Source organism: Escherichia sp. MOD1-EC5950 (assembly GCF_002965345.1).
GTDB lineage: Bacteria > Pseudomonadota > Gammaproteobacteria > Enterobacterales > Enterobacteriaceae > Escherichia > Escherichia marmotae.
The window spans coordinates 1-93468 of the sequence record NZ_PTSR01000019.1 but is presented as its reverse complement, the minus strand read 5'-3'; the positions used below and the strand labels follow the sequence as shown (position 1 = coordinate 93468).

At 48.2% G+C, this 93468-nt stretch carries 82 protein-coding genes, 1 tRNA gene and 10 pseudogenes; 61 read left to right on the top strand and 32 right to left on the bottom strand.

Annotated elements, in window-relative coordinates:
• Window positions 1-679: 679 nt before the first annotated feature.
• From BEA93_RS17410 to BEA93_RS17305, 24 genes and pseudogenes are all read left to right on the top strand, one after another.
• The gene (locus tag BEA93_RS17410; protein ID WP_100616749.1) at window positions 680-2548 is read left to right on the top strand and encodes a ricin-type beta-trefoil lectin domain protein; all 1869 of its coding nucleotides are present in this window, start codon (window positions 680-682) and stop codon (window positions 2546-2548) included.
• 85 nt (window positions 2549-2633) lie between these two features.
• Complete coding sequence (locus BEA93_RS17405) at window positions 2634-3416, top strand: prepilin peptidase (protein WP_236942082.1); 783 nt, start codon at window positions 2634-2636, stop codon at window positions 3414-3416.
• 40 nt (window positions 3417-3456) lie between these two features.
• Window positions 3457-3867 (top strand): type II secretion system pilot lipoprotein GspS-beta, encoded by a 411-nt coding sequence (gene gspS2, locus BEA93_RS17400; protein WP_089674829.1) that lies wholly within the window; start codon window positions 3457-3459, stop codon window positions 3865-3867.
• Between the two features lie 99 nt (window positions 3868-3966).
• Window positions 3967-4830: a type II secretion system protein GspC gene (gene gspC / locus BEA93_RS17395; RefSeq protein WP_089674820.1), complete on the top strand. Its 864-nt coding sequence runs from the start codon at window positions 3967-3969 to the stop codon at window positions 4828-4830.
• A gap of 59 nt (window positions 4831-4889) precedes the next feature.
• Window positions 4890-6947, top strand: a complete 2058-nt coding sequence (gspD, locus tag BEA93_RS17390) for a type II secretion system secretin GspD (RefSeq protein ID WP_089674837.1) — start codon at window positions 4890-4892, stop codon at window positions 6945-6947.
• Entirely contained in the window at window positions 6947-8440 is a 1494-nt protein-coding gene (gspE, locus tag BEA93_RS17385; protein ID WP_100616751.1) for a type II secretion system ATPase GspE, read from the top strand. Before gspD ends, gspE begins: the two co-directional genes overlap by 1 nt.
• Window positions 8440-9375: a type II secretion system F family protein gene (locus tag BEA93_RS17380; RefSeq protein WP_105225140.1), complete on the top strand. Its 936-nt coding sequence runs from the start codon at window positions 8440-8442 to the stop codon at window positions 9373-9375. Before gspE ends, BEA93_RS17380 begins: the two co-directional genes overlap by 1 nt.
• A 16-nt stretch (window positions 9376-9391) precedes the next feature.
• The gene (gspG, locus tag BEA93_RS17375; protein WP_123057430.1) at window positions 9392-9847 is read left to right on the top strand and encodes a type II secretion system major pseudopilin GspG; all 456 of its coding nucleotides are present in this window, start codon (window positions 9392-9394) and stop codon (window positions 9845-9847) included.
• 3 nt (window positions 9848-9850) lie between these two features.
• Window positions 9851-10414, top strand: coding sequence for a type II secretion system minor pseudopilin GspH (gene gspH / locus BEA93_RS17370; protein ID WP_100616706.1), 564 nt, complete (start codon window positions 9851-9853; stop codon window positions 10412-10414).
• On the top strand, window positions 10411-10782 hold the full coding sequence (gene gspI / locus BEA93_RS17365) for a type II secretion system minor pseudopilin GspI (protein ID WP_100616707.1): 372 nt from the start codon (window positions 10411-10413) through the stop codon (window positions 10780-10782). The genes gspH and gspI overlap by 4 nt, the downstream gene beginning before the upstream one ends.
• Window positions 10779-11384, top strand: a complete 606-nt coding sequence (gene gspJ / locus BEA93_RS17360) for a type II secretion system minor pseudopilin GspJ (protein WP_100616708.1) — start codon at window positions 10779-10781, stop codon at window positions 11382-11384. Before gspI ends, gspJ begins: the two co-directional genes overlap by 4 nt.
• The gene (gspK, locus tag BEA93_RS17355) at window positions 11381-12346 is read left to right on the top strand and encodes a type II secretion system minor pseudopilin GspK (protein ID WP_100616709.1); all 966 of its coding nucleotides are present in this window, start codon (window positions 11381-11383) and stop codon (window positions 12344-12346) included. Before gspJ ends, gspK begins: the two co-directional genes overlap by 4 nt.
• Window positions 12343-13521 (top strand): type II secretion system protein GspL, encoded by a 1179-nt coding sequence (gene gspL, locus BEA93_RS17350; RefSeq protein ID WP_100616710.1) that lies wholly within the window; start codon window positions 12343-12345, stop codon window positions 13519-13521. Before gspK ends, gspL begins: the two co-directional genes overlap by 4 nt.
• A gap of 1 nt (window position 13522) precedes the next feature.
• Entirely contained in the window at window positions 13523-14059 is a 537-nt protein-coding gene (gene gspM / locus BEA93_RS17345) for a type II secretion system protein GspM (protein ID WP_100616711.1), read from the top strand.
• Between the two features lie 341 nt (window positions 14060-14400).
• Window positions 14401-14649: pseudogene (locus BEA93_RS17340) on the top strand (ATP-binding domain-containing protein); the annotation flags it as partial.
• 64 nt (window positions 14650-14713) lie between these two features.
• Window positions 14714-15019 (top strand): annotated as a pseudogene (locus BEA93_RS25760) (hypothetical protein).
• Between the two features lie 54 nt (window positions 15020-15073).
• Window positions 15074-15340, top strand: a pseudogene (locus BEA93_RS25755) (type VI secretion system ImpA family N-terminal domain-containing protein); the annotation flags it as partial.
• 390 nt (window positions 15341-15730) lie between these two features.
• Window positions 15731-15862, top strand: a pseudogene (locus BEA93_RS25750) (POTRA domain-containing protein); the annotation flags it as partial.
• 51 nt (window positions 15863-15913) lie between these two features.
• Window positions 15914-16426, top strand: a pseudogene (locus tag BEA93_RS25745) (VasL domain-containing protein).
• A gap of 506 nt (window positions 16427-16932) precedes the next feature.
• Window positions 16933-17187 (top strand): annotated as a pseudogene (locus tag BEA93_RS25340) (PerC family transcriptional regulator); the annotation flags it as partial.
• Between the two features lie 33 nt (window positions 17188-17220).
• Window positions 17221-17402 (top strand): annotated as a pseudogene (locus tag BEA93_RS25335) (integrase); the annotation flags it as partial.
• 183 nt (window positions 17403-17585) lie between these two features.
• Window positions 17586-18290, top strand: a complete 705-nt coding sequence (locus BEA93_RS17315) for a hypothetical protein (RefSeq protein ID WP_236942064.1) — start codon at window positions 17586-17588, stop codon at window positions 18288-18290.
• Window positions 18291-18833 (top strand): ImmA/IrrE family metallo-endopeptidase, encoded by a 543-nt coding sequence (locus BEA93_RS17310; RefSeq protein WP_089674978.1) that lies wholly within the window; start codon window positions 18291-18293, stop codon window positions 18831-18833.
• A gap of 3 nt (window positions 18834-18836) precedes the next feature.
• Entirely contained in the window at window positions 18837-19865 is a 1029-nt protein-coding gene (locus tag BEA93_RS17305) for a beta family protein (protein WP_100616712.1), read from the top strand.
• Here the strand turns inward: BEA93_RS17305 and BEA93_RS17300 are convergent.
• Window positions 19851-20474, bottom strand: a complete 624-nt coding sequence (locus tag BEA93_RS17300) for a sce7726 family protein (protein WP_042342648.1) — start codon at window positions 20472-20474, stop codon at window positions 19851-19853. The genes BEA93_RS17305 and BEA93_RS17300 overlap by 15 nt on opposite strands.
• Before the next feature lie 784 nt (window positions 20475-21258).
• Here BEA93_RS17300 and tnpB point away from each other — a divergent pair.
• Window positions 21259-21435, top strand: a pseudogene (gene tnpB / locus BEA93_RS17295) (IS66 family insertion sequence element accessory protein TnpB); the annotation flags it as partial.
• A 29-nt stretch (window positions 21436-21464) separates the two neighbouring features.
• Window positions 21465-21581, top strand: a pseudogene (locus tag BEA93_RS25740) (hypothetical protein); the annotation flags it as partial.
• Here BEA93_RS25740 and BEA93_RS17290 read toward each other — a convergent pair.
• Window positions 21579-21755: pseudogene (locus BEA93_RS17290) on the bottom strand (IS66 family transposase); the annotation flags it as partial. The pseudogenes BEA93_RS25740 and BEA93_RS17290 overlap by 3 nt on opposite strands.
• 280 nt (window positions 21756-22035) lie before the next feature.
• A complete protein-coding gene (locus BEA93_RS17280) occupies window positions 22036-22497 on the bottom strand; it encodes an H-NS histone family protein (protein ID WP_100616713.1) in 462 nt (153 codons plus the stop codon).
• A gap of 318 nt (window positions 22498-22815) precedes the next feature.
• On the opposite strand from BEA93_RS17280, the gene BEA93_RS17275 reads away from it, so the two are divergent.
• The 6 genes from BEA93_RS17275 (at window position 22816) to BEA93_RS17240 (ending at window position 29958) form a co-directional block, all read left to right on the top strand.
• Window positions 22816-23553 carry an outer membrane protein gene (locus BEA93_RS17275; RefSeq protein ID WP_100616720.1) on the top strand — a complete coding sequence of 246 codons (738 nt, stop codon included), beginning with the start codon at window positions 22816-22818 and terminating at the stop codon, window positions 23551-23553.
• A gap of 423 nt (window positions 23554-23976) precedes the next feature.
• The gene (locus BEA93_RS17270) at window positions 23977-24873 is read left to right on the top strand and encodes a helix-turn-helix transcriptional regulator (protein ID WP_105224872.1); all 897 of its coding nucleotides are present in this window, start codon (window positions 23977-23979) and stop codon (window positions 24871-24873) included.
• Between the two features lie 48 nt (window positions 24874-24921).
• Window positions 24922-26001 (top strand): chemotaxis protein, encoded by a 1080-nt coding sequence (locus BEA93_RS17265; RefSeq protein ID WP_072652535.1) that lies wholly within the window; start codon window positions 24922-24924, stop codon window positions 25999-26001.
• A gap of 46 nt (window positions 26002-26047) precedes the next feature.
• A complete protein-coding gene (locus tag BEA93_RS17260; RefSeq protein ID WP_100616716.1) occupies window positions 26048-27619 on the top strand; it encodes a cobalamin adenosyltransferase in 1572 nt (523 codons plus the stop codon).
• Window positions 27620-28021: 402 nt separating this feature from the next.
• Window positions 28022-28219 carry a hypothetical protein gene (locus BEA93_RS17250; protein ID WP_001543225.1) on the top strand — a complete coding sequence of 66 codons (198 nt, stop codon included), beginning with the start codon at window positions 28022-28024 and terminating at the stop codon, window positions 28217-28219.
• Between the two features lie 65 nt (window positions 28220-28284).
• On the top strand, window positions 28285-29958 hold the full coding sequence (locus BEA93_RS17240) for a phosphoethanolamine transferase (protein WP_105224871.1): 1674 nt from the start codon (window positions 28285-28287) through the stop codon (window positions 29956-29958).
• Between the two features lie 143 nt (window positions 29959-30101).
• Here BEA93_RS17240 and BEA93_RS17235 read toward each other — a convergent pair whose 3' ends face one another.
• From BEA93_RS17235 to BEA93_RS17225, 3 genes are all read right to left on the bottom strand, one after another.
• Complete coding sequence (locus BEA93_RS17235) at window positions 30102-31145, bottom strand: tetratricopeptide repeat protein (protein ID WP_105224870.1); 1044 nt, start codon at window positions 31143-31145, stop codon at window positions 30102-30104.
• A 436-nt stretch (window positions 31146-31581) separates the two neighbouring features.
• On the bottom strand, window positions 31582-32772 hold the full coding sequence (locus tag BEA93_RS17230) for a tyrosine-type recombinase/integrase (protein WP_001543219.1): 1191 nt from the start codon (window positions 32770-32772) through the stop codon (window positions 31582-31584).
• 298 nt (window positions 32773-33070) lie between these two features.
• Window positions 33071-33165 (bottom strand) — tRNA-Sec (locus BEA93_RS17225).
• A 292-nt stretch (window positions 33166-33457) separates the two neighbouring features.
• Here BEA93_RS17225 and BEA93_RS17220 point away from each other — a divergent pair.
• Both BEA93_RS17220 and yicI read left to right on the top strand, forming a co-directional pair.
• Window positions 33458-34840 (top strand): glycoside-pentoside-hexuronide family transporter, encoded by a 1383-nt coding sequence (locus tag BEA93_RS17220; RefSeq protein WP_000834449.1) that lies wholly within the window; start codon window positions 33458-33460, stop codon window positions 34838-34840.
• A 9-nt stretch (window positions 34841-34849) separates the two neighbouring features.
• Window positions 34850-37168, top strand: a complete 2319-nt coding sequence (gene yicI, locus BEA93_RS17215) for an alpha-xylosidase (RefSeq protein WP_105224869.1) — start codon at window positions 34850-34852, stop codon at window positions 37166-37168.
• A 51-nt stretch (window positions 37169-37219) separates the two neighbouring features.
• Here yicI and BEA93_RS17210 read toward each other — a convergent pair whose 3' ends face one another.
• A complete protein-coding gene (locus BEA93_RS17210; RefSeq protein ID WP_105224868.1) occupies window positions 37220-38929 on the bottom strand; it encodes an AsmA family protein in 1710 nt (569 codons plus the stop codon).
• A 120-nt stretch (window positions 38930-39049) separates the two neighbouring features.
• Window positions 39050-40441, bottom strand: coding sequence for a xanthine/proton symporter XanP (gene xanP, locus BEA93_RS17205; RefSeq protein WP_001517446.1), 1392 nt, complete (start codon window positions 40439-40441; stop codon window positions 39050-39052).
• A gap of 278 nt (window positions 40442-40719) precedes the next feature.
• On the opposite strand from xanP, the gene gltS reads away from it, so the two are divergent.
• Complete coding sequence (gene gltS / locus BEA93_RS17200) at window positions 40720-41925, top strand: sodium/glutamate symporter (RefSeq protein WP_096938486.1); 1206 nt, start codon at window positions 40720-40722, stop codon at window positions 41923-41925.
• A gap of 2 nt (window positions 41926-41927) precedes the next feature.
• On the top strand, window positions 41928-42794 hold the full coding sequence (locus BEA93_RS17195) for a hypothetical protein (RefSeq protein ID WP_105224867.1): 867 nt from the start codon (window positions 41928-41930) through the stop codon (window positions 42792-42794).
• Here BEA93_RS17195 and recG read toward each other — a convergent pair.
• Genes recG through gmk form a run of 5 tightly spaced genes read right to left on the bottom strand, consistent with a single transcriptional unit; the run spans window position 42779 to window position 48642 of the window.
• Window positions 42779-44860, bottom strand: a complete 2082-nt coding sequence (gene recG, locus BEA93_RS17190) for an ATP-dependent DNA helicase RecG (RefSeq protein WP_105224866.1) — start codon at window positions 44858-44860, stop codon at window positions 42779-42781. The two genes, BEA93_RS17195 and recG, sit on opposite strands and share 16 nt — an antisense overlap.
• A gap of 5 nt (window positions 44861-44865) precedes the next feature.
• The gene (gene trmH, locus BEA93_RS17185; protein WP_001070171.1) at window positions 44866-45555 is read right to left on the bottom strand and encodes a tRNA (guanosine(18)-2'-O)-methyltransferase TrmH; all 690 of its coding nucleotides are present in this window, start codon (window positions 45553-45555) and stop codon (window positions 44866-44868) included.
• Window positions 45556-45561: 6 nt separating this feature from the next.
• Window positions 45562-47670, bottom strand: coding sequence for a bifunctional GTP diphosphokinase/guanosine-3',5'-bis pyrophosphate 3'-pyrophosphohydrolase (gene spoT, locus BEA93_RS17180; RefSeq protein WP_000280466.1), 2109 nt, complete (start codon window positions 47668-47670; stop codon window positions 45562-45564).
• A gap of 18 nt (window positions 47671-47688) precedes the next feature.
• Window positions 47689-47964 (bottom strand): DNA-directed RNA polymerase subunit omega, encoded by a 276-nt coding sequence (gene rpoZ / locus BEA93_RS17175; RefSeq protein WP_000135058.1) that lies wholly within the window; start codon window positions 47962-47964, stop codon window positions 47689-47691.
• 54 nt (window positions 47965-48018) lie between these two features.
• Complete coding sequence (gene gmk / locus BEA93_RS17170) at window positions 48019-48642, bottom strand: guanylate kinase (RefSeq protein WP_001517448.1); 624 nt, start codon at window positions 48640-48642, stop codon at window positions 48019-48021.
• Window positions 48643-48899: 257 nt separating this feature from the next.
• On the opposite strand from gmk, the gene ligB reads away from it, so the two are divergent.
• Window positions 48900-50585: an NAD-dependent DNA ligase LigB gene (gene ligB / locus BEA93_RS17160; RefSeq protein ID WP_038355031.1), complete on the top strand. Its 1686-nt coding sequence runs from the start codon at window positions 48900-48902 to the stop codon at window positions 50583-50585.
• Here the strand turns inward: ligB and BEA93_RS17155 are convergent.
• Window positions 50582-51199, bottom strand: coding sequence for a trimeric intracellular cation channel family protein (locus BEA93_RS17155; RefSeq protein ID WP_001517449.1), 618 nt, complete (start codon window positions 51197-51199; stop codon window positions 50582-50584). The two genes, ligB and BEA93_RS17155, sit on opposite strands and share 4 nt — an antisense overlap.
• 253 nt (window positions 51200-51452) lie before the next feature.
• Window positions 51453-52316, bottom strand: coding sequence for a YicC/YloC family endoribonuclease (locus BEA93_RS17150; protein ID WP_000621334.1), 864 nt, complete (start codon window positions 52314-52316; stop codon window positions 51453-51455).
• A gap of 126 nt (window positions 52317-52442) precedes the next feature.
• Here BEA93_RS17150 and rph point away from each other — a divergent pair, with 126 nt between their 5' ends.
• Window positions 52443-53159: a ribonuclease PH gene (gene rph, locus BEA93_RS17145; protein WP_001247086.1), complete on the top strand. Its 717-nt coding sequence runs from the start codon at window positions 52443-52445 to the stop codon at window positions 53157-53159.
• Window positions 53160-53224: 65 nt separating this feature from the next.
• Window positions 53225-53866 (top strand): orotate phosphoribosyltransferase, encoded by a 642-nt coding sequence (gene pyrE / locus BEA93_RS17140; protein WP_105224865.1) that lies wholly within the window; start codon window positions 53225-53227, stop codon window positions 53864-53866.
• Window positions 53867-53902: 36 nt separating this feature from the next.
• Here the strand turns inward: pyrE and slmA are convergent, their stop codons facing one another.
• The 3 genes from slmA to coaBC form a co-directional block, all read right to left on the bottom strand.
• On the bottom strand, window positions 53903-54499 hold the full coding sequence (gene slmA, locus BEA93_RS17135) for a nucleoid occlusion factor SlmA (RefSeq protein WP_000818603.1): 597 nt from the start codon (window positions 54497-54499) through the stop codon (window positions 53903-53905).
• Between the two features lie 106 nt (window positions 54500-54605).
• A complete protein-coding gene (dut, locus tag BEA93_RS17130) occupies window positions 54606-55064 on the bottom strand; it encodes a dUTP diphosphatase (protein WP_000976070.1) in 459 nt (152 codons plus the stop codon).
• Window positions 55042-56262 carry a bifunctional phosphopantothenoylcysteine decarboxylase/phosphopantothenate--cysteine ligase CoaBC gene (gene coaBC / locus BEA93_RS17125; RefSeq protein ID WP_000050132.1) on the bottom strand — a complete coding sequence of 407 codons (1221 nt, stop codon included), beginning with the start codon at window positions 56260-56262 and terminating at the stop codon, window positions 55042-55044. Before coaBC ends, dut begins: the two co-directional genes overlap by 23 nt.
• Before the next feature lie 171 nt (window positions 56263-56433).
• Here coaBC and radC point away from each other — a divergent pair, with 171 nt between their 5' ends.
• The 4 genes from radC (at window position 56434) to mutM (ending at window position 58649) form a co-directional block, all read left to right on the top strand.
• Entirely contained in the window at window positions 56434-57102 is a 669-nt protein-coding gene (radC, locus tag BEA93_RS17120; protein WP_001517452.1) for a RadC family protein, read from the top strand.
• A 216-nt stretch (window positions 57103-57318) separates the two neighbouring features.
• Window positions 57319-57555: a 50S ribosomal protein L28 gene (gene rpmB / locus BEA93_RS17115; protein ID WP_000091955.1), complete on the top strand. Its 237-nt coding sequence runs from the start codon at window positions 57319-57321 to the stop codon at window positions 57553-57555.
• A gap of 20 nt (window positions 57556-57575) precedes the next feature.
• Window positions 57576-57743, top strand: coding sequence for a 50S ribosomal protein L33 (gene rpmG, locus BEA93_RS17110; protein WP_001051798.1), 168 nt, complete (start codon window positions 57576-57578; stop codon window positions 57741-57743).
• Window positions 57744-57839: 96 nt separating this feature from the next.
• Window positions 57840-58649, top strand: coding sequence for a bifunctional DNA-formamidopyrimidine glycosylase/DNA-(apurinic or apyrimidinic site) lyase (gene mutM, locus BEA93_RS17105; RefSeq protein WP_001114550.1), 810 nt, complete (start codon window positions 57840-57842; stop codon window positions 58647-58649).
• Window positions 58650-58687: 38 nt separating this feature from the next.
• Here mutM and coaD read toward each other — a convergent pair whose 3' ends face one another.
• Both coaD and waaA read right to left on the bottom strand, forming a co-directional pair.
• The gene (gene coaD, locus BEA93_RS17100; RefSeq protein ID WP_001171877.1) at window positions 58688-59167 is read right to left on the bottom strand and encodes a pantetheine-phosphate adenylyltransferase; all 480 of its coding nucleotides are present in this window, start codon (window positions 59165-59167) and stop codon (window positions 58688-58690) included.
• 7 nt (window positions 59168-59174) lie between these two features.
• On the bottom strand, window positions 59175-60452 hold the full coding sequence (gene waaA, locus BEA93_RS17095) for a lipid IV(A) 3-deoxy-D-manno-octulosonic acid transferase (protein ID WP_000891578.1): 1278 nt from the start codon (window positions 60450-60452) through the stop codon (window positions 59175-59177).
• A 405-nt stretch (window positions 60453-60857) separates the two neighbouring features.
• Here waaA and rfaQ point away from each other — a divergent pair, with 405 nt between their 5' ends.
• The 10 genes from rfaQ to BEA93_RS17045 all read left to right on the top strand — a co-directional run bounded on the left by rfaQ (window position 60858) and on the right by BEA93_RS17045 (window position 70816).
• Window positions 60858-61928 (top strand): lipopolysaccharide core heptosyltransferase RfaQ, encoded by a 1071-nt coding sequence (rfaQ, locus tag BEA93_RS17090; protein WP_105224864.1) that lies wholly within the window; start codon window positions 60858-60860, stop codon window positions 61926-61928.
• Window positions 61925-63049 carry a lipopolysaccharide glucosyltransferase I gene (gene rfaG / locus BEA93_RS17085; RefSeq protein ID WP_038355028.1) on the top strand — a complete coding sequence of 375 codons (1125 nt, stop codon included), beginning with the start codon at window positions 61925-61927 and terminating at the stop codon, window positions 63047-63049. The genes rfaQ and rfaG overlap by 4 nt, the downstream gene beginning before the upstream one ends.
• The gene (rfaP, locus tag BEA93_RS17080) at window positions 63042-63839 is read left to right on the top strand and encodes a lipopolysaccharide core heptose(I) kinase RfaP (protein WP_016249414.1); all 798 of its coding nucleotides are present in this window, start codon (window positions 63042-63044) and stop codon (window positions 63837-63839) included. The genes rfaG and rfaP overlap by 8 nt, the downstream gene beginning before the upstream one ends.
• Window positions 63840-63870: 31 nt before the next feature.
• Complete coding sequence (locus tag BEA93_RS17075; RefSeq protein WP_024214641.1) at window positions 63871-64851, top strand: glycosyltransferase family 8 protein; 981 nt, start codon at window positions 63871-63873, stop codon at window positions 64849-64851.
• Between the two features lie 19 nt (window positions 64852-64870).
• Window positions 64871-65950 carry a lipopolysaccharide 1,6-galactosyltransferase gene (gene waaB / locus BEA93_RS17070; RefSeq protein WP_105224863.1) on the top strand — a complete coding sequence of 360 codons (1080 nt, stop codon included), beginning with the start codon at window positions 64871-64873 and terminating at the stop codon, window positions 65948-65950.
• On the top strand, window positions 65950-66969 hold the full coding sequence (gene waaO, locus BEA93_RS17065) for a lipopolysaccharide 3-alpha-galactosyltransferase (protein WP_105224862.1): 1020 nt from the start codon (window positions 65950-65952) through the stop codon (window positions 66967-66969). The genes waaB and waaO overlap by 1 nt, the downstream gene beginning before the upstream one ends.
• Before the next feature lie 39 nt (window positions 66970-67008).
• Complete coding sequence (gene rfaJ, locus BEA93_RS17060) at window positions 67009-68025, top strand: lipopolysaccharide 1,2-glucosyltransferase RfaJ (RefSeq protein ID WP_016249410.1); 1017 nt, start codon at window positions 67009-67011, stop codon at window positions 68023-68025.
• A gap of 17 nt (window positions 68026-68042) precedes the next feature.
• The gene (gene rfaY, locus BEA93_RS17055) at window positions 68043-68741 is read left to right on the top strand and encodes a lipopolysaccharide core heptose(II) kinase RfaY (protein WP_000615163.1); all 699 of its coding nucleotides are present in this window, start codon (window positions 68043-68045) and stop codon (window positions 68739-68741) included.
• Window positions 68742-68814: 73 nt separating this feature from the next.
• Window positions 68815-69618 (top strand): 3-deoxy-D-manno-oct-2-ulosonate III transferase WaaZ, encoded by an 804-nt coding sequence (gene waaZ, locus BEA93_RS17050; RefSeq protein ID WP_016249409.1) that lies wholly within the window; start codon window positions 68815-68817, stop codon window positions 69616-69618.
• 55 nt (window positions 69619-69673) lie between these two features.
• Window positions 69674-70816 carry a lipopolysaccharide N-acetylglucosaminyltransferase gene (locus tag BEA93_RS17045; RefSeq protein WP_105224861.1) on the top strand — a complete coding sequence of 381 codons (1143 nt, stop codon included), beginning with the start codon at window positions 69674-69676 and terminating at the stop codon, window positions 70814-70816.
• Between the two features lie 53 nt (window positions 70817-70869).
• Here the strand turns inward: BEA93_RS17045 and rfaL are convergent, their stop codons facing one another.
• From rfaL to rfaD, 4 genes are read right to left on the bottom strand one after another with little or no spacing between them, the layout of a single operon-like run.
• Window positions 70870-72087 (bottom strand): O-antigen ligase RfaL, encoded by a 1218-nt coding sequence (gene rfaL, locus BEA93_RS17040; RefSeq protein ID WP_016249407.1) that lies wholly within the window; start codon window positions 72085-72087, stop codon window positions 70870-70872.
• A gap of 38 nt (window positions 72088-72125) precedes the next feature.
• Window positions 72126-73082 (bottom strand): lipopolysaccharide heptosyltransferase RfaC, encoded by a 957-nt coding sequence (rfaC, locus tag BEA93_RS17035; protein WP_016249406.1) that lies wholly within the window; start codon window positions 73080-73082, stop codon window positions 72126-72128.
• A gap of 3 nt (window positions 73083-73085) precedes the next feature.
• Window positions 73086-74132, bottom strand: a complete 1047-nt coding sequence (gene rfaF, locus BEA93_RS17030; protein WP_000699256.1) for an ADP-heptose--LPS heptosyltransferase RfaF — start codon at window positions 74130-74132, stop codon at window positions 73086-73088.
• Between the two features lie 9 nt (window positions 74133-74141).
• Window positions 74142-75074, bottom strand: coding sequence for an ADP-glyceromanno-heptose 6-epimerase (rfaD, locus tag BEA93_RS17025; protein WP_000587764.1), 933 nt, complete (start codon window positions 75072-75074; stop codon window positions 74142-74144).
• Window positions 75075-75287: 213 nt separating this feature from the next.
• Here rfaD and kbl point away from each other — a divergent pair, with 213 nt between their 5' ends.
• The 3 genes from kbl (at window position 75288) to waaH (ending at window position 78792) form a co-directional block, all read left to right on the top strand.
• Window positions 75288-76484: a glycine C-acetyltransferase gene (kbl, locus tag BEA93_RS17020; protein WP_001213851.1), complete on the top strand. Its 1197-nt coding sequence runs from the start codon at window positions 75288-75290 to the stop codon at window positions 76482-76484.
• Between the two features lie 9 nt (window positions 76485-76493).
• On the top strand, window positions 76494-77519 hold the full coding sequence (gene tdh, locus BEA93_RS17015; protein WP_000645981.1) for an L-threonine 3-dehydrogenase: 1026 nt from the start codon (window positions 76494-76496) through the stop codon (window positions 77517-77519).
• 238 nt (window positions 77520-77757) lie between these two features.
• Window positions 77758-78792, top strand: a complete 1035-nt coding sequence (gene waaH / locus BEA93_RS17010) for a UDP-glucuronate:LPS(HepIII) glycosyltransferase (protein ID WP_000982071.1) — start codon at window positions 77758-77760, stop codon at window positions 78790-78792.
• On the opposite strand, the gene BEA93_RS17005 is transcribed toward waaH, so the two are convergent.
• The 3 genes from BEA93_RS17005 to gpmM are packed head-to-tail and all read right to left on the bottom strand — an operon-like array spanning window position 78779 to window position 82579.
• Window positions 78779-79738, bottom strand: coding sequence for a divergent polysaccharide deacetylase family protein (locus BEA93_RS17005; RefSeq protein WP_000483843.1), 960 nt, complete (start codon window positions 79736-79738; stop codon window positions 78779-78781). The genes waaH and BEA93_RS17005 overlap by 14 nt on opposite strands.
• A 3-nt stretch (window positions 79739-79741) precedes the next feature.
• The gene (envC, locus tag BEA93_RS17000) at window positions 79742-81001 is read right to left on the bottom strand and encodes a murein hydrolase activator EnvC (protein ID WP_001517464.1); all 1260 of its coding nucleotides are present in this window, start codon (window positions 80999-81001) and stop codon (window positions 79742-79744) included.
• 33 nt (window positions 81002-81034) lie between these two features.
• Window positions 81035-82579: a 2,3-bisphosphoglycerate-independent phosphoglycerate mutase gene (gene gpmM, locus BEA93_RS16995; RefSeq protein ID WP_001517465.1), complete on the bottom strand. Its 1545-nt coding sequence runs from the start codon at window positions 82577-82579 to the stop codon at window positions 81035-81037.
• A gap of 244 nt (window positions 82580-82823) precedes the next feature.
• On the opposite strand from gpmM, the gene BEA93_RS16985 reads away from it, so the two are divergent.
• The 5 genes from BEA93_RS16985 (at window position 82824) to cysE (ending at window position 86096) form a co-directional block, all read left to right on the top strand.
• Entirely contained in the window at window positions 82824-83255 is a 432-nt protein-coding gene (locus BEA93_RS16985) for a rhodanese-like domain-containing protein (RefSeq protein ID WP_001517466.1), read from the top strand.
• A gap of 139 nt (window positions 83256-83394) precedes the next feature.
• Complete coding sequence (gene grxC, locus BEA93_RS16980) at window positions 83395-83646, top strand: glutaredoxin 3 (RefSeq protein ID WP_000024387.1); 252 nt, start codon at window positions 83395-83397, stop codon at window positions 83644-83646.
• 62 nt (window positions 83647-83708) lie between these two features.
• Window positions 83709-84176, top strand: coding sequence for a protein-export chaperone SecB (secB, locus tag BEA93_RS16975; protein WP_000003377.1), 468 nt, complete (start codon window positions 83709-83711; stop codon window positions 84174-84176).
• On the top strand, window positions 84176-85195 hold the full coding sequence (gene gpsA, locus BEA93_RS16970) for an NAD(P)H-dependent glycerol-3-phosphate dehydrogenase (protein WP_001517467.1): 1020 nt from the start codon (window positions 84176-84178) through the stop codon (window positions 85193-85195). The genes secB and gpsA overlap by 1 nt, the downstream gene beginning before the upstream one ends.
• Before the next feature lie 79 nt (window positions 85196-85274).
• The gene (gene cysE, locus BEA93_RS16965) at window positions 85275-86096 is read left to right on the top strand and encodes a serine O-acetyltransferase (protein WP_105224860.1); all 822 of its coding nucleotides are present in this window, start codon (window positions 85275-85277) and stop codon (window positions 86094-86096) included.
• A gap of 55 nt (window positions 86097-86151) precedes the next feature.
• Here cysE and trmL read toward each other — a convergent pair whose 3' ends face one another.
• The 5 genes from trmL to BEA93_RS16940 form a co-directional block, all read right to left on the bottom strand.
• The gene (gene trmL, locus BEA93_RS16960; RefSeq protein ID WP_000932355.1) at window positions 86152-86625 is read right to left on the bottom strand and encodes a tRNA (uridine(34)/cytosine(34)/5-carboxymethylaminomethyluridine(34)-2'-O)-methyltransferase TrmL; all 474 of its coding nucleotides are present in this window, start codon (window positions 86623-86625) and stop codon (window positions 86152-86154) included.
• A gap of 47 nt (window positions 86626-86672) precedes the next feature.
• Window positions 86673-87863: a quinone-dependent L-lactate dehydrogenase gene (gene lldD, locus BEA93_RS16955; protein WP_105224859.1), complete on the bottom strand. Its 1191-nt coding sequence runs from the start codon at window positions 87861-87863 to the stop codon at window positions 86673-86675.
• On the bottom strand, window positions 87860-88636 hold the full coding sequence (gene lldR, locus BEA93_RS16950; RefSeq protein ID WP_001517469.1) for a transcriptional regulator LldR: 777 nt from the start codon (window positions 88634-88636) through the stop codon (window positions 87860-87862). The genes lldD and lldR overlap by 4 nt, the downstream gene beginning before the upstream one ends.
• A complete protein-coding gene (gene lldP / locus BEA93_RS16945) occupies window positions 88636-90291 on the bottom strand; it encodes an L-lactate permease (RefSeq protein WP_001055313.1) in 1656 nt (551 codons plus the stop codon). The genes lldR and lldP overlap by 1 nt, the downstream gene beginning before the upstream one ends.
• Before the next feature lie 408 nt (window positions 90292-90699).
• The coding region (locus BEA93_RS16940) for a YadA family autotransporter adhesin (RefSeq protein WP_172955105.1) at window positions 90700-93468 on the bottom strand (2769 nt) is incomplete at its 5' end.

Sequence of the window (93468 nt, the reverse complement as noted above, 5' to 3'; positions counted from 1 at the left end):
ATTTTACTTATTATTGTCTTTTCTCTTTCTTTATTAATTTGCGGAAAAGTTTCTGCTGATACCGGATGGCAGTCCGGTGGGGGCTTTCAGGGAGCCGTGGAGTTTGGAAGCACTATCACGCTTTATGATGACAGACTTTCCACGACAGTGGGAATACCAGGGTGGTTATTATAACCGTTATCACTGGTATTTTTGCTGAGAGAGTCAGGAAGCTGTCTCCTTCTGCGGTTTCTTATGACCTGCTTTGATTGCAGGCTGTGGGCGGAATTTCCGGATGTATAGTCAATGAAGCACCATAATACATGATGCCGGTGGCATGCCATCAGAATAATGAAATCGCTGCTTTCTTTATTATTTCGCTATGGCCGTACGCTGATCACGGTATGGGCGGTAGCGTATTTTTAGTACTGAAAACAGGAAGTCATCAGATAAAATAATTGCGGATTTTGTCTACATAATTCAGACAGCAGTTTCCCGTATCTACTGCTCTTTGTATTTCACTGTTCTGCTGTTGCTTATCCATTATTGTAGATATATTGAACTCACATCTGGTGAATCTTTTTGATATTGGTTTTTATAGCTATGCTGAGCATTTTTGTTTTAAATGAGGAGGTGTGTAAAATTTATTTTTTGAAGGTTTATTTATATTCGGTTTATACATTTGCTCTATGGGGTTTTTATGAAAAGACGCTATCTTTTAAGCTTTTTTTTTGTTCCTGGCATATTGATGGCCCATCCCTTTAAGCAAGGGGGTATGGTAATGGATGTCAGGAAAAGCGATGTATCTGAAGGTACTGATATTATCATGTACTCACCACATGGTGGAGATAATCAGAATTTCATTTATGAAAATGGAAATATTAAGCTGGCATCAAATCAGAACTATTGTGTGGATGTAAGCAGAAACCCGAATTATAAGGAGAACAGCATAATCCTGTGGACCTGTAATGGCGGAGACAACCAGAAATTTACCATTACAGATGGAACAATAAGGCCAAGGGACAGAGCGAATGAGTGTATTACCGTAAAATCAGAAGGATTTTTGAAATCTGAACAATGCGTATCTTCTCCGCAGCAAAGATTCGATATTCCGAAAGTGTGTACATATAAAGATGCTTATTACAGGAATATGACGGAGTGTGCTGACAGTGATATTCCTATGGTAAAGGATAATGATACGTTATCTTCTTTAAGCGTTGTTAATTCTTCTGGCTCGATGTTTGAACATCGTGATTTTAAAGGGGGTAAAGTAAGATTTGATAAAAATATTCCTTTTATCGATGATGTGAAAAAAGGGTTTAATGATAAAGTATCAAGTCTTAAAATTTCATCTGAAAAAACATTTTTAATTACTTCCGATCCGCAGTTGGTTTGTGAGAAAAACTGTAATAATATTTCTGCCGACACATCAAAAAGAAACATCAGAGTACAGTATGAGATGTTTAATGAACAATACCCTGATGCTGATGCCGTTATCATTAATGGTGATTTGACGGAATTTGGTCATGCCGATCAGTGGCGGGATTTTGAGTCAATTGTCAGCAGACTAAAAATTCCTTATTATTACGGTCTGGGCAATCATGATATATACAATAATTATAATGATTGTTGGGAGAATAATTGTGTAATTCGGAGTGTTACTAAGCTGTTTCATCATGTAAACAGCAAAGACAATATCTCTGATTTTGATGTGAATTATACGCACGGGTATGTCTTCCCGGAAGTTAAAGAAACAATAAAAGGATCTTTGTCATATTCTGTCGATTTCGGAAATGTATTACTCATTCAGCTCAATGATTATGATAAAGGGAAAAATCCATTAAAAATAAATCAATATACTTCTGGTGCCTGGGGCGGGGGAGCCATGCGACACGAAATAGACAGGTATCAGGATGCAGAATATTCATGGCTTGAACGACAGCTCTACTCCGCATATAAGAATAATCAGGTGGTCATCGTTAACCAGCATCGCTTTGATGCAGATGCCGGAAATCTGAAGAAATTACTTGATAAATATAATGTGCAGTTGCGTTTTGCCGGGCATCATCATAACTGGATTGGGGAAAAAAAAGGCGACTTTCGACTTTCTGGTTCGAGTGCTTTAGGTACCTACCTTAAAGTGGATGTTGATACCAGTAAAAAGACCGCAAAAGTTTATAAGGGTGTGAATAATACAGCCACACCTGAACTGATTGAAACCATTTCTCTGGAGCCACCGAAAGGGAACATCACACCTCCGCCTCCGGGGCCGGTTTATCTTCGCGTCAAGACGTCCGGCGGTTATGAGGCTTTTGTTTCTCTGGTATACAGAACCAAAGACGGGCAACAGAAAAAAATTAATTCCGGTAAATTACTTGCCGGTAACTCCTGGGAATACAATGTTCCTGGCGGTTCGACGATTGAATATCTGGAAGCAAGAAATAATACCGGGCTGGTCTGGGAACCCCAGAGAAGAATATTCAGAGCCAATAATATCAGGAATGATGCCTGTTTTTCCACCTGGGGAACCACGCTGAACTCTGCCTGGAAACAGGTTAGTTGTCGCTGATAAGGAACTATCTTTATTTATATTTACAGGTTCCTGCCGGTGCAGGGACCTGTAATAAATATTATTTTTTATGAGATATTGAACATTGTTTCCTTATATTTGTGTTGTGATAGGTCTTATTGCCGGCAGTTTTCTGAATGTTGTGATCCGACGCTATCCTGTTATGCTCCGGCAACAGATAGCTGAATTTCAGGGCGAAACGCAGAATGTGCAACCCGGAATAAACCTGATACGCCCACGTTCGCACTGCCCACATTGCCGGAAGAGTATCCGCATTCGTGACAACATACCGCTGGTTTCCTGGCTGATACTTAAAGGGCGATGCCGAGACTGCCATGGAAAAATCAGTCTGCGTTACCCGCTGGTTGAATTATTGACGGCACTATTATTTTTACTGGCAGGCATTGTCTGGCCGGACAGCGGGTGGGGTGTGGCTGTCATGATATTATCTGCCTGGCTGATTGCTGCAAGCTTTATTGATCTTGAGCATCAGTGGTTACCTGATATTTTCACTCAGGGCGTGTTGTGGACCGGGCTTATTGTGGCATGGGGGGGACTGAGTCCTTTGTCCCTGCATGATGCTGTTAGCGGGGGGCTGGCGGGGTTTGTGTCTTTTTATACTCTCCGGTGGCTGGCCGGTGTTGTCCTGCGCAGGGAAGCGCTGGGTATGGGCGACGTTTTGTTGTTTGCCGGCCTGGGGAGCTGGACCGGTCCTTTGTTACTGCCGGATGTGGCGCTCGTGGCGTCATTCTGTGCTCTGATATATGCCATCACGACAGGGAAATATGCAAGTACAGTGCCTTTCGGCCCCTTTCTGAGTCTGGGAGGAATGGTGATGTTATATACAGGCATTGATGTAATGCTTTAAGCGTTATTTTATTTACTGAGCATGTGGAGGGGAGCTCGTTATGTCAGAAAAACAGATACCGGGGAAAAGCGTTATTCCGGTACTGCTGAGTATTGTTGCATCCTTAAGTGGATGTGCGGGATACCAGAGTGAAGCGGACATGCTGGCAAAAGAACAGGCACGCAATATCAGCAGGAATCTGCCAGTTAAATCGGCGAATTATACACTGATATCAGCGCAGAACAGTGGAGCGCTGATAAAAATGGTTGTTATCAGCGAAGGCACCGGGCAACTCACTCTGAATCCGGATGTTTTCTTAACGCAGTTTCAGTACCAGATATGCACGGATCCGGCAATGAAGGCGATGATGAATAAAGGCGTTTTTTATATAATAAAAATTAATGAAATGCGTACAGGTAATCAGTATCAACGAAAACTTGACCGTGCCGCCTGTGGAATAAAGAAATTATAATATCAGATATGCAATAATAAGACATATTATTGATAATGCAGGTATTCATGTTATTAAGTTGCAGGACAGAGTTGTGGATTTCCGGGTGTTGTTGCTTATATGCTTAAGAAGTGGCTGTTAAAATTCATACATTATATTTTCTGTATAATACTGTTTTTTATTTTTATAAAAATCATCATTTCAGCCTGGCATTATGCCACTTTTTCAGTTGTGCAGGTGAAACATTCCCCGGTACAGCATAAAGAAAGACAACAGAACGCCGGAATGACGGGGAGTGAGTGCTGCCAGTTAATCAGCCAGCAAAACTGGTTTGGTGAGTATCACCCCGTTACTGTGCCGGAGCACAGCCCGTTGACATTGATGGTGAAAGAAAAACTGCCCGATATTGTGCTCCGTGGGGTTGCGTCGGGAGCAAGGCCTGGTGTGGTGCTTGAGGAGAAAGGGAGGCAGCAGTTTTATTTGCAGGGAGAGAGACTCTCATCCGGTGATGCTGTGATTGAACGTATTTTTCCTGAGCAGGTGATGTTGCGTTACCAGGATAACGTTATTTACCTCACACTGACCGATGAAGAAGGTGCCCCTGAGCCAGAGAAAAAAGATGAGCAGCCAGAAATATCTTCTCCGCCGGAAACATCTGCTGTTGCTGATACTTTTTCCCGTTTGCCACCCGCAGTTCAGCAGGCACTGGCCATTGATCCTCAAAAATTTTTCGAATATATCCGCTTTACCCCCGTATATAAGGACGGTGTTGCCGGTTACGCTGTGATGCCCGGGGGGGATCGCTCCCTTTTTGATATCAGTGGTCTGAAAGCCGGTGATATTGCGGTTGCCCTGAACGGACAGGATTTTACGCAGCCGGGAGCAACAAGCATCTTTATGCAACAAATTTATTCAATGAGTATTGTCAGGCTGACCATTTTACGAAACGGGGAGCGCCACAACATATCTGTTGCATTGCGTTGATAATTCCCTGTCTGTTTTTAATTCAGGAGAACGGTTTAATTATGTTCCGGTGTGAAATTATGCTGCGTGCCCGGCGTGAAGATGACAGGCAAAAAAAAATAACCGGCATTAAAAAGAAAAAATATTTACTTTCTCTGATACTGATGGCTGCATTGTGTAGTCCGTCCTCCCGGGCTGAAGAAAATACCTTTACTGCCAGCTTTAAAGATACAGATTTGAAATCATTCATCGAAACCGTCGGTGCTAATCTTAATAAAACCATCGTGATGGGACCAGATGTTCAGGGAAAGGTGAGTATTCGAACGATAACACCACTCAATGAACGTCAGTATTATCAGTTGTTCCTTAATTTGCTGGAAGCCCAGGGGTATGCCGTCGTACCCGTGGAGAATAACGTACTTAAAGTTGTTAAATCCGGTGCGGCGAAAACAGAACCATTACCCCTGACCGGAGAAGGCCATGAAAATTATGTCGGTGATGAAATGGTTACCCGGATTGTGCCGGTACGTAATGTTTCCGTACGTGAGCTGGCTCCTGTGTTACAGCAAATGACTGACCTGGACGGATCCGGCAGTATTGTCAATTACGAGCCCTCCAATGTGATTATGCTGACCGGGCGAGCCTCGGTGGTGAAACGTCTGACTGAGGTAATACAACGAATTGATCGTGAAGGGAACCGTACCGAGGAGGTGATCCCGCTGGGTAATGCGTCGGCTTCAGAAATCGCCCGTGTGCTGGAAAGTCTGACCAGAAACAGCAGTGAAAATCAGCCTGCAACGCTGAAATCACAGATTGTCGCTGATGAGCGAACGAACAGTGTTATCGTCAGTGCAGATCCCGCCACACGGGACAAAATACGCCGTCTGATCCGTCGCCTGGACTCAGAAATGGAGCGCAGTGGCAACAGCCAGGTGTTCTATCTCAAATACAGCAAAGCCGAAGATCTGGTCGATGTGCTGAAACAGGTCAGCGGCACACTTACTTCCGCCAAAGAAGAAGCAGAAGGCACTACCGGTAGCAGGCGTGATGTTGTTTCCATCGCTGCCAGCAAACACAGTAATGCCCTGATTGTCACCGCGCCACAGGACATCATGCAGTCTTTGCAAAGCGTGATTGAACAACTGGATATTCGTCGTGCTCAGGTGCATGTCGAGGCGTTAATCGCGGAAGTCGCTGAAGGCAGTAATATCAACTTCGGTGTGCAGTGGATGTCAAAAGATACCGGGTTTATGCAGTTTGCCAACGGTACACAGATCCCGATTGGTTCCCTGAGCATGGCGGTTTCTCAGGCAAAGCCGCAGAAAGGCTCCACGGTGATCAGCGAAAACGGTGCCACCACTATAAACCCTGATACGGAAGGTGATCTTTCCAGATTGTCTCAGTTACTTTCTGGTTTTAGTGGCACGGCAGTTGGGGTGGTGAAGGGCGACTGGGCCGCGCTGGTCCAGGCAGTTAAAAACGACTCCGGTACCAATGTGCTCTCCATGCCGAGTATCACCACGCTGGACAACCAGGAAGCCTTCTTCATGGTGGGGCAGGATGTTCCGGTATTAACCGGATCTGCGGTGGGTGAAAATAACAGTAATCCTTTCAACACGGTAGAGAGGAAAAAAGTCGGCATCATGCTGAAAGTCACGCCGCAGATTAACGAAGGTAACGCGGTACAGATGGTGATTGAGCAGGAAGTCTCGAAGGTGGAAGGGCAGACCAGCCTCGACGTCGTGTTTGGTGAGCGCAAACTGAAAACCACCGTGCTGGCTAACGATGGCGAGCTGATTGTACTTGGCGGTCTGATGGACGACCAGGCGGGAGAAAGCGTGGCGAAAGTGCCGTTGCTGGGCGATATCCCGTTGATTGGCAACCTGTTTAAGTCCACGGCAGATAAAAAAGAAAAACGTAATCTGATGGTGTTTATCCGCCCGACCATTCTGCGTGACGGTATGGCGGCAGACGGCGTGTCGCAGCGTAAATATAACTATATGCGTGCCGAGCAGATCTATCGCGATGAGCAAGGCTTAAGCCTGATGCCGCACACCGCGCAGCCGGTACTGCCAGCGCAAAACCAGGCCTTACCGCCGGAAGTACGCGCGTTCCTTAATGCCGGGAGAACGCGTTAATGGTGCCTGTAGCACAGGAAACCACCGCTAACACCGTGCGTCTGCCCTACAGTTTCAGCCGCCGGTTTAGCCTGGTGGCATGGTGCGAAGCGTCGCTGGAAATCCTCCATGTTCATCCGTTGTCGCTCTCTGTTTTGCAGGAGCTGCAGCGGGGGCTGGACGCGCCCTTTACGCTGCGGCAAATCGATGAGGCCGAGTTTGAACAGCGACTGAATACGGTCTGGCAGCGGGACTCTTCCGAAGCTCGCCAGTTGATGGAAGATCTCGGTTCCACCGAGGACTTCTTTACCCTCGCAGAAGATCTGCCGGAAACGGAAGATTTGCTGGAAAGTGACGACGATGCGCCGATCATCAAACTGATCAACGCCATGCTGGCAGAGGCGATTAAAGAAGGCGCTTCGGATATCCACATCGAGACGTTTGAAAAGAGTCTGGTGATCCGTTTTCGCGTTGACGGCACATTGCATGAAATGCTGCGACCGGGGCGCAAACTGGCCTCGCTGCTGGTATCGCGTATCAAGGTGATGGCGCGGCTGGATATTGCCGAAAAGCGCGTACCGCAGGATGGGCGTATTGCGCTGCTGCTGGGCGGCCGGGCGATTGACGTGCGCGTCTCCACCATGCCTTCTGCCTGGGGCGAGCGCGTGGTGCTGCGACTGCTGGACAAAAACCAGGCCCGCCTGACGCTGGAGCGTCTGGGTTTGAGTCATGAACTGACCGCGCAGTTGCGCCAGCTGTTACACAAACCGCACGGTATCTTTCTGGTGACGGGGCCGACAGGTTCCGGCAAAAGCACCACGCTGTATGCCGGATTGCAGGAGCTGAACAACCATTCGCGCAACATTCTCACGGTTGAAGACCCTATCGAATACATGATTGAAGGGATCGGTCAGACGCAGGTCAACACCCGCGTCGGGATGACCTTCGCCCGTGGCCTGCGCGCGATTTTGCGTCAGGACCCGGATGTGGTGATGGTCGGTGAAATCCGCGATACCGAAACCGCAGAAATCGCTGTCCAGGCTTCACTTACCGGGCACCTGGTTCTTTCCACGCTGCATACCAACACGGCGGTGGGGGCGATCACGCGTCTGCAGGATATGGGCGTGGAGCCTTTCCTGCTCTCTTCCAGTCTGACGGGCGTGATGGCGCAGCGACTGGTTCGCACGCTGTGCCCCGACTGCAGCCAGCCCGCGCCTGCCACTGACGAAGAAAAACGCCTGCTGGGGATTACCGATGCGCGTACCGTCACGCTGTACCATCCGCAGGGCTGTCCCGCCTGTAATCACAAAGGCTTTCGCGGACGTACTGCCATCCATGAGCTGCTCGTGGTGGACGCCACATTGCGTGATTTGATCCACCGTCAGGCCGGGGAACTGGAGCTGGAACGTTATGTCCGGCAACACTCTGCGGGTATCCGCAGCAACGGCATTGAGAAAGTGCTCGCCGGAGAAACCTCTCTCGATGAAGTTCTGCGGGTAACCCTGGAGGCGTAATGGCACTGTTTTACTATCAGGCGCTGGAGCGTAATGGTCGCAAAACCAAAGGCATGATTGAGGCGGATTCCGCGCGTCATGCCCGTCAATTGTTACGCGGTAAAGACCTCATTCCCGTGCACATTGAAGCCCGGATGAATGCATCGGCAGGGGGAATGTTGCAGCGTCGGCGGCACGCACATCGTCGCGTGGCGGCGGCAGATCTGGCGCTGTTCACTCGTCAACTGGCAACGCTGGTGCAGGCAGCAATGCCGCTGGAAACCTGCTTACAGGCGGTCAGTGAGCAAAGCGAAAAACTGCATGTAAAAAGCCTCGGAATGGCGCTGCGCAGCCGGATTCAGGAAGGTTATACCCTGTCGGACAGCCTGCGCGAACATCCCCGCGTCTTTGACTCCCTGTTTTGTTCGATGGTCGCTGCCGGAGAAAAATCCGGACATCTCGATGTGGTGCTCAATCGCCTGGCGGATTACACCGAACAGCGCCAGCGCCTGAAATCACGACTGCTGCAGGCCATGCTCTACCCGCTGGTGCTGTTGGTGGTGGCAACGGGCGTGGTCACTATTTTGCTGACGGCGGTGGTGCCGAAAATTATCGAACAGTTCGATCACCTCGGACATGCGCTGCCCGCCTCCACCCGCACCCTTATCGCCATGAGTGACCGCGAAGGGAGCTGTCTGCGCGCCGCGCTGGCGGAGTTGCGCCTGTTCCCGCCGATGATGTTGTACATGATCGCCTCTGGTGAACAGAGCGGTGAACTGGAAACCATGCTTGAACAGGCTGCAGTCAGCCAGGAACGGGAATTTGATACCCAGGTGGGGCTGGTTTTGGGGCTGTTTGAACCGGCGCTGGTGGTGATGATGGCAGGCGTGGTGCTGTTTATCGTCATCGCCATCCTCGAACCGATGCTGCAACTGAACAATATGGTTGGAATGTAATTTACGGAGCTATCACATGAATTCGTTATCCCGCACGCAAAAACCACGGGCAGGTTTTACCCTGCTGGAAGTGATGGTGGTGATTGTTATTCTTGGCGTCCTGGCAAGTCTGGTGGTGCCTAACCTGTTGGACAACAAAGAGAAAGCGGACAGGCAAAAAGCCATCAGCGATATCGTGGCGCTGGAAAACGCGCTGGACATGTACCGACTGGATAACGGGCGTTATCCAACCACCGAGCAGGGACTGGAGGCGCTGATCCAGCAACCGGCCAATATGGTGGACTCCCGCAACTACCGTACCGGTGGATACATCAAACGGCTACCAAAAGATCCGTGGGGCAATGATTATCAGTATCTCAGCCCGGGTGAAAAAGGGATGTTTGATGTTTACACCTTAGGGGCGGATGGTCAGGAAAACGGAGAAGGGGCTGCCGCAGATATCGGTAACTGGAATTTACAGGAGCTTCAGTAACAAGTGCCTGAACGCGGATTCACTCTTCTGGAAATCATACTGGTGATTTTCCTTATTGGTCTTGCCAGTGCGGGGGTAGTACAGACGCTGGCAACCTCTTCCGAACCGCCCGCGAAAAAAGTAGCGCAGGATTTTCTGATTCGGTTTGAACAACTGAAAGATAAAGCTGTGACTGAAGGGCTGGCTGTCGGTGTGTTAATCGAGCCCTCCAGCTACCAGTTTATGCAGCGTCGTCACGGGCAGTGGTTGCCCGTTTCCGCACCCCGGTTATCAGCACAGGTTACGGTGCCAGAACAGGTGCAGATGGTGTTGCAACCCGGAAGTGATATCTGGCAGAAGGAGTATGTGCTGGAGCTGCAACGTCACCGTCTGACGCTGCATGACATTGAACTGGAGCTGCAAAAAGAGACAAAAAAGAAGAGGCCGCAGATCCGTTTTTTTCCCTTTGAACCTGCCACGCCGTTTACGCTGCGCTTCTACTCGGCAGAGCAAAACGAATGCCAGGCGGTGAAACTGGCGCACGATGGCGCGTTATCCCTCAGTCAATGTGATGAGAGGATGCCATGAAGCGCGGATTTACGTTGCTGGAAGTGATGATTGCACTGGTGATTTTTTCGCTGGCTGTCATGGCGGTGTTACAGATCGCCAGCGGCACGCTGAGTAATCAGCAGGTTCTTGAGGAGAAAACGGTAGCAGGCTGGGTGGCAGAAAACCAGACCGCACTACTCTATCTGATGACCCACGAACAGCGGGCGATCAGGCATCAGGGCGAGAGTGATATGGCCGGAAGTCACTGGTACTGGAAAACCATACCGCTGAAAACAGACAACGCACTGTTACAGGCGGTAGATATTGAAGTCAGCCGCCACGAAGACTTTTCGCCGGTGATTCAGTCACGACGCGCCTGGTTCAGCGCCGTTGGAGGCCAGCAGTGAAAAGGATTCTCGCTGGTTTTACGTTACTGGAAATGCTGATTGCGATTGCCATTTTTGCCTCACTGGCATTGATGACACAGCAGGTGACAAACGGCGTCATACGTGCGAACAGCGTCGTCGCCGGACATGATAAAAAACTACACATCGTGCAACAGGCGATGAGTTTTCTGACCCACGATCTGACACAAATGATGCCGCGACCGATAAGAGGCGAGCAGGGGCAGCGGGAACCGGCGTTGCTGGCTGGCGCTGGCGTGCTGGCGTCTGAGAGTGAAGGAATGCGCTTTGTGCGCGGCGGCGTGATCAATCCGTTGATGCGTCTGCCGCGCAGTAATCTGCTTACCGTGGGTTACCGTATTCGCAATGGTTATCTTGAACGTCTTGTGTGGCCGCTGACGGACGCAGCGGATAGTGTGGAGCCGGCAATACAAAAACTTTTCCCGGTGGATTCGCTCCGTTTGCAGTTCCACGACGGCACGGGCTGGCTGGAGGACTGGTCGTCACAGCAGACGATCCCTGCAGCAGTACGTATGATCCTGCATTCACCACAATGGGGCGATATTGAACGAATCTGGTTGTTACATGGGGCTCTGTCATCATGAATGGCTTTCTTCCCAGGCGTGGTATGGCGTTGTTGATGGTGCTGCTGTTACTGGCAGTGATGGCATCAGTGTGTACCGGCCTCTCTCACCGCATATCGCGGCAGACAGACAGAATGCGTAGCCTGCAGGATTATCAACAGGCAACATGGTATGCCGTCAGCGCAGAAAGCCTGGCACTGAGCATATTAAATGAAAACTTGAAAAATGAAGAACATACTCCGGTATATTCGTGGAGTATCGGGTCACATTTATTTCCACTGTCACAGGGGAAAATTGCCGTCACGCTACGCGATGCACAGACCTGCTTTAACCTGAATGCCCTCGCTCAGCCGGCGAAGGTGTCAGGGGCGCCCGGAAGACAACAACTCATTACCCTGATTTCCCGCCTTGATGTGCCTGTCCAGCGGGCTGTGCAGATTACTGAAAGCCTTCAGGTCTTTACTGGCGGAGGTCGTGACGGGCAGGCGCAGCAGGAAAGTGAATATCTTACCCGACCAGTGCCTTTCTGGCCGGCAAAGCAGCCGCTGACGGATATCAGCGAAATACGTGTTGTACAGGGAATGGATGCCGCGCTCTATCAGAAAATTAAACCACTGGTCTGCGCGCTACCGATGAGCAGGCAGCGAATTAATATCAATTCGCTTGATGTATCACAAAGTGTGATTCTTGAGGCACTGTTCGGCCCGGGATTAAGCCCCGTTCAGGCCCGGGCATTACTGCAACAGCGTCCGGGAAAAGGATGGCGCAATGTCGGACAGTTTCTTGCCAGTCCATACCTTAAACGGGTTGATGAGAATGTCAGAAAGCAGGTCGGGGAGTTTCTGACTGTGAGCAGTCATTATTTCTGGTTGCGTTCAGATATCACCGTGAATGAGACTGAACTGACGATGAACTCGTTAATTGCCCGCACGGGGTCGCAACACTTTTCTGTTCTCTGGCATCAGACAGGAGAAAGTGAGTGAGCTCCATGCCTGAGATTTTTTTCCCGCTTTGCGCCTCCGATCCTGTCCGCTGGCAACGCCGTACTGCCGACGCGGAGCACGGCATCTGGCCTGACATTGCCGACGAACAGCTTCAGCAATGGCTGCAAACTGATGCGATTCGACTCTACATTCCCGGCGAATGGATCAGCGTCTGGCAGGCTGAACTGCCTGATGTCCCCCGCTGGCAGATACCGACTATTCTGCCCGTTTTACTGGAAGAAGAACTGAACCAGGATATCGACGAACTGCATTTTGCGCCGTTGAAAATCGACCAGCAACTGGCAACCGTAGCAGTGATTCACCAGCATCATATGCGCAACATTGCGCAGTGGTTGCAGGAGAACGGTATCACCAGCGCTACCGTCGCGCCGGACTGGATGTCTATTCCTGGTGGTTATATGGCTGGCGATGCGCAACGGGTTATCTGCCGAATCGATGAATGTCGGGGATGGAGCGCCGGGCTTGCGCTGGCTCCGGCCATGTTCCGTGCACAGCTCAATGAGCAGGATTTACCGCTTTCGCTAACCGTGGTCGGAATCGCGCCGGAAAAGCTATCTGCATGGGCTGATGCGGATGCCGAACGTCTGACGATCACGGCTCTGCCAGCCATTAACACATCCGGAGAACCAGAAGGTAACTTGCTGAGCGGCCAGTGGCAACCTCGCGTCAGCTACCGAAAACAGTGGGCGCGCTGGCGGGTGATGGTTCTGCCTGTATTGCTGATTCTGGTTGCGCTGGCAGTGGAACGGGGCGTGACGTTATGGAGCGTCAGCGAACAGGTGGCGCAAAGTCGTGCCCAGGCAGAGAAACTGTTCTTAACGTTGTTCCCGGAGCAGAAGCGGATTGTGAATTTGCGCTCTCAGGTGGCGACGGCGCTGAAAAAATATCGCCCACAAACTGATGATACCGATCTACTCGCTGAGTTGTCAGCGCTCGCCAGCACTCTGAAATCAGCGGCACTTTCAGACATAGAGATGCGTGGTTTCACCTTTGATCAAAACCGCCAGACCCTTCATCTCCAGTTGCGGGCCGCAAACTTTGCCAGTTTCGACAAACTGCGTAGCGCACTGGCGGCAGATTATGTTGTGCAGCAGGACGCGTTACAGAAAGAGGGTGATGCGGTTTCCGGCGGCGTAACGTTGCGGAGGAAATAACATGTTACGCGGTAAATTTGTTCATCGTTTTCAGCAATGGTGTGAGCGGCAGCTGAACAACGCTGAACAGTGGCTGGTACAACACCTGGAGGGGCGTTCGTCACGTGAAAAGGGCATGTTACTGGCAGCAGCGGTGTTTCTGTTTAGCGCCGGATATTACGTCCTCATCTGGCAGCCTTTGAGCGAACGGATTGAGCAACAGAAGACGATGCTGCAACAGCTGGTGGCGATGAACGCGCGACTGAAGAGCGCCGCGCCGGAGATTATTGCGGCGCGAAAATCCACCACAACAACGCCTGCACAGGTATCGCAGATCATCAGTGACAGTGCGTTATCTCGCGGGATTGCGATTACATGGATGGATGCACGAGGAGAGTATATTCAGGTCCGGACCGGAGCGGTAGTTTTTAACGATTTGCTGGAGTGGTTAAATGAGTTGAGAGATGAATATGCACTTGGTGTTGCACAACTTGATGTGAAACAGGCAGAATTATCAGGAATGGTTAATATACAGAGGTTAGAACTGACAAGGCGTTGATAACAGTAACATCACAAAGTACCGGAACACACCTAGCAGATGTCATATTTTCTTCTTGTCTGGCAGTAGTTCTGGAACAGTACACAGAACGGTATAATCATGTGATTTTGATATATTCACTCCATCGTCAAATGAAGGTTGAATTATGGACGATAAACAATAGCAGACTCATTAATGAACGGGGCAAGAATCAAGACGCCTAAAAATATCAGACGGCTTGAGCGCCAGTTCAGGAAAATCTGTGTTGAAATCGTTTTCATCATTGAAGTGGCTCCATCCGGAGTACTGAAAACAGGGGACACTATTAAACATATTCAGCCAATCCTTTTATGTCATCGGTTAACAGTGAAGGTAAGAAGACATACTCGCGACGTAAGGATGTGGTGCATTTACTGACGTACCAGAGCAGCAAGGGGCTGGAGTTCCCGTATGTGGCGGTTATCAATGCTTCTTTCGTTCACTCTGGTGCAGCGGATGAGTCTGAAGTGATTCCGGTGCTTTATGTAGCGTTCACCCGGGCAACCCGTGAATTACTGGTGACCTGTTACCGTGAAAACAGTATCAGTCGTCACCTTGAGGATTTTGCATAATACCGGACCATTTCTTTATTCTGGTTTTCCACTATATTTTATTATCAGGTGTATTTTATTTATGATGAATCCATTATTCAGTGACATTCAGATGCGTCTTTTTTATTTAAATCATAATCCATATTCCTGGCACTGGGATGTTAAATTCAAACCGTAGGAAGCTGTATACATCGGAAATAATGCATGTCATATCACCATTGCTCATAATCAGCCCGGGTATCATTTGACGATGGATGGAGAGAGAGTACGAACGGAATATCATATCGGAAATATTCACGGACTATTTTCGGTTCTACAACGACGATGGGATGTGACACCGGCAATTATCCGCGCGGTGGAATACCTTTCCCGGGTACCGGTACCACACTGATGTTCTTTCCGTAACGGTTAATCATGATTTAATACAGCAACACCGAATCTGCTGATGACTTCTGAAGTGAAACTGAAAACCGGTGGTGACCCCCGGTCATTACCGGATTATGCTGCCCTGCGTGATGAAATCAGCAAACTGATCCACCCGGCACGCCCGGATGTGGACTGGCGTTATGTGGAAACACTCTGCCTGCGTCTGTATGAACACAATGGCGTGGAATTACAGACGGCATCCTGGTACACCATCGCCCGGATGCATACAACAGGGTTAAGTGGTCTGAATGAAGGACTGGCTCTGATTGTGGCGCTGACCCGGCATCACTGGTCAGTGATGTGGCCGCTGAATACCCACGCCCGGCTGGAAATTATTACCGGTCTGTTCAACCGTCTGCAAAAAACGCTCCGGGCCATGCCACCGGACGACCGTGACAACCTGCCCCTGCTGTATCAGACCGAAACATTCCTGAAGGCACTGAGTGACACACTGGCCCGGCACGAACTTAAACAGAGCAGTAAAGTGGCTTTACCGGAAGCCATGGTGAAGGGATATATCACCCGCTTGGAAAATCAGCCTGTGCAGGGCGAAGCGTCGTCTCCGGTAACGCTTCCTGCTCAGGCACTCCGGTCTGATGCTCCGGATGTGCAGGAACATCAGCCCCTGCCGCACTCCCGTCTGGTGTATGTTGTTTCCGAAACAAAAGCAGAGCCCACACTCACCCTTCAAAAATCCCCGCCCACGTTTCTGAAACCGTTTGTAACTGGTGTCTGTGCGGCATTGATGGCTGTCAGCGTGGCCATTCCGGGATGGCAGTTTCTGACACAGCCATCACCGGCAGAGCAGCAACTCAGGGCGCTGCTGACACCACCACCGGATGTGCTTTCAGCAGACCAGATGACACAGCTCAGCAGAACACCCTCACTGTTAAATCATGCGTCAGAGTGGATAACCCTTTCCGGTCAACAGATAACGCGACTGACAGAATTACCCCTGGCATACAACCTGCAGCGCAGTGCGCAGCTACTGCAGCAACTGATGGTACTTTTCCCCGACAATCCCCGGGTACAGGAAATGGTGGATAACTGGCAGAAGAGCGTAAGGAGTCGTGCGCTCCCGGAAGAGACGATGGCGGGCTGGAACGAAGGCATGACCCGCTTACAGCAGCTGGCTGAGCGCCTGAACCGTCTGGATGAACAGCGGGGAAGATACATGACAGTCAGTGAACTTTAATCGCAAGTCTTTGGCATGCTGACAAGCTTCCGGCAGACTGTGCCGGTGGAAGAACAGATTCGGCAGCTGAAGCTGCTCCCTGAAGACTCTCCGCAACGTCAGCAGCAGATTCAGCAGGCTGAGCAGCACCTGCGGGCTCAAGTCTATATGCTGGCGCAGGAAAAACATCGTGAGTGATGTAAAAGGAACTGGCGAGGTGGGTAAAACACAGCGGCACCGTAATCACCGGACACAGTGGACAGCCACCGAAATTACGTTTGTGGAACAACACTATGGTCAGTTGTCTGCCCGTAAAATCGGAGTGCGGCTTGGCCGGTCTGCCCATGGGGTGGCCCGAATTGTTCAGCTTTTAGGTCTGTCCCAAGGCGTGGCACCGCCCTAGTCGGAAATGGAACTGGTGTTGATGCAGGTGCACTACAGTAAAGGGATTGATAAAATAAAAGCGTTGCTGCCGGATCGTACCTGGGAGGCCATTTTTGCCTAGGCCGGAAAAATGGAGCTGACTGAGGCCCGGTTCTGGCAGTCTGTTGAGGACCGGGTATTAAGGAATATATATCCTGAAGGCGGTGTTCCGGGTGTGCGGGAGAGGTTTCCCCACAGGACGATCCCTGCTATCAAACATCGGGTGAAGGCTTTGGGGCAGAGGTCCTTCAAAAGGAAAAAACGGATATCAAGTGTGAGAGATGATGGTGGAGGATGAGGTTGCACAAAAGCTGGAGGTTGCTGGTCTCTGGCGCAGGGCTGCCAGTCGCTGGCTTGATGTGATGCAGCACCATGGGCTGACGGCTCAGCAACGTGATCGAATACGTCAGCACAGAAAATATTGTCTTTCCTGCGTAAAGCCCATCAGCATCCTAGAGAAACTGGATGTGACGGAAATTGCTAGGGCTGCAAAGACCGTCCAGGAGCGGATGGGGCTGAGTCATCCGTATGGGGTAGCTTTCAGGTTGAAAGACGAAAAAATAACAGATTTTCGTCATACAATGAGCACTATACTGCACAAAGAGGGTTTTGACTCTGCGTGGATTGAAAACTCAACTTGCCCATGTGGACAAGAATGCGAGCCGTGAGGGCGCAGTATCTGGATAGAAGGAAAGAGATGATGCAGTGGTATGCTTCGTTTATATCAAACTTGAGTGTGACAAGTGTTTAAAACATAGCAACTTGAGGTATCGAATTGGCTTGAAAATATCTTTTACCAGATTGATTTTTAAGCCACAATGCAGCAAAGATCACATTTTCACAAGATCGAAGCGTAGAGGTGCAGTCACCAATAGCTGGTATCATAAACAAGAATAGAGAGGATATTGCATGGGCAGACCTAATGAGGTAGGGAATGTCGATAAAAGATAAGGCTCAACACGGAGGTTTAAACCCTAAGACAAAACTTTGCCATCATAGTAAATGGATTACTTTTCTATCCATTGTTTTTTGCACCTTAGTAACTGGTTTTTTTTGGCTCTTCATTTTCTATTTAATTCTACGCCCAAGTTTTTACTCTTATATTGGATTTGCTGATAATTTTGTGCTTAAAAAACCTGATGTGATTTCTGATCCCAAGACTTTACAGAATATTGGCAAAATGGTCACTGATGGAACCCTTTTAAGTCTTGACGATTTTTGGTCTTTCCAAAGTAATTTATATCAGACAATTATTACTGTGCTCATTGCGCTCAATGGGATAGTAGCTGCATTTTCATTTCTTATTATTAAAAACTCTTCTACAGCAAAAGCAAAAGAAGAAGCGAGAGATATTGCTGTTATCGAAGTAAATCAATATGTAGAAAGTTCAAAATTTGAAAAAGAAATAAAGGCGATTTTATACGAAAAGATCGAGCCTGTACAATTTGATTTACTAGCTCAAATAAGTTCAATTGACGATATTAAACTTAGTCAACAAGAACACAATCAGTCATTTGAAAAACTTGAGCAAGAACTGGATGGTTTAAAAAGGAATCTTAAATTAATTGCTGAAAGCATTTCTTTAAAAGATACCTCAGATGAAGATGGCGGCAACTTTATCTTAGGAAGGAGAACTTAAATGGCGTTTATGACTAAGAAATTAAAAAGCAGTGGTGTAATAAGCGGCCAAGACATTGATATGACAACGGCTTCAGAGCTTATTGTTTTTGCTAAGAAAAACAATATTGAAACAAGCCCTTTAGATGTTTCAAGGCTTACCAGTTTGTTAGGTATTACATTGCGGCTAGAACCGATGAAAGGAGAAGAATCGGGTTCTCTCAAACAAGGGAAAAGCGGCAATTGGATAATGACGGTAAACTCTTTACACCATCCTCATCGCCAACGCTTCACAATCGCCCATGAACTAGGCCATTTTATTCGCCATACACTCAATAGAAATAGTTTTACAGACACGGTTTTCTTCAGAAATGAAGAAACAAATAAAATGGAAGCTGAAGCAAATAGATTCGCAGCTGAATTATTAATGCCAGAGAATGAATTTAGTAAGTTTATAGAAGAAAAATCAAATCAAGTGGCTGATATAGCAGCACATTTCCAAGTGTCTTCAATGGCTGTGAGAATTCGTGCTCAACAATTAGGCTTCAGTGGACATAATTTATAAATCATGAAAAAATTCAATTACTTTCCAATTATGAAGACTCGGGACGCTGAGTTAAAAGCGATGTCAAAACTCTCTTCAGGGGTATTTGATCATATTCTACCTATTTATGAGCTAACAAAGTCAAGAAAAGCCAAAATTGCTCCAGATGGAGACATTCATCGTAGAATGCTGACTATCAAAGATATTCAGGGTGAAAGACCTTTTATTTTAGATTTAACATCAAATGAGAAATATATTAACGATCAAATCCGACAACTCGTTGATGAAAAGGATGGTTATTATGAATGGAGATACTTCATTAATCTTTATAACCATTTGAACATTATTCCAATGATACACATCTATGATGATGAAGATTTTTCTGAAGTGCGGAGTTTTGTTAGTGAAATAACAAAAACAAAAAAAATGCTGGCATTACGCCTTCCACACGATTTAGATGATTATTCTATTTTTGTTAAACCTATCGCCGATAGTTTACAAGATGATAGTAAATTTTATGTTATTTTAGATGCAGGCCAAGTTGAAGGAGCTACTGATAAAGAAGAAGAGTATTTCTTAAATGCTTGTAGTGATCTAGAAATGTTTAATGATAAAATTGAAGACATTATCATTGCTTGTACATCATTTCCCTCTAGTCCGATTAAGTATGGTCACGATGATCAAGGTGAAATACCTATTTTAGAAGAGAAAATATTCAAAAAAATTAGTGAAAACTATCAAGTGAAATATGGTGATTATGCTTCAATTAATATTGAGCAAATTGAAATGAAAGGAGGGACTTTTGTACCAAGAATAGATATTTCTTTGGAGGATAAATTTATCTATAAAAGGTATAGAAGAGATGCCGGAAGTTATCCGTTGTGTGCAGCAATGATGGTAAAAGATGTACGGTATACACCAATTGGGATATGGGCTGATCATGAAATTAGTCTTGCAGCCAAAAATACACCTTCGGGTATAAGTCCATCTTTTTGGATTGCGGTAAGAATGAATTATTTCATGTCAACTCGTGTATTATTAAGAAACCCTTAATATTCTACCAGGAGGCATTCTTGTTATTGTTAGAATGTCATCTGGTGATAAAATTTCACCAATTTCATCATGAAAAATATCAAAATTTTTCATGATGTTTTTCAATAAAAACTTTCTCGATAAGCTCTTTATTTCAGCGAGGGGTTTTTCATTGGCTAACGAAATACATAACTCGTATTTTGATAGTCCTTTTTTATTAATAACGATCTTTTTCAATTCATTCACTGGTATAGTGCTCGCTAAACATAATTTTTCTTGTCGGGCAATACGCTTTGCCTTTCTAATTCTCTTAACGTTAATATCATCCACGACAATAATACCCACATTGGTGCTAATTTTCTTTCTGACCGCATCTAAATTTTTATCCACACAGACTATATAACAGTAATCAAAATATTCTTTATAACTATCTATTTGATAAACAAGTCTTTCAACGGAATCTTTTTCACTTTTTATTTCATAAACAGTTGCAATATCCGATGAAACTGAAACGATATCAGCACGTCTTGATCCGAAACTAAATCTAACCTCAGCAGCTAGGTATGTATCAGCGGGTTCAGAGTTTAAAAGAAACTCTACAATTTTCAATTTGATGTCAATTTCTTTCATTTCTTCAATTCTAACTTTCACATATGATGTATTATCGCTCAATACTGTTCATATGTACAGTAAAAAGTGAGGGGTGTTCATTTGTAGTAGCCCCCATTAAAACCAGATACTTCACCAATAAGATATAGGCCTATGTTTAAGGTACGCTTAACCGAGGGCGTATTGACGCTGATATGACTTTCCGTGTCAACTGGAATTATTGGTTTTTTAGGTTTTTTGTTCAACGTCAATACCCTGAGGGCGGCGTAGCAGTAAATCCGGCGGTGAATCACGTTGATATTCGCGGGTTGGGTACTGCATTTAACCCGCGTTAAAGCTCCCACGTTGCTCAGCGCCTCTCTCCCGGAAAGTTATACTGTCTTATTGAGGCATGGCTATATAGGCAGGTAAATACGTCCCGACCCGATATAAAACAGGGGCTAAAAGTCCTGTTTTTGCCACTTAAGGGGGAGGATAAAGCTAGGTTAAGGCGGTAATTCATTGTTTATGGCGAGGATTACGGTGCATTAGAAAAAAGCTCAATCCCGGTATAGATAATATATCCCGCAACCCCTAGCAGGGGAGCCAACAAAAGAACCATGCAAAATTGAGCAACCGAATTTTTGCTGGTGCTGATGCTTTTGCACAGAAGACCGACCAACATAATTGCAGCAAAAGAACAATTCCGCCAATGATAATTATCATTCCCATAAAAATATCCTATTGGTGGGGAAAAGGTAAGCGTAAACTGACCGCCGTATGTAGCCATTAAGCTAGTATTGGTAACGTAGGTAAAATCCTCTGAGCTGATGCTGATGGCCTGTGCCTGTTCACCAAACGCCTGGAAGAAGGTCAGTTTATCTGGCCTGCGGTGCGTGGTGGTAAAGTATCCATTACCCGCTCGCAGCTGGCAATGCTCCTCGATAAGCTGGACTGGCGTCAGCCAAAAACATCCCGCCTTAACGCACTGACAATGTTGTAAAAATATCATGGCCGCATTATAAAACGGCCGTGAGTCAGAAATACCTTATTCGCATTGCAGAACTGGAAAGGTTGCTCTCTGAGCAGGCTGAAGCCTTCCGTCAGAAAGACCAGCAACTGAGTCTTGGTGAAGAGACGGAGGCCTTCCAGCTGTTCTGCGCTGACTTCACTCAGATAATCCCGCTCACCTCTACATTCCGGGTAAAAGCTTTCTGTCGGCTCCAGACGTTTTACTTCACGGGGAAGATGCGCCGGTAACGGACGACGATGATGTGACTGTCGCAACTGGCGGAGAACCAGTTTATCGTCTCTTCGCCCACTCTTTTTCATCATTGGTGAGTTGTTCTTTATGCAAATAATCACCAGGAACAGGGGGAGGGGTAACCAGTTTAGGATGCCCATTATCATCACGAACTGTCACCAGACCAACTATTTCACCATTTTATTTAAGTGCCCATGTAGCCAGTTGGTATAGTGTTGACTTTTCTGCCACACCAGAGACATTTTCGTGACGAAAATACCAATCTGACACAGGGATAATTTGTTTGTAGGATGTATTACTCATAGCCTTCTCCCTTAACAAAATGGTGCTTTTGCCATATTACTGTTCATCTGTTATGTCGTTCGAATTTTTATTGATACGAAAATCTTCCAGAGAACGCCCGGCTTTCATTGCTTCATCAATCGGTTTTGGCGCACGTCCACGCCCAGACCAGTATTTAGTTTCACCATTTTCTTCAAATTGATACTTGGGCGGTGCTTTTGGCAACGTCTTTTTACGTGATTTTGGCGTATCTTCAGGCCGATCAAGCAGTTCTTCCAGTGAAAAACCCTCTCCGGCGATTAACTGAAGCAGTTCCTGACGTCTCTGTTCACGCTCGGCTCGTTCAGCCGCTTCACGTTCAGCATCTTTACGGCGTTCTTCAATAACCGCGTTGAGCCTTTCCTGCATGTCGAGTAATTGCTCAAAATCAACTCCGCGTACATACATGCGTAGTGAACGAATATTTGTCATTGTCCGACTGATGATGCTGTATTCTTCTTCTCTAGTCAGTTTGCACATAATTCCCCTCTCTTTTGCAATAAACGTGTTTTCTCTGGTGGGTTGATTACCCAGTCTTTTTTACTGTGTCTGACATTTTGTACTGTAGTGCAGTTGTAATGCAAACCTCCCAGGCTTCTGGGACACAGCATTTCAGTCCGGGCTCCATCATTACCATTTTGTTGATTCGAAACGAAAACCCTCACCAATATCGATCGATTTTACCGATCGATATGATCGCATCGATCGGTTGTAACCATTTTACCCTGTCTTTTGCATGGTTTTAAAATAGGCAACCCTCTTTGTCGGGTAGGGTAAGAACCAACGGAGATGATTGAAATGAAAAAGGTTATTGCGGTTTCAGCGCTTACAATGGCAGGCATGTTTTCGGCCCAGACTCTGGCTGATGAGAGCAAAACAGGCTTTTATGTGACCGGTAAAGCCGGTGCTTCTGTTATGTCACTTTCAGACCAACGTTTCGTTGATGGTGAAGGGGCATGGGCAGATAAATATAAAGGCGGTGACAAAAGTGATACGGTTTTTGGCACAGGCCTTGCGGTGGGATACGATTTTTATCAGCACTACAATGTGCCGGTGCGTACTGAAGTGGAGTTTTATGGCCGCGGTAACGCTGAATCAAAATATCGTCTGAGTTATTGGGAAAGTGTCGGTGGCGCCGAGTTTGATGACGCACAGAACAAGCTCAGTGTAAACACGCTGATGCTGAATGCGTATTATGATTTCAGAAACAGCAGTGCATTCACGCCATGGATATCTGCTGGCCTGGGTTATGCACGGGTTCATCATAAAACTTCGTACATATATACCGATAACAGCCCGGCAGGCAGTGAAGTATATTCAACTTCAGCGTCAAAATATGAAAACAACCTGGCATGGAGCCTTGGTGTCGGTGTTAAATACGATGTGACGCAGGATTTCAGCCTTGACCTCAGCTACCGGTATCTGGATGCAGGGGATTCCACTCTGACTTATAAAGATGAGGATGGTGCTAAATATAAATCCTCTGTTGATGTCAGAAGTAACGAGTTTATGTTAGGCGCAACGTATAACTTCTGACAGCCATTTCTGCCTGTGCTTTGGGGCACAGTAAAGTGCAGGTATGACAAATTGTCAACAACAGATATCCCGATGATATTCTCCCTCTGGTAACTAATAATTTCAGATATATGAAATATAAACAGAGCAAAAATATTACCCGCGTTGATTTTTTACAGAGGTGCAGGTGATACGCAGTATGGTTGTCAGCCTGTTAAATGAAAAAAAGACTGTTGTTGGGATATGTTATTTTTTCTATATCAGCCCTTCCGGAAACAATAAACCTTATTACGAAAGAAACACCCGGACATCTGGTTTAAAGTTTGATTGTAATCAAATAAAAATCTGTTACCGGAGGGCGTAGTTTTGTGGAACTGACAAATGATGTCAGGGGTATTTATATAATTCACTTACACAAGAGTAATACTACAGGTGCAGTGATTTATGGCTGACTCAACGAGAAATCGCTCAGCGGAGCGTTTGATTGATATCCTTGTTGAATTACAGAATTATGGCGTGGTCAGTCGCCATAATTTGATGAAAAAATACAACATCACTGAGCGAACAGCATATCGTGATCTGAATATGCTTTCTCCCTTTATTGAAGCCTGTGGCGATGGAAAATACCGGCTTATTTCAGCAAGAGCAGGAAATCAGAGCAAAGAATCACTGCACAAATCTCTGGCCAGGTTACTGGATACTGATGCGATTTTTCCTGAACGGGATGAAGGTTTCTGGCAGAAATTAGAAAACAGGGCAACCGAAAAGCATATTCGTGTTCAGTTTCATAACCCTGAGCACACTATCAGGGATGATTTAAGAAAATATCTTGATGTTCTTGAAAAAGCGATCTGCAACAATAATGTTTGCCAGATTGCATATGCCGGTAAGACCAGAATCGTTCATCCCTATAAATTAACTAATCAGAGAAGTATATGGTATTTGCTGGCTACTGAAGAGAACAGGTTAAAGTCGTTTTCATTAGCTAAAATAAAATGGCTGGATATAAAAAAAGAAAAGTTTGCAAAGAGTGATGAAATACAGTCACTAGTAAGTGAGTCATGTGACCCGTGGGTGAGCGACAAAACATTTGATGTTGTGTTGTTCATTCACAGTAATATCGCCCATTATTTTTTGCGACGGGACTTACTTCCTTACCAGCAATTGCTACACAAACATGACAATGGCATTATGCTGTCATGCAAGGCTGCACATAAAAATCAAATTATCCTATTGATTTTATACTGGCTACCGAATGTTGAAATTATTGAACCAGTATGGCTGAAAGAAGCCGTGTTAACAATGTTAGGAAAATACCTCACCGCTGAGAATGTTTCCTGAAATATTTCAGTTGACTGATGATAAAGCAACCTGTACAGGAGGAAAAGAATGGCGTTACCTTTCATTATTTTGGGTGTGGCTGCCGGCGCTGCGGCATTCGGCGGAAAAAAAGCTTACGATGGATATCAAAAAAAGTCAGAAGCAGAGGATATCCTCGAAAAAGCAAAAGAGCGTTACGAGGAGCATAAAGAAAAATTTGAGCAGGCTGAAGCTCAGACATCATCAAAATTAACAACGCTCGGAAATAAAGAGCTTGAGATTGGTAAAGATTTCAGTGAGTTCGACAGGATTGCTGCTGAGCTCCTGGCGCGTCTGGAAAAAGAGGGCAATAAAGACCTGAAACTGAGTGTCCCGCAACATAACATCAATAAGATTCAGAACCTGGCCATTTCAGCGACAGAATATCTCAGTACGGTCGTCGCTGCCGGAGTTTCCGGGGCTGCTGCGGGTTTTGCTGTGTATAGCGGAGTGATGGCATTTGCTGCGGCTTCTACAGGTACACCCATTGCAGCGCTTTCTGGTGCCGCGGCTTATAACGCGACGATGGCGGCAATTGGTGGGGGCTCACTGGCTGCAGGGGGCATGGGAATGGCTGGTGGCGCAATGGTATTAGGCACTGCAGTGGCTGCACCGTTGATTGCCATTGCGGGCTGGGCTTACGACAGACATGCGACGAAAGCTCTTGAAAATGCCCATCAGTGTGCCTGCGATGTTGCACGGGCAGTTAAGAAAATGAATCTGGCCCGGGAGCATTTTGCAAAAGTTAATCAATACGTTGATGAAATTCTCGCTGCACTGAACAGAATGCATGCTGTATTTATTAAACACTATTTTGAGCCGCTTAAATCCATGCATTCTGTTATTACAGAACAACAGGATATCAGTGTATCAGATGAAGTCATTGTGCTTATTGACCATGGATATTCACTGGCCGCTATTATGACGGATATTATTACAACGCCACTGTTTAAACCGCGGAAACAGGAAAATGGTGAGGCAGTGATAAAAGATAACGTTATTGAAATGGAAACGGATGATAATGGAATGAACGTTATTAATAAGGATGAGCTGGATGATGTACTGGCCAGTTCGGTTGTGAAATTTGATGATTTTTCATCCCGGAGTTAATGATTTACCGGGCGTTAAAGCCCGGGTTTACAAGAAGTGAAATAACATGAATGTGGAAAAATTTGACTGGACAGAAGAGTTACATCAGACCATGGTGAAGAGCCTGGTTACATCATTCGGGCTGGATTTTCTGTTGCTAAATGATCGTAAGGGTGGTGATGTTGACACTATCCATAATGTGCGTAATGGCATTTATGCCACGGAGGCTGAGCGACAGCGGTATGAAGGTCGTGGCGAATATGATTCTCATCATTACCACAGCCATGAGAACTATATCGCGACGAACCGGGAAGGAAAGCGTGCGCATCAGGCAGGGACTCTTACTGATACATATACAGGCGAGGTGTTTGCTTCTGACGACAAAAAAAATCTGGATCATATTATTTCCGCTAAAGAAATTCATGATGATCCGGGGAGAATTCTTGCTGAACGGGATGGTGCAGAACTGGCAAATGACGCTTCAAATCTGGCATTCACTCATGAGTCGCTCAATAAATCAAAGAAAGCAGACTCAATGGATGCGTTTATTTGCACGCTGCAGAAAAACAGAGAAGATACGTTAAGGCAGATAGCAGAGCTTGAATCTCAGGCAACGCTGACAGAAAAGGAAAAGAAACGTCTGATAAATCTGAGAAAAAAAGCTGATGCAGATACTGAGCGTATGGAAAGGGCTGATAAATATGCCCGGGAAAAATATGAGGCCACGATTAATCAGAGCTATTACCTGAGTAGTAAGTTTGCTACTGCTGTCGCCAGTGCTTCACTTAATTCCGGTTTTCGTATGGGGACGCGACAGATGCTGGGGCTTATTCTTGCCGAGATCTGGTTCGAACTGAGGGAACGAATCCCGCATATTATCAGGCAGCAACGGAACTCATTCAGCGCCGGCAAATGCCTGTCCGAAATAACGTCAGCATTACGTGCCTGCCAGGAACGAGTACAGGAAAAATTCAGTTCTTTTTTAATTGCCTTTAAAGATGGTGTCATCGGAGGGATACTGTCAGGTATTACCACAACGCTGTTAAATATATTCCTGACGACGGAAAGAATGATTGTCCGGCTTATCAGGGAAATGTGGAACAATCTCGTTCAGGCCTTTAAAGTCCTGGTATTTAACCCGGAGGGATTATCGCCGGGGCAGTTAGCCAAAGCGGTCACTAAACTGATAGCAGCAGGTGTGGCTGTTGCCGGAGGGGTGATGATAAATGAGGCGATGGCGCAGATCCTTATTTTTCCATTTGGTTCAGAGCTTGCTGCCTTTTGTGGTGCGCTGACGACAGGTATTCTCGGGCTGGTGATGAATTATTATCTCGAATACAGCGAGGTTATGCAGCGGGTGTGGGCATTTCTGGACAAATTTAAGGATAAGTTCCGGCGGTCACTGGAATACTTTCAGGCAGTCAATGCTGAACTTGATCGCTATCTTGTAGAACTTACTGCGCTGGAATTTTCTGTTGATGCTGCCGCGTTAAATCACTTTTCGCTTCATCTGGATAGCGTAAACAGTGAGATAGAGCGCGGACTTCTGCTGAGAGAAGAAGTCAGCCGACGAGGGATTGAGTTGCCGTTTGAGTCAGGAAATGTGGCTTCTGTTCGTGACTGGTTAAATAAGCGATGAAATTACACCCTCCATTTCCCTGTAACCAGTGTGGGGCCTGTTGTCGTCATGTCAACAGGGCTGGTGAAACGCAATGTCTGGATCGTGGTGACGGTATTTGCCGTCACTATCAGACTGATTCTCATCTGTGTGCAATTTATGATAAACGCCCACAGATTTGCCGGGTTGAAGACCAGTATTTACTGAATTATCAGTCTCAGTACAGCTGGCAGGAGTTTATTGCATTAAACCAGGCCGCCTGCCTTATTCTGAATAAACTGTAATACCATTAATGGCGGCGTCAGTACAGAAACTGAGAGAACATAAAGCAGTAAAATGTCATACCGTTCAGCAGCCAGCGTTGCCTTCCCCGGCTGCTGTTATTGTAAGGCATTTTCGTTAAGAATGCAGAAGGAGAGGAGCGTGAGATTGCTGTTAAAAGGGCTCGTCGGAATGGCGCTGGCCTGGCTTGTTATTGGTTTCGGGATGGAGTTATTTTTTCTCGCCGATCGGGTTCATCCGGCATTAAGAGTAATTGTTGTCCTGGGGATGTTATTCCTGCTGATAATGATTGCGGGCGGTATGTGCCGTTCTCTTCTGTCACGAAAGAAAACATCATGACGATCCTGTTTACGCCGCTACATTTGTGGCGGCGGTTGATGCCCGTTTTATGATTATTCAGAAAAATGTATTCATCTGCCACGGTATGTTTCACGGTCAGCGCCGGGCAGAAATATCGTTTTTACTCAATTATTATGAAAATTAATCTTCCGTTCATACACTGGTCACGGATTAGCAATGATAAGCGCCTCGTGTTATCGGTGGTTGTCTTTACCCTTTCTAATATCCTTGTATCCTCAGGAGCGCATCTGATTTACCGGATATTATTCTTCACCCTGGCGCTTCTTATTATTAAGGCGATGAAATCGCTTACGCTGCGTTTTATTCTTGCCTTTTCGTTCACATTACTGACAGCGGCAGATATCAGTATCAGTTTGTATTCATGGTGTACATTCGGTACAACATTTAATGATGGTTTTGCAATCAGTATCCTTCAGACAGATCCTGATGAAGTAATAAGAATGTTCAGGATGTATGTTGTTTATGTTATCGCATTTATTATCCTCTTTTTATTGTTCTTCTGTTCAGCAATAAATAAAATGTCCTCATTGCCATCGGAAAAGGTCACGGTAATTACATTTTTATTGTTAATTACAGTAACGTTATATTCTTCCTTTCAGTTTGCGTTGAAGAAACAGTATCAAATAAATGAAGTTGATCCTTACATAGTCGCTTCCCGGTTTGCCACATATACCCCTTTCTTTAATCTGAACTATTTTGCACTGGCCGCAAAGGAGCATCAGAGATTAATGACGATTGCTGATACCATACCTCACTACGATCTGGTGATTACGGATAACAACACTGACGTATTTGTTCTGGTGATTGGTGAATCTGCAAGGACTGATAACATGTCCATTTACGGGTATTCGCGCCCAACCACTCCAGAGCTTCAGAAACAGAAATCACGACTGAAACTGTTCACTCAGGCAATCAGCGGGGCACCTTATACCGCCCTTGCGGTACCGCTGGCATTATCTGCTGATACCGTGCTGCATCATGATGTTCGCCATTACCCCGATAATATTATCAACATGGCGAATCAGGCGGGGTTCGATACCTGGTGGCTCAGTGCGCAGTCAGCTTTCCGACAGAACGGAACGGCTGTGGCCAGTATCGCCATGCGGGCCAGAAACAGAATTTATGTCAGAGGCTATGATGAGTTACTGCTCCCACACCTGGCTGAAGCACTGAACAGTAATCCGGGGAGCAGGAAACTGATTGTTCTGCATCTGACGGGCAGTCATGAGCCAGTCTGCAGTAACTGGCCCAGAGATAAAGCCGTGTTTAAACCGCTGGATACAGAAGAAGTCTGTTACGATAATTCCATTCATTATACCGACAGTTTGTTGGGACAGGTTTTCACCATGCTGGAAACGCGTCGGGCATCCGTCATGTATTTTTCAGATCATGGCCTGGAGTATGACCCGACAAAAGAGCATGCCTATTTTCATGGCGGAATAAAACCCAGCCAGCAGGCTTATCATGTTCCGATGTTTATCTGGTACAGCCCGGCACTGGGAGAGCATGTCGATCGCCAGACGGTGAACAGCGTTTTTTCCACTGCGTTTAATGATTATCTGATTAATGCATGGATGGGCGTAACCAAACCGGCTCAACCGAAAACACCGGAGGAGGTGATTACCCGCTGGCAGGGGAAATCCGTGGTTTTTGATGCCAGTCATAACGTGTTTGACTACAAAGTATTACGAAAGAACTTTAATGAACTCCTGGAATAATTCGTTAAAGTAATTTACGACTCTATTCTTTTTTAAAGGAAACTTTCAGAAAATGCCCCCAGGGCGATAACCTGGGGAAGGGGGGCTGTGTTATTACTGGTGGATAAATTATTACTTGTTTGAAAGATACACTAATGCAATATCTACTGATGCTGGATGCTTGAGTGTTTCATTCCTGCTGCTGAAAACGGCAATATCCAGGGCCAGACATATTCACCGTTAATATTTCTGCATTTCTGTACAATTTCCTCAGAAAGTGTCTCATCAATTCTTTCCCGCAACAGCTTCTGCTGTCTTAAAATGCTTTCGCATATTTCGAAATCATCTTCCTGCATCAGCATTTCGGCGCATTTAATGATTTCTGCTCGTTCATGCAGCACAGAGGAATGGTTATAGAGCCAGTTTACAAACAGCAATGCTTCTGGATATTGTCCCCATAATGGTGAGTATGTTGCATAGTAATCTTCTGCCGTATCCAGAGAGCCGGAGAAGTTATGCCGCACAGCAAGTGGAAATGGATGCAAATTTCCGCACAGCATTTCCGCGATGTAAGTGTTTGTAGCAAAGCCATGACGAAAAGCTGTGGCAGCCTTAACATGTTCCCCATTCAGAAAATGCAGAAGACCAAGTTCATACCAGTAAGGTGAAAATTCATCAGCATGCTCTTTCAGTACACTGAAGGCTTGCTTATGATCGCCTGTTCGTAACAGTTCTGAGCCCAACAACCAGCGGGCACCCTGATTATCTTCAGGATTGTATGCCAGTATTTTATCAGTAAGCATAACCGCATCCTGATGACGCTGTAAGTGCACATTTGCGAGAATTGCTGCATAAAGTGCGCGCAGATAAGGCCGGTTTTCGGGATGCATCCAGATGATTTCACCATTGAAACTTTCCGGGATGAGACGATTACCTGCTGCCAGTCCTTTAAGAGCGGCGTTCAGTGCCTTACGCGGGGCATTCTGCTCCAGAAATGCATATGCCAGATGAGCGTGTATATCAATAAAGTCAGGCTCCTGTTGAGCAAGGCGTCTGAGTTTGTTGATGTAACTTGTCTCGCTGATTTCATCAGTGTCGTATGCATCAAGCACTTCTTCAAACTCCCCCAGTAATGGGCCAAACCAGGTATCCGGAAATACGAAACGACCCTGGTTATTGTTCACTTCAAAGCGTAATCTGTCGTTCATTTTCTGAGCCTGTAAAACGGATGGGACACAATCTGAAAAGCATAAAAGTCATGATGTTGTGTATCAAGTCTTGTTTTTGTCCGGGATGAATGTTGTTTATAATATCATCGACAGTGTTTTTACATGAGAATGAAAATTTATCTTTATCTGCATTCCGATGTATTGTGAATTATCAGCTGAAACAGCATATTAATCGATTTTTTTTGGGGGGGAATGGTGCTGAAATAACGACATGATGATGATTGATATTACAGGTATCAAAATTGTTAGCGGTCCATAACGGTGTGATGTTTTGAGATCGTTTACAGATACAATATTAAATATTTTGTCAAAAAACAAAAAATATCTAAAAATAAAGCATAAAAACAAAATTCCTCCGGATCTGGAGGCCGGAGGAGAATTTGTGGATTGAGAGAAAATATCAGGACAAGTGCTCTTAACCCTGACTCTCTTGCTTAGAAAGCGAATCAATATAATCTGCGTACCACTGCATCATTTCACGGCGACCATCGAGATACTGGGCATGATTATAGGTACCCCTGATGGCGTTTTTATCCACATGAGCTAACTGCATTTCAATCCAGGCAGAATTAAAGCCCTGTTCGTGCAGAATGGTACTCATGGTGTGCCTAAAACCGTGCCCTGTGAGTCTTCCCTTATATCCCAGTAATTCAATGACTTGGTTAATGCTTTCCTTACTAATTGGCTTGCGAGGATCGTTCCTACCGATAAAGACCAGAGGATGATGTTTTGTGATGGGTTCAAGTTGCTTAAATAGGGCAATGACCTGCTCAGAGAGTGGCACAATATGAGGTCGCTTCATCTTCATTACTTCTGCCGGAATCTCCCATAATTTTGTCTCAAAATCGATATCCTCCCAGCGTGCGAAACGTAATTCTTGTGTTCGTACACCGGTTAACATAATGATCTGAGTAGCTGTCTTAGTGATGATACTTCCGGTATAACCCGCCAGATCGTTGAGGAAGTGGGGAAGTTCATTAGCAGTAAGAAAGGGAAAATGTACTTTTTTCGGTGTGGCTAAAGCACAGGCAAGATCGGGAGCAGGGTTGTAGTCTGCCCGACCAGTAACAATTGCATAGCGGAACACCTCACCACAGCGCTGGCGGACTTTGCGCATTTTCTCCAGAGCTCCACGTTTTTCCATTTTACGCAGTGCTTCCAGTAACTCCATTGGTTTGATTTCGGCGATAGGGCGTTTGCCAATGTAGGGAAAAATGTCTTTTTCAAAGGTATCAATGATTTCATCACGATAGCGTAATGACCATCGATCGGCTTTTGACTGATGCCATTCGCGAGCAATGGCCTCGAACGTATTTTTCAAACTCATTTGCTGCGCGATTTTTTCTTCTTTTTTTGCCACCCCTGGATCGCCTCCAGCAGCGAGGATTTTTCTGGCTTCGCTGCGTTTTTCACGAGCGTCGGCTAGCGTTACATCGGGGTATACGCCAATAGAAAGCATCTTTTCTTTACCAGCAAAGCGGTACTTCATACGCCAGTATTTAGAACCATTAGTGTTAATCAGTAGATACATACCACCGCCATCAGCAAGTTTATAGGGCTTTTCTTTTGGTTTTGCGGTTTTCACTTTAATATCGGTTAATGCCATGACATCCTCCGGCTTTTAATGAATTCATGTTCCTGAGGGGGATTTCTGCCAGTAATTAACCTGATACCCCCAATGCACCCCTTGTATAACAAAGATGTTGTTGAAAGCCGTTGTTATATATCATATTTTAACAATTATGGGGGTGCTGATATTTCAATAGGAAATAATACCCCCTAAAGTACCCCCAAAAGCAACTTGATACGGGGTGAAGTCGGTTGACTTCTGGATACAAAGGAATCCTGATATACAAGGGATTAGAAGGGGGGGTTGACATCGGGAGAGTTCAGAATATGTTAATTGGCGGAAGATCACAGGAGTCGAACCTGCCCGGGACCGCTGGCGGCCCCAACTGGATTTGAAGTCCAGCCGCCTCACCGGAGACGACGATCTTCCGCGCCTCGATTGCTACATGGAGGCGGGGCGCATTATAGCTACTTCCTTGAGTTTCTACATCCCCTGGTTCATTTTTTTCCGGGCAATATGCGCAAAGCTTTATCACTAACCCATTATAATTAACATAAATATCATATATTCCAATGATATATGGGTAGGTTTATCGCTACCACGATCACATAAAACAAGAATCATAAATTAATAACCAGATATCGGAATATTCACTCTGGCAGGGATGGTTTACAAAACTCTTTATCGGTCTCAGCACCCCCATAGCATCAAGGAAAAGCAGATGAAGAGTGAAGTGTTGTCCGTTAAAGAGAAAATTGGTTATGGCATGGGAGATGCCGCCAGCCACATTATCTTCGATAACGTAATGTTATATATGATGTTCTTTTACACCGATATTTTTGGTATTCCTGCCGGATTTGTCGGAACCATGTTTTTGGTCGCTCGTGCACTGGATGCGATTTCCGATCCTTGCATGGGGTTGCTGGCCGATCGAACGCGCTCTCGCTGGGGTAAATTTCGACCGTGGGTACTGTTTGGCGCACTGCCATTTGGTGTGGTCTGTGTACTGGCATATAGCACGCCAGATCTCAGTATGAACGGTAAAATGATCTATGCAGCAATTACTTATACCCTACTTACCTTACTTTATACCGTCGTCAATATCCCTTACTGCGCATTGGGTGGTGTAATTACCAATGACCCGACTCAGCGTATCTCGCTGCAATCCTGGCGTTTTGTGCTGGCGACCGCGGGAGGCATGCTCTCCACTGTGCTGATGATGCCGCTGGTTAATTTAATTGGTGGTGATAATAAACCACTCGGTTTCCAGGGCGGCATCGCGGTGCTTTCCGTGGTGGCATTTATGATGCTGGCTTTCTGTTTCTTCACCACTAAAGAACGCGTTGAAGCGCCACCTACGACGACGCCTATGCGGGAAGATTTACGTGATATCTGGCAAAACGACCAGTGGCGTATTGTCGGTATTCTCACCATTTTTAATATTCTGGCGGTGTGTGTACGTGGTGGGGCGATGATGTATTACGTCACGTGGATTCTGGGTACGCCGGAAGTGTTTGTCGCTTTTCTCACCACTTATTGCGTGGGTAACCTGATTGGCTCCGCACTGGCAAAACCACTGACCGACTGGAAATGTAAAGTCTCTGTCTTCTGGTGGACGAACGCCCTGCTGGCCGTGATTAGCCTCGCGATGTTCTTCGTTCCCATGCAGGCCAGCATCACCATGTTTGTCTTCATCTTCGTGATTGGTGTGTTGCATCAACTGGTGACACCTATCCAGTGGGTAATGATGTCCGATACCGTTGACTACGGCGAGTGGTGTAATGGTAAACGACTCACCGGGATCAGTTTTGCTGGCACGCTGTTTGTGCTCAAACTGGGGTTGGCCTTCGGAGGCGCACTTATCGGATGGATGCTGGCTTACGGTGGATATGATGCAGCAGAAAAAGCGCAGAACAGCGCCACAATTAGCATCATTATCGCGCTATTCACGATTGTTCCGGCGATCTGTTATTTGCTGAGCGCGATTGTCGCTAAACGCTACTACTCTCTCACAACGCACAATCTGAAAACCGTTATGGAACAGTTGGCTCAGGGCAAACGCCGTTGCCAGCAGCAATTCACCTCTCAAGAAGTGCAGAACTAAGGAACGGCAATGAAAATTAGCGACGGAAACTGGTTGATTCAACCTGGCCTCAATTTGATTCACCCGCTTCAGGTGTTCGAGGTTGAACAGCAGGGTAATGAAATGGTGATCTATGCTGCCCCCCGTGATGTGCGTGAACGTACCTGGCAGCTTGACACGCCTTTATTTACGCTGCGTTTTTTCTCCCCACAGGAAGGTATTGTCGGTGTACGGATTGAGCATTTTCAGGGGGCGCTGGATAACGGCCCTCATTATCCGCTCAATATTTTGCAGGACGCGAATGTCACAATCGAAAACACAGAAAGTTACGCTGAGTTTAAAAGTGGCAACTTAAGCGCGCGTGTCAGTAAAGGTGAGTTCTGGTCACTGGATTTTCTGCGTAATGGCGAACGTATTACCGGTAGCCAGGTGAAAAATAATGGCTATGTGCAGGACACTAATAATCAACGAAATTATATGTTTGAGCGGCTGGATCTTGGCGTCGGTGAAACGGTTTACGGGCTGGGAGAGCGTTTTACTGCCCTGGTGCGCAATGGTCAGACGGTAGAAACCTGGAACCGGGATGGCGGCACAAGTACTGAACAGGCGTATAAAAATATCCCGTTCTACATGACTAACCGTGGTTATGGTGTACTGGTCAATCATCCCCAATGCGTCTCTTTTGAAGTGGGATCGGAGAAAGTCTCCAAAGTGCAGTTCAGCGTGGAGAGTGAATACCTCGAATACTTTGTTATCGACGGCCCGACGCCGAAAGCGGTACTTGATCGTTATACCCGTTTTACCGGCCGTCCGGCGCTGCCGCCCGCGTGGTCCTTCGGTCTGTGGTTAACCACTTCATTTACCACTAACTACGACGAAGCGACGGTTAACTGTTTTATCGATGGTATGGCGGAACGCAATCTGCCGCTGCATGTTTTCCACTTTGACTGTTTCTGGATGAAAGCCTTCCAATGGTGCGATTTTGAGTGGGATCCGCTGACCTTTCCGGACCCGGAAGGCATGATCCGCCGCCTGAAAGCAAAAGGGCTGAAAATCTGCGTCTGGATTAACCCCTATATTGGGCAGAAATCTCCAGTCTTTAAGGAGTTACAAGAGAAAGGCTATTTACTCAAACGCCCGGACGGCTCGCTATGGCAATGGGATAAATGGCAGCCAGGGCTGGCGATTTATGACTTTACTAATCCGGATGCCTGCAAATGGTACGCCGATAAACTGAAAGGTCTGATCGCGATGGGTGTCGATTGTTTTAAGACCGACTTTGGCGAACGTATTCCAACAGACGTTCAGTGGTTTAACGGTTGTGATCCACAGAAAATGCATAACCATTATGCATACATCTACAACGAACTGGTGTGGAACGTGCTCAAGGAAACCGTCGGAGAGGAAGAAGCCGTCTTGTTTGCCCGCTCGGCCTCCGTCGGTGCGCAGAAATTCCCGGTACACTGGGGTGGCGACTGTTACGCTAACTACGAATCAATGGCGGAAAGCCTGCGCGGTGGTTTGTCTATTGGCCTTTCAGGTTTTGGCTTCTGGAGCCACGATATCGGCGGCTTTGAAAATACCGCTCCGGCGCACGTTTACAAACGCTGGTGCGCGTTTGGTTTGCTTTCCAGCCATAGCCGTTTACATGGCAGCAAATCTTATCGTGTGCCGTGGGCCTACGATGATGAGTCCTGTGATGTGGTGCGCTTCTTCACGCAACTGAAATGCCGCATGATGCCGTATCTTTATCGTGAAGCTGCTCGTGCGAACGCGCTGGGTACGCCGATGATGCGCGCAATGGTGATGGAGTTTCCGGACGATCCGGCCTGTGATTACCTTGATCGCCAATACATGTTGGGCGGCAGCGTGATGGTCGTGCCGGTGTTCACTGAAGCTGGCGATGTGCAATTCTACTTGCCTGAAGGTCGCTGGACGCACCTGTGGCATAACGATGAAATAGACGGCAGCCGCTGGCATAAACAACAACACGGCTTTCAGAGTCTGCCGGTATATGTGCGTGATAACACCCTACTGGGGCTGGGCAACAATGAACAACGCCCCGATTATGCGTGGCACGAAGGCACGGCTTTCCAGCTCTTTAATCTGCAAGACGGGCGTGAAGCCGTCTGCGAAGTCCCAGCCGCTGATGGTTCGGTGATCTTCACCCTGAAAGCGGCACGTACTGGCAACATCATTACTGTGACTGGTACGGGAGAAGCGAAGAACTGGACGCTGTGCTTACGCAATATCGCTAAAGTAAATGGTCTGCAAGGCGGTTCGCAGGCTGAAAGTGAGTTGGGTGTGGTGGTGACCCCGCAAGGGAATGAACTGACAATTACGCTGTAATTTGTTGAAGAAATACCGGGTACGTCTGTGTCGTACCCGGCGAGATTGATTTTACTGTACCGGCTCCGTCGATGTAACTTCACCACTGGAAACCACGCCAGCATTCATGGTTTGGGTCACTTGTTGTTTTTCAGCATTTACGGCGTGGAGCTGTCCGTTAACCGTGGGTTTTAGCGGTGCATCGGCCTGAATATCGCCGCTGGCAGTGAGCTGAATATTGCCATCGCCCGTAATCGGTAACTCTGGCCATCCCCACTGTTGCAGAATATTCACCGGCACACCGCGTCCGTTCAGGCTGATATGGGTCTGGCGCTGCGGCGTTTGTGAGACGCTGGCAGTGGCTTCCAGAATGCCTTTCTCGGTAAACGCGCTAAGTTCGCTGATATTCACCGTGCTGCTGTTGGCGGTTAGCGCCAGCGACGGGCGGCGCACATCAACACGATTGAATGTTGCAGCGGCAGCATTCAGATTTGCCGTGCCACTCCAGACGCCCCACTTATGATCGGCTACCAGTGTCAGATTCGCGCCGTAGCCATCCAGCGCTGTGAGCTGCCACGGGAAGGCTGGGTCAATATCAATGATTAGATTGCGGCTGGCGCTGAATCTCTTCAGTTGCAGAGTGTTTAACCAGGCGGGAGTTTGCTGCATCCACAACTGTTGCCAGTTTTTAGGTAAGGTATATTCCAGTCCAACAATCGCTGCATCGTCGAGGATCAGCGTTTTTCCATCGCGCTGCCAGTTTCCTGACGTTCTGACCATCCCCCCTTCCCAGCGGCTGGTGAACTGGCGCAGCGCTACGCCTTGCGGGGAAAATTCCGCGTTTATAATCGGGTCAAATAAATGCAGCGAACCATAAATAAACTCGCTGGCGTTCATTGATATCTTGCCTTCCTGTGTCTGCCAGTCATCTTTAATAAAGGTCATATTGCGCAAGCTGAGATCGAGATCGGTCACCGCCCAGTCCGGGCCTTGCAGGCGGGCGTCGATCACTTCCAGGCGGCCAATCTGCAATGACGGGACAGAGCGCAAGGGCGCAAAGAAGTCGGTGAGCGATTTTTCGCTTTGCAGACGGATATCCGCCAGGCGCAGATTTTCCACCTGCCAGCTACCGTCGGCGTTACGCTGCGCATTTCCGGTTAATGTCCCGCGGGCGATGTCGGCACCCAGATTAGTCAGTGTGACGCGATCGTTATCAATATTCCCTTCAATCAACACATTGGTGGCAGGAACATCATTGAGCGACAGAGAGCCAGCACTGAACTGAATTTGTGCTTTTGAGCCTAGTACTTTACCGGCTTCCGGCGACCACGGAACGACGCCGCCATTGACTCGCTGTGCGCTAAGATTCCACTCGCTATTGGGACTGTTAAATGCCATATCACGCAGTTGCAAACGATCCGCTTTAAACGGTAGCGGCGCGGTCTGGTCGGTGAGATTCAGCGTCCCGTTTTCCAGCAGGATAGTATCGACATGCCGTGGCTCGCTCAGTTGCCGACTACTTAGCGCGATATCGACACTTTTTGCAACCAGAGTGGCGGGTTGACCATCACGACCGAATGTGACGTTCTCCAGCAAGATATGAGACGGCGCGGAAAAACGGTGATCCATCGCCCCGAAGGCCAGATGATAGTCGCTATTCTCGGAAATCCATGCGCTGATATGCTCTGCTCCCCAGCGGGTTTGCAGAAGGAAATAGAGGCCAACTATCGCCACTAACAGCGTGATGAAAATGTAGAGAAGCAGCTTCCCAATAAATTTCATGGTCTTCCATCCCGTGAAATGCACATAAGGGAGTTATGCACGATTTACGCGCATTCCTCAAGGCAGGAATGGAGAAAGAGAGTGGTTACGGCGGTAAAGAATTTTACCGCCGCGAGTAAATTACTGCTTTTCTGGCGGGAAAATCAGATTCAGTACAATGGCAGTGATACCGCCAGCGGCAATCCCGGAGGAGAGCAGATTTTTCAGCCAGTCAGGGGCAAACTGCAAAATCAGTGGCTGCTGAGAAACACCCAGACCGACCGCCAGCGACAGGGCAATAATCAGAATCGCCCGACGGTTCAGTGGCTCACGAGAAACGATACGCACACCGGATGCGGCGATAGTACCAAACATCACCAGCGTAGCGCCGCCCAGAACAGGTTCGGGAATGTGTTGGACAAAACCGCTCACCGCAGGGAACAGACCCAGCACGATCAACATCAGCGCCACGACAAAACCGACATAACGGCTGGCAACACCGGTCAATTGGATCACACCGTTGTTCTGCCCGAAGCAGGAGTTCGGGAAGGTGTTAAACACCGCCGACACAAACGAGTTCAGGCCGTTTGCCAGCACGCCGCCTTTCAGACGTTTCATGTACAGTGGGCCAGAAACCGGTTGTTCGGAAACGTCGGAGGTGGCTGTGATATCGCCAATAGTTTCCAGTGAGGTGATCATAAAGACCAGCATCAGTGGTAGCAGCAGGCTCCATTCAATACCAAGTCCGTAATAGAGCGGCGTTGGCACCATAATCAGCTCTTGCGTCATCGGCTCGTTGCTTTCTGGCAACATGTCCATAAACCACGCCAGTGCATATCCTGCCGCCATCGCAATCACCAGCGAGGCTACGCGTAAGTAGGGGTTACGTTGGCGATTAAGCAGGATGATTAAAGCTAAGACCACGCCCGCCAGTAGCAGATTTTTCGGTGCACCAAAGGTGTTATCGCTCATGGCCGCATAACCGCCACCAATGGATGTTAGCCCAACCTGAATCAGTGACAGGCCAATAATCATCACCACGACGCCGGAAACCAGCGGCGTAATAATGCGGCGCGCCAGATGCAGAACGCGGGAGATAACCATTTCGGTGCAGCTTGCCAGCATCAGTGTGCCGAACAGAGCCGCCATCATCGTAGGAACATCGGCACCACCGGTCTTCAGCGCTGTTCCGCCCATAATCAGCGGAGCAACGAAGTTAAAGCTGGTGCCCTGAATAGACAACAAACCGGAGCCAACCGGACCCCAGGCTTTAATTTGGATAATTGATGCCACACCAGAGGCAAACAGCGACATACTAATAATGTGTTGCGTGTCCTGTGCTGGTAAACCCAGCGCCTGGCAGATTAACAATGCTGGCGTGATTACCGCGACAAACATCGCCAGCAGGTGCTGACAGGCGGCAAACAGAGTTTGAGCAAGCGGCGGACGATCTTCAAGACGGTAAATCAGTTCGCTGTTTTGAGTCTGCGCAACCGGTTGCGCATTTTCTGACTCGAAGGTGGAAACAGACATCGAAAACAATCCCGTGGTAGCAAAGCGGGCATTTTAGCTGACCGAAAGGCAAAAGCAAACGTTTGCCAATCATTCTTCTAAATATTTAAATGCGATAAATGCACTTTTTTATATAACTTTTGGTTGTTTTCTGCTTAAAATCCATGCCATTTTTTTATTTTCAGCTAAGAATTCGAACCGGGAAAGCATGACTCGATACTCGTCATATTTCGTCTTACTATGATTGCGCGATGAAGTATGACGAGTATGAAGAGTGGTGCGGATACAAAGGAGTAACTATGTTTCATCTCGATACTTTAGCAACGCTTGTTGCCGCAACGCTGACGTTGCTGCTCGGGCGCAAGTTGGTCCATTCCGTCTCCTTTCTGAAAAAATACACCATACCAGAACCGGTTGCCGGAGGGTTGTTGGTGGCACTGGCTCTGCTGGTGTTGAAAAAAAGCATGGGCTGGGAAGTTAATTTTGATATGTCCTTGCGCGATCCATTAATGCTGGCTTTCTTCGCCACCATTGGCCTGAACGCCAATATTGCCAGCCTGCGTGCCGGTGGACGCGTAGTGGGGATTTTCCTCATTGTGGTTGTTGGTCTGTTGGTGATGCAAAATGCCATCGGCATTGGCATGGCTAGCCTGTTAGGGCTTGATCCGCTGATGGGGCTGTTGGCGGGGTCTATTACGCTTTCTGGCGGTCACGGGACCGGCGCAGCGTGGAGTAAATTGTTCATTGAACGTTATGGCTTCACCAACGCGACGGAAGTGGCGATGGCCTGTGCGACGTTTGGTCTGGTTCTGGGTGGACTGATTGGCGGCCCGGTGGCGCGTTACCTGGTGAAACACTCCACCACGCCGAACGGCATACCTGATGACCAGGAAGTCCCCACCGCATTTGAAAAGCCCGACGTAGGGCGCATGATCACCTCGCTGGTACTGATTGAAACTATCGCGCTGATTGCTATCTGTCTGACGGTAGGGAAAATCGTTGCGCAACTTTTGGCTGGCACTGCTTTTGAATTGCCAACCTTTGTTTGCGTGCTGTTTGTGGGCGTGATTCTGAGCAACGGCTTGTCAATGTTGGGCTTTTACCGCGTCTTTGAGCGCGCGGTATCCGTACTTGGTAACGTAAGCCTGTCGCTGTTCCTGGCGATGGCGCTGATGGGGCTGAAACTGTGGGAGCTGGCTTCGCTGGCGTTGCCGATGCTGGCGATTCTGGTGGTACAGACCATCTTCATGGCGTTGTATGCCATCTTCGTTACCTGGCGCATGATGGGGAAAAACTACGATGCGGCGGTGCTGGCTGCGGGTCACTGTGGCTTTGGTCTTGGCGCAACACCAACGGCAATCGCTAACATGCAGGCGATCACCGAACGTTTTGGCCCTTCACATATGGCCTTCCTGGTGGTGCCGATGGTCGGTGCGTTCTTTATCGATATTGTCAATGCGCTAGTGATTAAGCTGTATTTGATGTTGCCGATTTTTGCCGGTTAAAAATGAAAAAGCGTCGGAAGGAGCCGGAAACGCTACGTGAACGCTGTCGCCATATTTTTGGTGACGAGCCGCCAGTGCTCTGTGTATGGGAAACGGAATTTGATTACGCAGATGCTGAACTCAAGGCGCTGGCGGCTAAAGAGTGGCAACAGATCAGCGAATGGGATTTGAGTGCTTACTATGTACTCAATCTCGTTTATAACGAACCGATGCAAATAGAGCTGTTTCGCTATCTGTTTCCGCTATGCCTGGCGCAATGGCATGAAACCGTTTTAGCTGGCGGTTATGGTGATCACTTCGAAGAATCCTTAATGAAGGCATTGCGTCGGCCCTATCTCTGGCAGGAGATGATGAATGCTTCCCAACGCCAGCAGGTACGGCAATTTTTACTGGAAACCGCGTTGCAGCGTATGGATAACGAGCGTGGTTTCAATTATGTTCTTTGCTGGCTGGCGGTGCCCAATACTCTGGGCGGGGCCGCGCCGTTAATTCATTCTCTCTGGTCACATTGGTGGGCGCTGGATACGCCGGGAAAAGCGGTGTGTGCTATTCAGTATGCCGCGCATCTTATTTATCCCATAGAAGCCAATCCGTTACGGTCGCAAGAATGGTTAGGCTGGGGACATCCATTAGGTCATAAAGATGGCTGGTCCTCTGAGAATCGCGCTTTTCTTCGCCAGATGTTAACACCTGAAATGATTGTGGCTGGCGTACAGGCAGCGGCTGAAATTCTGCGTGGTGAACCGGAAGGCGCAATGGCGGCGCGAATTGCGCAGGATGCGTATGAGGCAGTGGATATCATCACTATCCAGATTGAAGATTTACTGCGTGACTTGTCTTGTGATGAGTCTGGTCATGCGTTGGAGTAACGTTCCGTTTCCGGCATCCAGCGTTCTATCAGGGCTTTTGCTTGTTGTGGGTAACGTTCGTGAATATGTCGCGCCAGGCGCTGAACTTCCGGGATCATCGCCTGATCGCGCAGTAAATCCGCCACTTTAAATTCAGCATTACCCGTCTGACGTGTACCCAACAATTCGCCAGGGCCGCGAATCTCCAGATCTTTTTGCGCAATCACAAACCCGTCGTTGCTGTCGCGCAGCACTTGCAGACGAATTTGCGCCGTTTTAGAGAGCGGTGTTTTGTAGAGCAGCACACAGTGAGAAGCCACTGCGCCACGACCTACACGCCCGCGAAGCTGGTGTAACTGCGCCAGACCGAGACGCTCCGGATTTTCGATAATCATCAGACTGGCGTTAGGCACATCAACGCCGACTTCAATAACAGTAGTGGCAACCAGCAGGTGTAGTTCACCTTGTTTAAACGACGCCATCACCGCCTGTTTCTCGGCAGGTTTCATCCGCCCATGAACCAGACCGACGTTCAGTTCCGGCAGCGCCAGTTTTAACTCTTCCCACGTTGCTTCGGCTGCCTGCGCTTCCAGTAATTCCGATTCTTCAATCAATGTACAAACCCAGTACGCCTGACGGCCTTCCGTTATGCAGGCGTGGCGCACGCGGTCGATAATGTCGTTACGACGCGTATCCGGGATCGCCACTGTCGTCACTGGGGTACGTCCTGGCGGTAGTTCATCAATGACCGAGGTATCGAGATCGGCATACGCAGTCATTGCCAGCGTGCGGGGGATCGGCGTGGCGGTCATGATTAACTGATGCGGATGGAAGCCTTGCTGCTGGCCTTTCTCCCATAACGCCAGACGCTGATGCACGCCAAAACGATGCTGTTCGTCGATAATCACTAGCGCCAGGCCGTTAAACTGTACCTGTTCCTGGAAGATAGCGTGGGTGCCGACAATCATCTGGACCTGACCGCTGGCGATGGCTTCTTGCTGTGCCAGCCGCGCTTTGCCCTTCTGTTTGCCCGCCAGCCAGCCCACTTCGATACCGAGCGGTTCAAACCAGTTGCGGAAATTATTGGCGTGCTGTTCGGCAAGCAATTCGGTTGGTGCCATCAGTGCCACTTGTTTGCCGTGAGCGATAGCACGCAGCGCAGCGAGAGCGGCAACCAGCGTTTTACCGGAACCTACATCGCCCTGCACCAGGCGCATCATCGGCACATCCAGCGCCATATCGCGCTCGATCTCCGCCACCACACGCGCCTGCGCGCCCGTTGGCTTGAACGGTAAGGCAGCGAGCAGTTTGTCCTTCAGCGCGTCACTGGCGCTAAGCGGCTGAGCATGAAAACGTTGGGCACCGGCGCGTAACGCTAACATGCTGAGGTTGTGAGCCAGCAGCTCTTCCAGAATAAGACGACGCTGTGCCGGATGCCGCCCGGTTTCCAGATCGCTGAGCTGTAGTGTTGGCGGTGGACGATGCAGGGTGCGCAAGGCTTCCGGCAGCGTCATCATTCCTTGTGACAGTTCCGGCGGCAGCAGTTCTTCAATGGCGCAGGTGTCGAGCAGATCCAGCGCCTGATCGGTCAGTTTGCGCAGCGTTGCCTGTTTTACACCTTCCGTTGTTGGGTAAACCGGGGTGAGGGTTTCCTGTAACTCCGGAGTACTGAGATCGCCCTGTACGCGGTATTCCGGGTGGATCATCTCCGCACCATATTTACCGCGCTTTGCTTCGCCATAGGCCAATACGCGTCGACCTGTCGCCAGGCTATTTTTCATCGCGGCGTTAAAGTTGAAAAAGCGCATGGTGAGAATGCCGGAACCGTCGCTAATCTGACAGGTCATCATCCGGCGACCGCCGAAGGAGATATTGCAGTTCAGTACTTCGCCTTCCACCGTGGCATAAATGCCCGGCAACAGCTCACCTATGGGATAGAGATGGGTGCGATCTTCATAGCGCAGGGGAAGGTGTAACAGTAAATCCTGCACGGTATGCAGGTTGATTTTCGCCAGTTTGTTACTTTGCGCCGCGCCAACGCCCGTTAGGGAACTGAGCGGGACAGCATCTAACAGGCGACCTTTCATAGCGCTTACCCTGCGGCCTGCATGGTAGCCCACCACTCAGCATCGGCTTCAATCTCGCCTTGTTGATTGACGTGGGGGTAGGGCAGGCCTTTGCGTTTCGCAACTTTAGCCAGCACCGGATAGCCACCTTCAAACAGCAGGCGTTGTTGCTCTGCTTCCGGCAACATACTGTTTTCACGCAGATACATACCTGCGTTTTGCCGCTGACGCTGGGCTTCGTAAAGAATAAGTGCGGAGGCGACGGAGACATTAAGCGACTGCACCATGCCGATCATCGGAATGATGATGTCCTGATCTGCCAGTTCTAATGCTTCCTGCGTGATGCCCGTTTTTTCCTGTCCCATTAAAATACAGGTCGGGCGGGTGTAATCGATTTCGCGAAAATCGACGGCTTTATCAGAAAGGTGGGTTGCCAGAATCTGCATACCCTGACCTTTCAGGTGGGCGACTGCATCGCCAATGGTGCGGTGTGTTTTCACCTGTACCCAACTGTTACTACCAGCAGCAGCCGAAGCCATGGTGCGCATCCGGCTACCAGGCCAGACAGCGTGAACTTCGTGTACGCCAACGGCATCTGCGGTACGAATGATCGCAGAAACGTTATGGGGTTTGTGAACCTGTTCCATGCAGACGGTCAGGTCAGGCTGCCGCCTGGCGAGCATTTCGCAGATGCGTGCATAACGTGTTGGGTTCATAAAACATTAATTTCTGTTTCGGGTGACTTTAATTACGTCTGGCATCACGCGGATTTTGCGCATGATATTTGCCAGATGTACGCGGTCACGTGCGGTCAGACGAATAAAGGCACTGTAGACGCGACCATCTTTCTCTTCTGTATTCAGACTTTGAATATTGGAATTAGTGGTGTTGATCGCTGCTGTCAGGTTTGCCAGTGCGCCCTGATGGTTGAACATCTCAACTTTTATTTCGGTGATGAACTCCTGCGCCGTCTCTTTATCCCATTCCACAGCCATAAACTTCTCTGGCTCTTTCTGATAGCCACGGATGTTACGGCAGGATTCATGGTGGATCACCAGACCCTTACCGGGGCTGACGTGGGCGATAATCGGGTCGCCAGGAATTGGGCGGCAGCATTTCGCAAAGGTGATCAGCACGCCATCGGCACCTTTGATCGGCAGATGCCCGTGACTTTGGGTCGCTGGTGGAATAGAGGCGTCACCATGTTGCAGATTTTTCGCGACCACCACGCTCATTGCGTTACCAAGGCCAATTTCAGCCAGCAGATCGTCAAGCGTTGCCAGCTTCATGCGGTCCAGTTCGCGCTGGATATTCTCCTGCGGAATTTCATTCAGCTTGCGGCTGCCACCTAATGCATGGTTGAGCAGACGGCGACCGAGGCTTACGGAATCATCACGCTTGAGGTTTTTCAGCAACTGGCGAATTTTGGCGCGCGCTTTCGAGCTGACGACAAAGTTCAGCCATGCGGCATTCGGGCGAGCGCCCGGTGCGGTAATGATTTCAACGGTTTGACCACTGGAGAGCGGCTGCGATAGCGGGTACGGCTGGCGGTCGACGCGCGCGCCCACGCAGGCGTGACCGATATCGGTATGCACTGCGTATGCGAAGTCGACAGGTGTGGCACCGGCAGGCAACTCGACAATGCGCCCTTCCGGTGTGAAAACGTAAATCTCATCCGGGAAGAGATCGGATTTAACGCTCTCGATAAATTCGAACGAACTGCCGGCGCTTTGCTGCAGCTCCAACAGGCTCTGCATCCAACGCTGGGCGCGGATTTGTGCAGTAGTGCTGGTTTCGCCGTGCTCTTTATACGCCCAGTGCGCGGCAACACCCATCTCCGCCATCTGGTCCATATCTTCGGTACGAATCTGGACTTCAACCGGAACGCCGTGCGGGCCAATCATTGAGGTGTGTAAAGACTGATAGCCGTTCGCTTTTGGGATGGCGATGTAGTCTTTCACGCGCCCCGGACGCGGCTTGTACAGGCTGTGCATCTGACCGAGCACGCGATAACAGGTATCGGCATCATGGACGATTACGCGAAAAGCATAGATGTCCATGATCGAGTGAAAACGCTGCTCTTTGAGCACCATTTTGCAGTAAATCGAATAAAGATGTTTCTCGCGACCACTGACACGGCATGGTATTCCCGCTTCCTGCAAACGCCCTTCGATTTCAGAGAGGATTTTTTGGATCATCTCTTTACGGTTGCCGCGTGCAGCTTTCACCACTTCTTTAATCACGCGGTAGCGGTTGGGGTACAGCGCTTCAAAACCCAGCTCTTCGAGTTCGGTTTTAATGTGGTGGATACCTAAACGGTGTGCCAGCGGACTGTATATTTCAAGGGTTTCACGGGCGATGCGGCGACGTTTGTCCGGGCGGAGTGAGCCCAGCGTGCGCATGTTGTGGGTACGGTCTGCGAGTTTGATGAGAATGACGCGGATATCTTGCACCATCGCCATAATCATCTTGCGAAAGTTTTCGGCCTGCGCCTCTTTCTTATCGCGGAACTTGAGTTTATCAAGTTTTGACACCCCCTCTACCAGTTCGGCTACGCTTTTGCCAAAAAGCTGTTCCATGTCCTGGTAGGTGGCGGGAGTATCTTCAATCACGTCATGAAGTAGCGCCGCCATCAGCGTTTCATAGTCGAGTTTCATCTCGGCCAGAATGCAGGCAACCGCTACCGGGTGCGTGATATAGGGTTCACCGCTTGAACGTGTTTGCCCCTCGTGAGCATCACGTGCAACGAGATACGCCTGCCGCAGACGCTTAATTTGGTCTTCTGGCAGGTAGTTTTGAATCAGTTGATTCAGGCTTTCAAACAGATACAAGGGCGACCCGCTTTGTGATTAACGACGACCTTCAGCAATAGCGGTAACGGCTTGTAATTCAGCGGCTTCCTGCTCTTGCTGTTCCTGGCGTTCGCGAACGTCGAGGATCTGGTTGTTGATCAGACCTTCTTCGATTTCGCGCAGCGCGATTACTGTAGTTTTATCGTTTTCTTCCGGTACTAGCGGATCCTTTCCGCCTACCTGCATCTGACGAGCGCGACGCGCGGCGACCAGTACCAGGTCAAAACGGTTACCAATTTTCTCTACAGCGTCCTGAACAGTTACGCGTGCCATACTTAAAAAGCTCCACAGGTGAAGAAATGACTGGGCATGATACTGAAAGAAGGTTCAGTCTGCCAACAATTTGCTGATTAAAGCGTCATGACGTTGCTTTTGGCGACTCATGCGCAAGCGTTCGGCGCGAATAATGGTCTTCAAATCGGTCAATGCGGTATCGAAGTCATCATTCACAATCAAATAATCATATTCGGCGTAATGGCTCATTTCTGCAACTGCTTGCGCCATACGCTTTGCAATGACCTCTTCGCTGTCCTGACCGCGACCGCGTAGACGGCGGTCCAGCTCGATTTTGGACGGCGGTAAAATAAAGATACTACGCGCATGCGGCATCTTCTGGCGAATTTGCTGCGCACCCTGCCAGTCGATATCAAGAAAAACATCCACACCGCTTGCCAGTACTTGCTCAATGGCCTCGCGCGAAGTGCCGTAGTAATTACCGAACACTTCCGCGTGCTCAAGGAATGCATCTCTGCTAATCATTTCTTTAAATTCATCATGATTAACAAAAAAGTAATGCTCACCGTGTACTTCACCAGGACGCGGTGCGCGCGTGGTGTGTGAAACAGAAACCTGGGTGTCATACAACGGTTGGGTTTTTAATAAAGCCTGAATCAGGCTGGATTTACCCGCGCCACTGGGGGCAGAAACAATATAAAGCGTGCCTTGAGCCATGAGTATCTTTCGTATGTGATTAGCGAAATAAAGCCTACATACGAGCTTATTATACACGGCGTGGCCATGTGACGTAGCCCTTGCTCACACTTTTTGCGCAAAGTTGTTGCGTTTTGCGTAGCTGTTTCCGCTATTCCCTGTCATTTACTGCAATCAGGACGATTCTCTGGAAGCATCATCGCACACTTCAGTTTTGCCTCTCGGCTTTGCATTCACCTCGTTGTATACCTGCCAGCCTGACAACAGCGGAGGTGACGATGAAAGTATGGATTGCAGTGTTAATGAGTGTTTTATGCTGGCAATCATCGGCGCAGGGAGTCTGCCCAGTCTGGTCGCCAGCCAGAGCGCATGAAGAAATTTCCCGCCTGCAACAGCAAATAAAACAGTGGGATGAGGATTACTGGAAAAAGGGAAAAAGTGCTGTTGAAGACGGCGTTTATGATCAACTCAGCGCCCGCCTTGCACAGTGGCAACGTTGTTTTGGTGAAGAGGCAACTCGTGAAGCCATGATACTGCCTTTAATTGGAACCGTAATGCATCCAGTTGCTCATACTGGAGTGCGTAAGCTGGCGGATAAAAATGCATTGAGCCTTTGGATGCGTGAACGCAGCGATCTTTGGGTGCAGCCAAAAGTTGATGGTGTCGCGGTAACTCTGGTCTATCGTGACGGAAAACTGATTAAGGCGATCAGCCGTGGCAATGGCCTGAAAGGTGAAGACTGGACGCAGAAAGTGCGCTCGATTCCTTCTGTACCGCAATCCGTCAGCGAACCTTTAGCCAATAGCACACTGCAAGGAGAAATATTTCTCCGGAGCGAAGGTCATATCCAGCAGCAAATGGGCGGAATGAATGCGCGTGCAAAAGTTGCAGGTATGTTGATGCGCCAGGACAATAACGACACGCTAAATTCGCTGGGCGTTTTTATCTGGGCGTGGCCGGATGGACCGCAGTTAATGGCCGAGCGATTGCAGCAGCTTGCAAGCGCGGGATTTAGTCTGACGCAAGCGTACACTCACACGGTGAAAAATGCTGATGAGGTTGAGCGAGCACGTAATGAGTGGTGGAAAGCGAAATTGCCCTTCGTCACCGATGGCGTGGTTGTGCGAGCGGCTAAGGAACCCGAATCCCGCCATTGGTTACCGGGGCAGGCGGACTGGCTGGTGGCGTGGAAATATCAACCTGTGGCACAGGTTGCTGAAGTGAGTTCGATTCAGTTTGCAGTGGGCAAAAGCGGAAAAATATCGGTGGTGGCGTCACTCGCACCAGTCATGCTGGATGATAAAAAAGTTCAGCGGGTGAATATTGGTTCCGTCAGACGCTGGCAGGAGTGGGACATAGCGCCTGGCGATCAAATCCTCATAAGTCTTGCCGGTCAGGGTATTCCACGTATTGATGATGTGGTGTGGCGGACTGCGGAACGCAGAAAGCCGACACCGCCAGAAAACCGCTTTAACTCGTTGACCTGTTACTTTGCTTCTGATGTTTGTCTGGAGCAATTCATATCACGCTTAGTCTGGTTGGGGTCAAAACAGGTTTTGGGGCTGGATGGCATTGGCGAAGCTGGCTGGCGCGCACTGCATCAGACGCATCGCTTTGAGCATATCTTTTCCTGGCTTTCATTAACGCCAGAGCAATTACAGAACACGCCAGGGATAGCGAAAAGTAAAAGCGGGCAGTTATGGCATCAGTTTAATCTGGCTCGTAAGCAGCCTTTTACCCGCTGGGTGATGGCAATGGGAATACCGTTAACCCGGGGGGCGCTTAATGCCGGTGATGAACGGTCCTGGACGCAACTTTTGCAGAGAAGTGAACAACATTGGCAGCATCTGCCGGGAACCGGATCTCGTCGCGCCAGCCAGATTATTGAATGGAAGAATAATGTGCAAATCAAGACGCTAGGTAGCTGGTTGGCTACCCAGCAGATCGCAGGTTTTGTACCTTAATGACCTTCGTGGCTGTAGTAAAAAACGGGTAATCCCAGTTTAAGACGCAGTGCCAGCAAGCGAGCAAAAAAGCCAAACACCAGGGTGGAGATAATCACCACATCATGGTTGGAAACATAGTGTTGCAGTGCGATATACAGCACGGCGGAAGCAAATGAAACCCCGGCGTACAGTTCTTTCTGAAAGACCAGCGGGATGCGTTTACAGAACATATCGCGCAAAACACCGCCAAATACGCCGGTTGTCACCGCAGCGACAACGGCAATGACCGGGCCGTGGCCCATATCCAGCGCGACCTGTGCGCCAATGATAGAAAAGACCACCAGTCCGAGCGCATCTAACACCAGAAAGACTTTGCGCAGGTAAGGCATTACGGGAGCAACAATAGTGGTGAGTACCGCGGCGGTGGCGACGATAATCACATATTCCGGATGTTTGACCCAGCCGAGCGGATAGTGGCCCAAAAGTATATCCCGTACTGAACCGCCGCCGATTGCAGTGGCGGTCGCAATAATAATTACGCCAAATGTATCCATGCGCCGCCGTCCGGCCGCCAGCGCTCCCGTCATGGCTTCGGCAGTAATGCCAACCAAATACAAAATGTGTAACAGCATGGTTCTCTCCCTAAAAATCTGTCTGGCAGGGTAGCGATTTGTACGCATCGTCACGATTGAGATTTTTTAAGGTGAGAGGTTATTGATAATATTTAGTTATGTGAAATTGGTGTTTTCTGTAGTTTTAATGCGTTTCTCTTAGATTGTCAGAAGAAAAATGCATTAGAAATATTAGGGCGTGTTTTAAAGTAAATAAGAAGTCTGTATACGTAGCGCCGCTGTAATTTAACAACGGCCTACGGAATTATGAGGGTTACTCGATATTCTGAATCTGTTCGCGCATTTGTTCGATCAGTACTTTCAGTTCAATAGCTGAATTAGTTACTTCGGCATTGATAGACTTCGAGGCCAGGGTGTTCGACTCGCGATTAAACTCTTGCATCATAAAGTCCAGACGACGGCCAACCGCTTCTTTTTTCTTCAGAATGTTGTAGGTCTCTTTGACATGCGCTTCGAGGCGGTCCAGCTCTTCGGCAACGTCAATTCGTTGCGCCAGCAGCACTAACTCTTGCTCCAGGCGATTGTTTTCCAACTGTACCTGAGCATCTTCCAGTTTCGCTACCAGACGTTCACGCTGCCATTGCAGGATTTCCGGCATATGGGCACGAACTTTAGCCACTTCGGCGGTGACACCTTCCAGACGCTGCTCGATCAACGCTTTCAGCGCCTGACCTTCGGTTTCGCGCGCGACAATAAAGTCGTCAAGAGTACCATCCAGCGCAGCGAGAATTTCAGCGGCAATGGCGTCGAGATCCTGCTCCTGAGCTGCCATCACACCCGGCCAGCGCAGGATATCAACCGGGTTGATTTCCCCTTCGTCGCTCTGCATTTTTACCCAGTTAGCAGCAGTTACGAGCTGTTTAGCCAGCTTTTCGTTGAGAATCAGCTCGCCTTGTGCGCTAACATCTGGCTCATAGCGCAGGGTGCATTCCACTTTACCGCGCGTCAGGCGAGAACGAATACGCTCGCGAACGACAGGTTCAAGGCTACGGAACTGCTCCGGCAGACGAAAGTAAGTTTCCAGATAACGCTGGTTTACCGAGCGCATTTCCCAGGTTGCGCTCCCCCATTCACCCTTGATTTCACGCCGGGCGTAGGCGGTCATACTGCGGATCATAGACGTTCCTGTTTTTGAAAGGAGAGGTGGAAGGATTATAGCCATCGATGCCTTGTCAGGATAGGAATAACCGCCGGAAGTCCGTATAATGCGCAGCCACATTTGTTTCAAGCCGGAGATTTCAATATGCGTCCAGCAGGCCGTAGCAATAATCAGGTGCGTCCCGTTACCCTGACTCGTAACTATACAAAACATGCAGAAGGCTCGGTGCTGGTCGAATTTGGCGATACCAAAGTGTTGTGTACTGCCTCTATTGAAGAAGGCGTGCCGCGCTTCCTGAAAGGTCAGGGGCAGGGCTGGATCACCGCAGAATACGGTATGTTGCCGCGCTCCACCCACACCCGTAACGCCCGCGAAGCGGCGAAAGGTAAGCAGGGCGGACGCACGATGGAAATCCAGCGTCTGATCGCCCGTGCATTGCGTGCAGCGGTTGATTTGAAAGCGTTGGGTGAGTTCACCATTACGCTGGACTGCGACGTACTTCAGGCCGATGGCGGCACGCGCACTGCTTCGATCACCGGTGCTTGCGTGGCGCTGGCAGATGCGCTGAATAAGCTGGTTGAGAATGGCAAACTGAAAACCAACCCGATGAAAGGCATGGTAGCTGCGGTTTCGGTGGGTATCGTTAATGGCGAAGCGATTTGCGATCTGGAATATGTTGAAGACTCTGCCGCAGAAACGGACATGAACGTGGTGATGACCGAAGATGGGCGGATCATTGAGGTTCAGGGAACGGCAGAAGGCGAACCATTCACCCACGAAGAACTCCTCACCTTGTTGGCGCTGGCCCGAGGGGGAATCGAATCCATTGTAGCGACGCAGAAGGCGGCGCTGGCAAACTGATTTTTAAGGCGACTGATGAGTCGCCTTTTTTTTGTCTGTAGAAAAGTAAGATGAGGAGCGAAGGCATGAAACCATATCAGCGCCAGTTTATTGAGTTTGCGCTTGGCAAACAGGTATTAAAGTTTGGTGAGTTTACGCTGAAATCCGGGCGTAAAAGCCCCTATTTCTTCAACGCCGGACTATTTAATACCGGGCGCGACCTGGCACTGTTAGGCCGTTTTTACGCTGAAGCGTTAGTGGATTCTGGCATTGAGTTCGATCTGCTGTTTGGCCCCGCTTACAAAGGTATTCCGATCGCGACCACAACCGCTGTGGCACTGGCGGAGCATCATGACCTTGACCTGCCATACTGTTTTAACCGCAAAGAAGCAAAAGACCACGGCGAAGGTGGCAATCTGGTTGGTAGCGCGTTACAAGGACGAGTAATGCTGGTGGATGATGTGATCACCGCCGGAACGGCGATTCGTGAGTCGATGGAAATTATTCAGGCCAATGGCGCGACGCTTGCTGGCGTGCTGATTTCGCTCGATCGTCAGGAACGTGGTCGTGGCGAGATATCAGCGATTCAGGAAGTTGAGCGTGATTACAACTGCAAAGTGATCTCTATCATCACCCTGAAAGACCTGATTGCTTATCTGGAAGAGAAGCCGGACATGGCGGAATATCTGGCAGCCGTTAAGGCTTATCGCGAAGAGTACGGGGTTTGATAAAAAACGCCGGATGGTAAGTCATCCGGCGTCATTTTACTGCAACTGCGCGGCAATCAACGGCCAGCGAGCGTCAAAGTCATCCGTCGGGCGGTATTTAAACTCGCTGCGGACAAAACGAGACAGCATCCCTTCACAAAATGCCAGAAGTTGGCTTGCCAGCAACGTTTCATCGGTGGTGTAACCTTCACCCTCACGCATTCTCTTTTCACGCAATACCTGACGCAGTTGCGCTTCAATACGCTCGAACAGTTGGTTGATGCGCCCTTGCAGGCGGTCTTGTTCGAACATTAGCGCATGGCCGGTGAGGATACGGGTCAGGCCTGGATTACGCTCGCCAAAACCGAGAAGTAGCAACACAATCAGACGCAGACGCGCAGTGGTGTCCTTCTCATCTTTCAGAATCAGATTAATGCGAGTAATCAGGCTATCTTCGATAAACTCAATCAGGCTATCGAACATGCGGGTCTTACTGGGGAAGTGGCGATACAGAGCCGCTTCGGAAACGCCGACAGAGGCGGCCAGTTTCGCCGTCGTGATACGTTGGCTTCCATCGCTGGATTCCAGCATCAGCGCCAGAGACTGAAGTATTTCTTCGCGACGGTTCCTTTTCGCAGTTTGTTTTTCTGCCATGTTACAAAATACCCCTGAAAATAAGCACTTGCCAGGCGGCACCCACGCTATGACCGCAAACAAAATGTTTGCGGCGATGTTATGACGTTATTTGGATGCGTATGTGTTACTGACGACCAGAGTGACCAAAGCCGCCTTCACCGCGGTCAGTAGCGTCAAAATCTTCCACCAGATTAAATTCAGCCTGTACCACCGGAACAAAAATCATCTGTGCGATACGTTCACCAGGTTGAATGGTGAAGCTGTCCTGACCACGGTTCCATACAGAGATCATCAATTGGCCCTGATAGTCGGAATCGATCAATCCCACCAGGTTGCCGAGCACGATACCGTGCTTATGGCCCAGCCCGGAGCGCGGCAGCATCATCGCCGCCAGTGAAGGATCGGCAATATGAATCGCCAGTCCGGTCGGCACAAGTGTCGTGTCGCCCGGTGCCAATTCTACGGCGTCGTCGAGACAAGCGCGCAGGTCAAGTCCGGCAGAACCAGAAGTGGCATAAGTCGGGAGTGGAAATTCCTTCCCAACGCGCGGGTCCAGAATCTTAACGTCGATTTTCTTCATCATAACGGGTCACAATCTCGTCGAGTAATAATTGGCCAAGGAGCTCTTTTCGCTCAAGCGGTAAGATTTTATCGCCATCTTGCCAGAAAAGGTGTAATGCGTTTTTGTCGCTATTAAAGCCTTGAGTTGGCTGGGAAACATCGTTCGCGCAGATCAGATCAAGGTTTTTACGGATACGTTTTTGTCGGGCGTATTCTTCCACATTATTTGTTTCGGCCGCAAATCCAACAACATAAGGCCGATGGTCTTTTAATGCGGCAACACCGGCGACGATATCGGGGTTTTTAACCATTTTTATTGTTAATTCATCGCCCGGCGTGGCCTGCTTTTTGATTTTTTCGCGGGCAACGGTAGCTGCGCGATAATCCGCAACGGCAGCGCAACCGATAAATATATTTTGCTGTTGTACAGAAGCCTTCACGGCCGCTTCCATCTCCAGTGCGGTTATCACGTCAATACGTTTCACAAACGGTGGCGTCGGTAGCGAAACCGGGCCAGAAACCAGCGTGACGTTTGCTCCTCTACGTGCTGCTGCTGCGGCAATGGCGAATCCCATCTTGCCGGAGCTGTGATTAGAGATGTAACGCACCGGATCGAGTGGTTCACGTGTCGGACCCGCGGTAATCATAATATTCAGATGTTTCAGGTCGTTGACGGGGGAGAAATGGGCCACCGCCATATCAACAATGGTTAACGGATCGAGCATTCGCCCTGGGCCGATATCACCACAGGCCTGGCTGCCGCTATCTGGCCCCCAGATCAACAAACCTCGCGAGGCAAGTACCTCTAAATTATGCTGAGTGGCTGCAGCCCGATACATCTGCTGGTTCATTGCTGGCAGCACGGCAACAGGCGCAGGCGTCGCAAGGCAAATCGTTGATACCAGATCATTCGCCATACCGGCAGCAACGCGGGCAATCAAATCCGCTGTCGCTGGAGCAAGAATCACTAAGTCAGCCCATTTTCCCAGCTCAATATGGCCCATTGCCGCTTCGGCAGCCGGGTCCAGTAGACTGTCGGAAACGGGATAACCAGAGACTGCCTGCAAGCTAAGTGGAGTGATAAAGGCTTTTGCCGCTTCGGTCATGGCTACACGGACGTCGGCCCCGCGATCGCGCAAACGACGCACCAGTTCAGGGGTTTTATAGGCAGCAATACCGCCGCTGACGCCGAGAACGATTTTTTTACCGGCCAGGCTCATGATGATTTTTCCTGTTGGGTGACACCAGAAGTTGGCGATTTTATCACAATACTTTTGTTGTCGTGCTTTCACCTGAGAATCACTTTGCGAGGCGCTTTCCAGGATTGAAAACTGACCGTCGATTTAACCAAACGACTATGACAGGATGCGCCCTCCACAAAGGAGGTGAAGGTGAAAAGCAATGCTGACTTGTTGATGCCACGTGAAAAAATGCTGAAGTTGGGTATTAGCGCGTTAACGGATATTGAACTGCTGGCGCTGTTTCTGCGTACAGGAACGCACGGAAAAGATGTGCTAACCCTGGCAAAAGAGATGCTGGAGAATTTCGGCTCTCTTTACGGCTTGTTATCCTCTGAATATGAACAAGTTAGAGGCGTTCATGGAATAGGTGTGGCGAAATTCGCCCAGTTAAAGGGGATTGCCGAACTGGCCCGGCGTTACTACAACGTGCGGATACGCGAAGAAAGCCCGTTACTTAGCCCGGAGATGACGCGCGAGTTTTTACAAAGCCAGCTTACGGGCGAAGAGCGCGAGATCTTTATGGTGATCTTTCTCGACACTCAACACCGGGTACTTACTCACAGCCGATTGTTTTCCGGCACACTAAACCATGTGGAAGTCCATCCGCGTGAGATTGTTCGGGAAGCGATAAAAATAAACGCGGCGGCACTGATCCTTGCCCATAATCACCCTTCGGGTTGTGCTGAACCCAGTAAAGCGGATAAACTCATCACCGAACGGATAATAAAAAGTTGTCAGTTCATGGATTTACGCGTGCTCGACCATATCGTGATTGGGCGTGGAGAGTATGTTTCTTTTGCCGAACGCGGCTGGATTTAACCCGCTATGCGCGATCCTTCGGGATCTTTGTCTGTTCGGGACTTGAGCACATCGCTGAGTCAGCGTATACTACGCCACCTTTGAGAATCTCGGGTTTGGCATTTGGGCCTGGCAATCGAGAGTTCACATAGAACTGCGATGACCGGGCTGTAAAGCCTGACGAGGCGCCAATACCCCATACGAAGCTCGAGCTAATTTGATTTTTGGAGAATAGACATGTCCCGAGTCTGCCAAGTTACTGGCAAGCGTCCGGTGACCGGTAACAACCGTTCCCACGCACTGAACGCGACTAAACGCCGTTTCCTGCCTAACCTGCACTCTCACCGTTTCTGGGTTGAGAGCGAGAAGCGTTTTGTCACCCTGCGCGTATCTGCTAAAGGTATGCGTGTAATCGATAAAAAAGGCATCGATACAGTTCTGGCTGAACTGCGTGCCCGTGGCGAAAAGTACTAAGTACTTAGAGGAAATAAATCATGGCTAAAGGTATTCGTGAGAAAATCAAGCTGGTTTCTTCTGCTGGTACTGGTCACTTCTATACCACTACGAAGAACAAACGTACTAAGCCGGAAAAACTGGAACTGAAAAAATTCGATCCAGTTGTACGCCAGCACGTGATCTACAAAGAAGCGAAAATCAAATAATTCTCGCTTTGATGTAATAAAAACCTCGCTCCGGCGGGGTTTTTTGTTATCTGCTTGCCCCCATATTGACTGCATCTGTTCATTCCAGGAGATGCTATGCCTGAATTACCAGAAGTTGAAACCAGCCGCCGCGGCATTGAACCGCATCTCGTTGGCGCGACCATTCTTCATGCGGTGGTCCGCAACGGGCGTTTGCGCTGGCCAGTCTCGGAAGAAATCTACCGTCTAAGTGACCAGCCGGTGCTTAGTGTGCAGCGCCGCGCTAAATATCTGCTGCTGGAATTGCCGGAAGGCTGGATTATCATTCATCTGGGTATGTCTGGCAGTCTGCGCATACTTACGGAAGAACGTCCTCCTGAAAAGCATGATCATGTTGATTTGGTGATGAGCAATGGCAAAGTGCTGCGATATACCGATCCTCGTCGCTTTGGTGCCTGGTTGTGGACCAAAGAGCTGGAAGGACACAATGTGTTGGCACATCTTGGACCGGAGCCGCTTAGCGATGATTTCAACGGCGAATACCTGCATCAGAAATGCGCGAAGAAAAAGACAGCGATTAAACCCTGGCTGATGGATAACAAGCTGGTGGTGGGCGTGGGGAATATCTATGCCAGCGAGTCACTGTTTGCTGCGGGGATCCATCCGGATCGGCTGGCGTCATCGCTGTCGCTGGCGGAGTGCGAACTGCTGGCACGGGTGATTAAAGCAGTGTTACTGCGTTCTATTGAGCAGGGCGGCACGACGCTGAAAGATTTTCTGCAAAGCGACGGAAAACCAGGTTATTTCGCGCAGGAATTACAGGTTTACGGGCGTAAAGGCGAACCGTGTCGGGTTTGTGGTACGCCGATTGTGGCGACTAAACATGCGCAGCGGGCGACATTTTATTGCCGACAGTGCCAGAAGTAATTCATGCGAGCCGGATGGCATTCCATCCGGCATGAAAGCTACGCTAACTTCGCCATCAGCGCCTGATGGACATTCTTCGGCAGGAAATGGGTGACATCACCCTGATGGCGCGCAACTTCTTTCACCAACGATGAAGAAATAAACGACCACTCTTTCGAAGGCATCAAGAAGACGCTTTCCAGCTCCGGCATTAAGTGGCGATTCATATGCGCCAGTTGCATTTCATATTCAAAATCTGCTACCGCACGCAGGCCACGAATCAGTACCGTGGCTTGTTGATTACGGGCGAAGTTCGCCATCAAATCACTAAAACCGACCACTTCAACGTTATCCAGATGTGCGGTTGCCTGCTGAGCCAGCGCCACACGCTCTCCCAGGGTGAACATTGGTTTTTTACTGGGGCTGGCGGCAATCGCCAGAATAACGTGATCGAACATCTGCGTAGCGCGCGTCACGATATCGATATGACCATTGGTAATGGGATCGAAAGTCCCCGGATAAATCGCCCGTTTTTGCATAACAACCTCAATGCGTTTTCGGTGGCAGGTAAGGTTCCAGCAGTTGAAGCAGACGCTGCAGCGCGCCCTGGTTTTGATACAGCACTTCAACGGCATGACGGCCATAGAAACTACGGTAATCGGCGTCAGTGAGCAAAGAGGAAACCTCTTTTGCCAGTGACGCGGCATCGGTGACGGTAATCAGCCCGCTTGCCTGCTCCAGCCGTGCGCAAATGTCTTTAAAGTTAAAAGTATGCGGCCCCATCAGTACCGGAATAGCGTGTGCGGCGGCTTCCAGCGGATTATGCCCACCGCGTTCGACCAATGAACCGCCAACAAAAGCGAGATCGGCAATGCCATACAGCAGCATCAGCTCGCCCATCGTATCGCCAATTACCACTTGTGTACTGGCGGAAGGGATTTCTCCGGAAGAGCGTGTGATATAGCTTAGCCCAGCCTGGCGGACAAGGTTAATCGCATCCGGGAAGCGTTCCGGATGACGTGGAACAAGAATAAGCAATAAATTAGGGAACTGCTGCAACAGCGCCTGATGTGCGGCAATCACCACACTCTCTTCGCCATCGTGAGTGCTGGTGGCAATCCATACCGGACGATGAGGAGCCCACTGGCGGCGCAGTGTTACTGCTTTAGCGGCTAGCTGCGGAGTTACCGAAATATCGAATTTCAGGCTACCAGTAACAGTCACCTGATTATTTTTTGCGCCCAGCGCCACAAAACGCGCGCCATCTTCTTCGTTTTGCGCGGCGATTAGTGTAATACGACGCAACAAGCGACGAACAAATTTGCCCAGTTTGGCGTACCCCGCCGCAGAGCGTGCAGAAAGTCGCGCGTTGGCGATAACCAGCGGGATCTTGCGCTTATGTAGTGCCGCAATCAGGTTAGGCCACAGCTCCGTTTCCATAATCAACACCAGTTTAGGATCGACTTTATTAAGAAAACGGTTGAGCGCATCGGGTAGATCGTAAGGCAGATAGACGTGCTGAACATCTTTACCGAAAGCAGATTGCACGCGTTCCGAGCCGGTCGGCGTCATAGTCGTGACGGTAATTGGCAAATCAGGATAGCGATGACGCAGCGCGCGCACCAACGGGATCGCCGCCAGGGTTTCACCGACGGAGACGGAGTGCAGCATGATGCCGCCTTGTTTCAGCGGATGGCGGTAAAAACCGTAACGTTCACCCCAGCGTTTTCGATAGGCCGGAGCCTTACGTCCGCGCACCCAAAGCCGTATCCAGATCAACGGCTGAATAAGGTAGAGAAGGGCGGTGTAAAGCAATTCAAGCATAATAAATAGCTGACTTATGGATGTGCTGGGGATTCTATGTATTTAGCTGGGGCTTTACCATTACTTTTCCCGTTTTTGACTTAAATAGCTTCTGTTTGGCCTGAACTGCCGCTACATCTCCAGTTTTTTTGTATTTTTATGCGATTTATTGAAACTCGACCCTATTTTCAACTCTACATCGGCTATACCGGTATTATCTGCGCGCTTTTTCTTATCTATATGATTTTTATGATTAAAACATATTTTGTGTATAAAAATCATTCGGGTCGGATTGCTGCGAAAGAAATGCTACACTAGCACGTCAAAGTAAGTGCGTTATCAGTATTCAGGTAGCTGTTGAGCCTGGGGCGGTAGCGTGCTTTTTTCTGCTTAACTTAACCAGACAATCATACAAAAGAGTCGCTAGTGGAAAAGCCATTTCGAAAAATCCTGGTCATAAAGATGCGATATCATGGAGATATGTTATTAACCACTCCTGTCATCAGTACGCTCAAGCAGAATTATCCTGATGCAAAAATCGATATGCTGCTTTATCAGGACACCATCCCTATTTTGTCTGAAAACCCGGAAATTAATGCGCTCTACGGTATAAGCAATAAAAGTGCAGGAACATTCGATAAAATTAAAAATGTGCTTTCATTGATAAAAACTCTGCGTGCGAATAATTACGACCTGGTCATTAATCTTACGGATCAGTGGATGGTGGCACTGTTGGTACGTTGTTTACCCGCACAGGTGAAAATATCGCAACTTTATGGTCATCGGCAGCATAGCATCTGGAAAAAAAGCTTTACACACTTAGCGCCAATACACGGCACACATATTGTTGAGCGTAATTTATCGGTCCTTGAGCCATTAGGTATTACCGATTTCTACACTGATACAACAATGAGTTACGCCGAAGATTGCTGGAAGAAGATGCGCCAGGAATTAGATGCTCTGGGCGTGAAAGAGCATTATGTTGTTATCCAGCCGACTGCTCGTCAGATATTTAAGTGCTGGGATAACGATAAATTTTCTAAGGTTATCGATGCGTTGCAACAGCGAGGGTATCAGGTTGTGCTGACCTGCGGGCCTTCGGCAGATGATCTCGCCTGTATCGATGAAATAGTGCAAGGCTGCCAAACAAAACCTGTCGCTGGCCTTGCGGGTAAAACACGGTTTACTGAACTGGGTGCTTTAATTGATCATGCCGTACTCTTTATTGGTGTGGATTCTGCACCAGGACATATTGCAGCGGCAGTGAAAACGCCAATAATTAGTTTATTTGGTGCAACTGATCACATATTCTGGCGTCCCTGGACTGAGAATATTATTCAATTCTGGGCGGGGAATTATCAGCAAATGCCGAGCCGACATGAACTTGACCGCAATAAAAAATATCTTTCTGTTATCCCCGCGGAAGATGTTATCGCCGCTGCGGAAAAGCTGCTGCCAGAAGATGCCCCTTCAGTTGACAGGAATGCACAATTATGATCGTGGCGTTTTGTTTATATAAATATTTTCCTTTTGGTGGGCTTCAACGTGATTTTATGCGTATTGCATCAACCGTTGCCGCACGAGGCCACCATGTTCGGGTCTATACGCAGTCGTGGGAAGGCGAGTGCCCAAAAACATTTGAGCTTATTCATGTGCCAGTTAAGTCCCATACCAACCATGGACGCAATGCAGAATATTATGCCTGGGTACAAAATCATCTCAAAGCGCATCCCGCTGATCGCGTTGTTGGGTTTAATAAGATGCCTGGGTTGGATGTTTATTTTGCCGCTGATGTTTGTTACGCCGAGAAAGTTGCGCAAGAAAAAGGTTTTTTATATCGTCTAACATCACGTTATCGTCATTATGCCGCATTTGAGCGAGCGACTTTCGAGCATGGTAAATCGACGAAACTCATGATGCTGACTGATAAGCAAATCACCGATTTCCAGAAGCATTATCAAACTGAACCTGAACGTTTTAAAATTCTTCCCCCCGGCATCTATCCGGACAGAAAATACAGCGAGCAAATCCCAAATAGCCGTGAAATTTATCGCCAGAAAAATGGCATAAAAGAGCAACAAAACTTATTGCTACAAGTTGGATCAGATTTTGTTCGTAAAGGTGTGGATCGCTCAATTGAAGCTTTGGCAGCGTTACCGGAATCATTACGCCACAATACGCTTTTGTTTGTTGTTGGCCAGGATAAACCGCGAAAATTCGAAGTGCTGGCAGAAAAACTCGGCGTGCGGAGCAACGTGCATTTCTTTTCCGGTCGCAATGATGTGTCAGAATTAATGGCTGCAGCCGATTTATTATTGCATCCCGCTTATCAGGAAGCTGCTGGTATCGTTCTCCTTGAAGCGATCACTGCTGGATTACCTGTTTTGACAACAGCGGTATGCGGCTACGCGCATTATATTGCCGATGCCAATTGTGGAACGGTTATCGCTGAACCTTTCTCCCAGGAACAATTAAATGAAGTTTTACGTAAAGCATTAACACAATCTTCATTGCGAATGGCCTGGGCGGAGAATGCTCGCCATTATGCCGATACTCAGGATTTGTATAGCTTGCCAGAGAAAGCCGCGGATATCATTACAGGTGGTTTAGATGGTTGAATTAAAAGAGCCGCTTGCCACACTTTGGCGTGGTAAAGATGCTTTTGCCGAAGTTAAGGAACTGAATGGTGAGGTCTTCCGCGAACTGGAGACACGTCGCACATTACGCTTTGAACTGTCCGGGAAAAGCTATTTTCTTAAATGGCACAAGGGGACAACATTAAAAGAGATTATAAAAAATCTTCTCTCATTGCGGATGCCCGTTTTGGGTGCAGACAGAGAGTGGCATGCTATTCATCGCCTGAGTGATGTCGGTGTTGATACGATGAATGGCATTGGGTTTGGTGAAAAAGGTTTAAATCCATTAACCCGTACATCATTTATTATTACCGAAGATCTCACTCCCACGATTAGCCTTGAAGATTATTGTGCAGATTGGGCAGTCAACCCACCTGATGTGCGTATTAAACGTATGTTGATCACGCGAGTGGCAACCATGGTGCGTAAAATGCACGCAGCAGGGATAAATCACCGTGACTGTTACATTTGCCACTTTTTGCTTCATTTGCCATTTACTGGCCGGGAAGATGAATTAAAAATTTCGGTTATCGATCTACATCGGGCGCAGATACGCTCAAAAGTACCGCGCCGTTGGCGCGATAAAGACTTGATTGGCTTATATTTCTCATCAATGAATATTGGTCTGACGCAGAGAGATATATGGCGATTTATGAAGGTTTATTTTGGAATGCCTTTACACGAAGTTTTATTGCGGGAAGTTAACTTAATTAAAGAAGCAGGAATTAAGGCGCAAAAAATAAAAGAAAGAACAATAAGGAAAAAGCTTTAAATGTTCATTTCTTATAATAAGGGCTTAAAAATTGTTAAATATTAGGAACTTCGTCGCTAAGAAACAAAATTTATTTCAACACGAAATACCGAATGTTAAACATTTGCATATAGCATTATGCTTTGACCGTGGATTCATAATGCCAGCGGGTGTTGCATTATATTCAATCATTTCAAATAATAGTGATATTAATCTTCACTTTCACCTTCTTGTTTCAGGAATAAGTGAAAATGAATGCTCCGTATTTTCCGAACTAGAGGGACCGAATACGTCAATATCAGTATATCATGTGACAGATGAATTTGATATTAATCCGGACACCTTAATCCTGGGCATCCCTTTATCAACGTGTTTGCGTTTTTTAATCCCAGAGGTTATTGATGATAAAATAACAAATATACTTTATCTTGATTGTGATATCATATGTAATAGCTCTTTATATGAGCTCGTTGATTACGATTTAAATGATTATATAGCATGCGTTATCCCTGACTCACCAGATATGCAAGACCGTGTGAAACAGTTAGACTATGGCATTGAATTTATCAATTATTTTAATGCCGGAGTTATGCTTATTAATACCAGCGCATGGAAAAACGAGAACATAACACAAAAAGCGTTGGAGATGATCAACAATGGGAAAGTATATAGGTATGCAGACCAGGATGTGCTAAATATTTTACTTAATGGGCGATTATATTACCTCGATAAAAAATATAATAAAAAGACAACATTATCAGTAAGATGTGATGAAGAACAAAAAAATTTACCCAACACAATTATAATGCATTATGTTACTCAGAATAAACCATGGTATAAAATATTTAGGGCACAAAACTTTGAACGTTATTTTTATAATTCACCGTGGAGACATCATAAAAGGATGTTATCACCATCATCAAGTGATATTAGGTTAAAAGCTAAAGTTTATTGGTCCGAAGGGAAATATGGCAAAGCCATTTCTTATTATTATCATTATCTGTTCGCTAAATTATTCAACGTGAAAATTTAGATGGAAAACTAATATAATTATGAAAATAGCATTTATCGGCGAAGCGGTTTCTGGATTTGGTGGCATGGAAACGGTTATCCGCGATGTCATTAATACCTTCAGGCAACAACACATCCAAAGTGAAATGTTTTTCTTTTGTCGCAATGACAAAATGGATAAGGGATGGTTGGAAGGTATTGAATACTCGTGTTCATTTTCCAATATTCGGTTAGGTTTTTTGCGTCGAACGAAACATATTCATGCTTTAAGCAAATGGCTTCAGGATTATCAGCCAGATGTTGTTATTTGTATTGACGTTATCTCGTGTTTGTATGCGGCCAAAGCACGTAAAAAATCAGGAATTGATGTGCCAGTATTTTCATGGCCACATTTTTCTTTAGATCACAAAAAACATGCTGAATATATCACCTGTGCCGACTATCATTTAGCAATCAGCTCTGGCATTAAACAGCAAATGATTAATCGGGGTGTACCAGAATCGACGATAAATGTTATTTTTAATCCAGCCGAAGCTAAAGACACAGTCATTCCTGCGCCTGAGGAAGGCGAAACGGCAACGTTCATTTATGTTGGGCGTATGAAATTCGAGGGCCAGAAGCGGGTTAAAGACCTCCTTGATGGCTTATCACGAGCGCAAGGTGACTGGAAACTCCATGTACTGGGTGATGGCTCCGATTTTGAAAAATGCCAGGCTTATAGTAGAGAATTAAATATTGATGACCGAATTGTCTGGTATGGTTGGCAACAATATCCTTGGGAATTAGTCCAGCAAGATATTAAAAAAGTGACTGCGTTATTGCTCACGTCATCTTTTGAAGGTTTCCCAATGACTTTACTTGAAGCTTTATCATGGGGAATTCCTTGTATCAGTGCCGATTGTGTCTCCGGACCTGCTGACATTATTCAATCTGATGTTAATGGTCATCTGTATCAACCGGGAGATATTACTGGTTTTGTAACTCTTCTGAATAAATATATAGCAGGTGAAATTCATATCGAACATGGAAAAATTCCTTCATCGATAGATAAGTTTTATAAACCGAAGTATTACGACAGATTACATAAGATAATTATTTCTGCTATTTCCCGGAGGAAATAATGCAGCAGGTGTTTTTCCAGGAAACTGAGTTTCTTAATTCAGTTATTGATTATAATCATAAAGTAGAAACAGAAAATCTTTGTCTGGACATCGCTTATGGAACTGACAAAAATTTTCTTTTTGGTTGCGGAATATCGATTGCTTCTATATTAAAATATAATGAAGGAAGTCGATTGTGTTTCCATATTTTTACTGATTATTTTGGTGATGATGATCGTAAGTATTTTGATGCCCTGGCGTTACAGTATAAAACCAGAATTAAAATATATCTGACTAATGGTGATCGACTTCGATCATTGCCAAGTACCAAGAACTGGACTTATGCAATATATTTTCGATTTATTATTGCGGATTACTTTATTAATAAGGTGCCTAAAGTCCTTTATCTGGATGCAGATATCATTTGCCAGGGGGCTATTGAGCCACTAATCAATTTCTCGTTTCCAGACTATAAAGTCGCAATGGTTGTTACGGAAGGCCAGGCTGACTGGTGGGAAAAACGCGCACATTCGTTAGGTGTTGCGGGGATTGCTAAAGGTTACTTTAACTCCGGTTTTTTATTTATCAATACAGAACAATGGGCAGTCGAGCAGGTTTCAGCGCGAGCCATTGCAATGTTAAATGAACCAGAAATAATCAAAAAAATAACACATCCTGATCAGGATGTATTAAATATGCTGCTGGCAGACAAACTTATTTTTGCTGATATTAAATATAACACCCAGTTTAGCTTAAATTATCAACTCAAAGAAAGTTTTAAAAACCCAGTAAACGAAAATACTATTTTTATCCATTATATCGGTCCAACCAAGCCCTGGCATGACTGGGCCTGGGATTATCCTGTATCACAAGCCTTTATGGAGGCAAAAAATGCTTCGCCATGGAAGAATACGGCGTTGCTGAAACCTAACAATAGCAATCAATTAAGGTATAGCGCAAAACATATGCTTAAAAAGCATAGATATCTAAAAGGATTTAGCAATTATCTTTTGTATTTTATTAAAAAGATAATGCATTAAAACTGGGAAACTATAAAATAATGATATAAGGGTAGCATTGTGGACTCATTTCCTGCCATAGAGATAGATAAAGTTAAAGCCTGGGATTTCCGGCTAACTGATATAAATACTTCTGAATGTTTAAATGTTGCCTATGGTGTCGATGCTAATTATCTTGATGGTGTAGGTGTTTCTATCACATCAATTGTTCTAAATAATCGACATATTAATCTTGATTTTTATATTATTGCTGATATCTACAATGATGATTTTTTTCAAAAAGTCGCAAAACTTGCAGAACAATACCAATTAAGAATCACGTTATATAGAATTAATACTGATAAGCTTCAGTGCTTGCCTTGTACACAGGTCTGGTCAAGAGCAATGTACTTTCGCTTATTTGCATTTCAATTATTGGGTTTAACGCTTGATCGTTTGCTTTATCTTGATGCGGATGTTGTTTGTAAAGGTGATATTAGCCCGCTATTGCATCTGGATTTAAACGGAGCGGTGGCTGCTGTTGTTAAAGATGTTGAGCCAATGCAGGAAAAGGCAGTGTCAAGGTTGTCTGATCCTGAACTACTGGGGCAGTACTTTAATTCTGGTGTCGTTTATTTAGACTTAAAAAAATGGGTTGACGCAAAACTAACAGAAAAAGCGTTGTCTATTCTTATGAGCAAAGATAATATTTATAAATATCCTGACCAGGATGTTATGAATGTCTTACTGAAGGGAATGACAATATTTTTACCTCGTGAGTACAATACAATTTATACAATTAAAAGTGAATTAAAAGATAAAACACATCAAAACTATAAAAAGTTGATTACAGAAAGTACTCTTCTTATTCATTATACAGGTGCTACTAAACCGTGGCACAAATGGGCAATATATCCATCGGTGAAATACTATAAAATAGCGTTAGAAAATTCCCCCTGGAAAGATGACTCTCCGCGAGATGCAAAATCAATTATTGAATTTAAAAAAAGATATAAACATCTGTTAGTGCAACATCATTATATCTCAGGAATCATAGCAGGAGTCTGTTATCTTTGCCGAAAATATTACCGTAAATAACATTTAACTGGTTTATCATGATTCAGAAGAACAAGATCAAAGACTTAGTTGTTTTTACCGATGAAAGCAATTCAAAGTATCTCAATGTATTAAATGACTTCTTGTCTTATAATATAAATATCATCAAAGTTTTTCGTTCTATTGATGATACGAAAGTCATGCTTATTGATACCGATTACGGTAAATTAATACTTAAGGTCTTTTCCCCGAAAGTTAAGCGTAACGAACGTTTCTTTAAGTCGCTGTTAAAAGGTGATTATTACGAACGCCTTTTTGAGCAAACCCAAAAAGTACGAAATGAAGGGTTAAATACCCTCAATGATTTTTATTTGTTGGCTGAGCGAAAAACCTTACGATTCGTCCATACTTATATTATGATTATCGAGTATATTGATGGTGTAGAGTTGTGTGATATACCCGATATTGATGATGTGCTAAAAAATAAAATTCAGCAATCAATTAATTCATTGCATCAACATGGTATGGTTTCTGGTGATCCTCATCGTGGTAACTTCATTATAAAAAATGGTGAGGTTAGAATTATTGATCTTTCAGGAAAACGTGCTTCAGCACAGCGTAAAGCGAAAGATCGTATTGATTTAGAGCGTCATTACGGTATTAAAAATGAGATTAAAGATCTAGGTTATTATCTTTTAGTATATCGTAAAAAAATGCGTAATTTTATGCGGCGTTTGAAAGGGAAACCAGCACGCTAAAATAGAAATATCCCGCAATTACTTGTCTTCGTTAGGCATTTTTACACGGAGTTATTTATTTCACAGGTTTATCATGAAGAATATTCGATACATTGACAAAAAGGATGTTGAAAACCTGATAGAAAATAAGACATCTGATGATGTTATTATTTTTCTGTCTGGTCCCACATCGCAAAAGACGCCTTTGTCGATATTACGGGCAAAGGATATTATTGCTGTCAATGGTTCAGCGCAATATCTGTTAAGTCATAATATTGTTCCCTTTATATATGTACTTACAGATGTTCGCTTTTTACATCAGCGTCGTGATGACTTTTATAAATTTAGCCAGAGAAGTCGTTATACCATAGTAAACATTGACGTTTATGAACACGCTTCCGAAGAAGATAAACTTTATATCCTCCAGAACTGCCTTGTATTACGGTCTTTTTACCGCCGGGAAAAAGGTGGTTTTATAAAGAAGATCAAATTTAATATTTTGAGTCAGATTCACAAAGAACTGCTGATCTCTGTACCTTGGTCTAAAAGAGGTCGTCTGGTCGGATTTTGCAAGGACATCAGTCTTGGTTATTGCTCATGTCATACTATTGCCTTTGCTGCAATTCAAATAGCATATTCACTGAAGTATGCACGGATTATTTGTTCTGGTCTGGATTTAACTGGTAGCTGCTCGCGATTCTATGATGAAAATAAGAATCCCATGCCCTCGGAATTAAGTAGAGATTTATTCAAAATATTACCCTTCTTCCGCTTTATGCGTGATAATGTAGAAGATATCAATATTTATAATTTATCTGATGATACAGCAATTCAATATGATATTATTCCATTTGTGAAAGTATCAGAAATTGAAGGCTCTTGTAGTTCGATAAAATAAACTAATATCTTTTATGTTGCTATGATGTTTTATAAAATATTGGGGTTGTTTAATAATGATTAAAAAGATAATGTTTACCGTTACACCAATATTTTCTATACCACCAAAAGGAGCTGCGGCAGTCGAAACATGGATTTATCAGGTTGCAAAAAGACTTTCGATGTCAGCAACTATTGCCTGTATTCGAAACGAGGGCTACCCGACCTACACAAAAGTAAATGATAAATGTGATATTCACTACATTGGTTTTAGTCGAATCTATAAACGTCTTTTCCAAAAGTGGACCCGACTTGATCCTGTGCCGTATTCTCAGCGTATTTTAAATACCCAACCTAAAAATGCTGATCTGAAAGAATCTGTTATTGTCATTCATAATAGTATGAAACTTTATAAACAGATTCGTGATAGAAGCCCCCGGGCGCAACTCGTCATGCATCTTCATAATGCTTTCGAACCAAGTCAGTTAGACAAAAATGCAAAGATAATTGTACCGAGCCAGTTTCTTTTTGATTTCTATTCAGAAAAAATGCCTGATGCAGATATTGCTATTGTGCCGAATGGTTTTTGTTCTGAATCTTATACACAAAATATTACGGAAGATTTAAGACAGAAGCTTAATATTGATGCCAATGATACCGTATTATTATTTGCAGGAAGGATATCACCAGATAAAGGATGCCTGATGCTTATGGAGGCTTTTAATAATCTGCGTGAGAAGCGAGACAATCTAAAATTGGTTATCGTTGGTGATCCTTATGCCAGTAGAAAAGGTGAAAAAGCTGAATATCAGAAAAAGGTTCTGGATGAGGCGAAAGCCATTGGCGCGCAATGTATTATGGCAGGTGGACAGCCGCCGGAGCAGATGCATAATTATTACCACTTAGCCGATCTGGTGGTTGTTCCTTCTCAGGTAGAAGAGGCTTTTTGCATGGTAGCCGTTGAAGCAATGGCGGCTGGTAAGCCTGTTCTTGCCAGTCAAAAAGGGGGGATTCGCGAGTTTGTCCTGGAAGGTATAACGGGCTATCACCTTGCTGAACCTATGACATCTGAAAGTATTCTCGCTGATATCAACCGGGTTTTAGCAGACAGTAATAGAACACAGATTACCGAAAATGCCCGGAAATTCGTTTTCTCAAAATATAGCTGGGAACATGTAACACAGTGTTTTGAAGAACAAATGCAAGACTGGTTTGGTTAAAAAATCATTTGATTTGAAGAGCCTGCCTGAACTTAATATCAGGCAGGCTTTTTTTATTTATTCCGCATTGCTAACAGTAAACTAACAATCAAGCCTATTGGTTTAAGATCAACTTCCTCGAAGTTGCCTCGAATAATATAAAAGCCGACAAAGGTTAAAAATAGCAATAAATGGCCATTGTAAGGGGAGACCATAACTTTTTTAAATATCACATTGGTTGTTTCTTTGATAATAGAGCCATACAGATAAAGTAAAGCGAGTAACCCAGCTAGACCTGCAGCAAACCAAATTGACAAAATAATGTTATGTGGCCCAATAGATTTCTTGCTTATCCAGGATGGAAAATCTACGACGCGTTTGTTATAAATACGATGGTAAATATCATCTCCGTAGCCATATCCCTTAAGCGGATTTTCCATTATTAATGTCCAGGCTGTACCCTGAGTGCCATTGGTGTAGCGATTAGAGCTGTCAGTTTGTTGAAGTTTATAAATAAGTCTATCTTTGTTGGTATTATCAACTTTATAGGTAAATACGCAAGCTGCAGCGATGGTAATAATTATGGAGGCAAGCATTAATAATTTCCACTGGCGATTTAAGATTAACCACAGTAGAGTAACAATGAATACTGCCAGCCATGCGCCTCGGGAGAGTGTTCCTAATAAAAGAAACAAGAAAACAACACTGAAAATTATAAAACCTATTTTATAAGATGTTTTCTTGATAAACCAAAGATTTAATAATGCGGGAAATAAGAACACCATTGAATCTGAAATGCTGCGATGTTCATATGTCGTAAATGGCATTATTCCTTTGTTATAATCCTGAATGTAAAGAATAATTTCAACAAGGCAACGTAACCCAAGTCCGCTAACTAATGAGTATAGTACAATTTTACCGATGCTTTCATTATCTTCATCTTTTAATAATGCGGGTATAAGTAAACTATATGCCAAAAATCCTTTAAGTACCGTATTACTGAACTCTTTAAAACTTACTTTCAGGTCGGGTGATATGAAAGTGGCATATAAAAGAATGAGTGACAGTGCTATGACACTATAAAAAAGATTGTTTTTATAGAGTGCTTTAAATGTTCCTGGAGCACGAGAAACCTGATAGATTACCGTGATGATCATTAGTACTGATATGATATGTTTATAACGGGTAATACCATCAAGGAAAAAGGTTGAAATAAAGAGAAATACCAACGCTTTATTCCAGTATGGTTTCCAGTTCTCTTTATTACGCAGCACCAGCGAGGCTGTTAACATTGCTTATCCACCATCTTAAATAATATATAATGTGTTAATCAGGAATTGATTTTTTTTAATACTGTATCTGCAGCCAAATGAGCAAGATCTTTATCTGCCGCCCTACAAACCACCTGATTCTTCCCATACCCGCCAATTAATCCCGGATCGGTCGGTCCATAAACAGTGATATTGGGTTTATCCAGAGCCGCAGTTAAATGGCTTAACCCCGTATCTACCGAAACCACGAATTTCGCCCCGGCCAGCACTCGGGCAACTCCTTCCAGACTCATCTTCGGCAATACGTCGACATAATCAAATCCCTCCGCCAGCCTTTTCGCCCGAGCTTCTTCATGCGGTGCGCCCCAAGGGAGTTTAATGCGGATCCCCGAATCTGCCAGCAAGCCGATTAATTCTCGCCAGTGCTCTTCCGGCCAGTGTTTATCATCACGGGTCGTGGCATGCAGAAATACAGCATATTCACCAGCATCCGGTAGTGGATTTGTCAGGAAATGCTGCGCAATAGCATAATCGCCCTGGGTTTGTGGTTTGCTATACCCCAGGCTTTTAGCGAACAACTCACGGGTTCGTTCTACGGCGTGCTGCTGTTTCGCAATATGGTGCTTGCGATTATAAAACAGGCTTGCCAGTGGTTCGCGAGCAGTTTGCCAGTCCATTCCATGCTTAACGCCATGCGCCAGACGTGTCACCAGCGCGGCACTTTTTACCAGTCCTTGCGCATCAATAATCGCGTCATAGTTTTCCGCCCGTAGCGCTTCACGAAACGCTTTCCGCTCTGCTTTAACAGGCGCTGAAAACCACGCTTTACGCCAGCGACGTATCGCTACCGGAATAACCCGCTCAACGGCGGCGTGCCAGGAAGGAATTTGTGCAAAACCTTCTTCCACCACCCAGTCAAACGTAATCCCTGGGATTGCCTGCTGTGCATCGGTGAGCGCGGGCAGCGTGTGGAGAACATCGCCCATCGACGATGTTTTGACGATCAGTACCCGCATCCGTCAGGCTTCCTCTTGTAACAACAGCGTGTTGAGTTCTTCCAGCACGAGTTGTGGCGTAATGTCGACCAGGCTCTGGTGATAACCCTCTGCGGCGTCACCTTTACGCACTTTGTGATAACCCGTAATCAGGCGGATCACCCGCGCTTTATGGGAAAGCGGCGGTGTGAAGTCTGGGCTGCTCGGGCCATACAGTGCAACCAGTGGGCGATTAAGCGCTGCCGCAACGTGCATCAGCCCTGAATCATTAGTGACAATGGCTTTACAAGCCGCAATCAGGATAACCGCTTGATCAAGTTGCGTTTCCCCTGCCAGATTACGACACCACGACTGCTGCTCGGTATTCAATGCCGCAAGGATCTCATTACCCGCTTCATGATCTTTAGCCGAGCCAAACAGAACCACCTGATAACCTTCATCAATGAGCTGTTTCGCCAGTTCCGCGTAGTGGTAGTGCGGCCAGCGTTTTGCCGGACCAAACTCTGCACCAGGGCAAAAGCCAATCATCGGGCGTTCTGATGAGAGGGAAAATTGATTACAGGTATACGATTTTTCACCTTCGCTCACCTGTAGCTGCGGCCATAGCAGTGGCTGCGGCAGATCTTGTGCTGTGCGCATAATGCCTTTGTCGTAGGCCAGCGCGACATAGCGTTCCACCATCAGTGGCCAGGCTTCTTTATCAAGTACGCGAACATCGTTGAGTAAACCATAGCGCATTTCACCACGCCAGCCGGTGCGATGAGGAATACCTGCGAAGAAAGGCACTAATGCTGATTTAAAGGAGTTGGGTAAGACGTAGGCGCGGTCGTAACGTTTTTCGCGCAGGCTATGCCCCAGCTTGCGGCGTTCGCTAATCTCCAGCGCCCCATGACCGAGGGGCATGGGAATGGCTTCGTTGACTTCCGGCATCCGCGACAATAACGGACGGCACCAGGCAGGTGCCATCACGTCGATTATCGCCTGGGGATAGCGCGCCTGGAGCGTACGATAGAGACTTTGCGACATCATCATGTCGCCAACCCAAGACGGGCCGATCACCAGTATTTTCATTCAAAGCTCTTATGCGTCGCGATTCAACCAGGCCATATATTCCGTTACGCCTTCGGCAACGGTTTTGAATGGTTTGTCATAACCCGCAGCACGCAGGTTAGTGAGATCTGCCTGGGTGAATGCCTGATAACGGCCTTTCAGTTTATCCGGGAACGGAATGTATTCGATCTGGCCTTTCTTGTGATAAGCCAGCGTCGCATCCGCCACGGCCTGGAAAGATTCTGCACGACCGGTGCCGAGGTTAAAGATGCCGGAAACGCCATTTTCCAGGAACCACAGGTTCACATCAGCCACGTCGCCCACGTAGACGAAGTCGCGTTTAAAGTTTTCGCTACCTTCGAACAGTTTCGGTGATTCACCGTTGTTAAGCTGAGTGTTGAGATGGAAAGCGACGCTCGCCATGCTGCCTTTATGGCCTTCACGCGGCCCATAAACGTTGAAGTAACGGAAACCGACAATCTGCGAGTTCGCTTCTGGCAGGATTTGACGAACATATTCATCAAACAGGAATTTTGAGTAACCGTAGACGTTCAGTGGTTTTTCGTATTCGCGGGATTCGATAAAGTCGGAGGTGCGTCCGCCATAGGTGGCTGCGGAAGATGCATACAGGAATGGGATTTCGCGTTCCAGACAGTAGTGCAGCAGCTCTTTGGAGTATTGATAGTTGTTATCCATCATATACTTGCCATCCCACTCGGTGGTGGAAGAGCACGCGCCTTCATGGAAAATCGCTTCGACATCACCGAACTCTTCGCCAGCCATAATCTGGATCAGGAAGTCTTCCTTATCCATATAGTCTGCGATATTCAGATCCACCAGGTTCACAAACTTGGTGCCGTCTTTCAGGTTGTCCACCACCAGAATATCGGTGATGCCTTTATCATTCAGGGCCTTAACGATGTTGCTGCCGATAAAGCCCGCGCCGCCGGTAACGATGATCATAACTGTAACCTTCGAATTATGGAGTCAGAGACAATCTCAGACACGAATACTTCTATCATATCACTACACGGCGTTGGCTTCAGCCATTCACCGAAAGTGAGAATGATGGGCGTTATTTATTCTAAATTTTACAGAAGTGTTAACGCGTCATCTCGTCGCGACCTGTAAGTTTGGGTAATATGTGCGGGAATTTGTCCTGTCTGGAGAGTCGCAATGCGTGGAGAATTTTATCAGCAGTTAACTAACGACCTGGAAACCGCAAGGGCGGAAGGGTTGTTTAAAGAAGAGCGCATTATCACGTCTGCGCAACAAGCGGACATCACTGTGGCTGATGGAAGCCACGTCATTAACTTTTGTGCCAATAACTATCTCGGGTTGGCGAACCATCCTGAGCTGATTGCGGCGGCAAAGGCGGGAATGGATTCTCACGGTTTCGGGATGGCTTCAGTACGTTTTATTTGCGGTACTCAGGATAGCCATAAAGAGCTTGAGCAGAAACTGGCAGCATTCCTGGGTATGGAAGATGCGATTCTCTACTCATCCTGTTTTGACGCCAACGGTGGTCTGTTTGAAACGCTGCTGGGCGCAGAAGACGCCATTATCTCTGACGCGCTGAATCACGCTTCGATCATTGACGGTGTGCGTCTGTGCAAAGCCAAACGCTATCGCTACGCCAATAACGATATGCAGGAGCTGGAAGCGCGGCTGAAAGAAGCGCGTGAATCCGGGGCGCGCCATGTGTTAATCGCCACCGATGGTGTGTTCTCTATGGATGGCGTAATTGCCAACCTGAAAGGAGTTTGCGATCTCGCGGATAAATACGACGCTTTGGTGATGGTCGATGACTCTCATGCTGTCGGTTTTGTCGGTGAAAACGGCCGCGGTTCTCATGAATACTGCGACGTGATGGGCCGTGTCGATATCATCACCGGCACGCTGGGTAAAGCGCTGGGCGGTGCTTCCGGCGGTTACACCGCGGCGCGCAAAGAAGTGGTTGAGTGGCTGCGCCAGCGTTCTCGTCCGTACTTATTCTCCAACTCGCTGGCACCGGCCATTGTCGCCGCTTCCATTAAAGTGCTGGAGATGGTCGAAGCGGGCAGTGAACTGCGTGACCGCCTGTGGGCGAACGCGCGTCAGTTCCGTGAGCAGATGTCAGCCGCTGGCTTTACCCTGGCGGGTGCCGATCACGCCATTATTCCGGTCATGCTTGGTGATGCTGTAGTGGCACAGAAATTTGCTCGTGAGCTGCAAAAAGAGGGCATTTACGTTACCGGTTTCTTCTATCCGGTCGTACCGAAAGGTCAGGCACGTATTCGTACCCAGATGTCTGCGGCGCATACTCCTGAGCAAATTACGCGTGCGGTCGAAGCGTTCACGCGTATTGGTAAACAACTGGGCGTTATCGCCTGAGGATGTGAGATGAAAGCGTTATCCAAACTGAAAGCGGAAGAGGGCATCTGGATGACCGACGTTCCTGAACCGGAACTCGGACATAACGACCTGCTGATTAAAATCCGTAAAACAGCCATCTGCGGGACTGACGTTCACATCTACAACTGGGATGAGTGGTCGCAAAAAACCATTCCGGTGCCAATGGTCGTAGGCCATGAATATGTTGGTGAAGTGGTTGGTATTGGCCAGGAAGTGAAAGGCTTCAAAATTGGCGATCGCGTTTCCGGTGAAGGCCATATTACTTGCGGTCATTGCCGTAATTGCCGTGGTGGTCGTACTCATCTGTGCCGCAACACGATCGGCGTCGGCGTTAATCGTCCGGGTTGCTTCGCTGAATATCTGGTGATCCCGGCATTCAACGCCTTCAAAATTCCCGACAATATCTCCGACGACTTAGCTGCGATTTTCGATCCGTTCGGTAATGCGGTACACACGGCGCTGTCGTTCGATCTGGTTGGCGAGGATGTGCTGGTTTCTGGTGCGGGGCCAATTGGTATTATGGCGGCGGCGGTGGCAAAACACGTCGGCGCACGCAACGTGGTGATCACCGACGTTAACGAATACCGTCTGGAGTTGGCGCGTAAAATGGGCATCACTCGCGCGGTTAACGTTGCCAAAGAAAACCTCAATGATGTAATGGCAGAACTCGGCATGACCGAAGGGTTTGATGTTGGTCTGGAGATGTCCGGTGCGCCAGCGGCGTTCCGCACCATGCTGGACACCATGAATCACGGCGGTCGTATTGCGATGCTGGGTATCCCGCCGTCTGACATGTCTATCGACTGGACAAAAGTGATCTTTAAGGGCTTGTTCATTAAAGGCATTTACGGCCGTGAGATGTTCGAAACCTGGTATAAAATGGCGGCGCTGATTCAGTCTGGTCTGGATCTCTCGCCAATCATTACCCATCGTTTCTCCATCGATGATTTCCAGAAAGGCTTTGACGCCATGCGTTCTGGCCAGTCCGGGAAAGTTATCCTGAGCTGGGATTAACACAAAAAAGGGCTGGCATTCCAGCCCTTTTTCCTGAGGATAATCCGTTAAATATGTAAAATCTTGTCAGTACAATAAAGAATAAGTAATTGAGCTGTTCTCTTATATAGCTGTTCTCATTATCTCTCTAACCTGAAGTTACTCTCTCACCCGTAAAAATAATATCTCACAGGCTTAATAGTTTCTTAATGCAAAGCCTGTACAAAGGAACGGTAATTTCAGAGGTCGTCGGTAACTTATGATGAACAGCACCAATAAACTTAGTGTTATTATCCCGTTATATAATGCGGGCGATGATTTTCGCACGTGTATGGAATCTTTAATTGCGCAAACCTGGACTGCTCTGGAAATTATTATTATTAACGATGGTTCAACGGATAATTCTGTTGAAATAGCAAAGCATTACGCGGAAAACTATCCGCACGTTCGCTTGTTGCATCAGGCGAATGCTGGCGCATCGGTAGCGCGTAATCGTGGGATTGAGGCGGCGACGGGCAAATATGTCGCTTTTGTCGATGCAGATGATGAAGTCTATCCCTCTATGTACGAAACGCTGATGACAATGGCGTTAGAGGATGATCTCGACGTGGCGCAGTGCAATGCTGACTGGTGTTTTCGTGATACCGGGGAAACCTGGCAATCTATTCCCACCGATCGCCTTCGCTCAACCGGCGTGTTAACTGGCCCGGACTGGCTGCGGATGGGGCTTTCTTCCCGCCGCTGGACTCACGTTGTCTGGATGGGCGTTTATCGCCGCGATGTTATTGTAAAAAATAACATTAAATTTATTGCCGGATTACATCATCAGGATATTGTCTGGACAACAGAATTTATGTTTAACGCGCTGCGCGCGCGATATACCGAGCAACCATTATATAAATATTATCTGCATAATTCGTCAGTGAGTCGTCTGAATAGACAAGGGAATAAAAACCTTAATTATCAACGCCACTATATTAAAATCACGCGTCTGCTGGAAAAATTAAATCGCCAGTACGCCGACAAAATTACGATTTATCCGGAATTTCATCAGCAAATAACGTATGAAGCATTGCGCGTTTGCCATGCGGTACGTAAAGAGCCGGATATTATTACCCGCCAGCAGATGATTGCCGAGATATTTACTTCCGGCATGTATAAGCGCCTGATTACTAATGTGCGCAGCGTGAAGGTGGGTTATCAGGCGTTGCTGTGGTCTTTCCGCTTATGGCAATGGCGCGACAAAACACGGTCGCACCATCGCATTACGCGTAGCGCCTTTAATTTGCGCTAGCGTTAAGTTTTGCCGCTTCGGGCTGTTTGCCCCAGCCTTGCCACTGATGCTGGAAGTAAACGATCAGTGTGCTCTGGCTGATGCTTTCGCTTAATACTTCAAAGAAGCGATTAGCATAAACCGGTTCCAGCGGTTTCTTCGGTTTACACAGCTTCACACCACGGAACGGATTACGCGGCGCGTTGGGCACGGTGTTTTTCGGCGGAGTCGATGTATCGACCTGCGGTTCATTCAGCAAGCTGCTGGCTTTCACCAGCGTAATGTCTGGCGGCAGGTTATAAACCATCTGCTGCAGCACACGTACCGTTGAAGGGTGAGGATGACCAATGGCGATCGTCGAACCGTTGCGACGCGCCAGTTCAATTGCGCGATTAAACTGCACACGAATATCCGCTTCGTTTTGCGAATCGTCGAGGAATACCTTCCGTTTAATAACTTTCACGCCAGTACCTTGCGCGGCGCGCATCGCCTGGGTATTGCCGATGGTTACGCTGTCGAGGAAGTAAAGATTGTAACGTGCCAGCGCCTGCATCACTTTCTGCATACCAAACAGGTTCGAGGTCATCTTGCTGCCCATGTGGTTGTTGATCCCCACAGCATAGGGCACGTTATTGACTGCACTGCGAATGATGCGCTCAATTTCGTCGCTACTCATTTCCGGGCGCAACGTATTTTTTTCCAGCGGCTGTTTACTCAATGGTGCCATCGGCAGATGAATCAACACTTCGTGACCGCTGTTATGCGCTTTGGTCGCCATCTCTCTGGCGTGCGGCGAGTCGGGTAGCACGGCGACGGAGATAGCGGATGGCATCGCCAGCACCTGGTTTTCGTTGTGCGGGCGATAGCCAAAATCATCAATAACGATGGCAAGTTTGCCAGCAAGTACGGGGGAGGAAAGCGCCAACAGAGCGGCAAATGCAAGAACGTTACGACGAAATGGAAACAAAACTTATCTTCCCAACCACGGCTGTGGATTGACCGCCTGACCCTGGCGGCGAATTTCGAAATAGAGTGAAGGCCGACCCTGACCGCCACTGCTGCCCACTAGTGCAATTGGCTGACCCGCGCGAACCTGCGAGCCAACGCTCACCAGTGCGCTCTGATTATAGCCGTAAAGACTCATATCGCCTTTACCGTGCTCAACCACCACCACCAGACCGTAGCCTTGCAGCCAGTCAGCCAGAATTACTCGACCGTCGGCAATCGCTTTAACTTCAGTGCCTTCAGAAGCACCAATAACCATCCCTTTCCAGCGCAGCTCGCCCTGTAGCTGTTCGCCATAGCGATGCAGTGTTGGCCCACGAACAGGCCAGAATGCCTGACCACGCGGTGCACCTAAACCACCGGTACGGGACATCAGCGATTTTTCGCTTTCGGTTGGTTTGTAGGTGGTGCCTTTGCGCGTCGCTTCTTTCTGCCTGTCGCGCACTGCCTGGGCTTCGCGCGCTTCACGTTCAGCACGTGCTTTCGCTGCCGCTTCTGCACGAGCAATGCTATTGCGCAGACGAGATTCGTTGGCGCGCAGCTCGCTTAACTGTTGCTGACCTTGTTGAATGGAAGACTCCAGCCCTGCCAGCGTCTTCTTACGCTCATTCAGCGCCTGGGTCAGCTTCGCCTGTTGGGCGCGCTGTTCATATAACAGTGTTTGTTGTTCGCTCTGTTTCTCTTCCAGTTCAGCACGCTGCATGGCAACTTCTGCGCGCGTCTGCTTCAGCTCAGCGATGGTTTCTTGTCGCGCCTGGTTGAGGTAACCGAAGTAAGCCTGCAAACGCTGGCCGCGCTGGCTTTCTTCACCGCTAAGAATGAGCTGAATACCGGTATGCTCACCCTGACGAAACGCGGCATCCAGTTGCGCGGCGAGGCTGCGTTCCTGAGCGGCTTTTTGCTGCTCCAGCTTAGCAATTGACGCGTTCATCTCATCAATCTGTTTATTCAGTTGATTGAGCGTGTTTTGCGTTTCGCGCAGCTTACGGGTGGCTTCAGAGATCGCCTCTTCCTGCTTTTTCAATTGTGCGAGCAGGCTTGCGCGTTGTTGCTGTTGTTGGCGTACCGCGCGCTCTTTCGCGGCGATATCGGCCTGAATAGACTTGAGTTGGTCGCGGTCATCCGCCTGGGCGGAAAAAGTGCACAACAATACGCCAGCGCTAAGAACGCTGGCGTAAATGATGGGCCTGACTGCAAACCTGCGCGGTTTCGTGGCCCGTGTCATGGTATTAATCGCCTTTCCCCTCATGGGGAGGGATTATTCCACGATGAACAGCGGCTTACCAGTCATCTCTTGCGGGATTTCCATACCCATTAAAGAGAGCATGGTCGGCGCGATGTCAGAAAGTTTGCCACCTTCAACCGCTTTCACGTTCTTATCGCCAACGTAAATCAGCGGAACGGGCAGGTTGGTGTGCGCCGTGTGCGCCTGACCGGTAGCCGGATCGCGCATCTGTTCAGCGTTACCGTGGTCAGCGGTGATCAGCAGTTGACCGCCAACAGATTCAACGGCTTTCGCCACTTCATCCACGCAGTGATCCAGCGCTTCTACCGCTTTAACTGCCGCTTCCATCACCCCGGTGTGACCTACCATGTCGCCGTTCGGGTAGTTACAGATGATGGTGTCGTATTTGCCGCTCTTGATTGCCGCAACCAGTTTTTCGGTCAGTTCTGCGGAGCTCATTTCCGGTTGCAGGTCGTAGGTCGCGACTTTCGGTGAGTTGATCAGAATGCGATCTTCGCCTTTGAACGACTCTTCTACGCCGCCGTTAAAGAAGAAGGTGACGTGGGCATATTTTTCGGTTTCGGAAATACGCAACTGAGTTTTGTCATTTTTCGCCATCCACTCACCGAAGGTGTTAACCAGAGAGGCTGGTGGGTAAGCCACTGAGGTTTTGATGTCGGCGGCGTATTCGGTCAGCATCACGAAATCAACGTTAACCACTTTCTTACGGGCGAAACCGTCGAAATCAGCGTTAACGAACGCGCGGGTGATTTCACGGGCACGGTCAGCACGGAAGTTCATGAAAATCAGTGCGTCGCCGTCTTCCATTGCTGCATCTGGCTGGCCTTCGGCACGGATGACAGTCGCTTTCACGAATTCATCGTTTTCGTCACGAGCATAAGCGGCCTGCAAACCGGCAACGGCGGTATCAGCCTGGAATTCGCCCTGCGCCAGAGTCAGCAGGTCATAAGCTTTTTCAACGCGATCCCAACGGTTGTCGCGGTCCATCGCGTAGTAACGACCAATAATGGACGCTACGCGGCCTTTACCCAGTGCGGCAAATTTCTCTTCGAATTTTTTCAGAGAAGCTTCAGCGCTGCGCGGTGGGGTGTCGCGACCGTCGAGGAATGCGTGCAGATAGATTTTTTCTGCGCCACGTTCAGCGGCCAGTTCTACCATTGCCATGATGTGATCTTCGTGGCTGTGTACGCCGCCTGCGGAGAGCAGACCCATAATGTGTACAGCTTTGCCCGCGTTTTTCGCTTTATCTACCGCGCCAGTTAGCACCGGGTTAGCGAAGAACGCGCGATCTTTGATTTCAACGTCCAGACGAGTCAGGTCCTGATACACGATGCGGCCGGCACCCAGGTTAACGTGACCTACTTCGGAGTTACCCATCTGACGGTCAGGCAGACCGACTTCCAGACCGGAAGCGTCGATCAGGGTATGCGGACGATTGGCCCACAGTGCATCCATTACCGGGGTTTTTGCACTAAAAATGGCGTTATCCTGCTGTTCTTCGCGATAGCCATAGCCATCCAGAATCACCAGTACCATAGGTTTTTTAGAAACCGACATTGCGACAACCTCATACTCAAGAGTCAAAATTTGCGTAATTTTACTACAGCTGAATCGATAAAATAGCCTCTGAAGATCAAATTATGACGCCGCACAGTGAAAGCCGGGGGCTGATTTGCGATTTTTTTTCGTAGCGCCCCGCAAAATTGCATTCCAGTGCACGCGCTGGCTGTATTTGCCGCAACGCGCAGGTATACTCCTTTCCTGGTTTTTTTAATCACTACGTCGGGAGTTGTTACCCCCCATGCAAGAAATTATGCAATTTGTCGGCCGCCATCCCATGCTGAGTATCGCCTGGATCGCGTTACTGGTGGCGGTCCTGGTTACTACGTTCAAAAGCCTGACCTCGAAAGTGAAGGTGATTACACGTGGTGAAGCGACGCGTCTGATCAACAAAGAAGACGCTGTGGTTGTGGATTTACGCCAACGTGATGACTTCCGTAAAGGCCATATCGCTGGCTCTATCAATTTGTTGCCGACCGAAATCAAAGCCAACAATGTTGGTGAGCTTGATAAGCACAAAGACAAACCGGTTATCGTGGTTGACGGTTCTGGCATGCAGTGCCAGGAGCCAGCAAACGCGCTGACGAAAGCTGGGTTTGCGCAAGTATTTGTGCTGAAAGAAGGCGTAGCTGGCTGGGCTGGCGAGAACTTGCCTCTGGTGCGCGGCAAATAATTTACCTGTCGTTTTTTATGCCGCTGATAGTTAGCTGCAATTATGCCCCCAGTGACTTATTGATATAAGCTTCTGGGGATATTCTATTTTGTCGCTACCCTGCAACATAAAACAACAGGTAAAAAACAGGAGCTAAATTATGGCCAATGTTGAAATTTATACCAAAGAAACCTGCCCTTATTGCCATCGTGCGAAAGCATTGCTGAGCAGCAAGGGCGTGAATTTCCAGGAACTGCCGATTGATGGCAACGCCGCTAAGCGTGAAGAGATGATCAAACGCAGTGGCCGCACCACGGTTCCGCAGATTTTTATTGACGCACAGCACATTGGCGGCTGTGACGACTTGTATGCATTGGATGCACGTGGTGGACTGGATCCTCTGCTGAAATAACGTGTGAACGTTGGCATTACATTGCGCAGTATTTAAGGACAACACTTAAGGGTTTTCTACACATGTCAGAACAAAACAACACCGAAATGACTTTTCAGATCCAGCGTATTTATACCAAGGATATTTCTTTCGAAGCGCCGAACGCGCCGCACGTTTTCCAGAAAGATTGGCAGCCAGAAGTTAAACTTGATCTGGATACGGCATCTTCCCAACTGGCAGATGACGTTTACGAAGTGGTACTGCGTGTTACCGTAACGGCATCCCTGGGCGAAGAAACCGCGTTTCTGTGCGAAGTTCAGCAGGGCGGTATTTTCTCCATCGCGGGTATCGAAGGCACCCAGATGGCACATTGCCTGGGCGCATACTGCCCGAACATTCTGTTCCCGTATGCTCGTGAATGCATCACCAGCATGGTATCCCGCGGTACATTCCCGCAACTGAACCTTGCGCCGGTTAACTTCGATGCTCTGTTCATGAACTATTTACAGCAGCAGGCTGGCGAAGGTACTGAAGAACATCAGGATGCCTGATGAACCAACGTAATGCTTCAATGACTGTGATCGGTGCCGGCTCGTACGGCACCGCTCTTGCCATCACCCTGGCAAGAAATGGCCACGAGGTTGTCCTCTGGGGCCATGACCCTGAACATATCGCGACGCTTGAACGCGACCGTTGTAACGCCGCGTTTCTCCCCGATGTGCCTTTTCCCGATACGCTCCACCTTGAAAGTGATCTCGCCACTGCGCTGGCAGCCAGCCGTAATATTCTCGTCGTCGTACCCAGCCATGTCTTTGGTGAAGTACTGCGGCAGATTAAACCGTTGATGCGTCCTGACGCGCGCCTGGTATGGGCAACCAAAGGGCTGGAAGCGGAAACCGGGCGTCTGTTACAGGACGTGGCGCGCGAAGCGTTAGGCGATCAAATTCCGCTGGCGGTTATCTCTGGCCCCACTTTCGCGAAAGAGCTGGCAGCAGGTTTACCAACGGCTATTTCGCTGGCCTCTACCGACCAGGATTTTGCTGACGATCTCCAGCAACTGCTGCACTGCGGCAAAAGTTTCCGTGTCTACAGCAACCCGGATTTCATTGGCGTGCAACTTGGCGGCGCGGTGAAAAACGTCATTGCGATTGGTGCGGGGATGTCTGACGGTATCGGTTTTGGGGCGAATGCGCGAACGGCGCTGATCACCCGTGGCCTGGCTGAAATGTCGCGTCTGGGCACGGCGTTGGGTGCCGAGCCTGCCACCTTTATGGGCATGGCAGGCCTGGGTGATCTGGTGCTTACCTGTACCGACAACCAGTCGCGTAACCGCCGCTTTGGCATGATGCTCGGTCAGGGCATGGATGTACAAAGTGCGCAGGAGAAGATTGGTCAGGTGGTGGAAGGTTACCGCAATACGAAAGAGGTTCGCGAACTGGCGCATCGCTTCGGCGTTGAAATGCCAATAACCGAGGAAATTTATCAAGTATTATATTGCGGAAAAAACGCGCGCGAGGCAGCATTGACACTATTAGGTCGTGCACGCAAGGACGAGCGCAGCAGCCACTAAACCCAGGGAACTTTTGTTACCGCTATGACCCGGCTCGCGCAGAACGAGCCGGTCATTACCTCATCGTGTGGAGTAAGCAATGTCGTGTGAAGAACTGGAAATTGTCTGGAACAATATTAAAGCTGAAGCCAGAACGCTGGCGGACTGTGAGCCAATGCTGGCCAGTTTTTACCACGCAACGCTACTCAAGCACGAAAACCTGGGGAGTGCATTGAGCTATATGCTGGCGAACAAGCTGTCATCGCCTATTATGCCTGCCATTGCTATTCGCGAAGTGGTTGAAGAAGCTTATGCCGCCGACCCGGAAATGATCGCTTCTGCGGCCTGCGATATCCTGGCGGTGCGTACTCGCGACCCGGCAGTCGATAAATACTCAACGCCATTGTTATATCTGAAAGGTTTTCATGCCTTGCAGGCGTATCGCATTGGTCACTGGTTGTGGAATCAGGGCCGCCGTGCACTGGCAATTTTCTTGCAAAACCAGGTATCTGTGACGTTCCAGGTCGATATCCATCCGGCGGCAAAAATTGGTCGCGGTATCATGCTCGACCACGCGACGGGCATCGTCGTTGGTGAAACGGCGGTAATTGAAAATGACGTGTCGATTCTGCAATCCGTGACGCTCGGTGGTACAGGTAAAACCAGCGGCGATCGTCACCCGAAAATTCGTGAAGGCGTGATGATTGGCGCTGGTGCGAAAATTCTCGGCAACATTGAAGTTGGTCGTGGCGCGAAGATTGGCGCAGGTTCCGTGGTGCTGCAACCAGTGCCGCCGCATACCACTGCCGCTGGCGTTCCGGCGCGTATCGTCGGTAAACCAGACAGCGATAAACCGTCAATGGATATGGATCAGCATTTCAACGGCATTCACCATACGTTTGAGTATGGCGATGGGATCTGATGTCCTGTGATCGTGCCGGATGCGATGCTAACGCATCTTATCCGGCCTACGGTAACTAATCTCTCAACACCGCCCCCGGATACCCCAACTGCCGCCAGGCTTCATACACCACCACCGACACCGCATTGGACAGGTTCATGCTGCGGCTGTCCGGCACCATTGGAATACGAATTTTTTGTTCAGCGGGCAGGGCGTCAAGGATGGTTGCGGGTAAGCCACGTGTTTCCGGGCCGAACATCAGATAATCGCCATCCTGATAACTTACGGCGCTATGTGCGGGCGTACCTTTAGTGGTAAGGGCAAACAGACGCTGGGGATTTTCCGCCTCAAGAAACGCGCTATAGTCATGATGACGCGTAACGGCGGTAAATTCGTGGTAGTCCAGCCCCGCGCGGCGCAGGCGCTTGTCGTCCCAGGCAAATCCCATCGGTTCGATGATATGCAGACGAAAGCCGGTATTAGCGCAAAGACGAATGATGTTGCCAGTGTTTGGCGGAATTTCTGGTTCGTAAAGTACGATGTTTAGCATACTGCCCCCTTAGTGCGGGGGCAGGATAGCAGATATTAATCTAACCCTTAAGCTGCATTCCCTTTCGCCATCGGAGCCAGTGCCGCAGGCAACTCTTTACCCAGCCACTGAACCAGCGAGTCTTCCGTGATTTCGCTAATCGATTTCGCGCCAGTCAGCGTCATCGCCACTTTCATCTCTTTCTCGATCAAATTCAGCAAGTTTGCCACGCCCGCCTGGCCCGCCGTGGCCAGTGCATACAGGAAAGCACGGCCCAGCAGTACGGTATCGGCACCGAGTGCGATCATACGCACAACGTCAAGCCCGTTACGAATGCCGCTATCTGCCAGAATCGCGATATCGCCTTTCACCGCATCTGCAATAGCAGGCAGTGCGCGGGCGGAAGAGAGCACGCCATCCAACTGACGACCGCCGTGGTTAGAAACTACAATGCCATCCGCGCCAAAACGGACTGCATCACGGGCATCTTCCGGATCGAGGATCCCTTTGATCACCATCGGGCCATCCCAGAAATCACGGATCCACTCAAGGTCTTTCCAGGAGATGGATGGATCGAAGTTATTCCCCAGCCAGCCGATGTAATCTTCCAGTCCGGTCGGTTTACCGAGATAAGCTGAGATATTACCTAAATCATGCGGACGACCGTTCAGACCCACATCCCAAGCCCATTGCGGATGAGTCACCGCCTGCAAGTAGCGGCGCATTGCGGCATTCGGACCGCTCATACCCGAGTGTGCGTCACGGTAGCGTGCGCCCGGCGTTGGCATATCCACGGTGAAAACCAGCGTCGAACAACCCGCGGCTTTTGCCCGTTCCAGCGCGTTACGCATAAAGCCGCGATCGCGCAGCACATAAAGCTGGAACCACATTGGGCGTTTGATGGCCGGTGCAACTTCTTCAATCGGGCAAACGGAAACCGTCGAGAGAGTAAACGGAATGCCATGCGCATCTGCCGCTTTTGCTGCCTGGACTTCGCCGCGACGCGCATACATGCCGCACAAGCCCACCGGAGCCAGCGCCACTGGCATCGACAATTTCTCATTAAACAGCGTCGTTTCCAGGCTTAAGTCAGACATGTTTTTCAGAATGCGCTGGCGCAGCGCCACGTCGGACAAATCTTCTACATTGCGGCGCAGGGTGTACTCAGAATATGCGCCGCCATCCATATAGTGGAACAGGAACGGCGGCAGAATGCGTTGTGCGGCGGCGCGATAATCGCTGGCTGCGGAAATAATCATGCGTTTTTCTCCCTCGAATGCTCATGATGCTCACCGGGCAGGCGGGTAATGCGTGCGCGGCGTGCCTGATCTTCATCGAATCGTTTTATGGTGGTGTGGACAAAACTGAGATGCGCCATCATCGCTTTACGCGCACCGTCGGCATCACCAGCAAAAATGGCGTCAATGACTGCCTGATGCTGTTCAGTCAGTTGCGAAAAAACGGGCGGAACCAGATACATCCGCTGGCGACTTTGCATTACCGAGGACTGCAGGACATCAAAGAAACCGCGCATGGTCTGTAGCAGAACAATGTTATGTGAGGCTTCGGCAATCGCCAGATGAAAACGAACGTCTGCTTGTGAGGCGAGGTCCGGGTCTTCGCTGAGCGTTGCCTCAAAGCAAAGCTGAATTTTCTCTTTGTCGCCAGGCGTGGCGCGCATCGCCGCATGCCAGGCGGTGCTGGCTTCAATGGCGTAGCGGGCTTCCAGAATATCGAAGCTGTAATCCGGATCATCGGCCATCAGCGTTTTCAGTGGTTGGACGATGTTTTGCTCCGACCATGCATCATGACGCCAGCGAATAAACGTCCCGCCGCCGCGTCGGCTGAGCAGCACGCCTTCGCTTACCAGTTTTGCCAGCGCCTCGCGTAATGAATTACGCGACACGCCGAGCTGCATCGCCAGTTGACGTTCAGCGGGCAACTTCATGCCCGCCTCCAGATTTTTTTCATCAATCAGCGCCCGCACACGATCTGCTACCTCGTCTGACAGGCGTCTGGGTATAACCATCATTAAGGAATCATCCACGTTAAGACATAGGCCTGCAGCGTGGTGATCACGCCCACCATACAGGTGAAGATCAGGCTGTGTTTGACAGTAAAGCGGAACAAATCAGACTCTTTGCCAACCAGACCTACTGCCGCACAGGCGATGGCGATAGATTGTGGAGAGATCATCTTGCCGGTGACGCCGCCGGTAGTGTTGGCTGCAACCAGCAACAGGTCAGAGACGCCAATTTGTTGTGCTGCTGTGGCTTGCAGAGCGGCAAACAGGGCGTTAGATGATGTATCCGAGCCGGTCAGGAATACACCCAGCCAACCAAGGAATGGCGAGAAGAAGGTGAATGCGTGGCCGGTGTGTGCCAGAGCCAGCGCCAGTGTTGACGACAACCCGGAATAGTTCGAAATAAAGGCGAACGCCAGCACCATACCAATGGAGTAGATGGGCAGCGCCAGCTCTTTCAGCGTGTTGCCGAAGGTGCTGATAGCGTCAGACGGTTTCATTTTCAGCCAGATAACAGAGAGCAGCGCAGCAAACAGAATGGCGGTGCCGGTGGCAGAGAACCAGTCGAACTTAAACACGGCTGCATAGGCGGTGGCTTCGCTGACCACCGGCGGCATACGAGCAACCAGTTTATCGAGGTACGGCACCGGAATGTTGATGACCCACTCATACAGCGCTCCGCCCGAAGCGAACAGGGCTTTAAACGGTGGAATACTCCACAGTGTTACGGTGGCGGTCAGGAACAGGAACGGTGTCCAGGCACGCAATACCTGACCTGCGGTGTAACCGGTGTGAGCCAGTGTCATATCAACCTGTGACGCCCCCAAATCACCGAAGCGGAAAACGCGCACCGGCTGCCAGCGTTTGAGGAACAGTGTCAGGCAGAGTAGCGATACCAGCGAAGAGATAATGTCCGGCAGTTCCGGCCCAATGAAGTTGGAACTGAGGTACTGTGCGATGGCAAACGAACCACCCGCAACCACGACCGCAGGCCAGGTTTCTTTGATACCGCGCCAGCCGTCCATAATTGCCATGATCCAGAACAGCACGATAATAGTCATAAATGGTAGCTGGCGGCCTACCATCTGGCCAATCTCAAAGCTGTCGATGCCTGTTACCTGCCCGGCAACCAGAATCGGAATACCCATTGCGCCAAATGCCACCGGTGCGGTGTTAACAATCAGGCACAGCCCGGCGGCGTACAGTGGTTTAAAGCCCAGGCCGACCAGTAAGGCTGCGGTAATCGCGACCGGTGCGCCGAAGCCTGCAGCCCCTTCGAGAAATGCGCCGAAACAGAAACCGACGATCAGCATTTGCAGGCGCTGGTCAGGGGTTATTGAAAGAATGGACGAGCGGATGATGTCAAACTGCCCGGTTTTCACCGAGATCTTATAGACGAACACCGCTGCAATAATAATCCACGCGATCGGCCACAGGCCGTAGAAGAAGCCATAAACCACGGAGGCCAGCGCGTTGGCGACCGGCATTTTATAGAACAGCAAAGCTACCGCCAGAGCGATAGTGACCGTCCAGGTGGCGGCGACGTATCCTTTCAGTTTGAGCTTAATCAGCGCAAAGAAGAAAAACAGGATGGGAAGCGATGCTATCAGGCTGGAAAGCCAGATATTCCCGGCGGGATCATAGTTTTGTTGCCAGAGATTCATTGCAGGTCTCCTGGAGGCCACGCACATCGTGTAATGAGTCTGTTGCTCATCTCCTTGTCACACGTTGTGTAAAAGTGGCACTGCCAATTTTGTTGTGTAGGGATAATGACAATGAATGGTTAACCAAATGTTATGCAATAGCAACGTTAATGTGAGTTTGAATTGATGAACTGTGAACCAGAGGCCAGATAAGGGAAGAATTGGTAGGGCCAATTTGGGGTGAGGAAGGTGTCTGGTAAAGAAAAGGGCAATCCTCATCAGAGAATTGCCCGCAGATTGTTGACCTGGTGCACCTTATTTTGCCGGATGCGGCGTGAACGCCTTATCCGGCCTACAGGAATTTGTGGAATCCTCCTGTAGGCCGGATAAGCGTAGCGCATCAGGGTTTACCCATTCGTTAATGGATAATTACCACTGAATACCGGCACCGAGTGCGGCGGAGTATTCGCCCTGGCTATTGGTACTACCTTGTAATTTGTAGACCCAACGACCGTTGGCACTCACCATCGATACACCTAAAGCAACAGCCGATTCACCGTTATAAGTACCACCACCAATAGAAGCCATGCTGGCACCTGGCGTGTAGGCCTGAGGCAGACCAGTCATCGCCATTGCAGAAGCGATACCACCGCTCATTTTTTTCTCTACGCCCTTCACTTTGTTATCCATTTCAACCATTTTCTGGTCTGTGTAGCTATTGGTATCCTGGATACTTTGTTTTAGCTGTGCGTAGTTAACCGCATCGTGATCGTTCACAGCGGCTGACACATTACTGATTTGCGTCGTGCCCCCCTTACCATCACCCAGGTTTAACGTACTGTAGTTAATCGTACCGTCTTCATTCGTACTGTAACGAACACCACCCTCAGTGGACGATTTCAACTGTGCGACGTTCACTGCATCAGTGTCATTTTTACCGGCAGCAACATTGGTGATGCGGCGCTGATTAGTTGATGACCCCACAGATATGGTATTAGTTTCATCGGCGATCGAACCTGTACCTAAGGCTACACTGTTATCTGCAGCAGCGATTGATCCTGAACCGATAGCGACGCTGTCCGCTCCCTGTGCATTGGCATCCGCACCGGTTGTATTTGCCTTGAAGTATTTCGTACTTCCGGTAGTAACAATATCGCCAATACCATTCTCGATGTTGGTAACACGGGTATCGAGATTGCTCACCTGATTGTTCAGGTTATTGATACTGGTCGTGTTGATCTCAACGCGCGCATCCGTCACTTTCAACTGGCCAACATTAACCGCATCGGTATCCTGTGAGCCCGCTGCCACATTAGTGATTTGCCTCTGACCATTGGTGCTGCCTACAGAGAATTCACCCACCGAGTTTTGCGGGGCATCCATATTGTAAGCGGTATAGTTGCTTTGGGCCCCAACGGTGGTTTGAGAACCATTACCCATTGCAATGCTGTTAGCATGGTTCGCGCGAGCACTGGAACCGATAGCGATACCGTTAATTGCGTCCTGTACCACTAAGGAGCCAAAACCAATACCAATTCCGGCATCACCATTGACCACTGTTTTTGCACCCATCGCCAGAGAGTCCGTCCCAACGGCCAGTGAATCCTCTTCTTTCGAGTTTGAGTGGAAGTACTTAGCAGGAGTGCTTGCAACTGAACCTATCGCATTTTGCAACTGACGGACAGTGACGACGTCATGAGCCTCTGAACCATCTGCGACGTTAATGATTTGGCGATAACTTTCACCATCTTTACCTACAGATAGCGCACCGAGTAATTCGCCATCAGTGGTGTCATAACCAATGACAACCCCGTTTTCCGTTACGCTGCCAGAACGGGAGCCCTTGACGATGACACGGTCAGAGGTTGAGCCACTGCCCAGTGCTATACCGGAGTCGATCGAGCTGACACTGTCTCGACCAATAGCGAGGCTGTTTTCACCCGATGCGGTCGCGTTATAACCCAACGCGGTAGAGCCGACGCCCGCTGCGCTGGCATCTATAAAGGTCAAGCCAGTATCGTTTGTGCGGACGTAATTTACACCAGCACCATGCTCTTCAATATAGGTCGTACTGGTGTCGCCAGCGAGCTGGTTAATCATATCGCTATTCTGGTTGATGAGCACATTTGTGGCATACAACTGAGAACCATTAACCGCATCGGTGCTATCAACCGCCACGTTTCCGGCTTTTACATTAGTGATTTTACTGGTGGTATCACTATCGTGGGCCGCACTAAAGGCACCTGCGTTATCATCCCAAATCATTGCATCATCAAGCGTCGAGTCTATCGCGCTCAGTGCATCGCCTACATTATCGTAGTCAGTATTAGCGATAGTATAGGCTGGTGCGTTGATTGTGCCGTCAGCATTAACAGTGGAACCACCGCCAAGAATGTCACTAATAGAGTTGCTTACATCATAGAGCTGTCCACCGTTCACTGCGTCTGCGCTGTCTTTAGAAATTGAACCGGCGGCGACGTTAGTGATTTTACTGGCACTACCACCATGACTGGCTGTGAATGTGCCTGTTTTGGCATCCCAGGCAAGGGCATCACCGAGTGAGGCTACAACTGAGGAGTCAATAGCGGCTAATGCTTCACCTACGTTATCGTAATCAGTGCCCCCGATATTATAGGTTGGTCCAGTAAACACGCCGCTTGAATCAACAGAGGCATTTCCACCCAAATAGTTAGCGATAGAACTGCTCAAACCATACAGTTGTCCGCCATTTACGGCATCGGTACTTGACGACGATAGTGTTCCCGCCGCCACATTAATGATTTTGTAGGTGGTGCTGGTGCCATGTTTGGCACTGAACGCAGTACCATTCCACTGCAGGGAATCATCTTCCAGACCCGTGATTGTGGTATTGATATCCGCGACATCATTGGTCAGGTTGGTGATGTTGGTGGTGTTGGTGGCAACGTTATCGTTTGTCGTTTTCAGTTGCGAGCCGTTGACGGCATCGGTACTGGTGTCTGACAGGTCACCGGCCATGACGTTGGTGATTTTGTTGGTGGTGCTGGTGCCGTGTTTGGCACTGAACGCCGTACCATTCCACTGCAGGGCATCATCTTCCAGGCCCGTGATCGTGGTGTTGATATCCGCGACATCATTGGTCAGGTTGGTGATGTTGGTGGTGTTGGTGGCAACGTTATCGTTTGTCGTTTTCAGTTGCGAGCCGTTGACGGCATCGGT

What these genes read in the sequence shown, in the direction of transcription:
- BEA93_RS17260 (WP_100616716.1), top strand. Translation starts at nt 26,048, where the DNA reads ATGAATGTGGAAAAATTTGACTGGACAGAAGAGTTACATCAGACCATG.
- dut (WP_000976070.1), bottom strand. Translation starts at nt 55,064, where the DNA reads ATGATGAAGAAAATCGACGTTAAGATTCTGGACCCGCGCGTTGGGAAG.
- slmA (WP_000818603.1), bottom strand. Translation starts at nt 54,499, where the DNA reads ATGGCAGAAAAACAAACTGCGAAAAGGAACCGTCGCGAAGAAATACTT.
- gmk (WP_001517448.1), bottom strand. Translation starts at nt 48,642, where the DNA reads ATGGCTCAAGGCACGCTTTATATTGTTTCTGCCCCCAGTGGCGCGGGT.
- kbl (WP_001213851.1), top strand. Translation starts at nt 75,288, where the DNA reads ATGCGTGGAGAATTTTATCAGCAGTTAACTAACGACCTGGAAACCGCA.
- waaZ (WP_016249409.1), top strand. Translation starts at nt 68,815, where the DNA reads ATGAAGAATATTCGATACATTGACAAAAAGGATGTTGAAAACCTGATA.
- BEA93_RS17300 (WP_042342648.1), bottom strand. Translation starts at nt 20,474, where the DNA reads ATGAAAGAAATTGACATCAAATTGAAAATTGTAGAGTTTCTTTTAAAC.
- gspM (WP_100616711.1), top strand. Translation starts at nt 13,523, where the DNA reads ATGTTACGCGGTAAATTTGTTCATCGTTTTCAGCAATGGTGTGAGCGG.
- trmH (WP_001070171.1), bottom strand. Translation starts at nt 45,555, where the DNA reads ATGAACCCAACACGTTATGCACGCATCTGCGAAATGCTCGCCAGGCGG.
- gspC (WP_089674820.1), top strand. Translation starts at nt 3,967, where the DNA reads ATGCTTAAGAAGTGGCTGTTAAAATTCATACATTATATTTTCTGTATA.
- lldR (WP_001517469.1), bottom strand. Translation starts at nt 88,636, where the DNA reads ATGATGGTTATACCCAGACGCCTGTCAGACGAGGTAGCAGATCGTGTG.
- gspD (WP_089674837.1), top strand. Translation starts at nt 4,890, where the DNA reads ATGCTGCGTGCCCGGCGTGAAGATGACAGGCAAAAAAAAATAACCGGC.
- rfaC (WP_016249406.1), bottom strand. Translation starts at nt 73,082, where the DNA reads ATGCGGGTACTGATCGTCAAAACATCGTCGATGGGCGATGTTCTCCAC.
- BEA93_RS17280 (WP_100616713.1), bottom strand. Translation starts at nt 22,497, where the DNA reads ATGTGCAAACTGACTAGAGAAGAAGAATACAGCATCATCAGTCGGACA.
- BEA93_RS17410 (WP_100616749.1), top strand. Translation starts at nt 680, where the DNA reads ATGAAAAGACGCTATCTTTTAAGCTTTTTTTTTGTTCCTGGCATATTG.
- mutM (WP_001114550.1), top strand. Translation starts at nt 57,840, where the DNA reads ATGCCTGAATTACCAGAAGTTGAAACCAGCCGCCGCGGCATTGAACCG.
- waaA (WP_000891578.1), bottom strand. Translation starts at nt 60,452, where the DNA reads ATGCTTGAATTGCTTTACACCGCCCTTCTCTACCTTATTCAGCCGTTG.
- BEA93_RS17195 (WP_105224867.1), top strand. Translation starts at nt 41,928, where the DNA reads ATGAAAAAGCGTCGGAAGGAGCCGGAAACGCTACGTGAACGCTGTCGC.
- rpoZ (WP_000135058.1), bottom strand. Translation starts at nt 47,964, where the DNA reads ATGGCACGCGTAACTGTTCAGGACGCTGTAGAGAAAATTGGTAACCGT.
- pyrE (WP_105224865.1), top strand. Translation starts at nt 53,225, where the DNA reads ATGAAACCATATCAGCGCCAGTTTATTGAGTTTGCGCTTGGCAAACAG.
- BEA93_RS17240 (WP_105224871.1), top strand. Translation starts at nt 28,285, where the DNA reads ATGTATTCATCTGCCACGGTATGTTTCACGGTCAGCGCCGGGCAGAAA.
- gspI (WP_100616707.1), top strand. Translation starts at nt 10,411, where the DNA reads ATGAAGCGCGGATTTACGTTGCTGGAAGTGATGATTGCACTGGTGATT.
- xanP (WP_001517446.1), bottom strand. Translation starts at nt 40,441, where the DNA reads ATGTCTGTTTCCACCTTCGAGTCAGAAAATGCGCAACCGGTTGCGCAG.
- BEA93_RS17380 (WP_105225140.1), top strand. Translation starts at nt 8,440, where the DNA reads ATGGCACTGTTTTACTATCAGGCGCTGGAGCGTAATGGTCGCAAAACC.
- BEA93_RS17210 (WP_105224868.1), bottom strand. Translation starts at nt 38,929, where the DNA reads ATGAAATTTATTGGGAAGCTGCTTCTCTACATTTTCATCACGCTGTTA.
- rfaG (WP_038355028.1), top strand. Translation starts at nt 61,925, where the DNA reads ATGATCGTGGCGTTTTGTTTATATAAATATTTTCCTTTTGGTGGGCTT.
- BEA93_RS17310 (WP_089674978.1), top strand. Translation starts at nt 18,291, where the DNA reads ATGGCGTTTATGACTAAGAAATTAAAAAGCAGTGGTGTAATAAGCGGC.
- rfaL (WP_016249407.1), bottom strand. Translation starts at nt 72,087, where the DNA reads ATGTTAACAGCCTCGCTGGTGCTGCGTAATAAAGAGAACTGGAAACCA.
- recG (WP_105224866.1), bottom strand. Translation starts at nt 44,860, where the DNA reads ATGAAAGGTCGCCTGTTAGATGCTGTCCCGCTCAGTTCCCTAACGGGC.
- grxC (WP_000024387.1), top strand. Translation starts at nt 83,395, where the DNA reads ATGGCCAATGTTGAAATTTATACCAAAGAAACCTGCCCTTATTGCCAT.
- gspS2 (WP_089674829.1), top strand. Translation starts at nt 3,457, where the DNA reads ATGTCAGAAAAACAGATACCGGGGAAAAGCGTTATTCCGGTACTGCTG.
- lldP (WP_001055313.1), bottom strand. Translation starts at nt 90,291, where the DNA reads ATGAATCTCTGGCAACAAAACTATGATCCCGCCGGGAATATCTGGCTT.
- envC (WP_001517464.1), bottom strand. Translation starts at nt 81,001, where the DNA reads ATGACACGGGCCACGAAACCGCGCAGGTTTGCAGTCAGGCCCATCATT.
- BEA93_RS17265 (WP_072652535.1), top strand. Translation starts at nt 24,922, where the DNA reads ATGGCGTTACCTTTCATTATTTTGGGTGTGGCTGCCGGCGCTGCGGCA.
- tdh (WP_000645981.1), top strand. Translation starts at nt 76,494, where the DNA reads ATGAAAGCGTTATCCAAACTGAAAGCGGAAGAGGGCATCTGGATGACC.
- waaB (WP_105224863.1), top strand. Translation starts at nt 64,871, where the DNA reads ATGAAAATAGCATTTATCGGCGAAGCGGTTTCTGGATTTGGTGGCATG.
- coaBC (WP_000050132.1), bottom strand. Translation starts at nt 56,262, where the DNA reads ATGAGCCTGGCCGGTAAAAAAATCGTTCTCGGCGTCAGCGGCGGTATT.
- rfaF (WP_000699256.1), bottom strand. Translation starts at nt 74,132, where the DNA reads ATGAAAATACTGGTGATCGGCCCGTCTTGGGTTGGCGACATGATGATG.
- BEA93_RS17270 (WP_105224872.1), top strand. Translation starts at nt 23,977, where the DNA reads ATGGCTGACTCAACGAGAAATCGCTCAGCGGAGCGTTTGATTGATATC.
- BEA93_RS16985 (WP_001517466.1), top strand. Translation starts at nt 82,824, where the DNA reads ATGCAAGAAATTATGCAATTTGTCGGCCGCCATCCCATGCTGAGTATC.
- waaO (WP_105224862.1), top strand. Translation starts at nt 65,950, where the DNA reads ATGCAGCAGGTGTTTTTCCAGGAAACTGAGTTTCTTAATTCAGTTATT.
- BEA93_RS17275 (WP_100616720.1), top strand. Translation starts at nt 22,816, where the DNA reads ATGAAAAAGGTTATTGCGGTTTCAGCGCTTACAATGGCAGGCATGTTT.
- waaH (WP_000982071.1), top strand. Translation starts at nt 77,758, where the DNA reads ATGATGAACAGCACCAATAAACTTAGTGTTATTATCCCGTTATATAAT.
- cysE (WP_105224860.1), top strand. Translation starts at nt 85,275, where the DNA reads ATGTCGTGTGAAGAACTGGAAATTGTCTGGAACAATATTAAAGCTGAA.
- BEA93_RS17155 (WP_001517449.1), bottom strand. Translation starts at nt 51,199, where the DNA reads ATGCTGTTACACATTTTGTATTTGGTTGGCATTACTGCCGAAGCCATG.
- rfaP (WP_016249414.1), top strand. Translation starts at nt 63,042, where the DNA reads ATGGTTGAATTAAAAGAGCCGCTTGCCACACTTTGGCGTGGTAAAGAT.
- gpsA (WP_001517467.1), top strand. Translation starts at nt 84,176, where the DNA reads ATGAACCAACGTAATGCTTCAATGACTGTGATCGGTGCCGGCTCGTAC.
- rpmB (WP_000091955.1), top strand. Translation starts at nt 57,319, where the DNA reads ATGTCCCGAGTCTGCCAAGTTACTGGCAAGCGTCCGGTGACCGGTAAC.
- gspG (WP_123057430.1), top strand. Translation starts at nt 9,392, where the DNA reads ATGAATTCGTTATCCCGCACGCAAAAACCACGGGCAGGTTTTACCCTG.
- yicI (WP_105224869.1), top strand. Translation starts at nt 34,850, where the DNA reads ATGAAAATTAGCGACGGAAACTGGTTGATTCAACCTGGCCTCAATTTG.
- trmL (WP_000932355.1), bottom strand. Translation starts at nt 86,625, where the DNA reads ATGCTAAACATCGTACTTTACGAACCAGAAATTCCGCCAAACACTGGC.
- gspE (WP_100616751.1), top strand. Translation starts at nt 6,947, where the DNA reads ATGGTGCCTGTAGCACAGGAAACCACCGCTAACACCGTGCGTCTGCCC.
- BEA93_RS17315 (WP_236942064.1), top strand. Translation starts at nt 17,586, where the DNA reads ATGTCGATAAAAGATAAGGCTCAACACGGAGGTTTAAACCCTAAGACA.
- BEA93_RS17305 (WP_100616712.1), top strand. Translation starts at nt 18,837, where the DNA reads ATGAAAAAATTCAATTACTTTCCAATTATGAAGACTCGGGACGCTGAG.
- BEA93_RS17045 (WP_105224861.1), top strand. Translation starts at nt 69,674, where the DNA reads ATGATTAAAAAGATAATGTTTACCGTTACACCAATATTTTCTATACCA.
- ligB (WP_038355031.1), top strand. Translation starts at nt 48,900, where the DNA reads ATGAAAGTATGGATTGCAGTGTTAATGAGTGTTTTATGCTGGCAATCA.
- gspK (WP_100616709.1), top strand. Translation starts at nt 11,381, where the DNA reads ATGAATGGCTTTCTTCCCAGGCGTGGTATGGCGTTGTTGATGGTGCTG.
- rfaY (WP_000615163.1), top strand. Translation starts at nt 68,043, where the DNA reads ATGATTCAGAAGAACAAGATCAAAGACTTAGTTGTTTTTACCGATGAA.
- rph (WP_001247086.1), top strand. Translation starts at nt 52,443, where the DNA reads ATGCGTCCAGCAGGCCGTAGCAATAATCAGGTGCGTCCCGTTACCCTG.
- rfaD (WP_000587764.1), bottom strand. Translation starts at nt 75,074, where the DNA reads ATGATCATCGTTACCGGCGGCGCGGGCTTTATCGGCAGCAACATCGTT.
- rpmG (WP_001051798.1), top strand. Translation starts at nt 57,576, where the DNA reads ATGGCTAAAGGTATTCGTGAGAAAATCAAGCTGGTTTCTTCTGCTGGT.
- secB (WP_000003377.1), top strand. Translation starts at nt 83,709, where the DNA reads ATGTCAGAACAAAACAACACCGAAATGACTTTTCAGATCCAGCGTATT.
- gltS (WP_096938486.1), top strand. Translation starts at nt 40,720, where the DNA reads ATGTTTCATCTCGATACTTTAGCAACGCTTGTTGCCGCAACGCTGACG.
- coaD (WP_001171877.1), bottom strand. Translation starts at nt 59,167, where the DNA reads ATGCAAAAACGGGCGATTTATCCGGGGACTTTCGATCCCATTACCAAT.
- BEA93_RS17150 (WP_000621334.1), bottom strand. Translation starts at nt 52,316, where the DNA reads ATGATCCGCAGTATGACCGCCTACGCCCGGCGTGAAATCAAGGGTGAA.
- lldD (WP_105224859.1), bottom strand. Translation starts at nt 87,863, where the DNA reads ATGATTATTTCCGCAGCCAGCGATTATCGCGCCGCCGCACAACGCATT.
- gpmM (WP_001517465.1), bottom strand. Translation starts at nt 82,579, where the DNA reads ATGTCGGTTTCTAAAAAACCTATGGTACTGGTGATTCTGGATGGCTAT.
- BEA93_RS17230 (WP_001543219.1), bottom strand. Translation starts at nt 32,772, where the DNA reads ATGGCATTAACCGATATTAAAGTGAAAACCGCAAAACCAAAAGAAAAG.
- BEA93_RS17220 (WP_000834449.1), top strand. Translation starts at nt 33,458, where the DNA reads ATGAAGAGTGAAGTGTTGTCCGTTAAAGAGAAAATTGGTTATGGCATG.
- BEA93_RS17235 (WP_105224870.1), bottom strand. Translation starts at nt 31,145, where the DNA reads ATGAACGACAGATTACGCTTTGAAGTGAACAATAACCAGGGTCGTTTC.